Annotated in this window: 93 protein-coding genes and 1 riboswitch (1 of these 94 running past the window's edge); of the genes, 55 read left to right on the top strand and 38 right to left on the bottom strand. The window is 66.8% G+C overall.

Annotated elements, in window-relative coordinates; all coding sequences use genetic code 11:
* Positions 1-186, top strand: the 3' portion of a protein-coding gene (locus tag AC13GA_RS18325; RefSeq protein WP_482998715.1) for a hypothetical protein. It extends 1,380 nt beyond the left edge of the window; 186 of the gene's 1,566 nt are visible here — the last part of the coding sequence; its start codon lies beyond the left edge, outside the window; it ends in the stop codon at positions 184-186.
* Here AC13GA_RS18325 and AC13GA_RS18320 read toward each other — a convergent pair.
* The gene (locus tag AC13GA_RS18320) at positions 183-2,282 is read right to left on the bottom strand and encodes a glycosyltransferase (protein ID WP_482998714.1); all 2,100 of its coding nucleotides are present in this window, start codon (positions 2,280-2,282) and stop codon (positions 183-185) included. The genes AC13GA_RS18325 and AC13GA_RS18320 overlap by 4 nt on opposite strands.
* A gap of 96 nt (positions 2,283-2,378) precedes the next feature.
* Between AC13GA_RS18320 and mrcB the strand changes: the two genes are divergently transcribed.
* From mrcB to tsaB, 4 genes are all read left to right on the top strand, one after another.
* Entirely contained in the window at positions 2,379-4,820 is a 2,442-nt protein-coding gene (gene mrcB, locus AC13GA_RS18315; protein ID WP_482998713.1) for a penicillin-binding protein 1B, read from the top strand.
* The gene (locus AC13GA_RS18310) at positions 4,817-5,353 is read left to right on the top strand and encodes a hypothetical protein (RefSeq protein ID WP_046987840.1); all 537 of its coding nucleotides are present in this window, start codon (positions 4,817-4,819) and stop codon (positions 5,351-5,353) included. Before mrcB ends, AC13GA_RS18310 begins: the two co-directional genes overlap by 4 nt.
* Positions 5,354-5,907: 554 nt before the next feature.
* The gene (gene yoaA / locus AC13GA_RS18305; RefSeq protein ID WP_482998712.1) at positions 5,908-7,956 is read left to right on the top strand and encodes a DNA repair helicase YoaA; all 2,049 of its coding nucleotides are present in this window, start codon (positions 5,908-5,910) and stop codon (positions 7,954-7,956) included.
* Between the two features lie 9 nt (positions 7,957-7,965).
* On the top strand, positions 7,966-8,679 hold the full coding sequence (gene tsaB, locus AC13GA_RS18300) for a tRNA (adenosine(37)-N6)-threonylcarbamoyltransferase complex dimerization subunit type 1 TsaB (protein WP_046986996.1): 714 nt from the start codon (positions 7,966-7,968) through the stop codon (positions 8,677-8,679).
* Between the two features lie 382 nt (positions 8,680-9,061).
* Here the strand turns inward: tsaB and AC13GA_RS18295 are convergent, their stop codons facing one another.
* Both AC13GA_RS18295 and gshB read right to left on the bottom strand, forming a co-directional pair.
* Complete coding sequence (locus AC13GA_RS18295; protein WP_482998711.1) at positions 9,062-9,946, bottom strand: energy transducer TonB family protein; 885 nt, start codon at positions 9,944-9,946, stop codon at positions 9,062-9,064.
* Entirely contained in the window at positions 9,946-10,893 is a 948-nt protein-coding gene (gshB, locus tag AC13GA_RS18290) for a glutathione synthase (protein WP_295381653.1), read from the bottom strand. The genes AC13GA_RS18295 and gshB overlap by 1 nt, the downstream gene beginning before the upstream one ends.
* 237 nt (positions 10,894-11,130) lie before the next feature.
* Between gshB and pilG the strand changes: the two genes are divergently transcribed.
* The 7 genes from pilG to AC13GA_RS18255 all read left to right on the top strand — a co-directional run bounded on the left by pilG (position 11,131) and on the right by AC13GA_RS18255 (position 23,087).
* A complete protein-coding gene (gene pilG / locus AC13GA_RS18285; protein WP_482998710.1) occupies positions 11,131-11,532 on the top strand; it encodes a twitching motility response regulator PilG in 402 nt (133 codons plus the stop codon).
* Between the two features lie 18 nt (positions 11,533-11,550).
* Positions 11,551-11,913, top strand: a complete 363-nt coding sequence (locus AC13GA_RS18280; protein WP_006385332.1) for a response regulator transcription factor — start codon at positions 11,551-11,553, stop codon at positions 11,911-11,913.
* Positions 11,913-12,443 (top strand): chemotaxis protein CheW, encoded by a 531-nt coding sequence (locus AC13GA_RS18275; protein WP_006385330.1) that lies wholly within the window; start codon positions 11,913-11,915, stop codon positions 12,441-12,443. The genes AC13GA_RS18280 and AC13GA_RS18275 overlap by 1 nt, the downstream gene beginning before the upstream one ends.
* Before the next feature lie 41 nt (positions 12,444-12,484).
* Entirely contained in the window at positions 12,485-14,521 is a 2,037-nt protein-coding gene (locus AC13GA_RS18270; RefSeq protein WP_253079656.1) for a methyl-accepting chemotaxis protein, read from the top strand.
* A gap of 100 nt (positions 14,522-14,621) precedes the next feature.
* Entirely contained in the window at positions 14,622-21,308 is a 6,687-nt protein-coding gene (locus tag AC13GA_RS18265) for an Hpt domain-containing protein (RefSeq protein WP_482998709.1), read from the top strand.
* Entirely contained in the window at positions 21,295-22,626 is a 1,332-nt protein-coding gene (locus AC13GA_RS18260; protein WP_482998708.1) for a chemotaxis protein CheB, read from the top strand. Before AC13GA_RS18265 ends, AC13GA_RS18260 begins: the two co-directional genes overlap by 14 nt.
* Positions 22,623-23,087, top strand: a complete 465-nt coding sequence (locus tag AC13GA_RS18255; RefSeq protein ID WP_046983706.1) for a chemotaxis protein CheW — start codon at positions 22,623-22,625, stop codon at positions 23,085-23,087. The genes AC13GA_RS18260 and AC13GA_RS18255 overlap by 4 nt, the downstream gene beginning before the upstream one ends.
* A gap of 107 nt (positions 23,088-23,194) precedes the next feature.
* Here AC13GA_RS18255 and AC13GA_RS18250 read toward each other — a convergent pair whose 3' ends face one another.
* A complete protein-coding gene (locus AC13GA_RS18250; RefSeq protein ID WP_253079654.1) occupies positions 23,195-23,932 on the bottom strand; it encodes a 16S rRNA (uracil(1498)-N(3))-methyltransferase in 738 nt (245 codons plus the stop codon).
* Positions 23,923-25,314 (bottom strand): adenosylmethionine--8-amino-7-oxononanoate transaminase, encoded by a 1,392-nt coding sequence (bioA, locus tag AC13GA_RS18245; RefSeq protein WP_046983704.1) that lies wholly within the window; start codon positions 25,312-25,314, stop codon positions 23,923-23,925. Before bioA ends, AC13GA_RS18250 begins: the two co-directional genes overlap by 10 nt.
* Before the next feature lie 77 nt (positions 25,315-25,391).
* Between bioA and nudE the strand changes: the two genes are divergently transcribed.
* From nudE to gcvH, 9 genes are all read left to right on the top strand, one after another.
* Positions 25,392-25,955: an ADP compounds hydrolase NudE gene (gene nudE / locus AC13GA_RS18240; RefSeq protein WP_012511871.1), complete on the top strand. Its 564-nt coding sequence runs from the start codon at positions 25,392-25,394 to the stop codon at positions 25,953-25,955.
* Positions 25,952-26,755 (top strand): 3'(2'),5'-bisphosphate nucleotidase CysQ, encoded by an 804-nt coding sequence (cysQ, locus tag AC13GA_RS18235; protein ID WP_046983703.1) that lies wholly within the window; start codon positions 25,952-25,954, stop codon positions 26,753-26,755. Before nudE ends, cysQ begins: the two co-directional genes overlap by 4 nt.
* A gap of 13 nt (positions 26,756-26,768) precedes the next feature.
* A complete protein-coding gene (mazG, locus tag AC13GA_RS18230) occupies positions 26,769-27,608 on the top strand; it encodes a nucleoside triphosphate pyrophosphohydrolase (RefSeq protein WP_046983702.1) in 840 nt (279 codons plus the stop codon).
* Positions 27,605-27,934, top strand: a complete 330-nt coding sequence (locus AC13GA_RS18225) for a YnfA family protein (protein ID WP_006385121.1) — start codon at positions 27,605-27,607, stop codon at positions 27,932-27,934. Before mazG ends, AC13GA_RS18225 begins: the two co-directional genes overlap by 4 nt.
* 147 nt (positions 27,935-28,081) lie before the next feature.
* Positions 28,082-28,384 (top strand): Mpo1-like protein, encoded by a 303-nt coding sequence (locus AC13GA_RS18220; RefSeq protein ID WP_046983712.1) that lies wholly within the window; start codon positions 28,082-28,084, stop codon positions 28,382-28,384.
* Between the two features lie 67 nt (positions 28,385-28,451).
* On the top strand, positions 28,452-29,411 hold the full coding sequence (locus AC13GA_RS18215; protein ID WP_012511869.1) for an SPFH domain-containing protein: 960 nt from the start codon (positions 28,452-28,454) through the stop codon (positions 29,409-29,411).
* 1 nt (position 29,412) lies between these two features.
* Positions 29,413-29,856, top strand: a complete 444-nt coding sequence (locus tag AC13GA_RS18210; protein WP_136639832.1) for an NfeD family protein — start codon at positions 29,413-29,415, stop codon at positions 29,854-29,856.
* 144 nt (positions 29,857-30,000) lie between these two features.
* Positions 30,001-31,113, top strand: a complete 1,113-nt coding sequence (gene gcvT / locus AC13GA_RS18205) for a glycine cleavage system aminomethyltransferase GcvT (protein WP_428709714.1) — start codon at positions 30,001-30,003, stop codon at positions 31,111-31,113.
* A 93-nt stretch (positions 31,114-31,206) separates the two neighbouring features.
* Positions 31,207-31,602 (top strand): glycine cleavage system protein GcvH, encoded by a 396-nt coding sequence (gcvH, locus tag AC13GA_RS18200; protein ID WP_046987801.1) that lies wholly within the window; start codon positions 31,207-31,209, stop codon positions 31,600-31,602.
* A 4-nt stretch (positions 31,603-31,606) separates the two neighbouring features.
* Here gcvH and AC13GA_RS18195 read toward each other — a convergent pair whose 3' ends face one another.
* A complete protein-coding gene (locus AC13GA_RS18195) occupies positions 31,607-32,194 on the bottom strand; it encodes a hypothetical protein (RefSeq protein ID WP_482998707.1) in 588 nt (195 codons plus the stop codon).
* Between the two features lie 183 nt (positions 32,195-32,377).
* Between AC13GA_RS18195 and AC13GA_RS18190 the strand changes: the two genes are divergently transcribed.
* A complete protein-coding gene (locus tag AC13GA_RS18190; protein WP_049458041.1) occupies positions 32,378-32,905 on the top strand; it encodes a hypothetical protein in 528 nt (175 codons plus the stop codon).
* A gap of 62 nt (positions 32,906-32,967) precedes the next feature.
* Here the strand turns inward: AC13GA_RS18190 and AC13GA_RS18185 are convergent, their stop codons facing one another.
* The gene (locus AC13GA_RS18185) at positions 32,968-33,882 is read right to left on the bottom strand and encodes a LysR family transcriptional regulator (RefSeq protein WP_482998706.1); all 915 of its coding nucleotides are present in this window, start codon (positions 33,880-33,882) and stop codon (positions 32,968-32,970) included.
* 114 nt (positions 33,883-33,996) lie between these two features.
* On the opposite strand from AC13GA_RS18185, the gene AC13GA_RS18180 reads away from it, so the two are divergent.
* Positions 33,997-34,755 carry an SDR family NAD(P)-dependent oxidoreductase gene (locus tag AC13GA_RS18180; RefSeq protein WP_046987798.1) on the top strand — a complete coding sequence of 253 codons (759 nt, stop codon included), beginning with the start codon at positions 33,997-33,999 and terminating at the stop codon, positions 34,753-34,755.
* Between the two features lie 137 nt (positions 34,756-34,892).
* Here the strand turns inward: AC13GA_RS18180 and AC13GA_RS18175 are convergent, their stop codons facing one another.
* Positions 34,893-36,290, bottom strand: coding sequence for a serine hydrolase domain-containing protein (locus AC13GA_RS18175; RefSeq protein WP_046987797.1), 1,398 nt, complete (start codon positions 36,288-36,290; stop codon positions 34,893-34,895).
* A 286-nt stretch (positions 36,291-36,576) separates the two neighbouring features.
* Here AC13GA_RS18175 and AC13GA_RS18170 point away from each other — a divergent pair, with 286 nt between their 5' ends.
* Complete coding sequence (locus AC13GA_RS18170; RefSeq protein WP_482998705.1) at positions 36,577-37,905, top strand: NTP/NDP exchange transporter; 1,329 nt, start codon at positions 36,577-36,579, stop codon at positions 37,903-37,905.
* A gap of 78 nt (positions 37,906-37,983) precedes the next feature.
* Complete coding sequence (locus AC13GA_RS18165) at positions 37,984-38,334, top strand: DUF1304 domain-containing protein (protein WP_447782306.1); 351 nt, start codon at positions 37,984-37,986, stop codon at positions 38,332-38,334.
* Between the two features lie 577 nt (positions 38,335-38,911).
* On the opposite strand, the gene AC13GA_RS18160 is transcribed toward AC13GA_RS18165, so the two are convergent.
* From AC13GA_RS18160 to AC13GA_RS18150, 3 genes are all read right to left on the bottom strand, one after another.
* Entirely contained in the window at positions 38,912-39,379 is a 468-nt protein-coding gene (locus AC13GA_RS18160) for a hotdog fold domain-containing protein (RefSeq protein WP_253078149.1), read from the bottom strand.
* Between the two features lie 76 nt (positions 39,380-39,455).
* Complete coding sequence (locus AC13GA_RS18155; RefSeq protein WP_136639092.1) at positions 39,456-41,933, bottom strand: acyl-CoA dehydrogenase; 2,478 nt, start codon at positions 41,931-41,933, stop codon at positions 39,456-39,458.
* Positions 41,930-42,847, bottom strand: coding sequence for an alpha/beta fold hydrolase (locus tag AC13GA_RS18150; protein WP_046987073.1), 918 nt, complete (start codon positions 42,845-42,847; stop codon positions 41,930-41,932). The genes AC13GA_RS18155 and AC13GA_RS18150 overlap by 4 nt, the downstream gene beginning before the upstream one ends.
* 141 nt (positions 42,848-42,988) lie before the next feature.
* On the opposite strand from AC13GA_RS18150, the gene AC13GA_RS18145 reads away from it, so the two are divergent.
* On the top strand, positions 42,989-43,591 hold the full coding sequence (locus AC13GA_RS18145; protein WP_046987072.1) for a TetR/AcrR family transcriptional regulator: 603 nt from the start codon (positions 42,989-42,991) through the stop codon (positions 43,589-43,591).
* Between the two features lie 141 nt (positions 43,592-43,732).
* Here AC13GA_RS18145 and AC13GA_RS18140 read toward each other — a convergent pair whose 3' ends face one another.
* The 3 genes from AC13GA_RS18140 to hslO form a co-directional block, all read right to left on the bottom strand.
* A complete protein-coding gene (locus AC13GA_RS18140) occupies positions 43,733-46,609 on the bottom strand; it encodes a TonB-dependent receptor domain-containing protein (RefSeq protein ID WP_046987071.1) in 2,877 nt (958 codons plus the stop codon).
* Between the two features lie 381 nt (positions 46,610-46,990).
* On the bottom strand, positions 46,991-47,839 hold the full coding sequence (locus AC13GA_RS18135) for an XOO1806 family protein (protein ID WP_046987070.1): 849 nt from the start codon (positions 47,837-47,839) through the stop codon (positions 46,991-46,993).
* A gap of 116 nt (positions 47,840-47,955) precedes the next feature.
* Positions 47,956-48,849, bottom strand: a complete 894-nt coding sequence (gene hslO / locus AC13GA_RS18130; RefSeq protein ID WP_046987069.1) for an Hsp33 family molecular chaperone HslO — start codon at positions 48,847-48,849, stop codon at positions 47,956-47,958.
* A 77-nt stretch (positions 48,850-48,926) separates the two neighbouring features.
* Here hslO and mtgA point away from each other — a divergent pair, with 77 nt between their 5' ends.
* From mtgA to AC13GA_RS18115, 3 genes are read left to right on the top strand one after another with little or no spacing between them, the layout of a single operon-like run.
* Positions 48,927-49,676: a monofunctional biosynthetic peptidoglycan transglycosylase gene (mtgA, locus tag AC13GA_RS18125; RefSeq protein WP_136639089.1), complete on the top strand. Its 750-nt coding sequence runs from the start codon at positions 48,927-48,929 to the stop codon at positions 49,674-49,676.
* 56 nt (positions 49,677-49,732) lie between these two features.
* Positions 49,733-50,752: a glycosyltransferase family 2 protein gene (locus tag AC13GA_RS18120; protein ID WP_046985057.1), complete on the top strand. Its 1,020-nt coding sequence runs from the start codon at positions 49,733-49,735 to the stop codon at positions 50,750-50,752.
* Positions 50,712-51,143 carry a CBS domain-containing protein gene (locus tag AC13GA_RS18115; RefSeq protein WP_046985058.1) on the top strand — a complete coding sequence of 144 codons (432 nt, stop codon included), beginning with the start codon at positions 50,712-50,714 and terminating at the stop codon, positions 51,141-51,143. The genes AC13GA_RS18120 and AC13GA_RS18115 overlap by 41 nt, the downstream gene beginning before the upstream one ends.
* A gap of 254 nt (positions 51,144-51,397) precedes the next feature.
* Here the strand turns inward: AC13GA_RS18115 and AC13GA_RS18110 are convergent, their stop codons facing one another.
* From AC13GA_RS18110 to AC13GA_RS18095, 4 genes are all read right to left on the bottom strand, one after another.
* Positions 51,398-53,371: an AsmA family protein gene (locus AC13GA_RS18110; RefSeq protein WP_482998704.1), complete on the bottom strand. Its 1,974-nt coding sequence runs from the start codon at positions 53,369-53,371 to the stop codon at positions 51,398-51,400.
* An 81-nt stretch (positions 53,372-53,452) separates the two neighbouring features.
* On the bottom strand, positions 53,453-54,091 hold the full coding sequence (gene trhA, locus AC13GA_RS18105) for a PAQR family membrane homeostasis protein TrhA (protein ID WP_032972214.1): 639 nt from the start codon (positions 54,089-54,091) through the stop codon (positions 53,453-53,455).
* A gap of 191 nt (positions 54,092-54,282) precedes the next feature.
* Complete coding sequence (locus AC13GA_RS18100; protein ID WP_482998703.1) at positions 54,283-55,887, bottom strand: peptide chain release factor 3; 1,605 nt, start codon at positions 55,885-55,887, stop codon at positions 54,283-54,285.
* A gap of 66 nt (positions 55,888-55,953) precedes the next feature.
* On the bottom strand, positions 55,954-56,847 hold the full coding sequence (locus AC13GA_RS18095; protein ID WP_482998702.1) for a M23 family metallopeptidase: 894 nt from the start codon (positions 56,845-56,847) through the stop codon (positions 55,954-55,956).
* A 149-nt stretch (positions 56,848-56,996) separates the two neighbouring features.
* Positions 56,997-57,115, top strand: a riboswitch (SAM riboswitch).
* Positions 57,116-57,192: 77 nt separating this feature from the next.
* Here AC13GA_RS18095 and metX point away from each other — a divergent pair.
* Genes metX through AC13GA_RS18080 form a run of 3 tightly spaced genes read left to right on the top strand, consistent with a single transcriptional unit; the run spans position 57,193 to position 60,520 of the window.
* Positions 57,193-58,224 (top strand): homoserine O-succinyltransferase MetX, encoded by a 1,032-nt coding sequence (metX, locus tag AC13GA_RS18090; RefSeq protein ID WP_482998701.1) that lies wholly within the window; start codon positions 57,193-57,195, stop codon positions 58,222-58,224.
* Positions 58,221-59,456 (top strand): O-succinylhomoserine (thiol)-lyase, encoded by a 1,236-nt coding sequence (locus tag AC13GA_RS18085; protein ID WP_136639086.1) that lies wholly within the window; start codon positions 58,221-58,223, stop codon positions 59,454-59,456. Before metX ends, AC13GA_RS18085 begins: the two co-directional genes overlap by 4 nt.
* On the top strand, positions 59,453-60,520 hold the full coding sequence (locus AC13GA_RS18080) for a homoserine dehydrogenase family protein (protein WP_046985063.1): 1,068 nt from the start codon (positions 59,453-59,455) through the stop codon (positions 60,518-60,520). Before AC13GA_RS18085 ends, AC13GA_RS18080 begins: the two co-directional genes overlap by 4 nt.
* Before the next feature lie 90 nt (positions 60,521-60,610).
* Here the strand turns inward: AC13GA_RS18080 and AC13GA_RS18075 are convergent, their stop codons facing one another.
* Together AC13GA_RS18075 and AC13GA_RS18070 are read right to left on the bottom strand one after the other, a co-directional pair.
* Positions 60,611-61,606 (bottom strand): alpha/beta fold hydrolase, encoded by a 996-nt coding sequence (locus AC13GA_RS18075; RefSeq protein ID WP_482998700.1) that lies wholly within the window; start codon positions 61,604-61,606, stop codon positions 60,611-60,613.
* Between the two features lie 186 nt (positions 61,607-61,792).
* Positions 61,793-63,175 carry an L-serine ammonia-lyase gene (locus tag AC13GA_RS18070; RefSeq protein WP_046985065.1) on the bottom strand — a complete coding sequence of 461 codons (1,383 nt, stop codon included), beginning with the start codon at positions 63,173-63,175 and terminating at the stop codon, positions 61,793-61,795.
* A 100-nt stretch (positions 63,176-63,275) separates the two neighbouring features.
* Between AC13GA_RS18070 and AC13GA_RS18065 the strand changes: the two genes are divergently transcribed.
* Complete coding sequence (locus AC13GA_RS18065) at positions 63,276-63,506, top strand: glutaredoxin family protein (protein WP_136639085.1); 231 nt, start codon at positions 63,276-63,278, stop codon at positions 63,504-63,506.
* A gap of 59 nt (positions 63,507-63,565) precedes the next feature.
* Here AC13GA_RS18065 and AC13GA_RS18060 read toward each other — a convergent pair whose 3' ends face one another.
* From AC13GA_RS18060 to AC13GA_RS18050, 3 genes are read right to left on the bottom strand one after another with little or no spacing between them, the layout of a single operon-like run.
* Positions 63,566-64,138 carry a YceI family protein gene (locus tag AC13GA_RS18060; protein WP_046985067.1) on the bottom strand — a complete coding sequence of 191 codons (573 nt, stop codon included), beginning with the start codon at positions 64,136-64,138 and terminating at the stop codon, positions 63,566-63,568.
* Positions 64,139-64,141: 3 nt separating this feature from the next.
* Entirely contained in the window at positions 64,142-64,714 is a 573-nt protein-coding gene (locus AC13GA_RS18055) for a cytochrome b (protein WP_295556176.1), read from the bottom strand.
* Positions 64,715-64,724: 10 nt separating this feature from the next.
* Positions 64,725-65,357, bottom strand: a complete 633-nt coding sequence (locus AC13GA_RS18050) for a YceI family protein (RefSeq protein ID WP_046985068.1) — start codon at positions 65,355-65,357, stop codon at positions 64,725-64,727.
* A 166-nt stretch (positions 65,358-65,523) separates the two neighbouring features.
* On the opposite strand from AC13GA_RS18050, the gene AC13GA_RS18045 reads away from it, so the two are divergent.
* Together AC13GA_RS18045 and AC13GA_RS18040 are read left to right on the top strand one after the other, a co-directional pair.
* Positions 65,524-69,069 carry a hybrid sensor histidine kinase/response regulator gene (locus AC13GA_RS18045; RefSeq protein ID WP_482998699.1) on the top strand — a complete coding sequence of 1,182 codons (3,546 nt, stop codon included), beginning with the start codon at positions 65,524-65,526 and terminating at the stop codon, positions 69,067-69,069.
* Positions 69,070-69,166: 97 nt separating this feature from the next.
* Entirely contained in the window at positions 69,167-72,694 is a 3,528-nt protein-coding gene (locus tag AC13GA_RS18040) for a hybrid sensor histidine kinase/response regulator (RefSeq protein ID WP_482998698.1), read from the top strand.
* Positions 72,695-73,103: 409 nt separating this feature from the next.
* Here AC13GA_RS18040 and mdtD read toward each other — a convergent pair whose 3' ends face one another.
* The 5 genes from mdtD to AC13GA_RS18015 form a co-directional block, all read right to left on the bottom strand.
* The gene (mdtD, locus tag AC13GA_RS18035) at positions 73,104-74,513 is read right to left on the bottom strand and encodes a multidrug transporter subunit MdtD (protein ID WP_482998697.1); all 1,410 of its coding nucleotides are present in this window, start codon (positions 74,511-74,513) and stop codon (positions 73,104-73,106) included.
* Between the two features lie 92 nt (positions 74,514-74,605).
* Positions 74,606-75,688 (bottom strand): uroporphyrinogen decarboxylase, encoded by a 1,083-nt coding sequence (hemE, locus tag AC13GA_RS18030; protein WP_478473869.1) that lies wholly within the window; start codon positions 75,686-75,688, stop codon positions 74,606-74,608.
* A 26-nt stretch (positions 75,689-75,714) separates the two neighbouring features.
* Complete coding sequence (locus AC13GA_RS18025) at positions 75,715-75,954, bottom strand: WGR domain-containing protein (protein ID WP_046985073.1); 240 nt, start codon at positions 75,952-75,954, stop codon at positions 75,715-75,717.
* Positions 75,955-76,075: 121 nt separating this feature from the next.
* The gene (gene aroB / locus AC13GA_RS18020; RefSeq protein WP_426355426.1) at positions 76,076-77,188 is read right to left on the bottom strand and encodes a 3-dehydroquinate synthase; all 1,113 of its coding nucleotides are present in this window, start codon (positions 77,186-77,188) and stop codon (positions 76,076-76,078) included.
* Positions 77,185-77,727, bottom strand: a complete 543-nt coding sequence (locus AC13GA_RS18015; protein ID WP_046985075.1) for a shikimate kinase — start codon at positions 77,725-77,727, stop codon at positions 77,185-77,187. The genes aroB and AC13GA_RS18015 overlap by 4 nt, the downstream gene beginning before the upstream one ends.
* A 99-nt stretch (positions 77,728-77,826) precedes the next feature.
* Here AC13GA_RS18015 and AC13GA_RS18010 point away from each other — a divergent pair, with 99 nt between their 5' ends.
* Positions 77,827-78,030, top strand: coding sequence for a dodecin family protein (locus AC13GA_RS18010; protein WP_012511846.1), 204 nt, complete (start codon positions 77,827-77,829; stop codon positions 78,028-78,030).
* 6 nt (positions 78,031-78,036) lie between these two features.
* Here AC13GA_RS18010 and AC13GA_RS18005 read toward each other — a convergent pair whose 3' ends face one another.
* Positions 78,037-78,864, bottom strand: a complete 828-nt coding sequence (locus AC13GA_RS18005; RefSeq protein ID WP_482998696.1) for a kinase — start codon at positions 78,862-78,864, stop codon at positions 78,037-78,039.
* Positions 78,865-78,904: 40 nt separating this feature from the next.
* Between AC13GA_RS18005 and pdxH the strand changes: the two genes are divergently transcribed.
* The 3 genes from pdxH (at position 78,905) to AC13GA_RS17990 (ending at position 80,495) form a co-directional block, all read left to right on the top strand.
* Positions 78,905-79,504 carry a pyridoxamine 5'-phosphate oxidase gene (pdxH, locus tag AC13GA_RS18000; protein WP_482998695.1) on the top strand — a complete coding sequence of 200 codons (600 nt, stop codon included), beginning with the start codon at positions 78,905-78,907 and terminating at the stop codon, positions 79,502-79,504.
* A gap of 44 nt (positions 79,505-79,548) precedes the next feature.
* Entirely contained in the window at positions 79,549-79,872 is a 324-nt protein-coding gene (locus AC13GA_RS17995) for a YqfO family protein (protein WP_482998694.1), read from the top strand.
* A gap of 161 nt (positions 79,873-80,033) precedes the next feature.
* Entirely contained in the window at positions 80,034-80,495 is a 462-nt protein-coding gene (locus tag AC13GA_RS17990) for a DoxX family protein (protein WP_482998693.1), read from the top strand.
* A gap of 74 nt (positions 80,496-80,569) precedes the next feature.
* Here AC13GA_RS17990 and prpR read toward each other — a convergent pair whose 3' ends face one another.
* Positions 80,570-82,153 (bottom strand): propionate catabolism operon regulatory protein PrpR, encoded by a 1,584-nt coding sequence (prpR, locus tag AC13GA_RS17985; RefSeq protein ID WP_482998692.1) that lies wholly within the window; start codon positions 82,151-82,153, stop codon positions 80,570-80,572.
* Positions 82,154-82,306: 153 nt separating this feature from the next.
* Between prpR and prpB the strand changes: the two genes are divergently transcribed.
* The 7 genes from prpB to pbpC all read left to right on the top strand — a co-directional run bounded on the left by prpB (position 82,307) and on the right by pbpC (position 97,470).
* Positions 82,307-83,200 carry a methylisocitrate lyase gene (prpB, locus tag AC13GA_RS17980; protein WP_012511842.1) on the top strand — a complete coding sequence of 298 codons (894 nt, stop codon included), beginning with the start codon at positions 82,307-82,309 and terminating at the stop codon, positions 83,198-83,200.
* Between the two features lie 36 nt (positions 83,201-83,236).
* Positions 83,237-84,394, top strand: a complete 1,158-nt coding sequence (gene prpC, locus AC13GA_RS17975) for a bifunctional 2-methylcitrate synthase/citrate synthase (protein WP_046985081.1) — start codon at positions 83,237-83,239, stop codon at positions 84,392-84,394.
* A 97-nt stretch (positions 84,395-84,491) separates the two neighbouring features.
* Complete coding sequence (gene acnD, locus AC13GA_RS17970) at positions 84,492-87,110, top strand: Fe/S-dependent 2-methylisocitrate dehydratase AcnD (protein WP_482998691.1); 2,619 nt, start codon at positions 84,492-84,494, stop codon at positions 87,108-87,110.
* Positions 87,111-87,161: 51 nt separating this feature from the next.
* Entirely contained in the window at positions 87,162-88,340 is a 1,179-nt protein-coding gene (gene prpF, locus AC13GA_RS17965) for a 2-methylaconitate cis-trans isomerase PrpF (RefSeq protein ID WP_482998690.1), read from the top strand.
* Positions 88,341-88,492: 152 nt separating this feature from the next.
* Positions 88,493-89,953: a bifunctional 2-methylcitrate dehydratase/aconitate hydratase gene (locus AC13GA_RS17960; RefSeq protein ID WP_482998689.1), complete on the top strand. Its 1,461-nt coding sequence runs from the start codon at positions 88,493-88,495 to the stop codon at positions 89,951-89,953.
* Positions 89,954-90,131: 178 nt separating this feature from the next.
* The gene (locus AC13GA_RS17955; RefSeq protein ID WP_482998688.1) at positions 90,132-95,039 is read left to right on the top strand and encodes an alpha-2-macroglobulin family protein; all 4,908 of its coding nucleotides are present in this window, start codon (positions 90,132-90,134) and stop codon (positions 95,037-95,039) included.
* A 49-nt stretch (positions 95,040-95,088) separates the two neighbouring features.
* Positions 95,089-97,470, top strand: coding sequence for a penicillin-binding protein 1C (gene pbpC, locus AC13GA_RS17950; protein ID WP_482998687.1), 2,382 nt, complete (start codon positions 95,089-95,091; stop codon positions 97,468-97,470).
* A 113-nt stretch (positions 97,471-97,583) separates the two neighbouring features.
* Here pbpC and AC13GA_RS17945 read toward each other — a convergent pair whose 3' ends face one another.
* Together AC13GA_RS17945 and AC13GA_RS17940 are read right to left on the bottom strand one after the other, a co-directional pair.
* The gene (locus tag AC13GA_RS17945; RefSeq protein WP_046985087.1) at positions 97,584-98,159 is read right to left on the bottom strand and encodes a ferritin-like domain-containing protein; all 576 of its coding nucleotides are present in this window, start codon (positions 98,157-98,159) and stop codon (positions 97,584-97,586) included.
* A 29-nt stretch (positions 98,160-98,188) separates the two neighbouring features.
* Entirely contained in the window at positions 98,189-98,671 is a 483-nt protein-coding gene (locus AC13GA_RS17940; protein ID WP_046985088.1) for a peroxiredoxin, read from the bottom strand.
* Positions 98,672-98,932: 261 nt separating this feature from the next.
* Here AC13GA_RS17940 and AC13GA_RS17935 point away from each other — a divergent pair, with 261 nt between their 5' ends.
* Positions 98,933-99,820, top strand: coding sequence for a DnaJ C-terminal domain-containing protein (locus AC13GA_RS17935; protein WP_046985089.1), 888 nt, complete (start codon positions 98,933-98,935; stop codon positions 99,818-99,820).
* A 187-nt stretch (positions 99,821-100,007) separates the two neighbouring features.
* Here the strand turns inward: AC13GA_RS17935 and pilH are convergent, their stop codons facing one another.
* Together pilH and AC13GA_RS17925 are read right to left on the bottom strand one after the other, a co-directional pair.
* Positions 100,008-100,379 carry a twitching motility response regulator PilH gene (pilH, locus tag AC13GA_RS17930; RefSeq protein WP_005410644.1) on the bottom strand — a complete coding sequence of 124 codons (372 nt, stop codon included), beginning with the start codon at positions 100,377-100,379 and terminating at the stop codon, positions 100,008-100,010.
* 88 nt (positions 100,380-100,467) lie between these two features.
* Complete coding sequence (locus AC13GA_RS17925) at positions 100,468-101,463, bottom strand: YhdH/YhfP family quinone oxidoreductase (protein ID WP_482998686.1); 996 nt, start codon at positions 101,461-101,463, stop codon at positions 100,468-100,470.
* 153 nt (positions 101,464-101,616) lie between these two features.
* Between AC13GA_RS17925 and hflK the strand changes: the two genes are divergently transcribed.
* From hflK to AC13GA_RS17900, 5 genes are all read left to right on the top strand, one after another.
* Positions 101,617-102,750: an FtsH protease activity modulator HflK gene (gene hflK / locus AC13GA_RS17920; RefSeq protein WP_049444711.1), complete on the top strand. Its 1,134-nt coding sequence runs from the start codon at positions 101,617-101,619 to the stop codon at positions 102,748-102,750.
* Positions 102,747-103,610: a protease modulator HflC gene (gene hflC / locus AC13GA_RS17915; protein WP_010482785.1), complete on the top strand. Its 864-nt coding sequence runs from the start codon at positions 102,747-102,749 to the stop codon at positions 103,608-103,610. The genes hflK and hflC overlap by 4 nt, the downstream gene beginning before the upstream one ends.
* 67 nt (positions 103,611-103,677) lie before the next feature.
* Positions 103,678-103,863, top strand: coding sequence for a DUF2065 domain-containing protein (locus AC13GA_RS17910; RefSeq protein ID WP_005414170.1), 186 nt, complete (start codon positions 103,678-103,680; stop codon positions 103,861-103,863).
* 324 nt (positions 103,864-104,187) lie between these two features.
* Positions 104,188-105,480, top strand: a complete 1,293-nt coding sequence (locus AC13GA_RS17905; RefSeq protein WP_049444708.1) for an adenylosuccinate synthase — start codon at positions 104,188-104,190, stop codon at positions 105,478-105,480.
* Between the two features lie 123 nt (positions 105,481-105,603).
* Positions 105,604-106,272: a hypothetical protein gene (locus AC13GA_RS17900; protein ID WP_088479613.1), complete on the top strand. Its 669-nt coding sequence runs from the start codon at positions 105,604-105,606 to the stop codon at positions 106,270-106,272.
* Here the strand turns inward: AC13GA_RS17900 and AC13GA_RS17895 are convergent.
* Both AC13GA_RS17895 and AC13GA_RS17890 read right to left on the bottom strand, forming a co-directional pair.
* Positions 106,208-106,864, bottom strand: coding sequence for a M23 family metallopeptidase (locus AC13GA_RS17895; protein ID WP_482998685.1), 657 nt, complete (start codon positions 106,862-106,864; stop codon positions 106,208-106,210). The two genes, AC13GA_RS17900 and AC13GA_RS17895, sit on opposite strands and share 65 nt — an antisense overlap.
* 4 nt (positions 106,865-106,868) lie before the next feature.
* Positions 106,869-107,831 (bottom strand): L,D-transpeptidase family protein, encoded by a 963-nt coding sequence (locus AC13GA_RS17890; protein ID WP_482998684.1) that lies wholly within the window; start codon positions 107,829-107,831, stop codon positions 106,869-106,871.
* Between the two features lie 235 nt (positions 107,832-108,066).
* Here AC13GA_RS17890 and AC13GA_RS17885 point away from each other — a divergent pair, with 235 nt between their 5' ends.
* Positions 108,067-110,190, top strand: coding sequence for a methyl-accepting chemotaxis protein (locus AC13GA_RS17885; protein WP_088479610.1), 2,124 nt, complete (start codon positions 108,067-108,069; stop codon positions 110,188-110,190).
* Between the two features lie 151 nt (positions 110,191-110,341).
* Here AC13GA_RS17885 and AC13GA_RS17880 read toward each other — a convergent pair whose 3' ends face one another.
* Positions 110,342-110,878 carry a hypothetical protein gene (locus AC13GA_RS17880; RefSeq protein ID WP_482998683.1) on the bottom strand — a complete coding sequence of 179 codons (537 nt, stop codon included), beginning with the start codon at positions 110,876-110,878 and terminating at the stop codon, positions 110,342-110,344.
* Between the two features lie 22 nt (positions 110,879-110,900).
* Positions 110,901-112,991 (bottom strand): catalase, encoded by a 2,091-nt coding sequence (locus tag AC13GA_RS17875; protein ID WP_088479609.1) that lies wholly within the window; start codon positions 112,989-112,991, stop codon positions 110,901-110,903.
* 115 nt (positions 112,992-113,106) lie between these two features.
* Here AC13GA_RS17875 and AC13GA_RS17870 point away from each other — a divergent pair, with 115 nt between their 5' ends.
* Entirely contained in the window at positions 113,107-113,829 is a 723-nt protein-coding gene (locus AC13GA_RS17870) for an AraC family transcriptional regulator (RefSeq protein WP_032127825.1), read from the top strand.
* Positions 113,830-113,911: 82 nt separating this feature from the next.
* On the top strand, positions 113,912-115,279 hold the full coding sequence (locus AC13GA_RS17865) for an amino acid permease (protein WP_049444694.1): 1,368 nt from the start codon (positions 113,912-113,914) through the stop codon (positions 115,277-115,279).
* The last annotated feature ends 64 nt before the right edge of the window (positions 115,280-115,343 follow it).

The following is a 115,343-nucleotide window of genomic DNA, read 5'->3' as shown; positions in this document are numbered from 1 at the left end:
AGCCTGCCTGCAGCACGACTGCGACTGGCCCAGCGCTGGCTGGCGATCGGCAGCGAGCGGCTGGGCAGTGGTGATGTGTCGTTTGCCGCGCATGCGGCAGAGCAGGCGCGGCTGCTGCAACCGGATCTGGCCGAACTGCCAGCCTTCGAAGACCGCCTGCGCCGTGCCGGTGGGCACGTGGACTAGGCGAAGAACACCCGCTGCACGGTTGCGCGGGCGGCGTCGAGCGAGAAGTGCTCGGCGATGTTGGCCAGGCCGGCATTGGACAGCTGTTGCCACAACTGCGGGTCCTGGTAGAGGCGGACCACTGCATCGGCAAAGCTGGCCGCATCGTCAGCGACCAGCACATCCTGGCCGGCGCGCAGGTGCATGCCCTCCACCGCGCACGTGGTGCCAACCACCGGCTGGCCATGGGCCATGCTCAGGTTGATCTTGCCCTTCACGCCGGCACCGAAGCGCAGTGGCGCGACGGAGATGCGTGCACCGTCCATGTAGGGCGTGATGTCCTCGACGAAGCCATGCATCTGCACGCCAGGCTGGCGGGCGGCCAGTGCCAGCAGTGACTCTGGTGTTGCGGCACCGATGCAGTGCAGCCGTACCTCGGGCAGGCGGGCGCGGATGCTGGCGAATACTTCGCCGATGAACCACTCCATTGCATCCAGGTTCGGCGGATGGCGGAAGCCGCCGACGAACACCAGGTCATGGCGCTGTTCGAACGGTTTGCCGGCACCGGCGACATCGTGCAGGTTGGAAATCAATTCCACCCGTACCGCTGGCGCATCGGCCTGCAGCTGCTCGCGTTCGGCGGCACTGACCAGCACGGTGATATCGCACTGCTGCATCACGGCCAGCTCGCTCGCACGGGTGCGTTCGGCGGCACGCAGTAGGCCGGCATCTCCGGCCACTTCGGCGCCGCGGCGCTCGCGCAGGTAATGCAGATCCACCGTATCGAACACGGTGCGCGCCTGGGGTGCATAGCGCTTCAGCAGCGGCAGGCATTCATGGGCGACATGGTGGCGGACCAGTAGTGCCACGTCGAAACGTGCACCATGCATGCGCAACCAGCCGGCCACGCCTTCCAGGAAGGGGGCGTACCAGACCTCCACGCCCATCCGCTGCAGCGCTTCGGTGGCCGAGCCGCCGTGCTCGCGCCGGGTCGGCACGAACACCACGTGGGCGCCGCCCTGCTGTAGCAGGCGGATCAGGTTGACCTGGCGCAGTGACGCGGAATCGCGATCCGGCTGCGGTACTTCCTCGTCCAGGATCAGTACCTGGCGGCGACCGCGCAGCAGCAGCGCCGGCGATGGCACCGTGCCCACGGCGGGGTGGCCTGCCAGCTTGGCCGCCCATTTCGCCGCGAAGACCGCCTGGTTGCGCACCTGGTAGGCCTTGACCCCGCTGCCGGTGTCGGTGCCATTGCTGGTGCCCTCGTCGTGGATCACCCGGCTGGCAGGCTGCACCAGCACGCGCAGGCCCTGCCCACGTACGCGGAAGGCCAGGTCGGTATCTTCGTAGTACGCCGGCTTGTAGCGCGTGTCGAAGCCGCCGAGCTGCTGCCACACGGTGCGCGCCAGCATCAGCGCGGCGCCTGAACAGTAGTCCACGTCGCGCAGGCTGGCGAAACGCGGGTCGTCGGCTGCCTCGAAGCGGCCATAGCTCCAGCCACTGCCGTCGGCGAAGATCACCCCGCCGGACTCCTGCAGGCGACCGTCCGGGTACAGCAGCTGGCTGCCGACCAGACCGGCGTCGGGCACACTGCTGAAGGTGTCCCGCAGTGCATCCAGCCAGCCCGGCTGCGGCACGGTATCGTTGTTGAGCAGTACGACGTAACGGCCGCGCGCGCGCGAAACGCCGTCGTTGCAGGCCTCGATGAAGCCGCCATTGCACTCCCGGACCTCGTAGCGCAGGCCGGCCACCTGTGGCATCCATTGCGCGGTCGCATCGCTGCTGCCGTCGTCCACCACCAGGATCTCGCAGGCGGCGGCCGGTGGATGCGCGGCGAGGGCGCGAAGGCAGGCCAGGGTGTGCTCGACGTGGTTGTAGACCGGGATGATGATGCTCACCTCCGGCGCCGGGCTGTACGGCACCGCGAACGGGGCAAATGCCTCTGCGGGTGGCAGGTACAAGGGAGTACGCGGGGCGGGGACGGCACGCTGGGCATGGACCCGGATCCGCTGCCAGGTGGCCCTCCAGCCGCGGGTGCGCAGGCTGGCCAGGCTGCGCCGGGCCAAGCCCGACAGGCGGTTGATCAGGTATCGGATCTCGGCCAGGGACATCGCCATCCGGTTGCAACTCCAGCTTAAGCAGGGGAACCCGGGAGAATCCGCCAGCCACGGTGGCTGGGGTAGACTCGCCAGACCTTACATTCTCGCATTCCCGTGCCCCGACGCTACGATTCCGACGACATCGACGATTTCGACGACGACGACCAGCAGGACAACGGTCCCCTGTGGCGGCGCCGCCTGATCACCTGGAGCATGGCAGCGGTCGCGTTGGGATTGGGTTTCCTGATTCCCTATACGCTGTACCTGAACCAGCAGGTGACCCAGCGCTTCGGCGAACTGCGCTGGCAGATCCCGACACGGGTCTACGCCCGCCCGCTGGTGCTCACGCCGGGCAAGGCGATGGACGCGTCCACCCTGAAGACCGAGCTGGCCGCCTCCGCCTACCGCGATGACGGGCAGGGCAAGGAGCCGGCGACCTATGCGGTGCAGGGCGGGCGTTTCACCATCTCCAGCCGCGGTTACAACGATGTCGATGGCCACGTCGCTGCCAAGCGGGTGGAACTGTCGCTGTCCGGTGGCAGCATCGCGTCGCTGCGTGATCCCGATTCGCGCAAGGCACTGAAGGCCGCTCGCCTGGATCCGGCGCGCATCGCCACGTTGTACGGGCAGAAGCAGGAAGAGCGCCGCCTGATCCGCATGAACGAAGCGCCGGACCTGCTGGTGACCGGACTGCAGGCGGTTGAGGACAAGGACTTCAACCGCCACCACGGCATCGACCTGTCCGGCATCGCGCGCGCGGTGTGGGTAACCATCCGCTCCGGTGGCCAGAGCCGACAGGGCGCGTCCACGCTGACCCAGCAGCTGGCCCGCAGCGGCCTGCTCGGCATCGGCAAGGAACAGACGGTCACCCGCAAGTTCAACGAAGTGCTGTACGCGCTGATCATGGAAGCGCGCTACGACAAGCGCACCATCTTCGAGGCCTATCTCAACCAGGTGTACCTGGGCCAACGCGGCAGCCAGGCCATCCACGGCATGTCCTCCGGCGCCGAATTCTGGTTCGGCCGCGACCTGTCGTCGCTGGAAACCGAGCAGATCGCGTTGCTGATCGGCCTGGTCAAGGGCCCCTCCTTCTACGATCCGCGTCGCAACCCGGAACGCGCGCTGGATCGCCGCAACTTCGTGCTGGGCAAGCTGCACGAGGCAACTCTGATCGACGATGCCGAGTACCAGCGCGCCCTCAAGGCGCCGCTCGGCGTACCCAAGACTCCGGGCCTAGTCGCTGCCAACCGCTTCCCGGCCTACGTCGATCTGGTCCGTCGCCAGCTTGGCCATGACTATCCGGAATCGGCACTGCAGGGCGCCGGCCTGAGCGTGATGAGCGGCATGTCGCCGTCCGCCCAGGCCTATGCCGAAGGCGCGGTGACCCGCACCATCAAGTCGCTGGAGAGCAAGCGCCGGCCCGAGCTGCAGGCCGGCATGGTGCTGACCGATGTGCACAACGGCGACGTGCTGGCGGTGATCGGCAGCCGCGAGGTCTCCGAAGTCGGCTTCAACCGCGCCATCGAGGCACAGCGCCCGGTCGGCTCGCTGCTCAAGCCGTTCGTGTACCTGCTGGCGCTGGCACAGCCGGACCGCTACTCGCTGGCCAGCTGGGTCGACGATTCGCCGGTGACCGTGCAGCTCGGCCGCGGCCGCAACTGGAACCCCGGCAACGCGGACAACCGCAGCCATGGCACTGTGCGCCTGATCGATGCGCTGGCCCATTCGTACAACCAGGCCACGGTGCGCGTTGGCATGCAGGTCGGCCCCGAGCGCGTGACCCAGCTGATTCACGTGCTGGCCGGCATCAAGGCCGAGGCGAACCCGGCGGTGATCCTCGGTTCGACCGACCAGAGCCCCTACGCGATGGCGCAGCTGTACCAGTTCCTGGCTTCGGGTGGCGAGATCCAGCCGTTGCATGCGGTGCGTGGTGTGCTCGATCCGCAGGGCAAGCTGCTCAAGCGCTATGACAAGACCCCAGCGCCAGCGCAGGAAGGTGATTCCATTGCCGCCAACCTGATCAGCATTGGTCTGCAGCAGGTGGTTGCCAGCGGTACCGCGCAGCGACTGAACGCCGATGGCCTGGGCCGCCTGCAGCCGGCGGGCAAGACGGGTACCACCAATGATGGCCGCGACAGCTGGTATGCCGGTTACACCGGCGACCACCTGGCGGTGATCTGGATGGGCAACGACCAGAACGAACAGGCCGGCCTGTACGGTGCCACCGGCGCGATGCGGGTTTGGTCGGGCATCTTCCAGCGCCTGCCAAGCGCACCGCTGAAGGTCAGCAACAAGGGCCTGGATTGGCAGTCGGTGGCCGCCACCGGCATGAACACCACCGACGATGGATGCCCGGGCGCGCGTCGCTTCCCGTTCGTGGTGGGTTATGCACCGGTCTATGCGCCGTGTGCGCCGGCGGTGTCGCCGGATGGGCAGGGTGGGGCCGAAGGTGAGGGCGGCGGCTGGCGCAGCTGGTTCGGCCTGGACCGAAAGCCCGAGCCGCCTGCTGAACCTGCCGCGGCACCCGCCGCAGCCACACCTCCTCCGAGCCGATGATGCCGATGAACATCCGATCCCTGCTGCAGCCCCTGGCCCTGACCGGCCTCAGCCTGGCCCTGGCCGCCTGCGTGAGCAGCCCGCCACCGGCGGCCAAGCCGGTGGATACCACGACGCCGGCGCAGCGCCTGGCCGCAGTCGACGCCGCAGCAGGCCCGGACGACAAGGAACTGTCGGTGCAGCCGCTGCGTGATTCGCAGGTGGAAGACCTGCGGGTGACCGCGCAGGCGCAACGCCAGGCCAACGACCTGGCCGGTGCCGCCAGCAGCTTGGATCATGCGCTGGAAATCGTGGCCGCCGATCCGGCGGTGCTGCAGGAACGAGCCGAACTGGCGCTGCTGCAGGGCCAGTGGGCACAGGCGGAGACGTTCGCGCGCAAGGCTGTTGATCTGGGCTCGAAGACGGGGCCGCTGTGCCGCCGCCACTGGGCGACGATCGAGCAGTCGCGTCTGGCGCGCGGTGAGAAGGAAAACGCGGTGTCCGCCCATGCGCAGATTGAAGGCTGCACCGTGCCGGGGATCAAGCGGTACTGAGGTATTCCATTCCATCGGGCGCTGCCCCCTCTGCGGCGCGCGCGCACTGATGGATGCGGGTGATGGGCCGGGAGGGTGGGGCGTGCAGGACACGCCGTAAACCCATCCATGGGGGCTCGATGGCGCCATCCATGGCGCCAACGGTCCTGCACGCCCCACCCTCCCGGCCCGCCATACATCGCGCGGGCCGCAGGCAAGAACAAAATCAAAATCAAAAGCGGGTCGCGCGCTGCGCGCGCTCGCTGCCATTTCTTTTCTTCTTTCCCGGTTACTCCCACTGCTTCTGAACTGCCAGTCGAGCAAGCTCGACCCTACGCAGCGCGTCCCTCCGTCAGCAGGAAACTGTCGAAGGCGGGGGACTGTGGGTTTGCGGGGTGTCCGCGGCATGGATGCCGCGGCCAAGCCCCCAAGGACGGGTTTACGGCGTCCCCGCAAACCCACAGTCCCCCGCCAGTCCCCAGTACAACCCAGAGCCATGAGCGCCGTTGCCGTTGCTTGTGCCCCGGCTTGAAACGGGTGCCGGGCAGCGCCCGGCCGGGTATCCTTTCCCTCTGATGTCCGACCTTGTCCATGCCAGCCGCGAAGCCCTCAGCGACGGCGGCGCACTCGCCTCGCATCTGGATGCCTTTGTCCCGCGTCCCGCACAGCTGCGCCTGACCGAAGCCATCGCCGACGCGTTGCAGCAGCGTGATCTTTTGCTGGCCGAGGCCGGTACCGGCACCGGCAAGACCTTCGCCTATCTGGTGCCGGTGCTGCTGTCCGGGCTGCGTACCATCATCTCCACCGGCACCCGCGCGCTGCAGGACCAGCTCTACCACCGCGATCTGCCGCGCGTGCGCCAGGCGCTGGGCGTCGGCCTGCGCAGTGCGCTGCTGAAGGGGCGTGCGAATTACCTGTGCCGCTACCGCCTGCAGCAGGCGCGCGGCGAGCCGCGTTTTTCCAGCCCCGAACAGGCGGCGCAGTTCCAGCGCATCCTGGCCTGGTCCGGTCGCTCGGAGTTCGGCGACATCGCCGAGCTCGACGGGTTGGCCGACGACTCCCCATTGCTGCCGATGGTCACATCTACCGTCGACAACTGCCTGGGCACCGATTGCCCGTTCTGGGATGACTGCTTCGTGGTGCGCGCGCGGCAACGCGCGCAGGCCGCCGACGTGGTGGTGGTCAACCATCACCTGCTGCTGGCCGACCTGGCACTGAAGCAGGAGGGATTCGGTGAACTGCTGCCGGGGGCGCAGGCCTTTGTCATCGACGAGGCGCACCAGTTGCCGGAGTTGGCTGCGCAGTTCTTCGGTGAAGGTTTCGGCATGCGCCCATGGCAGGAACTGGGCCGCGATTGCCTGGCGGAGGCTCGTGGTGTGGGTGGCGCGCAGTCGGCGCTGCAGGAGCCGGTCGATCAGCTGCAGCAGGCGCTGCTGGCGTTGCGTTCGGCGATGGAAGGGCTGCCATCACGTGGTACGCAGTGGCGCGCATTGGCAATGCCGCAGGTGCGTGACGGCTTCGATACGGTGATGTCCGGCCTGATGATGCTGGAGCAGTCGCTGCAGCCATTGCGCGAAGCGGCGGCCGGCCTGGATGCCTGCCATGCACGGGCGCGCGAAGCGGTCTCGCGGCTCAGCCGCTGGTTGGGCGATGACGAACCCACTCTCGATTTCGACACCGATCCGTCTGAAGCGAGCAGTGCGGCCGATGTGCTCTGGTACGAGCTTACGCCGCGTGGTTTCCGCTGCCAGCGCACGCCGATGGATGTGTCCGGCCCGTTACGTGAGCATCGCGAGCGCAGCCGAGCTGCGTGGATCTTCACTTCGGCGACGCTGACCGTTGGCGGTGGTTTCGATCACATCGCCTCCCGCCTGGGTCTGGACGATCCGCACACGCTGGTGCAGCCGAGTCCGTTCAACTGGCCCGAGCAGGCACTGTGTTATCTGCCCGAGGGCCTGCCCGATCCGGCCGCGCGCGGTTTTGGTACCGCGCTGATCCAGACCCTGCGGCCGGTGTTGCAGGCGTCGCAGGGCCGGGCCTTCCTGCTATTCGCTTCGCATCGCGCCCTGCGTGAGGCGGCCGAGGCGTTGCGCGACGGGCCATGGCCCTTGTTCGTGCAGGGCGAGGCACCACGCGCGACGCTGCTGCAGCGCTTCCGCGAATCCGGCAACGGCGTGCTGCTCGGCTCGGCCAGCTTCCGCGAGGGCGTGGACGTGGTCGGCGAAGCGCTGAGCGTGGTGATGATCGACAAGTTGCCGTTCGCTGCGCCCGACGACCCAGTGTACGAGGCGCGGCTGGAGGCGATCCGCAGCCAGGGTGGCAACCCGTTCCGCGACGAGCAGTTGCCACAGGCCGTGATCGCACTGAAGCAGGGCGTCGGCCGCCTGATCCGCAGCGAGAGCGACCGTGGCGTGCTGGTGCTGTGCGACCCGCGCCTGCTCAACCGGGGCTATGGCCGGGTTTTCCTCGATTCGCTGCCGCCGTTCCGGCGTACCCGCAGCCTGGCCGATGTGCAGGCCTTCTTTACGCCACAATGGGCACCCGTGGCCGATGATGATGCTGCTCCGTCCGCTGTTGCGGCAGGCCCGCACCCGGCACCCGGCGCCACGTTCCCCCTGTTCTGACCTGATCCGATGAAACTGCTCGCCTTTGAAACCGCCACCGAAGCCTGTTCCGTAGCCCTGCATGTGGATGGGCAGGTGCTGGAACGTTTCGAGATCGCCCCGCGCCGGCATGCCGAACTGAGCCTTCCATGGGCCGAGGCGCTGCTGGCCGAAGCCGGCATCAGCCGCCGCCAGCTTGATGGCATCGCGCTCAGCCGTGGCCCCGGTGCGTTCACCGGCGTGCGTCTGGCGATTGCCATTGCGCAGGGCATCGCGCTGGCGCTGGACCGGCCGCTGCTGCCGGTCTCGACGCTGCAGGTGCTGGCGCTGCGTGCGCCGGCCGAAGAGATCCAGATCCTGTCGGCAATTGATGCGCGCATGGGCGAGCTGTATGTCGGGCGCTTCGAGCGCGTGGACGGCCTGCCGGTGGCACGCGATGCCGAACGCGTGTGCGCACCCGATGCGGTGGCATTGCCGGAAGGGCTGGCTGCCTACGGTGTCGGCACCGGTTTCGGTGCGGCCGAGGGCGCACTGGTGGCGCAGCTCGGTGCTGGCCTGCGCGGATTCGATGCCACTGCACTGCCGCGCGCGTCGGATCTGCTGACGCTGGCGGTGCCGGCCTTCGCACGTGGCGAAGCCATTGCGCCGGAGAAGGTGGAGCCGGCATACCTTCGCGACAACGTGGCATTGACCCTGGTCGAGCAGCAGGCCGCGCGCGAGGCGAAGGCGAAGGCCAACGGCTGAGCCCCTCGTGGCGGGGTTGGCCGCGTAAATCAAAAGCCGTGGTTTGGCCGGGCGGGTGGGCTGCGCAGGGGGCGCTGCAAGTACGTCCATGTAAGCTCGGTCGCCGCATCCATGCGGCTCACGCCCCTGCGCAGCCCACCCGCCCGGCCACGGATAGTTCCCGTGTGCGGCCGCCACGGAAAATCAAAAAAGAAAATCAAAGTCAAAAGCGGGTCGCCTCGCTCGCATCCACGCATGGCGTGGATCTACCGTGTCGACCAAGGTCGACACCTACCAACAGCGATGATGCCCCGCCAAGCCCAGCATCCTGACCGCTGCTGTTGCCGTTGATGTTGACGTTGCTTCCAGCGGGTCCCGGGCCGCAGGCCCGGGCAACAAACCCCTACCGGTCGTCGCGCAGGGCGCCGCCCGGCAGGAACACCCACGTACGCGTGACCTGCAGGATATCGATCTCGTCCTCGGTCTTCGGCAGCGGCGGGAACGGCTGTGCCAGCTGCACCACTCGCAGCGCTGCCTCATCCAGCAATGGCGTCCCGCTCGAACGCAGGATGCGGCTGCTTTCCACGCTGCCATCGCGGCGCACGCCCACGCTGATCACCACCTGGCCGCCGAGACGGCGCTGCCGCGCCTCGTCCGGATAGTTCAGGTTGCCCACCTGCTCGGCGCGGTCGACCCACGCGCGAAGGTAATTGGCATATGCATATTCGTGCGTACTGGCGGAGACGAATTTGCGGTTCGGGCGCTTGGCGTACTGCGCAGAACGCAGGTGCACTTCCGCTGCCAGGCGCGCCATTTCCGCATCACGCTGTTCGCGCGCGGTCATCGGTGCATCCGGCGTCGGCTCCAGCGGGGTGGGGCGGGATTGCGCCTGTACCACCGTGTCCTCGCCATTGCGGCTGCTGACTACCCGCGCCTGCGGCGGTGGCACGGGCGCGGCCGATTGCTGCTGTTGCGGCACAGGGCTCAACCCGGATTGGGCCTGCGGCACGATGCCGGCCTGGTTGTCGCGCGGGCGCTGTGCGCGGTCGTGTTCGCCGCCGCCCTCCTGGCTGGCCGCGGCAAGGAAATCGGCCTGCTTGGGCGTGAGTGCGGTGCGGGTCTGGCTGAAGATCACATCCAGCGTCGGCACCAGCGGCGCATCGCCCTTCACGGCAAAGCCCACGCCCAGGATCAGCAGGGCGTGGACCAGCACCGACAGCGCGATGGTCGCCCCCAGCCGTTGCGCTTCGCGCGGGGGCGGGGGCAGAACGGCAGGTGCGGGGGGCATCAGCGCAGGCCGGCCTCAATCGCGTCGAACAGGGTGCCGGCGATGTTCAGGCCGTACTGCGCGTCGAGTTCGCGCACGCAGGTCGGGCTGGTCACGTTGACCTCGGTCAGGTAATCGCCGATCACGTCCAGGCCGACGAAACGCATGCCACGACGCTTCATCTCCGGGCCGACCTGCGCGGCGATCCAACGGTCGCGCTCGCTCAGCGGGCGGCCTTCGCCGCGGCCGCCGGCGGCCAGGTTGCCGCGGAACTCATCCCCCTGCGGAATGCGTGCCAGGCAGTAGTCCACCGGCTCGCCATCGACCAGCAGGATGCGCTTGTCGCCGGCGGTGATGTCAGGGATGAACTTCTGCGCCAGCGCCATCCTGTGGCCACCGTCGGTCAGCGTTTCCAGGATCACGTTCAGGTTCGGATCGCCCTGGCCGCTGCGGAAGATCGAGCGGCCGCCCATGCCGTCCAGCGGCTTCAGCACGGCCTGGCCGTGTTCCAGGGCAAACGCCTTCAGCGCCTTGGCGTCGCGGCTGACCAGGGTCGGCGGGCAGCACTGCGGGAACAGCAGGGCGGCCAGCTTCTCGTTGTAGTCGCGCAGGCCCTGCGGGTTGTTGACGACGCAGGCGCCAGCAGCCGCAGCCACGTCCAGCACCTGGGTGTCGTAGATGTACTCGGCGTCGACCGGCGGGTCCTTGCGCATCAGTACGATCTGGCCCGGGCCGAATTCGGTACGGCTGAACGCGCCCAGCTCGTACCAGCCGGCCGGGTCGTCGCGCACCTGCAGCGGCGCGGTCTGGGCAACCGCCACGCCGCCTTCCAGCGCCAGGCCGCCCGGGCGCACGTAGTGCAGGGCATGGCCGCGTCGCTGGGCTTCCAGCAGCATGGCGAAGGTGGTGTCCTTGGCGATCTTGATGTGGGCGATGGGGTCCATCACCACGATGACGTTCAACGGCATGGTCGCACCTGTCAGGCAAGACGTTGATGGTAGCGGCAACGCCGGCCGCGCGCCTCCCCGCCGTACTGCAACGCAGCGTCCGTCCGGCGGCGCAGTCATTGCGAAACCGGTCACGTTCAGCAGGGCGTCGCGCCCCGCGTGGTGGGCTGGCCTTGAAGCGGGCGCGGGAAGTGCGATATAGATACGCTTTCGTAGCGGCCCCCGCCAGAGATCGGGCCGTGCGCTTGGGGATAGGCAATGACTGAAAACACGACTGCGGGCGGGGAACTCGCAGGACTCCGGGTGATGGTCATCGATGATTCGAAGACCATCCGCAGGACTGCGGAAACGCTGCTCAAGCGCGAAGGCTGCGAGGTGGTCACGGCCACCGACGGTTTCGAAGCGCTTGCCAAGATCGCAGACCAGCAACCGCAGATCATCTTCGTCGACATCATGATGCCGCGCCTGGATGGCTACCAGACCTGTGCGCTGATCAAGGGAAACCAGCTGTTCAAGGCGACCCCGGTCATCATGCTGTCGTCCAAGGATGGGCTGTTCGACAAGGCGCGGGGGCGCATTGTCGGCTCGGAGCGATACCTGACCAAGCCCTTTACACGTGAAGAACTGCTGGGTGCCATCCGCACATACGTCAACGCCTGACCAGGGGGGAAAGGCACAATGGCTCGTATCGTCCTGATCGAGGATTCACCGACCGACCGCGCGGTGTTCACCCAGTGGCTGCGCCGTGCCGGCCACGAAGTGCTGGAAGCGGACAACGCCGAGGATGGACTGCAGCTGGTCCGCGACCAATCGCCGCAACTGGTGCTGATGGACGTGGTGCTGCCCGGCATGAGCGGTTTCCAGGCGACCCGGGCGATGGCCCGCGACGCCGCGATCAAGCACATCCCGGTGATCATCGTCAGCACCAAGGCGATGGAAACCGACAAGGCCTGGGGCCTGCGCCAGGGCGCGGCCGATTACATCGTCAAGCCGCCGCGCGAGGATGAACTGATCGCGCGGATCAATGAACTGGTGGCCTGATGCGCTCGCCCTTCGACATTCTTGAAGCCTACGAACGGCGCAGCCTGGCCCACGCGGTGCAGCTGCCCGAACGGCAGTTCGCCCAGGACCTGTGGCGCGGCGTGGGCTATCGCGTCGGCCAGCGCCGGCTGGTGTCCGATTTCCGCGAAGTGGTGGAAATCGTGCCGATGCCGCCGGTGACCCCGGTGCCGTGCGCGCAACCGTGGTTGCTGGGCGTAGGCAATCTGCGCGGCAACCTGTTCCCGGTGGTCGACCTGAAGTATTTCCTGGAAGGCACGCGCACCGTGCAGCAGGAAGGCCAACGCGTGCTGATCATGCGCCAGGCCGGCGGCGACGTCGCGCTGACCATCGATGAATTGTTCGGCCAGCGCAGCTTTGAACTGGCCCAGCAGATCGAGGCCGGTGCACTGGCTGATGGGCGTTATGGCCATTTTGTTGACCGCGCCTTCCATGCCGACGGCCAGGACTGGGGCGTGTTCTCGCTCTCGCTGCTGTCGCGCACCCCTGAATTCCGGCAAGCCGCGGCCTGAGGCCGGGCGTTGCCCCCTGCATTGAAGAACGAGGTTGAACGATGAGTACTGCTTCGGACGCCACCAAGACCGGCAAGCTGCGGCTGGGCGGCAGCAACCTCTGGCTGTTCCTGTTGCTGGCATCGATGATCCTGTTCGGTGTCAACACCGGCGTCGCCACCTGGCAGGGCAGCCGCCTGGCCGATGCAGGCTCCAAGGCCGCCGACCTGCAGGTACTGTCGCAGCAGCTGGCCAACCAGGGCCGTGATGCGGTGGGCGGCAACGCGCAGGCGTTCACCGCCTTCAAGGCTACCCGCAACGCGATCGAACAGAACGTATCGACCCTGCAGGGGCGCTACGGCAAGGAGCCGGGCGTGTCCGGCGCGATCTCCACGCTGGGTGAAACCTGGGCGCCGCTGGGCAAGCAGGCCGGGCAGCTGGTCGCCAGTGAGCCGGCGGTGCTGGCCCTGGCCGGCAACGCCAACAACTTCAGCGGCGCGGTGCCGGGCCTGCAGGCCCAGCTGAATGAACTGGTGCGTGCGATGTCCGCCTCCGGCGCGCCGTCGGCGCAGGTGTACAGCGCGCTGCAGCAGGTGGTGGTGGCCGGTTCGATGGCCCGCCGCGTGACCGAAATGCGGGCCGGTGGCAGTGGTGCGGCCACTGCGGGCGATGCGCTGGCACGTGACATCACCGTGTTCTCGCAGGTGCTCGATGGCCTGCGCAATGGCAACGAGGAACTGGGCATCACCGCCGTGCGTGGCGCTGCCGCCGTCGCTGCGCTGGAGCAGTCGCAGCAGAAGTGGGAAGCGATGAAGCAGGACGCCGATGCGATCCTGGCCAGCTCGCGCCAGCTGTTCGCCGCACAGTCCGCCGCCACTGCGCTGGGCCAGGGCTCGGCACACATGCTGGACGACAGCCGCAAGCTGTTCGAAGCGTTCTCCTCATTCGGCTCGGTGTCCGATACCCGCCTGTTCCCCAATTTCTGGATCGGCGTGGTGTCCGGTGCGCTGTCGCTGATCGCGATCATCGGCTTCGTCTCCACCAACGTGCGCAGCCGCTCGCGCGAGCAGGAACTGCGCTACCAGACCCAGGTGGAGTTCAACAGCCGCAACCAGCAGGCGATCATGCGGCTGCTGGACGAAATCTCCTCGCTCGGTGAGGGCGACCTGACGGTGAAGGCCTCGGTGACCGAGGACATGACCGGCGCCATCGCCGACGCAATCAATTACGCGGTCGACGAGCTGCGCCACCTGGTGACCACCATCAACGACACCTCGGCCAAGGTCGCGCTGTCCACCCAGGAAACCCAGGCTACCGCCATGCAGCTGGCAGAAGCGGCCGGCCATCAGGCCAACCAGATCACCTCGGCGTCGGACCGCATCGGCGAAATCGCGGCGAGCATCGAGCAGGTGTCGCGCAACTCGGCCGAATCGGCCGACGTGGCACAGCGCTCGGTGGTGATCGCTGCCGAGGGTGCCGGCGTGGTCCGCGAGACCATCCAGGGCATGGACCAGATCCGTGACCAGATCCAGGAAACCTCCAAGCGCATCAAGCGCCTGGGTGAATCCTCGCAGGAGATCGGTTCGATCGTGGAACTGATCAACGACATCTCCGAGCAGACCAACATCCTGGCGCTGAATGCCGCCGTGCAGGCGGCCTCTGCAGGTGAAGCCGGCCGCGGTTTTGCCGTGGTGGCCGACGAAGTGCAGCGCCTGGCAGAACGCACTTCGGGTGCGACCCGACGCATCGAAAACCTGGTGCAGGCGATTCAGGCCGATACCAACGAAGCGGTCACCTCGATGGAACAGACCACCGCCGAAGTGGTGTCCGGTGCACGCCTGGCCGAAGACGCCGGCACCGCATTGACCGAGATCGAGCGCGTGTCCAACGCCTTGAACAACCTCATCAAGAACATCTCCATCGCTGCCCAGCAGCAGTCGGCTGCGGCCTCGGACATCACCCGCACCATGGGCGTGATCCGGCAGATCACCGGCCAGACCTCGCAGGGTGCCGGACAGACCGCCGAATCGATCGGCCACCTCGCGCAGCTGGCGGCCGACCTGCGTCGTTCGGTCGCCGACTTCAAGCTGCCGGCGTGACGCGGGCAGGGCGGCGAGCAAGGAACCAGTCGATGAAGCATTTCCATTCCCCACGCCAGAACTCGCGCGGCCAACGCGCGGCGGCGAACGGAGCGCGTCCATGAGCAGTCTGCGCGATGCGATGAGCCACGCAGCGCTGGGCTGGGTCAAGCCGGAGCTGGACGAGACCCTGCGCCAGGTGCGCAACGAGGTCGAGTACTACGCGGAAGATCCCAGCGATGCCAGCCGCATGCGGATCTGCGCGGGCTACCTGCACCAGGTGCAGGGCACCCTGCGCATGGTCGAGCTGTATGCCCCGGCGATGGTGGCCGAGGAGCTGGAACAGCTGGCCAATGCCATCGGTATGGGCCGTGTGGCCGATCGTGATGAGTCCTGTGCAACCCTGATGCGCGGCAGCGTGCTGCTGCCCGATTACCTGGAGCGCCTGCAGAACGGTCATCGCGATATTCCGATCGTGCTGATGCCGCTGCTCAACGAAATCCGTTCCGCGCGTGGCGAAGAAGGCGTGCATGACAGCGTGCTGCTGGCATTCGCGCCGGACAGCGTCAGCGCCACAGAGGCCGAGCTGGATCATGCCCGTGGCAGCGTGAGCGGGCGCAATCGCGAGCTGCTGGATACGGTGGGCAGTGCGGTGAAGGAAGAACTGCTGCGCATCAAGGATGCGCTCGACCTGCACCTGCGTACCGGTGGTGCGCCGGAACAGCTGCAGACCCAGGCCAACGAGCTCGGCGCGGTGGCCGATACGCTGGGCATGATGGGCCTGGGCGTGGCCCGTGGCGTGGTCGTGCAGCAGCGCGATGCGCTGCGTGGGGTGGTCGAGGGTCACCAGCAGATCGACGAGAACCTGCTGTTGGATATCGCTGGCGCACTGCTGTACGTGGACGCGTCGCTGGACGACCAGGTCGCCCATCTGGGCGCCGGCGGCAGTGGCGAAGATGACCCGAGCGCGGTCGAGAACCGGCGCACGGTGGAGGTGCTGGCGCATGAGGCCATCGCCAACTTCGCGGCGGCCCGTGAGCATTTCGTCGCCTTCATCGAAACCAGCTGGAACCACGCCGAGCTGCAGGACGTTCCGCGCCTGCTGGGTGATGTCTCCGGTGCGCTGCGCATGCTCGACCTGGGCACCGCCGCCGACTACCTGCGCGGCGTACAGCAGTACATCGAAGCCGAGCTGATCGGTCGCCAGCGCGTGCCCAGTGGTCGCCAGCTGGATACCCTGGCCGATGCCATGGCCAGCCTCGAGTATTACCTGGAGGCGCTGCGCGACCGTCGCCCCGGCCGCGAGGACATTCTCGAGATCACCCGCAGCAGCCTGGAAGCGCTGCGCTACTGGCCGCTGCCGGACCGCAATGCAGCGGCGCCTGCCGCAGGCGAGCCGGTGGTGTTCGCATCGCTGCTGGTCGAGCGCGAGCAAGTCGCGGTGGAGCCCGGCTCGCTGCAGCCGGAACCGATCGAGATCCCGGTGCAGCCGGCCGCGCCCGCCGCTGGCAACGTGCCGGTGCCGCTGCCGGACTTCACCTTCGATCCGACGCCGATGGCGCCGCAAGAAGTTGCCGACAACAGCCTGATGTTTGGCGAGCTGGGCTCTGCAGCAGTCACGGCTGCGGTCAACGTCGGCAGCGCCGGCGCGACGCCCTTGTCGCTTCATGACGGGGAGGATGCACCGCTGGTGTTCGCGGCCTCCAGTGCACCGGCACCCGAGGTTCCGCAGTGGGACCTGGCGCCGTTCCATCCGGATGCCGATCCGCTGGCGGCCGCCGATGACGAACGCAGCCCGACCTTCGCCAGCTTCGATCCGGTCGGCTTCGAACAGGCTGATGCCGGGCAGTTCGCTGCGCCGCAGTGGGCGTGGTCCGGGGCGCCGTCGCATGACCTGGCTGATGCCACGACGCTGACCGCTGATGACGGTGGCGATGTCGCGGTATCGATCGACACCGGTTTCGATGCTGCGCCGGTGTTCGACCCGGTCGCAGCCGAGCACGAGCCCGGGGCCTTGCCGGCCGATGATGTGGTGTTCCGCTTCGATGCCGATGCGCTGGACAATGCCGACGACGTGCTTTCGCTGCACGCGATGGAGACATTGTCGCTGGACGACGATGCCGACCCGCTGCCGTCGCTGGAGATTGTCGATGCCGGCCTGCCGATCCCGGCTGCCGACAGCCTGGATGCCGCCGATGGTGATGCCGTTGCCGTTGCCGATGACGTGCCGGCCTTGCGTGCCGATGACACGGTCGCTGCGGCGGAGTCACCGGCTCCTGCGGTGTCGGTGATCGACATCGATACCATCGCGCCAATCGATTTCAGCGAGGCCGATGCGCAGTTCTTCGCTGAACTGAGCGCAGCCGCCGCCGATTTCAATCCGCAGGCGGCAGCCACTCCCGCCGCTGCGGAAACGCCGGTCGTGGTCGCTGCCGACGCCGGCTTCGAGGCCGGCTTCGATGACGACGCGGAGAACATCGACGAGGACATCCGCGAGGTGTTCCTGGAAGAGTTCGACGACGAACTGGCCAACCTCGGTACGTTGCTGCCGGCATGGCGTATGCAGCTGGACAACATGGACCGGTTGCGGCCGATTCGGCGCATCTTCCACACCCTGAAGGGCAGTGGTCGCCTGGTCGGTGCGCGCACGCTGGGTGAATTCGCGTGGAAGATCGAGGGCATGCTCAATCGCGTGCTGGACGGTAGCCGCGCGGCCTCGCCGGCGGTGCTGGCGATGGTCGACAACGCCCACGCCGCGCTGCCACAGCTGAACGCGGCGCTGCGCAACGGCCAGCGGATCAGTGTCGACCTGCAGGCGATGCAGGCCATCGCCGACCGCGTTGGCGCCGGCGAGGAAACCTTCTACGTACCTCTGCCGATCGCCGCTGCACCGGCAGTGCCGCAGCCTGCGGCCGAAGGCGAAGACGAGATCAGCCGCATCCTTGAGGCTGAAGCGGTCGCATCGACGCAGGCCGACGCTGGCACGGTGGTTGAAGCGGACGGCACGCCGGCCAACATCGACAGCGTGCTGCGCGAGATCCTCGAGGCCGAGGTGGAAGTCCACCAGGCGACCCTGCAGGACTGGCTGCGCTCGGCGCAGCAGGCACCGCAGCCGGTCAGCGATGCACTGCTGCGCGCGGTGCACACCATGAACGGTGCCTTCGCGATGACCGAGGTGCCGGAGATCACCGCCGTCACCGGCGGCGCTGAGTCCTACATCAAGCGTGCACTGGCCGCGGACGTGGTGCCAGGTGAAGAAGGCCTGGCCGCACTGGATGCGACCGCGCAGGCGATCACTGCGACCATGGACGCGCTGCAGGCCGAACAGCCGCGCATCGCATCGCAGGACGCGCTGGTGCAGCGTTTGCAGGCGCTCGCCGGCGAGCTGCCGGAAGCACGCTGGCCGATGGCCGGGCTGGAGGACGACGACGATGACCTCGCGCTGGACACCGAATTGGAGCCCCGGGCCGAGGCACCGCAGCTGGCGCTGGCCGCAGAAGATGACGCCGAAGTGCCGGCAGCTCTCGAAGCGCCACCCGCGCAGGTGCTGGAACCGGTTCCGGACGATGTAGAAACGGCGGCGGCCCTCGACACCGCCGACAGCGGGCTGGACGTTGCGGAGCTGACCGCCAGCGACGATCTTTCGCGCTACTTCGATGCGGGATGGCCGTCGGTGCCGGGCGAAGGTGAGCCCGCCGTGGTCGCACAGGAAGGACTTGAATCGGTCCAGGTGGACGCGACCGCGCCACTCCCTGCCGCGGAGGAAGCGGACGCGGAACCGGCATCGTCCCTGGCCGACGGCGCTGATCTGACCGTGGCAGATGATCTGTCGCCGTACCTCGATGCCAGCGCGCTGCCGGTCGATGACCGCGACGCGGATGAACTGCCTGCGGCTGCAGAAGATGACGTAATCGACCTGAATACGCTGCAGTCCTCCGATCTGGACGCCGCCGACGGCAACGGCTTCGATGATGCTGCTGCACTGCCACTCGACAGCGAGCTGTCGAGCCTGCAGGATGAAATGGCTGCGCCGGGTTTTGCAGAACCGGTCACGCTGGCAGCCGCGCTCGAGGCCGGCCTGCACGTGATCGACGAAGAGCAGACCTTGGACGACGACGGGCAATGGCCCGTGCTCGGCCTCCAGGCCAGCGAACTCGCGCCGGGCGAGGCGGAAGCCTTTGCCGAGGATGCGGACGTCGGCGGGGAGGCGGCGGTCGGTGAAGGAGAGAGCGCCGATCAGCCGTCCCCGGCGACGGTGAATGAGGAGACCACTGCAGAAGCACCGCAGGCCACCGATGAGCCGGTGCGCTTCTTCGAACTCGAAGATGCACCGGGTCAAGGGACGTTGCATGCCGAAGCCGCCGAAGTCGCCGAAGTCGCCGAAGCCAGCTCCCCGGCCATCGACGCAATGCCGGCCGCTGCAGCCGAAGAAGAAGCCGAAGACAGTGCAGACACACTCGACTTCAGCGTGTACGACCGCGAGCTGGTCGACATCTTCGTCGAGGAAGGCAAGGACCTGCTCGATCACTGCGATGGCCTGATCAGCGAACTGCGCGATGCACCACAGGACCGCGAGGCGCTGTCCGGCCTGCAGCGCGACCTGCACACCCTCAAGGGTGGCGCACGTATGGCCGGCATCAATGCCATCGGCGACCTTGGTCACAGCATCGAATCGCTGCTGGAAGCTGTCGCCGCAGGCCGCACCGAGATCGAGCGCCGCGATGTGCAGCTGCTGGAGCGTGGCTTCGACCGCCTGCACCAGCTGCTGACCCGCACCGGTGATCATCGCGTGGTGGAACCGGCGCAGGATCTGGTAGATGCGTTCGAAGTGCGTACCACCACCGATATTGCAGCGGCAGCGGCAACCAACGTGGCGAGCGTCGCAGAAACCGCTTCGGCACCGGTCGCCAGTCCGGCTCCGGCACTGCTCGATGCGCCGTTGTCGGCACCGTTGCCGGCCGAAGGCGTGGTCGACGAAGATCCGCTGGCGCGTCCGCAGCAGGAACAGGTGCGCGTGCGCGCCGACCTGCTCGACCGCCTGGTCAACCACGCCGGTGAAGTGGCGATCTACCGCTCGCGGCTGGAGCAGCAGCTGGGTGCTTTCCGAGGCGCGATGGGCGAACTGGAGCGCACCAATGCGCGTCTTCGCGATCAGCTGCGCCGCCTCGATCTGGAAACCGAGGCGCAGATCGTCGCCCGCTACCAGCGCGAGCAGGACCAGGCCGACCAGAAGTTCGACCCGCTGGAGCTGGACCGCTTCTCCACTCTGCAGCAGCTCAGCCGCGCGCTGAACGAATCGGCGGCCGACCTTGGCGGCCTGCAGGGCGTGCTCGACGATCTGTCACGCCAGTACGATTCGCTGCTGCAGCAGCAGTCGCGCGTTAGTTCGGAACTTCAGGACGGTCTGATGCGCGCGCGCATGGTGCCGTTCGATGGCCTGGTGCCGCGCCTGCGCCGTGTGGTCCGCCAGGCCGGCATGGATACCGGCAAGCAGGTCCATCTGACCTTGGAAGGTACCCACGGCGAACTCGATCGCAACGTGCTCGACCGCATGGTCGCGCCGCTGGAACACATGCTGCGCAATTCCGTGGCCCATGGCCTGGAGGCGCCGGAGCAGCGCCGCGCCGCCGGCAAGCCGGAGGAGGGCGAGATCGCCATCCGCCTGCACCGCGAAGGCTCGGAAATCGTGCTGGACGTGGCCGATGACGGCGCTGGCCTGGACCGCGAAGCGATCCGCCGCCGTGCCCTCGATCGTGGCCTGCTGGCTGCCGATGCGCAGCCGAGCGAGCAGGAGCTGGACAACCTGATCTTCGCTTCCGGTTTCACCACTGCCGACCAGGTCAGCCAGTTGGCTGGCCGCGGCGTGGGCATGGACGTGGTGCGCAACGAAGTGCGCCAGCTGGGCGGCTCGGTCGACATCCAGTCGGTGCGTGGCCAGGGCGTACGCTTCACCCTTCGCCTGCCGCAGACACTGGCGGTCACCCAGGCAGTGTTCGTGCAGATCGGCGAAACCACTTTCGCGGTACCGGTGGCCTCGGTCAGTGGTATCGGCCGCCTGTCGCGTGAGCGTTTCGAAGCCGCCGACAGCAGCTACCGCTACAGCGGCGAAGACTACCCGCTGTACGATCTCGGCAGCCTGGTCGGACAGGCCCCGGCGCGTGCCGATGGCCAGCACCAGGTGCCGTTGCTGCTGGTCCGCGCCGGCGACCTGCGCGCCGCCGTGGCGATCGACCAGGTACTGGGCAATCGCGAAATCGTGGTCAAGCCGGTCGGCCTGCAGATCGCCTCGGTGCCGGGTATCTACGGTGCCACCATCACCGGCGATGGCCGCGTGGTGGTGATCCTGGACGTGGCGCCGCTGGTGCGCCGCTTCCTCGCCAATCCGACGCTGCCGGTACTGGCCAATGCGCCACGGCAGGAGCGCCAGGTGCCGCTGGTGATGGTGGTCGACGACTCGCTGACCATGCGCAAGGTCACCGGCCGCATCCTCGAGCGCCACAACTTCGAGGTCAGCGTCGCCCGCGATGGCGTGGAAGCGCTGGAGCGCCTGGAAGAGCGCGTGCCGGACCTGATGCTGTTGGATATCGAGATGCCGCGCATGGATGGCTACGAGCTGGCCACCGCGATGCGTGCCGACCCGCGCTACAAGGACGTGCCGATCGTGATGATCACTTCGCGCAGTGGTGACAAGCACCGCCAGCGCGCCTTCGAGATCGGTGTCCAGCGTTACCTGGGCAAGCCGTACCAGGAACTGGACCTGATGCGTAACGTGTACGACCTGCTGGGGATCGCCCGTGTCCGTGAGTGAAACCCAAGCGGCTCCGGCCGTGGCCCTGCTGGCCCGCCCCGGCGCGGCGCGTGAGCGCCTGCGTGAGGCGTTGTCGCACGCCGATGTGCAGCTGGTGCTGGAAGACGACCCGAACAGCCTGGAGCCGCAGGTCCTGCAGCAGGCGCGGCCGCAGTTCGTGGTGATTGCTCTGGAGGCGGCCATCGAGGACGCGCTGGAACGGCTGGACGCCGTGCTGTCCGCACCGGGCCTGACCCTGGTGTTCGACGAGGCCGAACTGGCCGCGCGCCGCGATGGCTGGGAAGCCCAGCGCTGGGGCCGACATCTGGCTGCGAAGCTGCACGGCCACCAGCAGGTGTTGCCGCCGGGTGCCGAGGATGAACCCAGCCTGCAGCTGGAGCCGGGCCATCCGGCACCGCCGCCCGCGCCACGTGAAGAAGCACTGCAGCCGCACCTGGACCAGGCGTTGAGCTGGGCCGACGACGTCCCGGCCGACGGCCTGTATTCGCCCCCGGCTCACCTGCATGAACCGATCGCGCTGGAGCAGGCACTGGCCGCGCTGCAGCCGGTCGTGCCGGAGCCACTGGAGGCACCGCCGTTGCCGCCAGCGATGGCAGAGCCTGCCGCATCCGCACCGCCGGTGTCCTTCGACCACACCGCGTGGTCGCTGGTCGATGACGTGGTGGATGCACCGGCTGCCGTCGGCATCGCTGCGGTCGAGGCGGCACCGCCTTCGTTCGATACCGATCACCTGAGCCTGGTCGATCTGGACGCTGCAGCGCCGGTTGGCGCGCAAGCCGGATCCCTGCTGGTGCTGGCCGGCATTGGCGGCCCGGATGCGCTGCGACGCCTGCTCGGTGCGCTGCCGGCGTCGCTGGCCGTGCCGGTGCTGGTGCACATGCGCCTGGATGGTGGCCGTTACGGCAACCTGGTCAAGCAGATGGCACGGGTGTCGCCGTTGCCGGTGCAGCTGGCCGAAGCCGGCCAACGTGCGGCAGCGGGCGAAGTGCATGTGCTGGCCGATGACATCGGCGTGCAGGTGGCCGCTGATGGCCTGCATTTCATCAGCGACGCACAGGGCATTTCGATTGCCGCGCTACCGGCGGAACACACGGCACTGGTGCTGCTCAGCGGGGCCGACCTGGGCCACGTCGGACCGGCGCTGGACCTGGCTGCCGCCGGCGCCTGGGTGGCCGGGCAGGTGGGCGAGGGCTGCTATGACCCGGCCGCAGCCACCGCTGTGGTTGCCGCCGGCATGGTGGCGGGGGAGCCGCAGGAACTGGCGCAGGCGATTGCCGCTCGCTGGGGCGTGGATGACGACAACGGAGAGGCACCATGAGCTACGCCAGCAATGACGAGATCCGCGGCGTCCTGATCCAGGCAGGCAACGCGCGCGTATTGCTGCCCAATGCCACCGTGGCTGAAATGATGTCGCGCGTGCCGGTGCAGCCGGTCTCCGATGCGCCCCGCTGGCTGGTCGGCGAGATCGGCTGGCATGGCTGGCAGGTGCCGCTGGTGTCGTTCGCACGTCTTTCGGGACTGGGCGAAGAAGCCGTGGGCGGCCACAACAAAGTGGTGGTGCTGAAGGCCCTCAGCGGCAACGCGCAGCGTCCGTACTACGCGCTGCTGACGCAGAACTTCCCGCAGCTGATCTCGGTGCCGCGCGACGGCCTGCTGGCCGATGCCTCGGAGGAAACCCTGCCGGACATCGTGCACATGCGCGTGCTGCTGGGCGAGCAGAGCGCGCTGCTGCCGAATCTGGACGCGCTGGAAGCCGCGCTGGATTCGCTGGCCGTTTGATCGGGAATCCGCCGGGCATTTCGAATTCCTGGTAGTGCCGGCCGCTGGCCGGCAACCTCATGATCCGGTGGATGCCGGCCAGCGGCCGGCACTACCACGAATCAGCCTTACCCCAGATCGCCCAACCGCGCCTGCAGCGCCGCGATCGCGGCCAGCCCGGCGGTCTCGGTGCGCAGGATGCGCGGACCCAGCTGCAGGCCCTGGAAGCCAGCGGCCGCCAGTTGGTCCCGGTCGCGTGGCGACCACCCTCCTTCCGGACCGATTGCAATCACGATGCCCCCGGCAGGTGCGGCGTCCATCGTCGACAGCCGGTGCGCACCCTGCGGATCCAGGGTCAACCGAAGCGTATCCACCGGCAGTGCCGCTGCCGCCCGCGCAAGCGACAACGGTGAACCCACCTGTGGAATGCGCGCGCGCCCGGACTGGCCGCAGGCCGAGGTCACCACGTTGTTCCAGTGCGCCACGCGCTTCTCGGCGCGTGCGGCGTCGAGCTTCACCTCGGTACGTTCGGCATTGACCGGAATGATCGCCGCCACGCCCAGTTCAGTGGCCTTCTGCAGGATCAGGTCCATCTTCTCGCCACGGGCAATGCCCTGCAGCAGGGTGATCGCCAGCGGCGACTCATTGTTGATGGCCTGCACGGCGTCGATGCGGACCTGCACCTCGCGCTTGCCGGCCACGGTCAGCGTCGCGCTGTAGTCGTGGCCATCGCCGTTGAACAGCACGCAGGTATCACCTTCGCGCAGGCGCATCACCCGTACCAGGTGGTTGGCCGTCTCTTCCGGCAGGGTCACGGTCTGGCCGCTGTGCAGCGCCAGATCGATGGGGCAGCGGGTCACGCGCATGCAATTGCCTCGTCGATGGCTGCCAGCGTGGTATGTGCCAGCAGTTCCAGTTGTTCATCGTCCACGCAGTACGGTGGCATCCAATACAGCACATCGCCCAGCGGGCGCAGTACCACGCCGCGTTTGAGCGCGGCCTTGTAGGCGTGCAGGCCCAGCCGAAGTGATGGGTCGAACGGTGTGCGCCTGTTGCCGTCACGCGACAGCTCGAAGGCCACCACCATGCCGGCCTGGCGTACATCGGCCACGTGCGGATGGTCGGCGAACGGCGCGGCGAGGGTCCCCATCACCGAAGCGATGCCGCGGTTGCGTGCGACCACATCGTCGTCGCGGAAGATGTCCAGCGTCGCCAACGCCGCCGCGCAGGCCAGCGGATTGCCGGTGTAGCTGTGCGAATGCAGGAACGCGCGCTCGCGGGAGTCATCGAGGAACGCGTCGTACAGTGCCTGCGTGGCGAGCACGGCGGCCAGTGGCAGGAAGCCGCCGGTCAGTCCCTTGGACAGGCACATCAGGTCCGGCATCACCCCGGCCTGTTCGCAGGCGAACATCGTGCCGGTGCGGCCAAAGCCTGCGGCGATTTCGTCGGCGATCATGAACGCACCGTGCGCATCGCACAGTTCGCGTACGCGCTGCAGGTACACCGGGTCGTGCATCCGCATGCCTCCTGCGCACTGCAGGCGCGGTTCCAGGATCACCGCGCAGATCTCGCCCGGGTGCTGGTCGAACAGCGTGGCCAGTCCATCCGCCGCCTGCCGCGCGCGATCTGCCGCACTCTGGCCAGGCTCGGCCAGGTAGGCGTCGGGCGAGGGCGCGAACAGGCCTTCGGCCAGCAGCGGCGCATAGACACGGCGGTACAGCGGGATGTCGCCCAGCGCCAGCGCGCCCAGGGTCTCGCCGTGGTAGCCGTTCTCCAGCGCGATGAAGCGCGTGCGGCGCGGCTCTCCGCGGTTCTGGAAATACTGGAACGCCATCTTCAGCGCCACTTCCACGCCAGCTGAACCGTTGTCGGCATAGAACACCTTGGCCAGCGGTTCGCGGCCGGGCTGCCGTGGTGCCAGCGCCAGCAGGCGTTCAGCCAAGGTGATCGCCGGCTCGTGGCCGAAGCCGGCCAGCATCACCTGTTCCAGCTGCCCGGCCTGGGCGGCGATGGCGCCGCCGATGCGCGGCTCGGCATGGCCGAACAGGTTGGTCCACCAGCTGCTGACCGCGTCCAGGTAGCGGTTGCCGTCGTGGTCGAACAACCAGGCGCCCTGGCCGCGTGCGATCGGGACCAGTGGCAGGGTGTGCGGATGCTCGCGCATCTGCGTGCAGGGGTGCCACAGCACCTTCAGGTCGCGTTGCCGCCAGTGCTCGACCAGCGGGGAGGGGGTTGGGTCTGCTAGCATTTCGGGCTCATGAACATGTTGCTGCCTGCACATTCTATCGGCCCCGGCGCAGACGCCGGCCGCCGCGGAGATTCCGCATGAACGATGACCGTGGCGGCCGTCGCTTGCCGATCATCCATCGGATCACCGATGAAGAGAACGGTCCCTTCCAGCGCCAGCACCTGGACCTGGAGTTCTCCAACGGTGAACGCCGCCGCTTCGAGCGCCTGGTCAGCCGGGGCCACGGCGCGGTGGTGGTGGTGCCGATGCTTGATGACGAGACCGTGCTGCTGGTACGTGAATACGCTGCCGGCATGCACCGCTACGAACTGGGGCTGGTCAAGGGCCGGATCGATGCCGGCGAGACCCCCGAGCAGGCCGCGGACCGTGAACTGAAGGAAGAGGCCGGTTATGGTGCGCGCCGGGTAGACGTGCTGCGCGCGATGACCCTGGCCCCGACCTACATGAGCCATCAGTCGTGGCTGGTGGTGGCGCGCGACCTGTACCCGGAAAAGCTGGCCGGCGATGAGCCGGAAGAGCTGGAAGTGGTGCCGTGGAAGCTGGCCGAGCTGGACCAGCTGATGCTGCGCGAGGACTTCTCCGAGGGTCGCTCGCTGGCGGCGCTGTTCATCGCCCGGCAGTGGCTGCAGGGAACGCGATGATCAAACTGACCACGGACCTGCGCGAGACCGCCATCGCCATCGCCCAGGAAGCCGGACAGGCCATCATGCAGGTGTATGCCGATGGCTTCGACGTGCAGCTCAAGGACGACGACAGCCCTGTCACCAGTGCCGACCTGGCGGCCAACCAGGTCATCGAGCAGGGCCTGCAGCAGCTGACCCCGGATCTGCCGATCCTGTCCGAGGAGTCGGCGCAGGTGGGCTGGGAGCAACGCCGCCACTGGGGTGCCTACTGGCTGGTCGACCCGCTCGACGGCACCCGCGAGTTCGTCAAGCGCAATGGCGAGTTCAGCGTCAACATCGCATTGATCTACCAGGGCGCGCCGGCCTTCGGCGTGGTGCTGGCGCCGGTCACCGGCATCGTCTGGCATGCCATGCGTGGTGAGCTGGCGTACCGTCGCCAGGGCCTGCATGACACTGTGCTGCGTACCCGCACGCCGGCCACCGCACCGCTGCGGGTGGCCGCCAGCCGCTCCCACCGCTCGCCGGAAACCGAAGCGCTGCTGGCGCGGATGGGTCGCATCGAAACCATCGCTCAGGGCTCATCGCTGAAGTTCTGCCGGATCGCCGAAGGAGGCCTGGATGTCTACCCTCGGCTGGGCCCGACCTCCGAATGGGACACCGCCGCCGGCCAGTGCGTGCTGCACGCTGCCGGTGGCGCGGTGCTGTCGGCGGCGACCGGCAAGCCGTTCCGCTACAACCGCCGCGAGACCCTGTTGAACGGCGATTTCATTGCCCTTGGTGACACCAGCCTGCCCTGGCGCGACTGGTTGTCCGATTGACCCTGGAGACCGCATGAGCGCGCACGACACCCCCACCACCGACAGTGCCGCCAGCAACGAATTGGAACGCCTGCTGTCGATCATGGCGCGCCTGCGCGATCCGCAGGATGGCTGCCCCTGGGACCTGGAGCAGAACTTCGCGACCATCGCCCCGTACACCATCGAGGAAGCCTACGAGGTGGCCGATGCCATCGATCGGGGCGACCTCGATGATCTCTGCGATGAGCTGGGCGACCTTCTGCTGCAGGTGGTGTTCCATGCGCGCATGGCCGAGGAGCAGGGTGCCTTCGCCTTCGCTGAGGTCGCACGCGCGATCAGCGACAAGATGCAGCGCCGCCACCCGCACGTGTTCGCCGATGTCAGCGTCGATGACGCCGACGGGGTGACGCGCAACTGGGATGCGATCAAGCGTGCCGAGCGAGTCGCCAAGGGCGAGCAGGACACCTCCGCATTGGCCGGCATCTCACGTGGCCTGCCCGAATGGCAGCGGGCGGTGAAGCTGCAGTCGCGTGCGGCCAAGGTCGGTTTCGATTGGCCGGGCCCGCTGCCGGTGCTGGACAAGGCAGCCGAGGAACTGCAGGAACTGCGCGAGGAGTTCGAGCGCGGCGATATCGCCGGCAACAAGGCGCGCCTGCAGGAAGAGCTGGGCGACCTGCTGTTCGTCTGCGCCAACCTGGCACGCCATGCCGATATCGATCTGGGCGCGGCACTGCGCGGGGCCAACCACAAGTTCGAACGTCGCTTCCGTGCGATGGAGGCACAGGCCGAAGTGCAGGGGGAAGTGCTGTCCGCGCTGGACCTGGATGCGCAGGAAGCACTGTGGCAGCACGCCAAGGCGGCGGAGAAGGCGTGAAGACGCTCGCGCTGTTCCTGCTGACCGCGCTGGCCGAAATCGTTGGCTGCTACCTGCCGTGGTTGTGGCTGCGCAAGGGCGGCAGCATCTGGTTGCTGCTGCCGGCGGCAGCCAGTCTGGCCCTGTTCGCGTGGCTGTTGACCCTGCATCCAACCGCCAGTGGCCGCGTCTATGCCGCTTACGGTGGCGTCTATATCGGCACTGCGCTGTTCTGGCTGTGGCTGGTCGATGGCATCCGTCCCAGCCGCTGGGACCTGCTCGGTGCAGCCCTGTGCCTGGCCGGCATGGCGGTGATCATGTTCGGACCGCGCGCGCCTTCGGTGTAGAGTCGAGGCATGCTCGACTGCTTCTGCCAGGATCCGTCGAGCCGAGGCAGCCGAGCATGGCTCGGCTCTACAAGGGCAAGGATGCTCGCGCAGCGCTGCCTCCCCGGAAGGTGCATGATGCAGCCAGTAACAGCCCGGAGCATGCGCATGTCCCGCTTCGCCAGCTTCCGTGAGTTCTATCCGTTCTACCTCAGCGAGCACCGCCACCCGGTGTCGCGCCGGCTGCATTTCATCGGCAGTTGCGGAGTCCTGCTGCTGGTCGCAGCCGCGATCCTGCGCGGCCAGCCGCTGCTCCTGCTCGGCGCCCTGTTCTGCGGTTATGGATTCGCCTGGGTCGGCCATTTCTTCTTCGAGAAGAACCGCCCTGCCACCTTCCAGCATCCGCTGTACTCGTTCATGGGCGACTGGGTGATGTTCGCCGACATCCTGCGCGGGCGCGTGCGCTGGTAGCCCCGGCTGTGAATGTCGCCTTCACGCGCTATGCTGGGGCCTGGACGTCATAGATAAGGAAAGCAAGATGTTCCCGACCATGTTCTTTACCGTGGTACTGGCCTTCGTGGCCGTGGTGATCCTGTTCAAGGCGGTACGGATGGTGCCCCAGGGCTACGAGTGGACCGTCGAGCGCTTCGGGCGCTACACGCACACCATGACCCCAGGCCTGCATTTCCTGATTCCGATCGTGTACGGGGTGGGGCGCAAGGTGAACATGATGGAGCAGGTGCTGGATGTGCCCAGCCAGGAAGTGATCACCAAGGACAACGCCGCCGTGCGCGTGGACGGCGTGGTGTTCTTCCAGGTACTCGATGCGGCCAAGGCCGCCTATGAAGTGGCCAATCTGGAAGTGGCGATGATCGCCCTGGTGCAGACCAATATTCGTACCGTGATCGGTTCGATGGACCTGGATGAATCACTGAGCCAGCGCGAAGTGATCAATGCGCAGCTGCTGAGCGTGGTCGACCATGCCACCAACCCGTGGGGCGTGAAGGTCAACCGCATCGAGATCCGCGACATCCAGCCGCCGCGCGACCTGCTGGATGCGATGGCGCGGCAGATGAAGGCCGAGCGCGAGAAGCGCGCGCAGATCCTTGAGGCAGAGGGTTCAAGGCAGTCGGAGATCCTGCGCGCCGAAGGCGAGAAGCAAGCCACGGTGCTGGAGGCCGAAGGCCGCCGTGAGGCGGCGTTCCGCGATGCCGAGGCCCGCGAGCGCCTGGCCGAGGCCGAGGCCATGGCGACCAGGGTGGTGTCGGTGGCGATTGCCGAGGGTGACGTGCAGGCGATCAACTACTTCGTCGCCCAGAAGTACGTGGAAGCCTTCAAGGAACTGGCCAGTTCGCCGAACCAGAAGCTGGTGCTGATGCCGATGGAGGCCAGCGGGGTGATTGGTTCGATTGCCGGCGTGGCTGAGCTGGCCAAGCAGGCGCTGGCCGACCAGGACAGCAAGGCCGCCAGCAAGCGGCCACCACCGATCGGAGGCTGACATGCGCTGGGAAGTCGTAGGCTGGGGCGCGTTGGCACTGCTGCTGTTCGCGGCCGAAGCGCTGGCACCGGGGGCGTTCATGCTGTGGATCGGCATCGGCGCGGCGGCGGTGTTCGTGCTGGTGGCGGTGTTCGGCGATATCCCGCTGCTGTGGCAGGTGGTTGCCTTCGTGCTGTTGAGCGTTGTCTCGATCCAATGCTACCGGCGCTGGGGGCGGCCCCGCGCCCGGCCCAGCGATGCGCCGCTGCTCAACCGCCGCGCCGAGCAGCTGGTCGGTCGGGAGGTGGTACTGCAGCAGGGCATCGTCGGTGGCCAGGGACGGGTCAGCATTGACGATGCGTCCTGGCAGGTGAGCGGTCCGGAGCTGCCTGCAGGCGCATGGGTGAAGGTGCTCAGCGTGCAGGGCACGGTGCTGGTGGTCGAGGACGCAGGCCGCCCCCTGTAGCGCCGAGCTCACGCTCGGCTTCCACACGAAGAGCAGCCGAGCATGGGCTCGGCTCTACAGCTCCGGCGCTGCGCTGCGGCACACCTGCGGGCGACCGATCTGGGATAATGGGGATTCTTGTTTCCTCTGCTGCCGGACCCGGTCATGACCCAGAAGACGCTGCTCAACGATACCCACCGCGCCCTTGGCGCCAAGATGGTCGATTTCGGGGGTTGGGACATGCCCATCCACTACGGCTCGCAGCTGGACGAACACCACCTGGTGCGTCGCGAGTCCGGTGTGTTCGACGTCAGCCACATGACCGTGGTCGACCTGCGCGGTGACCAGGTCAAGCCGTTCCTGCGCCGCCTGCTGGCCAATTCCGTGGACAAGTTGAAGGTGACCGGCAAGGCACTGTACTCGTGCATGCTGAATCCGCGCGGCGGCGTCATCGATGATCTGATCGTCTACTACCTGGGCGATGACTTCTTCCGCATGGTCGTCAACGCATCCACCCGTGAGAAGGACCTGGCCTGGCTGCGCGAGCAGGCCGCGCCGTTCGGCGTCAGCGTCGAGCAGCGTCCGGACCTGGCCATCCTTGCCGTGCAGGGCCCGCAGGCGCGCGACATCGTCATCGGCCTGGCCCGCGAAGCCGACCGTGCAGCGCTGACCAAGCTTGGCCGCTTTGCTGCGCTGCAGGCGCAGTCCGACGATGGCGTCGAGCTGTTCGTCGCCCGCACCGGCTACACCGGTGAAGATGGTTTCGAGATCCTGCTGCCGCAGGATGCCGTGGTCGCGTTCTGGAACCGCCTGCTGGCGGCGGGCGTGAAGCCGGCCGGACTCGGTGCGCGCGACACCCTGCGCCTGGAAGCCGGCATGAACCTGTATGGCCAGGACATGGACGAAGCGATCAGCCCGTACGAAGCGGCGCTGGCCTGGACCGTGTCGCTGGACGAAGGTCGCGACTTCATCGGCCGCGACGTGCTGGAAGCGCAGAAGGCCGCTGGCACCGCACGCCAGATGATCGGCCTGGTGATGGACGAGAAGGGTGTGCTGCGTCATGGTCAGGCGGTGACCACCGCCGGTGGCCAGGGCGAGATCCTGTCCGGCACCTTCTCGCCGACCCTGGCCAAGGGCATCGCCTTCGCGCGCGTGCCGGCCGGTGAACTGGGCGAGGTCACCGTCGACATCCGCGGCCGGCAGGTGCCGGTGCGCGTGGTCAAGTTCCCGTTCGTGCGCGAAGGCCAGGCCCAGCCCGGCGTGCTTGGCGACGCCTGATCCAAACATGCCGGTCGTCACTGACAGCAGTGGCGGCCGGTTGGTTACACTAGCCCCGTTTTTTCCACCCCTGCATATCTCTGGAGCAGTCCCATGAGCGAGATCCCCGGCGACCTCAAGTTCCTCAAGTCCCATGAGTGGGCCCGTGTCGAAGGCAATGGCCGCGTGACCGTCGGTATTTCCGACCACGCCCAGGGCCTGCTGGGTGACCTGGTCTACGTCGAGCTGCCCGAAGTCGGCGCGACCGCCAAGGCCAACGAGCAGATCGCGGTCGTCGAGTCGGTGAAGGCCGCCTCCGACGTCTACAGCCCGGTCAGCGGCACCATCGTCGAGGTCAACTCGGCGCTGTCGGACAAGCCGGAAACCATCAACGAAGATGCCTACGGCGACGGCTGGATGTACGTGGTCGAACTGTCCAACGCCGATGAGCTCAACGAGCTGCTGGATCCGGACGCGTACGCCGAAGCCCTGGAAGACGAAGACCACTGAGTCGTCACTTCCGGGTTCGGACACGGCCATCTTCGGGTGGCCGTTTTTGTTTTGGCGATGGTGCCCGACTCATGACGACGGGTTCGCTGCCGACCCTCGGCATGGCATCAGCGGGCAGGCGAACGGCACGGAAGGGCATGCGCAGTTTTGCGCAAATCCGCGTTTCCACCCCGCGTTGGCGTGTCCGGATGTGAAAACTTTTGATGCCCCGTTGCGGCGCCGTTGTGCTGGCGTTGGCGGCAGCGGTGATGGTTGTTTGCAATGCATGCATGCTGTGGCGACGGACATGCACGCTTCTGCGTAGAGTGCTTATTTCAAGTGCTTTTTGTTCAACGATTGCGTCTGCGTTGTTGCAGGCAACGTGCGTGCGCGGCGCTTCGGCGGTCGCTGCAGGCGCGACGTGGCGACCGTGCAGACGCCGCCGCGGACGGCGCGGATGTGAAAATTTTTCGCGGGGGTTGTTGACAGTAAAAAAAACCGTGATTAGGTTTCGCCTCAGCAGACCTTGCCTGCCCAACCGAGTGCGCAGAATCAATCGTCCGATGCGAAGCAGCCCCTTCAAGACCACCGCGACCCTGATGACGGTGGACATGGCCCCGCTTCCCCCGGAGAAATGCAAGGTACCCCCCGTTCCGATGCCCGCTCCGCCGATCGAGGCGGGCATTGCCGCATCCGTAACGGCGCGCCTGACGCGCCGGCGGTCCCCGCACGCAGCATCCGCGGGTTTGATCCACCTGGGCGTTTCAACTCCCTATCACTGACGAGGAGCCATCCCATGGCAACCAAGAAAGCTGCGAAGAAAAAGCCCGCCGCCAAGAAAGCGGTGAAGAAGGTCGCTAAGAAGGCCGCTGCCAAGAAGGCAGTGAAGAAGGTCGCGAAGAAGGCGACCGCCAAGAAGGCAGTGAAGAAGGCTGCGAAGAAGGTCGCCAAGAAGACCACTGCGAAGAAGGCAGTGAAGAAGGCGGCAAAGAAGGTAGCCAAGAAGTCCACTGCCAAGAAGGCCGTCAAGAAGACCGCGAAGAAGGCCGTCAAGAAGGTAGCCAAGAAGGCCACCAAGAAGACTGCCAAGAAGGCTACTGCCCGCAAGCCGGCCAAGAAGGTCGCCAAGAAGGCAGTAAAGAAGACTGCAAAGAAGGCGGTAAAGAAGACCGCCAAGAAGGCAGTGAAGAAGACCGCGAAGAAGGCCACCAAGAAGGCTGCCCCGAAGAAGGCAGCGAAGAAGGTTGCCAAGCGCAAGCCGGCCGCCCGCAAGAAGAAGGCTGCTCCGGTCGCTCTGCCGGCAACCCCGGCGCCGCTGATCTAAGTACTTCCCGATAGCCGCATCCTGAAACCCCTTCCCTGTTGCCCAGCAGGGAGGGGGTTTTTTTATGCTCGGATGTCGGTTGCGAACGTGGTCGGCAAGGGCGGGAAACGCTCGACCAGGAAGTCGAGGAAGCTGCGCAGGCGGGTTGAGCGGTAGCGGTCGTGGGCGTAGACCACGTGCATCGGCCGACCGGCCTGACCGTGCTCGGGGAACAGCTGCACCAGGCGCCCGGCGTCGACATCCGCGGCCAGCAGCAGGGTCGATTGCAGCACGATGCCCAGCCCATGCAGTGCGGCCGAACGCAGTGCTTCGCCGTTGTTGATCTGCAGCCGGCCATCGGGCGCGCGGTCGAGCTCGCCAGCGCCGGCCTGCAGCCACTGCGCGAGCGCGCTGGGTTCGAAGGACAGGCATTGATGCGAGGCGAGCGCTGGCAACGTGTCAGGGGTGCCGTGGCGCGCGAGGTAGGCCGGCGAGGCGCACATCATCAAGCGATACGGGGCGAGCGGCCGTGCTATCAGTTCGCTGCTGCCGGCCAGGGTGCCGATGCGCAGCGCTGCTTCGAAGCCTTCCTCGGCCAGGTCGACCACGCGGTCGGTCAGCGTCGCCTCGACACGGACGTCCGGGTAGCGGGCCATGTACTCGGCCAGCGCCGGCACCAGTGCATGGGTGCCGAAGATTACCGGAGCGCTGATGCGCAGCGTTCCTGCGGGTGCCAGCTGCTGGTGCTGGGCCTGCGCATCGGTCTCGTCCACCAGGCGCAGGATCTCCTTGCATCGCGCGTAGTAATCCTCGCCGAAGGGGGTCAGGTGCTGGCGCCGGGTGGTGCGGCTGAGCAGCTGCATGCCGAGCCGGGCCTCGAGCGAGCGCAGGTGCTTGCCGGCCATCGTCGCGGAAATATCCATCGCCGCCGCCGCAGCGCTGAGGCTGCCCTTGTCCACGATCAGCACGTAGACCCGCATGCTCTCCAGCAGGTTCATCTGACACCCCGGGTGTTGAATGCTGAAACCTGCGCGGAGTTTATCAATCAGTGGTGATCAAAGAGCATGCGCTGCACGGGCCGGATGTGCCGGCCATGCTCACAGGAGAACACCATGGATTTGAACCTCGAGGGACGCACCGCGCTGGTCACCGGTGCGGGCAGCGGCATCGGTGCCGGTGTTGCCAGGTTGCTGGCGGCGCAGGGTGTGCGTGTTGTGATCAGTGCACGGCGCGCGGAGCCGCTGCAGGCCCTGGCGGCGGAAATCGAAAGCGGTGGCGCGCCCGCGCCGGTCATCGTGCTCGGTGATGTCACCGATGCCGATGATGTGCGCCGCATCGCCGATGCCTCGCTGGCAGCGCTGCAGCGGGTGGACATCCTGGTCAACGCGGCTGGAGGAGGGCGGCCGGCCACGGTGGATGCGGGCGACGATGTATGGGAGGAGGCGATCGCACTGAATTTCTCTGCGGCGCGACGGCTGACCCAGGCATTGCTGCCGGCGATGCAGGCGCAGGGATGGGGACGAGTGATCAACTTCAGTGGTTCGATGGAGCCGCGTGCCGTGAACGCCGCCACGGCAGCGAAGGCAGCGCTGCATCTGTGGAGCAAGGGGCTGTCGTCGGCGCTGGCCACACAGGGCATCACGGTCAATGCGATCGCGCCGGGACGGATCAATAGCGCGCAGATCCGGGACCGCCTGCATCCCACCGAGGAAAGCCGGCGCGAATTCATCGCCCGCAACATCCCGATCGGGCGCTTCGGCGAACCGGAGGAAGTGGCGCCGCTGGTGGCGTTCCTGGCCTCGCCGCTGGCCGGCTACATCACCGGTGCCGTGATTCCGGTGGACGGCGGAATGCACTACTTCGCGCATTAGCCCTCCGGAACTGTAGAGCCGAGCCCTGCTCGGCTGCTTCACGCATTTGTAGAGTCGAGCCGTGCTCGACTCCACAACAGCCAACAAAAAGGGCGACCCGCGGGCCGCCCTTCGTACTCACCGTCGAGCCCGCCAGATCAGCGCGGCGAGGCGACGGCACGATTGCTGGAAGCACCCTTGCCCTTGCGCTTGTCCTGCTGCGCAGGGCTCGCGCCTTCGGCCATCAGGTTGTCGCTGCCGAAGTCGGTGTCCACGTCCAGCCAGCGCTGCGTCGGCAGGCCGAGGGCGGCGTCGAGCACGGTCGGCAGCAGGCCGCTGGGCAGGCCGCTTTCGCCGTTCCACATGATGGCGATGCCAAGGTCGCGTTCCGGCACCAGCGCGACCAGGCCGCGGTAGCCCTGCACGGCGCCGGCATGGAACACCACGTCGTGACCGGCATAGTCGAAGGTGCGCCAGCCCAGTGCGTAGCCGGCCGAGTGCAGGCGCTCGCGGCGCCAGCCCGAACGCATTTCGCCCGGGGTGTTGATCAGGCTGGAATGCAGGGTGGCCAGCAGCGGTGCCGGCAGCACGTCCGGACGGTGGCCGGTGTGGGCCAGCAGCCATTGCGCCATGTCGCTGGCGCTGGCGTTGACGCCTGCGGCCGGGGCGACGCGGTAATAGGTCGGCTTCGGCGTCAGCGACACCCAGCCATTACGGCTGCGCACGTGCGGGCGCGCCCAGCGCGAGCTGGCCTGGATGCCGGCCAGGCCGAGGCTGGCATCGTTCATGCCCAGCGGCTTGAAGATGCGGCGTTCGACCGACTGCTCGTAGAAGCTGCCCGAGGCGGCATAGACCACGTCACCGATCAGGCTGAAGGCCACGTTCTGGTAGGCGTAGCAGTCGCCCGGAAGGCACTTCAGGCTGGTGTTGGCCAGTTTCTGGGTCAGCGAGTAGTACTCGGCATTGCCTTCGATGTCGCGGTCGTAGGCGTTGTACGGCAGGCCGACGCGGTGGCTGAGTACGTCGGCCACGGTCAGGCGATCAGTCGCTTCCGGCGAGTTGAGGCGGAAACCCGGCACGTAGTCGGTGACCTTGCTGTCCCAGCGCAGGGTGCCGTCGTTGACCAGCAGGCCGGCCATGGTGCCGGCGAACGCCTTGGACAGCGACGCCAGGCGGAACACGGTATGCGCATCGACCGGCAGCGGGTTGTTGACGTCGGTGACGCCATAGCCGCGCGCGCTGAGCACACGGCCACCCTGCACGATGGCCACGGCCATGCCCGGCACGCGCTCACCATAGGTCAGCTGCTGCGCCATCGATTCGATGTTTGCGACGTTGAAGCCGGCCGCCGGCAGCTGCACCTGCGGCACCAGGCCGGTGCGGTATGCGGCGGGCTGGGTGTGGGCGACGGCGGTGGCGGCGGATTCGATGTTGGCCGGCATCGGCGGCAACGGCGGCGGGGTCTGCGCGGTGGTGGACAAGGCAACGGGCATCAACATGCCCAGCAAACCGGTGGCCGCCGAACGGATCGGACGACGCAGGCTGTTCTTTTTCATCGTGGAGACCCGTGCGCGACTGCTGATGGCGATTCTAGCGCCGCTTTTCCCTTGTGCACAAACAAAGCGAAGATGAATGCGCATCTCGTTGAAAAAGTTGGAATTTTGACGCCCCGAAAGCGTGTGTCGGAACGTATCGTCCGGGTGGGATCGTGACACTGCGTTTCAGCCTTCTGCGGGGCTGCTGCTGGCGATGTTGCAGTGCATTGGCTAACGTACGCGCTTCACTGCCCCCGGAGCCTGCCATGCCGCTGTCCAACCGCCGTCTTCTGGCGAGGGACGCCGCGTGAGTGCGGTGCAGGTCAGGGGGCCGCTGAGGGGCCTGAGCGCGGCACTGCGTGAGTCGCCGGCGCTGTGGTGGTCGTTCCTGTACTTCTTCTGCCTGCTGAGCGGCTACTACGTGCTGCGCCCGGTGCGTGAGGCGATGGCCGCTTCGGCCGACCTGGAGACCGTGTTCCCGCCGATGCTGATCGCCTGGTTCAACAGCCACGGCATCGCGCTGAAGGACTTCGTCCTGCAGTTCCTGTTCTCCTGCGTGTTCGTGATCATGCTGGTGCTGCAGCCGGTCTACGGCTGGCTGGTCAGCCGCTTCCCGCGACGGGTGTTCCTGCCGGCGGTGTATGGGTTCTTCATCGTCACTCTGCTGGGGTTCTACGCGCTGTTCGACAGCGACGTGCCCGGGCGAGGCATGGCCTTCTTCTTCTGGATCAGCGTCTTCAACCTGTTCGCGGTGGCGGTGTTCTGGAGCTTCATGGCCGATGTGTTTTCCAACGCGCAGGCACGTGCCTACTACGGCTACATCGGCGCGGCCGGCACCATCGGTGCCTTCCTCGGCCCGTTCATCACCAGCGTGCTGGTGCAGCGCGTGGGCATCGCCAACCTGATGCTGGTCTCGGCCGGATTTCTCGCCATCTGCCTGTTGAGCATCTGGCGGCTGCGGCACTGGGCGGTGCTGCGCGAGCGCGAACAGCAACTGGTCGACGGTGAAAAGCCGATGGGCGGCAGTGTGCTGGATGGCCTGAAGCTGATCGTGCGCGAGCCCCTGCTGCGCTGGCTGGCGATCATGGTGTTGTTTGGTGTGGGCGTGGGCACCCTGCTGTACAACCAGCAGGCCACCATCGTGCGTGCCTCGTTCAACGATGCAGGCGCTGCCACTGCCTTCTTCTCGCGCATCGACCTGGCGGTGAACGCGCTGGCCCTGTTGATGCAGCTCGGCCTGACCCGCTGGCTGCTGTCTCGCCACGGCATCGCCCCGGCGCTGCTGATCCCGGGCTTCGCGATCCTGATCGGTTTCTCGGTGCTGGCTGCCTCGCCGATGCCGCTGATGGTGGCGGTGGTGCAGGTGATGACCCGTGCCAGCGAGTTTGCACTGGCCAAGCCGGCACGCGAGACCATCTATACCCGCGTAGACCGCCAGTGGCGCTACAAGGCCGGTGCGGCCATCGACACGGTGGTCTACCGCGGCGCGGACCTGAGCTTTGCGTGGGTGCACAAGGGCTTGTCCTTGTTTGGTTCACATGTGGTGTTCATCGGTGGCGTGGTGGTTGCCGCATGCATGACCGCTGCCGCGTTCGGCGTGCTGCGCGAAGAAAAGAAGCTGCCGCGCGACCGCTGAGCCGCGCGGGGTCGGATCCCTCTCCCACGGAGAGGGCTCTGACCCCATCACCCCATCCATCTATCCAAGGAAACGCCCATGTACTGGATCGCACTTGCCTTGACCCTGCTGGTCGCACTGCTGCACGTCTATTTCCTGGTGCTGGAGATGTTCCTGTGGACGCGCCCACTGGGCCTGAAGACGTTCCGCAACACGCCGGAGAAGGCAGAGACCACGCGCGTGCTGGCGGCCAACCAGGGCCTCTACAACGGCTTCCTGGCTGCAGGCATCGTGGTGGGGCTGTTGATCGACCAGCCGGTGCTGGTGACGTTCTCGCTGGCCTGTGTGGTGGTAGCGGGGTGCTATGGCGCCTACAGCGTCAGTCGTCGCATTTTCATGATCCAGGCGCTGCCGGCGATCCTGGCGTTGGTGTTTCGCGCACTGGCGTGATTTCCGGCCAACGGCACAGCCCCTCGTGGGTTGGTCGCGTAGAGCTGTCATGGGGTTGGTCGGGCGGGTTGGGTTCGCGGGGGACGCCGCAAGTCCCCCTCCGGGGCCCGGCCCAGCCGCTGGCGGCTGTGCGTTCAGGCGCTTGCGAAGCAGTGCTTCGCAAGCAAAGCGCCTTCACCCCTGTAAGCTCGATGGCGCCATCCATGGCGCCAACGCCCCTGCACGGCCCACCCGCCCGGCCTCAGACAGGTTCCGTGCGCGGCCAGCCCACGGAGAAGAAAAAAGAAGATCAAGAGCAACAGCGGGTCGCTGCGCTCGTGGGTTCTGCGTGCATGAAAAAAAGCGGCCGATGGGTCGCTTTTGCTTTTGCTCTTCTTTTTCTCTTCCGTGGGGGACGCCGCAGAGATCCGTCCGAGGCCGGAGGGGTGGGGCCGGGCGGGGTATCCGCGCCATGGATGGCGCGGCTAAGCCTACAGGGACGTACTTGCGGCGTCCCCGCATGGACCCACCCCTCCGGCCCAACCGATAAACCGCTTTCGCCGTCCACCCACGAGGGGCTGCGCCGTTCGCGGGAACACTACTTCGCCGGCGACAGCCACATGTCGATCACCGCGCTGAACACCTCCGTCCCCGCGCGGTCACGCACGCTCACCGTCACCGGCAGCGCATAGCCCTCGGCAGCGGCCACGATCGGCTGCGCCGGCAGCGCAACTGCCTGCAACATGCCGCGCGCCTTGGCCAGGTACTGCACCTGCATGCCCTTGGGGATCCAGCGCATGCCCTTCGGCAGCGAGGCATCGACCATCAACCCGGCGGTCAGCTCGGCCAGGTTGCACATCGCGATCGCGTGCACCGTGCCGATGTGGTTGCGCACCTTGCGCCGGTCGGCCAGCGTGCCTTCACAGCGGCCGTGCTCAAGGCGGGTGATGCGCGGCGCGATGCTGGCGAAGTAGGGCGCCTTGAAGCACACCGCGCGCGCGAACAGCCAGTTGCCGGCAGGCCATCGCTGCAGACGCTGGTAGAGGGACAGCAGGGGCGTGGACATGGTTGGAATTCCGGTCGGCAGATGAAACAACGGCGGGCCGAAGCCCGCCGTCGAAGGCAACACATGTCGCGGGCGATCAGGCCGCCTGCGAGTGCGGGTCCTTGTGCTGGCGGTCGTAGTAGCTAGCCGCGCGCAGTTCGTGGGTGTCGAAGTCGTCCACGGTGATGGTGTCCAGGGTCAGCGTACGCAGCTCTTCCAGCAGGCTGCGCTCGTCCTGGGTGATCACGCCTTCGGCCACGGCTTCGTCCAGCTGGCTGTTGAAGTCCAGCGCTTCGATGCCCTTGCTCTTCAGTGCCTTCAGGAACTTGCGCTCCACCGGCTCGGCCATGATCGCCTTGCTCAGGTAGCTGTTGATGCGGCCACCCGGGTTGTTCTCGCACGGGGTCAGGAACACGCCGCTGGCCAGACGATCACGCGCTTCGTTCGGGGCCATCAGCAGGGCGGCAACACGGCGGCTCAGGCGGTCGCCCGGAGCCTCGGCGCGACGGCCCAGCGGGAAGATCAGCGCCCACATCAGCCAGCCGATCGGACGGATCGGGAAGTTGCGCAGGGCGGCCGACAGTGACTCCTCGATCTTGTGCACGCTGTCATGGAAGGCCCAGGCCAGCAGCGGCTGGTCCGCCTGCGGCGCGCCTTCGTCGTGGTAGCGCTTGAGCATGGCGCTGGTCATGTAGACATGGCTCAGCACGTCGCCCAGGCGGCCGGACAGCGATTCCTTGAACTTCAGCTTGCCGCCGAGCGTCATCATCGAGATGTCGGCCATCAGCGCCAGGTTGGCCGAGTAACGGTCCAGCTTGCGGAAGTAACGGCGGGTGTAGGCGTCACCCGGGGCAGCACCGAAGCGGGCACCGGTCAGGCCGAACCAGAACGAACGAACAGCATTGGAGATACCGTAGCGGATGTGGCCGAACAGGCTGCGGTCGAAGTCCTGCAGGCCGGCACGGGTGTCCGGATCCTGCGCCGCCTTCATTTCCTTCAGCACCCACGGGTGGCAGAGGATCGCACCCTGGCCGAAGATCAGCAGGCTGCGGGTCATGATGTTGGCGCCTTCCACGGTGATCGCGATCGGCGCAGCCTGCCAGCTGCGACCAGCGAAGTTGCGCGGCCCCAGGATGATGCCCTTGCCGCCGATCACGTCCATCATGTCCGAGATCACTTCGCGGCTCATGTTGGTGCAGTGGTACTTGGCGATCGCCGACGGCACCGACGGCACGTCGCCGCGGTCCACCGCTGCCGCCGTGGCCTGCGACAGCGCGCTGATCTTGTAGGCTTTGCCGCCGATGCGGGCCAGCGCTTCTTCCACGCCCTCGAAGCGGCCGACCGACAGGCCGAACTGCTTGCGGATGCGAGCGTAGGCACCGGTCACCGCGGCACCGGCCTTGGCACCGCCGCTGGCGGTGGAGGGCAGGGTGATCGAGCGGCCCACGGCCAGGCACTCGTTGAGCATGTTCCAACCCTTGCCGGCCATGGCAGCGCCACCGATCAGCTGGGTCAGCGGAATGAACACGTCCTTGCCGCGGATGGGGCCGTTCTGGAAGGTCGAGTTCAGCGGGAAGTGGCGACGGCCGATTTCAACGCCGGCGGTCTCGCGCGGCAGCAGGCCCAGGGTGATGCCGATGTCGCGGGTTTCACCAATCAGGCCGTCCGGATCGTACATGCGGAAGGCCAAGCCGATCAGCGAGGCAACCGGGGCCAGCGTGATGTAGCGCTTGTCGAAGGTCAGCTTGACGCCGAGCACCTGCTCGCCGTTCCACTCGCCCTTGCAGACGATGCCGTAGTCGGGAATCGAGGTGGCGTCGGAGCCGGCGAACGGACCGGTCAGGCCGAAGCAGGGCACTTCGCGGCCATCGGCCAGGCGCGGCAGGTACTGGTCCTTCTGTTCCTGGGTGCCGTAATGCACCAGCAGTTCACCCGGGCCCAGCGAGTTGGGCACACCGACCGTGGAGCTGACCACCGAAGACACCGAGGCGAGCTTCTGGATCACCTTGTGGTGAGCCAGAGCGGAGAAGCCCAAGCCGCCATACTCCTTCGGGATGATCATGCCGAAGAACTTGTTCTTCTTGATGAAGGCCCACAGTTCCGGCGGCAGGTCCGCGTGGACGTGGGTGATTTCCCAGTCGTTGACCATCTTGCACAGCTCTTCCACCGGACCATCGAGGAAGGCCTGTTCTTCGGCGGTCAGCTGCGGCTTCGGGTAGTTGAGCAGGATGTTCCAGTCCGGGTCGCCGGTGAACAGCTCGCCTTCGAAACCGACCGAGCCGGTTTCCAGTGCGATGCGCTCGGTCTGCGACAGCGGCGGCAGCACCTTGCGGAACACCTTCATCATCGGGCCGGTCAGCAGCGGCTTGCGGATGAACGGCAGCAGCAGCGGCACGGCGATGACGGCCAACACAGCGGCCGCGACGATCGTGGCGGTCTGGTTGACGTAGGGAATGAACCAGCAGGCGGCCAGCAGGGCCACGCTGATCAGCGTCCAGGTAACCAGCCGCATGCGGTGGTAGGCGACGAACGCGCCTGCCAGCAGCAGGGCGAGGAAGGGAAGAACGATGCTCATGAGCGTGCTCCGGTGACGTGCTCGTTTGTGGCGGACGAAGCCGCAGCATCCGCTGCGGGCAACACGTCCAGATAGTCCAACACAGTAGCGGTAAAGGCGTTGTTGTCGTCGCCGGCAACCATATGCGTGGCCTGCGGCAGCTGTACATGGCGCGCGTGCGGCGCCAACGCGAGGAATTCGGCCACGGTCTGTGGCGTGACCAGGTCGCTGCGGCCGCCGCTGACCAGCAGCAGCGGGCACTTCACCTGGCGCGCGGCTTCAGCCAGCGCGTCCTGGTGCTGTTCGCTGTCGCGGGCCAGTTCGGCCACCAGCCGCGGGTCCCAGTGCCAGCGCCAGCGGCCGTGGTCGTCCTCGCGCAGCAGCGCGCGCAGCGACTGTTCGGATTTGCGTGGGCGGTGCGGCATGTAGGCCGAGATCACGTCGGCGGCCTGGGCCAGCGAGGCGAAGCCATCAGGATGGGCGGTCATGAAGGCCAGGATGCGTTCAACCCCAGCGGTATCCCAGCGCGGGGTGATGTCGACCAGCACCATCGCCGAGAACAGGCCCGGCCAGCGCGATTCGGCCAACAGGCCGAACAGGCCGCCCATCGATGCCGCGACCAGCACCGGCGGGCGCGGTTGCTCGCCGGCCAGCACGATCAGGTCATCGGCGAACTGTTCGCCGTGATAGGGCAGGTCGGCGGCATTCCAGTCCGAATCGCCATGGCCGCGGGCATCGTAGGCCAGGGTCTGCAGGCCCGCTGCGGACAGGGCGCTGGCAGTCGCATTCCAGGCGTGCCGGGTCTGGCCGAAGCCATGCGCGAACAGCACGCGGCCACGACGGCCGTGGTCACTGGCGGTGGCGGCCAGACGGGTGCCATGGGCCGCTTCCAGGCGCAGGTCATGGAACGCAGCGGGAGTCGGGGACATAACCATACTTGCTAGTATGGATTGCTTCGGAAGGAAGTCAATACTGCATCGTATGGTGCGGTGCGGGAGGCGATCTGGACGCCGCTGTGACGGTTCCGGCTGCAATCGCGTACTGCAACGAACCCCGGCGTATGGTTAAATCAGCCCATGAATCAACCTGACGCTTCTGCCGGCGAACCGCGCGCCGGCCGCAACAGCCGCCTGAGTGCCGAAGACTGGGCCCAGGCGGCCCTCGATCTGATTGCTGAACAAGGCGTGGGTGCCGTCGCGGTGGAACCGTTGGCGCGGCGCCTGGGCGTGACCAAGGGCAGTTTCTACTGGCATTTCCCATCGCGCGATGCGTTGCTGCAGGCGGCGTTGGAGCGCTGGGAACTGTTCGAACAGGAACAGGTATTCGGCAGCCTCGAAGACGTGCCGGATCCGCGCGTGCGCCTGCGCCAGCTCTTCCAGATGGTCGCCCATGAAGTGCAGCCGCACATCATCTACAGCGAACTGCTGAAGGCGCTGGACCACCCGATGGTGCGCCCGGTGATCGACCGCGTCTCGCAGCGTCGCCTGGATTACCTGATCGCTTCCTTCCGTCAGGCAGGGCTCAGTTCGACCGATGCACGCCATCGTGCGCGCCTGGCCTATGCCGCCTACGTCGGCTTCCTGCAGCTGTCGCTGCAGCTGCAGCAGCCCAAGCAGGCCCGTGAGGATTTCGAGGCGTATGTCGAACACCTGATCGACACGTTGATTCCGAACGGATAAGCGCCCTGCGATGAGGTTGCTGGAAGGTCGCAGCCCTGCTGCGGCCTTTTTTGTTGGGCGCCGGTCAGCCACCTGCCCGGTGGCACAAAGAACAACGGCCCCTTGCGGGGCCGTTGCTGCATCAGCTGATCAGTGGATCGATCAGAACTTCTGCTTGTACTGCATGTACATGAAGCGACCGATGTCGTAGCCGCCGTAGTACGAGTACTGCGAGTTCGGCGCCGAGTACATCTGCGGGCCGTAATGGTCGAACACGTTGCGTGCGCCGACCGCGATGGTCGCATTCCACGGGGCGTTCCAGGACACCTGGACATCGTGGAACATGGTCGAGCCACGCTCGTTCATTGCGCGGTCGCGCACCGGATCCGGCGAGCCGAAGTCCGGCAGGGTGCACTCAGTGCTGTAGTAGCAGCGCTCCTTGACACCCGAGAAGTAGCGGGTGCCCCAGGTGACGCCCCAGTCACCACGCTCCCAGCCCAGCACCAGGTTCGAACGCAGGCGGAAGTTGCTGCCGAAGCCGTTGAGGATCGACACCGGCACTTCCTGCGCATTGGTGGTCTTCAGCACGTTCTTGCTGACGTAGCTGTTCTGCAGGTTGGCGTTGAAGGTACCCCAGCTGCTGGTCTCGAAGCGGTAGGCCACATCGAAGTCGAAGCCTTCGGTTTCCTGGTAACCAGCGTTGCGCGGTGCATAGGTCAGGTTGACCACGTTGTGGCGGTTCGGATCGCGGGAGAACGAGTTGCAGCGTTCAGCAATGCCGAGCACGTAGCAGTCGTTCAGCTGGTCATCCGGGCTGTCGGTGACGATGGTGTTGGTGATCTTGATGTTCCACCAGTCCAGGCTCAGGTTCAGGCCCTGGGCGAAGGTCGGGCTCCACACCAGGCCGACGGTCTTGGACTTGGACTTCTCCGGGGTCAGGTCCGGATTGGAGACTGCATTGAACGGGTCCGGCGTCTGCTCATCCGGTCCGCTGGCAGGCACATAACCCTGGCGCAGCTGACGGAAGGTGCTGGCGGTCGGGCCGATGGCGGCGGCGCAGCGAGCGGCGACGGCCGGATCGCCGGTCGAGCCGAACGACGTGTCGCACGGATCGGTGAAGTACGCGAAGGTCTGCGAACTGCCACCGTACAGATTGTCGATGGTCGGCGCGCGGAAGCCTTCAGCGTAGGTTGCACGCACCAGCAGCTGGTCGATCGGCTTCCACTTCAGACCGAACTTGTTGTTGGTGGTGTTGCCGAAGGTGTTGTACTTGGAATAACGCGTGGCCGCGTTGAAGCTCAGTTCCTTGGCACCCGGCAGGTCAGCCAGGATCGGAACATTCAGCTCCAGATACACTTCGTTGACGTTGTAGCCGCCACCGGTCGGACCTGCGGCCAGATCGGTGGAGTAACCGGTCTGCGACAGGGCGTCAGGATTGTAGGAGCCCTTGTCTTCACGGTACTCGTAGCCCAGCGCGAAGCCCAGGTCGCCAGCGGGCAGGGTGAACAGGCTGCCGGCGATGTTCGCGTAGTAAGTCTTGGTGGTGACTTCACCAGTGTTCTTGGTGGTCGGGAACAGGAACTGCTGCAGGTCCGGGTTGCCGCTCAGGCCACCGTCGCCGGTACGGCCCGCCGGAATGGCCGGATTCCACGGGATACAGCCGCCGGCACCGGAACCGTAGATCGGGTTCGAACCATCCACCAGCCCAGCTGCACTGCCGCACTCGACGCGACCGGTGGCCGGGTTGAAGAACGACGGACCGGTAGCTGCGTTGACCGCCAGCACGTTGTAGTTACCGGTCTGGGTCTGCAGGTTCTCCGAGTTCTGGTAGATGTAGCCAGCTTCCCAGTCGAAGTACTTGTCATTGAACTGGAAGCTGCCCTGCAGTGCTCCGGTGAAGCGGAAGGTGGTCAGCTTGTTGGTCGACAGGCGCGGCACTTCCCAGCCACGGCGCATGAAGCCCATGTCCTTGCCGAACGGGTTGTAGTAGCTGTCAGCGTCCCACTTTGCGCCCTGCCGCGAATAGGCAGAAGACTGCAGCGGATAGCCGGCGACCTGGGCCTGCGCTTCACGACGCGTGTACAGCAGGTCGGAGACGAAACGGACGTTGTCGGTGAGGTCGTACTGGACATTGGCAAATACCGAACGCCGCTTGGTCGGCGTCAGCAGGTGCATCTGCTCGTTCGAGTTGCTGGTATCACCGGTGATGCCGGCGAAGTCCTGGTCGTGATACTGGTTGACGTCGCGGTAGTCGCCACCGCGGTTCAGGGTGAGCCAGTCATCGGTGTCCGGATCGATGATCGTGCCCCACTGGCTGACCGGGCTCCAGTTCTGTTCCGGGTGGAAGGTGGTGCGCGAGTAACGGCTGAACCAGCGATCCCTGGCCCAGACTTCCTTTTCTTCGGCGTACTCGGCACCGATGGTGACCGAGCCACGGTCACCGGTGAAGCCGGCCACGAAGTCGTAGCTGGTCTTCTGGCCGTCACCTTCGCCGTACTGGCCGACGTAGGCATTGGCCTCCAGGCCTTCGAAGTTCTTGCGGGTGATGATGTTGATCACGCCGGCGATCGCGTCGGAGCCGTAGATCGACGAAGCGCCATCCTTCAGCACGTCGATACGCTCGACGATGGCCGACGGGATCTGCGAGACGTCCTGCAGGCCGCTGACGCTGGCGCCGAGGCGCTTGCCGTCGACCAGCACCAGGGTGCGCTCGGCACCGAGATTGCGCAGGTCGATGTAGAAGCCACCGACGGCTTCACCGGAGGACAGCGGCTCGGAACGGCTGATGGCCGGGCTACCGGCGGCTGCGATGTTCTGCAGGACGTCGGCAACCGTCTTGAAGCCGCTCTTCTCGATCGAAGCACGGCTGATGCTCAGAACGGGCTGGGCGGTTTCGGTATCGACCTGACGGATGCGCGAACCGGTGACCTCGATACGGTCGAGGTTGGTGGCTTCCTGGGCATGTGCCGTCGCGGTGGCAGCACCGGCGACAAGCGCGATCACAACTGCGTCACGCAGCTGGCTGGACTTGAGTTTCATTGGCTCTCTCTCTCCAAGAAATCTTGGCTGGGTTAATGCCCGGCGGGGGAGCGAAAAGCGCTCCCAAATCGCGAGGCTGAGCCGATAGTAGCGGGCGTTCGCCAAGAATTAAAGCTGTGTTAATCAAACCTGTGATTTTGGTAAAAATTCACTGTTTCCAGAAAAATCAAACGTTTACGTTGTATGGGATGACGAGGTGCCTCGTTTGTTAACGCAGAATGACGAAAAAAGTCTCTTTTGATATGTGTCGATACGTATCAATATGTTTTCCGCAGTATCTCTGCCGCGGCGGAATTTCCTTCAGAAGATTCCAGGCGCGCACATACAACGGGCGCCTTTCGGCGCCCGGGAGAAAGTCACTGCGGTATCCGCGTAGCGGGATCAGAGATCCTGTTCGTAACGCACGTACGGCACGGTGCCGTCGTCGTTGCTCTCGTTGCGGGGCGAGAACGGATTCTTGCCGCGGCTGATCACATTCTCGGCGCCGACGGTGAGCTGGCCAGACCACGGGGTGCGCCAGGTCAGGCCGATACCAAGGCCTTCCCACTTGCCGGGCTTGCCCGGTACGTCGATGACGCGGCCGATGATGCTGCCGGTAAAGTTGCCATAGCCGGCGCCGATGCTCAGGCTTTTGCTGTCCCAGCGGTCGACGAGGGCCGGTGAGGCATCGGCCAATGGCACCAGCCGCGCCTTGGCGTAGGTACCGGCGATGGAGACGAACCCCTCGCGGCCGATGTTCTTCTGCGCGAATACGGTCAGGTCGTTCTGCTCGGCGCGCAGCGAAGGCGTCTTGTTCGGTCCTGACAGCCAGGCGGGCAGGGTTTCACGGCCGGTGCCGGCGGTGATGCCCAGTCGGCTGTTGCCACGGTTCAGCGCTGCGGTGCCGGTGAAGCGACGGCTGTTGAGGTCATCGTCATCGCCGAGGCTGGCCAGCATGCAGTGGCTGGCGAGACCGCTCATGCTGGTTCCGCTGCTGTTGCTGCAGAGCAGGCCCAGCGAGTCGCCGGACGACAGCCCGAAGGCGGCATCCAGCGAGTTGCGGCCGAAGTGCCAGCGCGCGCCGGCGGCCTGTTCGCCGGTCGGTTCAAGGTACAGCAGGGCCTCGACCTTGCCGCTGCCCTTGTTCCACACCGGTAGAACGGTGCGGGTGTCCTTGCTCTGCGCATGCACGCCCGTGATCGCGCCAAGGGCGATCAGCAGGGCTAGCGGTAGACGCAGGAAGGTACGCATCGGACCAGTTCAGACAGGGACGGACAACGGAAGTTCCCGCGAATACGGGAACTTGATCCTAGGGTGTTTATGAATTCTTAACAAGCCTTGATCCCCCCAGATGCAAGACAAGCCGTTTACTGAAGCCGTTCAGGCGCCGGTACAGTCCCCTCGGCACCGTGGAACAGTATGCCGAACTCCGTCAACGGAAAGTGATACTCCCGCCCGCAGAATTCGCAACGGACCTCGACCGCGCCACTGGCTTCGGCGGCAGCACGGGCCTCGTCCTCGCCCAGCGACTGCAGCATCGAGGCCACCCGGTCACGGGAGCAGGAACAGGCGAAGGACAGCGGCTTTTCGCCCAGCAGCGCCGGCTGCTCCTCGTGGAACAGCCGGTGCAGCAGCTGCTCGGCCGGGGTGGCCAGCAGTTCGGCCTTGCCCAGGGTCTCGAACAGGGCGCTGGCGCGTGCCCAGCCATCCTCGTCGCCCTCGTCACCGGGCAGCTTCTGCAGCAGCAGGCCGGCGGCGCCGTCGCGGTCGGCGACCAGCAGCAGGCGGGTCGGCAGCTGTTCGGACTGGCGGAAGTAGTCCTCGAAGGCCTCGTCCAGTTCCGGCGCGGTCAGCCCGACCAGGCTCTGGTAGCGCTGCGGCTCGCGCGGGTCCAGTCCCGGGTTTTCAATGGTGATGGCGAGCAGGGCGTCATCGCCGAGGCTGGACAGGTCGCGCGGCGCGTCGGCGCCCTCGCTGAGCTGGGCGATGCCACGCAGTGTGCCGGCCGCCGTGCATTCGGCGAACAGGGTGCGCAGCGCAGTGCTGCTACGCAGCTGGATCGACAGGCGGCCATCGATCTTGGTGTGGCCGGTGAACAGTGCCGAGGCCACGCAGGCCTCGCCGAGCAGCTCGGCGGCGGTATCCGGGTACTGGGCGTGGGACAGGATCTCCTGCCAGGTCGCCTGCAGGCGCACATGGACGCCGCGGACGCCGGCGTCGGGCAGCAGGAAGCGGATCAGGGAATCGGGGTTGGCGGTCATCGGCTCACATCGCGCGTAAACAGGGGCGGTTGCCGGATAATGTGCCGACAACCAGACAGAAGAAGGATGCACCAGTAATGGGGGCAGCGGGAGAGCAGCACAAGGTAGAAGCGGTTGCGGTTCCGCCACGCCGTCGTCGCTGGCACTGGAAGCGCCTGCTGTGGCTGCCGGTGCTGCTGGCTGCCTTCAGTTGCCTGCAGGTGCTGGTGCTGCGCTTCATCGACCCGCCACTGTCCACGGTCATGCTGTGGCGCTATGGCGAGGCGCTGGGCGAGGGTGACTGGTCCTATCGCCTGCACTACCAATGGCGGGATATGGAGCAGATGGCGCCGAGCCTGCCGATTTCGCTGGTGGCGGCCGAGGACCAGCGCTTTCCCGAGCACAGTGGCTTCGATCTGCAGGCCATCGAGAAGGCCCGTGACCACAATGCCAAGGGCGGGCGCCTGCGCGGTGCCAGTACGATCAGCCAGCAGGTGGCCAAGAACCTGTTCCTGTGGCAGGGCCGCAGCTGGATCCGCAAGGGCCTGGAGGTCTGGTACACGGTGCTGATCGAGGCGCTCTGGCCGAAGGAGCGGATCCTGGAGATGTACGCCAACATCGCCGAGTTCGGTGATGGCGTGTACGGCGCGCAGGCGGCAGCGCAGAAATTCTGGGGCAAGGATGCAGCGCGGCTGAGCCCCGCCGAGAGTGCGCGGTTGGCGGCGGTACTGCCGGCGCCGCGACGCTACAACGCAGCGGCGCCGGGGCCGTATGTGCAGCGGCGCGCGGCGTGGATCCAGCGCCAGGCGCGTCAGTTGGGTGGAGCGTCATACCTTTCGGAGGATTGAGGCGCCCGCGGGCGGATTGGCAGGCCGGGCGCCTGCTGCCAACGTACAATCCAGGCATGACACGTGAACGCCTTACTTTCGTCATCGCCGCCTACAACGAAGCCCAGGCCCTGCCTTGCCTGCATCCGCGCTTGTGTGCGGTGCTGGACGCAATGCCCGACATCGACGGCCACATCCTGTACGTGGACGATGGCAGCCACGATGGCACCTGGGAGGTGATCGCGGGCTTGGCACAGGCCGATGGGCGCGTGTCGGCGTTGAAGCTGTCGCGCAACTTCGGCAAGGAAGCGGCACTGACTGCGGGCCTGGACCTGGTGCGCGAAGGTGCGGCGATGATTCTCGATGCTGATGGACAGGATCCGCCGGAACTGGTGCCGCAGTTTGTTGAGCGCTGGCGCGAAGGCTACGACAACATCTATGGCACACGCTTGGTGCGTGATGGCGAGAACTGGATCAAACGCGCCACAGCTGCGATGTTCTACCGGGTGATCGGCCGCCTCTCGCGCACACCGATCCCCGCCGATACCGGTGATTTCCGCCTGCTCTCGGCGCGCGCGCTGAGTGCACTACGCGAAATGCGTGAGCGCCATCGCTTCATGAAAGGCCTTTTCAGCTGGGTCGGATTCAAGCGGATCGCCGTGCCCTATCACCGCCATGCGCGCGTGGCCGGATCCAGCAAGTTCAGCCTGTGGCGGCTGTGGAATTTCGCGCTGGAGGGCATCACCGGGTTCTCGACCGTTCCGCTGCGGGCGGCAACCTATATGGGCCTGGTGACGGCGGCGGTGGCCTTCGTGTTCGGCGTCTGGGTGATTGCCAAGGCGGCCCTGTACGGCGACCGGGTTGCCGGTTGGCCGACGATGATGGCGGTGATCCTGTTCCTGGGCGGCGTGCAGCTGATCGCACTCGGGCTGATCGGGGAGTACCTGGGGCGGCTGTACGAGGAGTCCAAGCAGCGGCCGTTGTACCTGGTTGACGCCTGGCTAGCATCCGCCGTGGCAGACTCGGCCCTGCAACCCACCCTCGGAGGGCAGGCGGATGACGACGGTACGGCAACTGTTGGACGGCAAGTCTCCTGAAGTACATGCGGTCACGCCCGATGCGGCGGTGATCGATGCGATCCGGTTGATGGCGGAGAAGGGCATCGGTGCGGTGCTGGTGATGGACGGGCCGCGGCTGGTCGGCATCCTGTCCGAGCGCGATTACGCGCGCAAGATCGTGCTGCGCGATCGTTCGTCGCGCGATACAGCGGTGGCCGAGATCATGACGGCCAAGGTGGTGACGGTGTCACCGGGCGAGCAGGTGGAGCACTGCCTGCAGCTGGTGACCGATTACCGCATCCGCCACCTGCCGGTGGTGGAGGGTGCGCAGGTACTGGGGGTGATCTCCATCGGCGACCTGGTGAAGTCGGTGATCGATGCGCAGCGCAGGGAGCTGGATCAGCTGCAGCAGTACATCGTGGCGGGGTGAGTTGTTCGCTGGCGGGCCTGCGGCCCGCCGGCCCGCTTTTTGAAGCCAAAGCCAGAGCTGAGAGCAGCGCCTTCCTGATACATCTGAAGGCGGAGGGTGCGGCTGGGCAGGACACGCCGTAAACCCATTCATGGGGGCTCGATCGGCGCATGGATGCGCCGACCGAGCCTACAGGGACGTATTTACGGCGTGTCCTGCCTGTCGCCTTGCTCCGGCTCTACGCGCGGAAAAACGAGGCGCCGCGAACAACGCTTCTACTTCGCATACTGCCCCCCGCAGTCGGCGTCCTTCCCCGGCCCCAGTTCGATGGTCGCCAGCAACGCCGCTGGTGGCGCGATGCTGCCCAGCGCCAGGGCCACCGCGCCACGAATCCCCAACGCCTTGAAGTCCGGGCGGAATGACGGGTCCTTGAACGTGCCACTGATGTGCAGCGGCGAGCGCAGCACCAGGATGCTCTTGTCCTTCGGGCGCGGCTTCAACAGCAGATCCAGGCTCTCGTCGCGCAGGCTGACTGTGCCTTCGCCGATGAGAATGGTGTCGGTGGTGTCCACCGCCAGCGCCTGGCTGGTCATCAGTCCGTTGCGTACGCCGAAGTCGGCGAAGGCGCAGCGCAGCGGGATCTGCTTGTCGCCGGTCACCAGGAACTTCAGCGACTCGGTGATGTCCAGGCCGGCCAGTTCCATCACCAGGTTGCCGACATGGCCGCGCCCCATCGCCAGCCCGACCTTGCCGCTGCTGCTACCCAGCATTGCAGCGATCGAATTGCCGTGGCCGCTCAGGTCCACGTTACCGCCGATGCCGCCCTTGGCCTGCTCGGCCAGCTTGGCATCAGGGAACAGCTGGCCCAGCTGTACGCCGCGCACGCTGGCCTTGAGCGCGGTGGCGATCTGCGGCTGGCGTGCGTCCATGCGGATGGTGCTGCGGATATCGCCGCCGGCCACGCCTAAGTTCAGCGGGTCCAGCCGCAGCACGCCATCATCCAGCAACAGGTGCGCATCCATGTCATCCAGCGGCAGTGACGGTGCATTGATGCGGTGGGCCTTCCAGCGGACGTCGGCATCCATCGCGCGCAGCTTGCCCAGGTTGTACGGAGTATCCGGCAGCACCCGCGCGCTGGCCGCAACGCGTGCGGCCTCGGCCTTCTGCTGCGCGTTCGCGGTTTCACCGCCGCCGGTCTTCGGTGGCGCACCGACGAAACCGGCCAGGTCGTCGAAGTCCAGGCGCTTGGATTCCAGTGTGGCGGTCAATCGCGGTCGTGCGCCGCCCACCTCGAACTGCAGGTTGCCGCCGAGGTCGCTGTCGCCGACCTTGCCGGTGAACTGCTCATAGCGCCAGACGTTGTGATCGCGTTTGAGACGACCGTCCAGGGCATAGGGTGGCGATGGTGGAATGGCGATACCCAGCAGTGGATAGAGATCAGCCAGGTCCTCGCCGCTGAGCGCAAACTGCAGGTCGAATACGCGCAGCTGGAAGGGATTGGTCAGCGTACCGGTGGCCACCGCATGGGTGGCGCCGGCGCGGCCATCGAGGTGGATGCGGAACGGATGATCGCTGTCGGTCAGCTGCAGTGGAGACTCGGTGCCGCCACGCAGGGTGAATGGATTGCCCCGCCAGCGACCCTTGCCCTGCACCAGCAGCGGTGGTGCGGCGTCGGCCTGCTTCGGCTGGCCGCTGCGCACATCCACACGGATGTCGGTGCGGCCCAGAGCGTCGAGGAACTGCAGGCGCCCGTCATCGATGCGCAGGCGCTTGAGCTGCGGGCTGGTCCCGCCGGAGCGGTCCCCGAGGAAATCCCAGTTGCCTGGTTCATCCTTGCGCGGGGCGGTTTCCAGCAGTACATCCGGCCGGGTCAGGCGCACCTCGGGCAGTTGCACGCTGCCGCGCAGCAGGGGCCACACCCGCACATCGATCTCGATGCGGTCGGCCGTGGCCATCTCCGGCTGCTTCGACCAGCTTGCATTGGCGAAGGTGATCGCATCGGCGCGGATCGTGCTTGTGCGGCCGAGGTCGACATCCAGGTGGCCGATGTGCAGCACACGGCCGGTGCGCGCCTGCACGGCGCGCTCGACCGGGCCCTTGAACCAGTTCCAGTCCCACAGCGCGATCAGCAGCAGGATCGCGGCCAGCACGAAGACCAGCACGGCCAACCAGCGCTGGCCGCGGGGGCCTGGGCGGCGGAAACGCCAGCGGGATGCGCGTGGCGCGGCAGGGGAGGGGGCAGCATTCACGCTGCCATGGTTGCCCCCTGATCGTGGAGGGGGCGCGAAGCGTCCATGTGCGTGGTGTGCACAAGCCGCGCGCGTGTGCGCTTACAGCACCTGCATGGTGACTGCGACGAAGTGGCAGACGCTGCCGCCGATCACGAACAGGTGCCAGATCGCGTGCGAATAGGGGATCGACTCGCGGTGGTAGAAATAAGTGCCCAGCGTGTACGACAGGCCGCCACCGAACAGCCAGGCCAGGGTGCCGCCATCGATGGAGGCCCACATCGGCTTGATCGCCACCACCACCAACCAGCCCATGGCGATATAGATCACGGTTGAGAGCACCTTGAAACGGCCGGTGTAGAACAGTTTGAAAACCACGCCGCCCAGCGCCAGCGCCCAGATCGCGGTGAACAGGCCCCAGCCCCAGGGGCCGCGCAGGCCGATCAGGGTGAATGGCGTATAGGTGCCGGCGATCAGCACGTAGATCGCGCAATGGTCGAAGACCTTCAGGCGGCCCTTGGCAACCGGATGCTGGATGGCGTGGTACAGCGTGGAGGCGGTATACAGCAGCAACAGGGCGATACCGAACACGATCGCACTGGCCAGCTGCCAGCCGTCACCGTAGATCGCGGCCAGGGTGATCAACACCGCACTGGCGGCCAGGGCGAATACCGCGCCCAACCCGTGGGTCAAGGCGCTGGCGATTTCTTCACGGATCGAAGCAATGGACGTCGTGGACATGGGCATGGGCATCGGTCGCGGGGAGGGGGACCCGCGTCCCCCTATCATCGCCGCGATGGCCGGCGCGTGCACGCCCGTCACCGTATGGTCAGTGAATCCCTGTGTTGGAATCCCTGTGTTGCGTGGATGAACCGCCCGCGACTGCCGGGGTCAGAGCCCTTTCCTGGCGGAAAGGGATCCGACCCCACGGCTCAGCCTACCGAAACGGTATGCGCCGCTTCACGGGTGGCCGAGAAGCGCACGTCGGGCGAGCGTTCCTGGGCCAGCTGCAGGTTGACCCGGGTTGGTGCCAGGTAGACCAGATGGCCGGCTGCATCCAGTGCCAGGTTCAACGCGTTCTTCTCGCGGAACTCTTCCAGCTTCTTTTCGTTGCTGCAGTGGACCCAGCGTGCGGTGCTGACGCTGACCTGCTCGAAGGTGGCTTCCACGCCATATTCGTCCTTCAGGCGGTAGGCGGCCACGTCGAACTGCAGCACACCCACCGCACCCAGGATCAGGTCGTTGCTGGTCAACGGGCGGAAGAACTGGGTGGCGCCTTCCTCGGACAGCTGGGCCAGGCCCTTCTGCAGCTGCTTGAGCTTGAGCGGATCGCGCAGGCGGGCGCGACGGAACAGTTCAGGGGCGAAGTTGGGGATGCCGGTGAAGGTGACCGCTTCGCCTTCGGTGAAGGTGTCGCCGATCGAGATGGTGCCGTGGTTGTGGATGCCGATCACATCGCCCGGCCACGCCTCGGCGGCGATCTCGCGGTCGCTGGCCATGAAGGTCAGCGCGTTGGCCAGCTTCATGTCCTTGCCGGTGCGCACGTGGAAGGTCTTCATGCCGGCGCTGAAACGGCCCGAGCAGATGCGCATGAACGCCACGCGGTCACGGTGCTGCGGGTCCATGTTGGCCTGGATCTTGAACACGAAGCCGGTCAGCTTGTTCTCTTCCGGGGCGATCACCCGGCCGGTGGTGGTGCGCGCCTGCGGCGGTGGTGCATGCTCGACGAAGAAGTCCAGCAGCGGCTGCACGCCGAAGTTGTTCACGCCCGAGCCGAAAAACACCGGGGTCTGCTTGCCGGCACGGTAAGCGTCGAGGTCGAACGGATGGCTGGCGCCCTGCACCAGGTCAAGCTCGTCGCGCAGCTCGGCCAGCATCTGTGTACCGATCTTCTCGGCCAGGCCGGGCGCATCGATGGACGGGAAGATGGTCGAGTCCTGGCGGGTGAAGTTGCGGCCCGGTTCGTACAGATGCACCTCGCCGGTCAGCAGGTGCACCACGCCCTTCAGGCGCTGGCCCATGCCGATCGGCCAGGTCACCGGTGCGCACTGGATGCCGAGTACGGTCTCTACTTCATCCAGCAGCTCGATCGGGTCCTTGCCCTCGCGGTCGAGCTTGTTGATGAAGGTCATGATCGGGGTGTCGCGCAGGCGGCACACTTCCATCAGCTTGATGGTGCGCTCTTCCACGCCCTTGGCCACGTCGATCACCATCAGCGCCGAGTCCACCGCGGTCAGCACGCGGTAGGTGTCCTCGCCGAAGTCGGCGTGGCCGGGGGTGTCGAGCAGGTTGACGATCTTGCCTTCATACGGGAACTGCATCACCGAGGAGGTGACGGAGATGCCGCGCTCTTTCTCCAGTGCCATCCAGTCGGAGGTGGCATGGCGGGCGGCCTTGCGGCCCTTGACCGAACCGGCCATCTGGATCGCGCCTCCGAACAGCAGCAGCTTTTCGGTCAGCGTGGTCTTGCCGGCGTCAGGATGGGAAATGATGGCGAAGGTGCGGCGACGCGACGCTTCGTTGGCGACTTCGGACATGGCAGTGGCGCCCGCCCGGGGCGCTTTTCAAAGAGATAAGCGCCCGATTATACCGGCCGGGGCCGGTCAGCGCCCGGTGCCGCCGTCGGCCTCGCCCTCGCGGGCGAACTGCAGCTGGCCCTGCTCGGCGAAGATCCGCGCCGGCACCGAGCGCAGGCCCATGCCGCGGTTGACCTGCACCACGAAGTGCAGGTGCGGGGCGCTGCTGTAGCCGCTGTTGCCCGACAGGCCGATCGGTTGCCCGGCCTGCACTGCCTGGCCGCGACGCACACGCATGCCACCGGCCTGCAGGTGGCCGTACAGCGCCATGCTGCCGTCGCTGTGCAGCACGCGGATGAAGTTGGCACGTGCACCATCGCGTTCGCGGTCCTGGCCGTTGCCCTGGAAGCCGTCCTGGATCTGCATCACCGTGCCCTCGCGCGCGGCCAGCACCAATGTTGCCTCGGGCAGTGCGAAGTCGACCGCGTCGCGGTTTTCCTCGTCATCGTGGCTGAAACGGCCCTGTGGTGCCTGGTCCACGCGCGGGCGGGCGTCATCGAAGGGCAGGCGATAGGCCACGTCCTCGGCCTGTGCGGCCGGGTTGCCCGGCACCGACTGCAGGCGCAGGTCCAGTATGCGGCCGTTGACCGGCGCGGGCAGTTGGCCGACCACCAGGCTGCTGTCGCCCTGGATAAGCGACTGTACCGGCAGGCCCTCGACAGGGTGTCCGGGCGCGGCGCGCAGCTCGACCTGTAGTGGCCCGGCCAGGGCGTTGTCGATCCGGGCTTGCCACTGCTGGCCGATCGGCTGCAGGCGCAGCTGGGCCATCGGCGCGCCGCTCTGGGCGGTCTCGCCACGGGGGGGCGGAGCGGCCGGGGCGGGCTTGGGCACCAGTCCCCAACCCTGGCGCCAGTCGCCGGCGCTTGCCGTCGCGCTCGCCAGCAGGGACAACAACAGGCAGGTCAGGGGCAGGCGCGGCATCAACGGTTCCAGCGGGTAGGGGCCGCCGGAACTGTAGCCGATCCTGAACGGGACGACCGCGACCGCCTTCGCACAGCTGGGCTGAAAACATTTATCGCTTTATCCGCATGAAGGGATTGACAGTCCCGAAAGAGGCTGGCATCGTAGCTCCACCATCGAGACCGGCAGAGGGACAGGCCCTTTGAAGCCGGGGCAGCCCGCAGGCGCGCAAGCGACTGCGTAGGTGCCAAATCCTGCGGGGACCGTGGCGTCCACCGAAAGATGGTTCGAACCATGCACCGCAGGTGCATCTCGAACGCGGGCCCTGCGAAGGCTCGATGGCCGATTCCCCAACCGGATCCCGCCATGAGCTTCGCCGCCAGTACCGCCATTCGCCCCGAACCCTTTGTCCCCGTCAGCGTGCCGGTTGAAGACCGCGTGCATGCCGAGCGCGGTGAGTTCGCCGCGGTGCTGTCGATGCGTCACGCCGGCCCCAGCCCGGTGCGCCTGCGCTACGAGTGGGTCGGCCCGGCCAACGCGCCGGTGGTGGTGCTGGCAGGCGGCATTTCCGCCCATCGCCACGTGGCGTCCAATGCACAGTTCAGCGAGAAGGGCTGGGCCGAAGATCTGGTCGGCAGCGGGCGCGCGCTGGATCCGCAGCAGCTGCGTGTACTGGCCTTCGATTTCATCGGTGCCGACGGCGCGCTGGACGTGCCGATCGATACCGCCGACCAGGCTGATGCACTGGCGCTGCTGCTGGACCATCTCGGCATCCGTGCGCTGAAGGCGTTCGTCGGCTATTCCTATGGCGCGCTGGTCGGCCAGCAGTTCGCGATCCGTCATCGTGCCCGTGTGCGCCAACTGGTGCTGGCCAGCGGCGCACATCGCCCGCATCCCTATGCCGCCGCCTGGCGCGCACTGCAGCGTCGTGCGGTTGCCCTTGGCCAGCTGCAGTGCGGTGAAGACCACGGCCTGGCCTTGGCGCGGCAGTTCGCCATGCTCAGCTACCGCACGCCGGAAGAATTCGGCGAGCGCTTCGACGCAGCACCGGAAGTGATCAATGGCCGCGTGCGTGTTGCCGCCGAGGACTATCTCGATGCCGCTGGTGCGCAGTACGTCGCGCGCACGCCGGTGACCGCCTACCTGCGCCTGTCCGAATCGATCGACCTGCATCGCGTCGACCCCACCGCGATTCTGCTGCCGACCGTGGTGGTGGCCGTGGAGGGCGACCGCCTGGTGCCGCTTGCCGACCTGGTCGGCCTGGTCGAAGGACTGGGCCCACGCGGCAGCCTGCGCGTATTGCGCTCGCCCTATGGCCACGACGCCTTCCTCAAAGAAACCGATCGCATCGACGCGATCCTCGCCACCGCCTTCCGCACTTCTGGAGAGTCCGCATGAGCCTGCACGCAAACGAGCCGTCCTGTAGTCGCACCACTGCCGCCGTCCGTGCGGGCATCGATCGGGATACTGCGCATGGCGCGGTCACGCCGCCGATCGTGCTGTCATCGAATTTCAGCTTTGAAGGTTTCGGCAACAAGCGCCAGTACGACTACACGCGCAGTGGCAACCCGACCCGCGACCTGCTGGGTGAAGCGCTTGCGGAACTGGAGGGCGGCGCAGGTGGCGTCATCACTGCCACCGGCATGGGCGCGATCAACCTGGTGTTGAACGCGCTGCTGCAGCCGGGCGATACCCTGGTGGTGCCGCACGATGCGTACGGTGGCAGCTGGCGCCTGTTCAATGCGCTGGCGAAGAAGGGCCACTTCGAACTGGTCACCGCTGACCTGACCGATCCGCGCGCGCTGGCGCAGGCGTTGGCCACCCAGCCGAAGCTGGTGCTGGTGGAAACGCCGTCCAACCCGCTGCTGCGCATCACCGACCTGCGCTTCGTCATCGAGGCGGCACACAAGGCTGGTGCGCTGGTAGTGGTCGACAACACCTTCCTGTCGCCGGCGCTGCAACAACCGCTGTCGTTCGGCGCGGACCTGGTGCTGCATTCGACCACCAAGTACATCAACGGCCACAGTGACGTGGTCGGCGGTGCGGTGATCGCGCGTGATCCGGCACTGCATGAGCAGCTGGTGTGGTGGGGCAATGCGCTGGGCCTGACCGGTTCGCCGTTCGACGCCTTCCTGACCCTGCGCGGCCTGCGCACGCTGGATGCGCGCCTGCGCGTGCACCAGGAGAACACCGCCTCGATCGTGGCCCTGCTGGATCAGCATCCGGCGGTCGGCGCGGTCTACTACCCGGGCCTGGCAGATCATCCGGGCCATGCCATCGCCGCGCGCCAGCAGAGTGGTTTCGGCGCGATGCTGTCGTTCGAACTGGCAGACTGTGCCGGTGACGATCCGCATGCCGCTGTGCGCGCGTTCGTCGATGGCCTGCGTTGCTTCACCCTGGCCGAATCGCTGGGTGGCGTCGAAAGCCTGATCGCGCATCCGGCGACGATGACCCATGCAGCGATGACCGCCGAAGCGCGCGCGGCCGCCGGCATCAGCGAAGGCCTGCTGCGCCTGTCGGTCGGCATCGAGGCCGAGCGTGACCTGCTGGCGGATCTCGGCGCAGCACTGCGGCGCGCCGAAGCGGTGATTGATGCGGCTGCACGCCGCAAACAGGTGGTGGATGCATGAGCGCACTCGCCGCTGACATTCCTGCGCTGGGCGCGGGGCGCCTGGCGCTGCTCGGCACTGGCACGGTTGGTTCGGCCTTCGTGCAGCGCTACCAGGCATTGCAGGCGCGCGGGCTTGAGCTGCCCAGTGTGCAGTGGCTGGCCAATTCGCGCACCGCGCTGGCGATCGACCGTGATCTGGCGCTGCCGCTGGAACTGGCGCGGCGTGCGCCGCGTGATGGCCAGAGCTCGCCGCCATGGGCCAGTGCCGAAGGGCTGGAGCGTGGCGACGTGGTGGTCGATGCCACCGCCAGTGAAGACGTCGCCGCGCGCCACGTGCAGTGGTTGGCGCGCGGTGTGCACGTGGTGACTGCCAACAAGCTGGGCCGTGGCGCGCAGCTGGCACGCGCACAGGCCATTGCCGATAGCTGTGCCGACAGCGGTGCGCGCTACGGCGACAGCGCCACGGTGGGCGCGGGCCTGCCGTTGCTCAGCAGCCTGCGCGCGCTGGTGGCCGGTGGTGACCACATCCATGCCATCGAGGGCGTGCTGTCCGGTTCGCTGGCTTGGCTGTTCCATCGCTATGACGGCCAAGCGCCGTTCTCGGCGGCGGTGCGCGAAGCGCTGGCGGCGGGCTACACCGAACCCGACCCCCGCCTGGATCTGTCCGGCGAGGATGTGCGCCGCAAGCTGCTGATCCTGGCCCGCAGCAGCGGGCTGGCGCTGGATGCTTCGCAGGTGCAGGTGGATTCGCTGGTACCCGAAACACTGGCAGCGCTGCCGCTGGAGGATGCGGTGGCTGCGCTGGAACAGCTGGATGCGCCGCTGCAGGCGCGCTGGCAGCAGGCACGCGACAACGGACGCGTGCTGCGGTTTGTCGGCCGGGTTGACGGCAATGGTGCCCAGGTGGGCCTGCGCGAGCTGCCGGCCGATCATCCGCTGGCACAGGGCGCGGGCACCGACAACCGGGTAGCGATCCACAGCGATCGCTATCAGCGCCAGCCGTTGTTGATCCAGGGACCGGGCGCGGGCGCGGAAGTCACCGCGGCCGCGCTGCTGGATGACGTGCTGCGGATCGTGGGTTGACGTCCCTGCTGCTGCGCTCGCCGGGCATGGCCCGGCGCTACCAACCCCGCTCGCAGGTAGCGCCGGGCCATGCCCGGCGGACCCGCAATCTCAACGCGACTTCAACGCATTCAACAACGCCGCATTGAACTGCTTCGGGTCCTGGACCTGCGGTGAATGCCCAAGCTCGGAGAACTCGACCAGCGTCGCGCCCGGAATCGCCTCGGCCGCCGCCTTGCCCAGCACCGGATAGTTGCCCAGCGTCGCCTTCAGTTCCGGCGGCGCCAGGTCACGGCCGATCGCCGTGCGGTCCTTCTGGCCGATGAACAGCGTGGTCGGCACCTGCAGGTTCTTCAGCTCGTAGACCACCGGCTGGTTGAACACCATGTCCGAGGCCAGGGCCTGGCTCCACGCGACGGCCTGCCTGCCCGGGCCTTCGTACATGCCCGACTGCATCCTCGCCCAGGTTTCATAGGCCGGCTTCCATTGGCCGTCGTAGTACACGTCCAGCTGGTAGCGGCGGATACTGTCGTAACTGGTTTTCAGTTCGCCGGCGTACCACGTATCCACGCTGCGCCATGGCACGCCCAGCGCCTTCCAGTCTTCCAGTCCGATCGGGTTGACCAGTGACAGACTGCGCAGGTCCTGCGGGTACATCAGCGCATAGCGCACCGCCAGCATGCCGCCCATCGAATGGCCGACCAGATGCACCGGCATGTCCTCCAGTTGCAACTGCTGCAGCAGCGCATGGGTGTTGGCCGCCAGCTGCGCGAACGAGTACTGGTAGCGCTCGGGCTTGCTGGACTTGCAGAAGCCCACCTGGTCGGGAGCGATGACCCGGTAACCGGCGTTCAGCAGCGGCGCGATGGTCTGCTGCCAGGTGGCTGCGCAGAAATTCTTGCCGTGCAGCAGTACCACCACGCCGATGGCGCGGCGCTTGGGCAGGACATCCAGATAGGCCATCTCCACGGGCTGCCGCTGTGATTCCAGTGCGAACGTCTTGACTGGATAGCCGTAGTCGAAGCCCTCCAGCCGCGGACCATAGGTCGGTGCGGCAGCGACGGATAGCGGCAGGCAGGCAAGCAGTGCGGCGGCGGTTACGCGCATGGGGCAATCCGGGGCGAGGGAGCCCCGAGCCTAACCGGAACGCGGTGACGGTGTCGTCCGGCGGGGCAGATTCGACCGGGTAGAGTCGACTGTTAGTCAACTGTTAGTCGACTGCCTTCCCGACAACCAGCGAAAAGCCCGCGCTGCGCGCGATAGTCGACCAACGGTCGACTCTACCCCGGGCGTTCAGCACTCGATGACGTTCACCGCCAGGCCACCGCGGCTGGTTTCCTTGTACTTGTCCTGCATGTCGCGGCCGGTATCGCGCATGGTCTTGATCACCTTGTCCAGCGACACCTTGTGCTTGCCGTCGCCACGCATCGCCATGCGCGAGGCATTGATCGCCTTCACCGCACCCATCGCGTTGCGCTCGATGCAGGGGATCTGCACCAGTCCACCGATCGGGTCGCAGGTCAGGCCCAGGTTGTGTTCCATGCCGATTTCCGCGGCGTTCTCGATCTGGCTGGGGTTGCCACCCAGTGCGGCAACCAGACCGCCCGCTGCCATCGAACAGGCCACGCCCACTTCGCCCTGGCAGCCCACTTCGGCGCCGGAGATCGAGGCGTTTTCCTTGTACAGGATGCCGATCGCCGCCGAGGTAAGCAGGAAGTCGAACACGCGCTGCTCGTTCGCACCCGGGCAGAAACGGTCGAAGTAATGCAGCACGGCGGGCAGCACGCCGGCCGCACCGTTGGTCGGCGCGGTCACCACGCGGCCACCGGCGGCGTTCTCTTCGTTCACCGCCAGCGCGTACAGATTGACCCAGTCCAGCGTGGTCAGCGGATCGCGCATTGCCGCTTCCGGCTTCGACGACAGCTCGCGGTACAGCGCTGGTGCACGACGGCCCACCTTCAGGCCGCCCGGCAGCACGCCTTCTTCACGGATCCCGCGGCTCACGCACGACTGCATCGCGCTCCAGATCTCGCGCAGGTTGGCGCGGATCTCGTCTTCGCTGCGCCAGCACTTCTCGTTCTCGAACATCAGCTGGGCGATGCTCAGGCCACTGCGCGCGGTCTGCGCCAGCAGCTCGTCGCCGCTCTTGAACGGGTAGGGCAGCGGGGTTTCGTCGGGCACGATGCGGTCATCGGCCGCGTCGTCCTGGTTGACCACGAAGCCACCACCGACGGAGTAGTAATCGCGGGTGGCGATCACTTCGTCCTCGGCGTTGTACGCGGTGAAGCGCATGCCGTTGGTGTGGTACGGCAGCTTCTGGCGCTTGTTCATGCCGAGGTCGCGCTTCTCGTCGAAGGCGATCTCGTGCTGGCCCATCAGCTGGATGCGCTTGCTGCTGCGGATGCGCTCCAGGGTGGCCGGAATGATGTCCGGGTCGATCAGGTTTGGCCGCTGCCCTTCCAGGCCCAGCAGGATCGCCTTGTCGGTGCCATGGCCGCGGCCGGTCAGCGCCAGCGAGCCGTAGACATCGGCACGGATGCGCGCGACCTCGTGCAGGCGGCCCGGATCGAGCAGCCAACGGTGGATGAATCGCTCGGCGGCCTTCATCGGCCCGACGGTGTGCGAGGAGCTCGGGCCAATGCCGATCTTGAAAACGTCGAACGTGCTGACAGCCATGGTTGCCGTACTGCGGGTACCGGAAGAGACCGCTATTCTAGCGGTTCACGCCGCACTTCCATGGCTGCGGCGCAGCATTTCCGCCAAGGAGACCCATCCGGTGTTGACTCTGTTCCAGCGTGACGACTGCCACCTGTGCGACATGGCACTGGCCGAGCTGGCCAAGGCCAGGGCGCCGGAGTTCGAATCGGTGTTCCTGGATGACCAGCCGGCGCTGGAAGCGCGCTACGGCGCGCGGGTGCCTGTGCTGCGCGACGAGCGCGGCGGGCGCGAGCTGGACTGGCCATTCGATGCGGCCACGGTTCAGGCTTGGCTGGCTGTCGATCGGTAGTGCCGGCCAGCGGCCGGCACTACCGGAGATGATGGCCGGGGCGGTGCCCCGGCCGTTACTCATTTCGCGTCGAACTTCACGATCGTGCTGATCGCGGTTTCGTCCGGAATGGTCTTGGTGTCGGCCCAGTCGCCGCCGCCAACGCCGAAGTCGAGGCGCTTGACCGTGGCCTTGCCGGTCAGCACCGGCTGGGTGCCCGGCTTCCAGGTGAAGGTGAGGGTGACCGGCTTGCTGACGCCGCGCAGTTCCAGCGTGCCGTCGGCAGCGAACTGGTCGTTGCCCACCGCACGGAAACCCTTGGCGGTGTAGCGCGCAGTGGCGAACTTGCCGACGTTGAAGAAGTCCGCGGTCTGCAGGGTCGAGTCGCGATCACTGTTGCCACTCTTGGCGCCGGCCAGCGGGATCACCACGTCCAGCGAACCAGCGGCCGGATTGGCCGGGTCGAAGCTGAGCTTGGTGGCGAAGCCCGGGAAACTGCCGGTGAACACTTCACCGTCGTACTTGGTGGCGAACACCAGGATCGAGCCGGTGCCAGGCGCCTGCGCGTAGTCGGCGGCGAGCGCCGGGGCGGTGGCCAGCATGCCGGCCAGGGCGGCGGCCACGGCGGCCGGAGTGGTCAGTTTCAGGTTCATCGATCAGTCCTTGTGAGGGGAGGCGAGCCAGCCGCGCGGCAACATGCGGGACAACGTTGCATCGCGCTGGAACAGGTGGTGGTAGAAGGCAGCACCGGCATGGGCCAGCACCACCGCGATCAACAGCCAGAAGCCGTATTCGTGGATGGCATGGGACACCGCCACGACCTGCGGGTCCGGGCCGCTGAGTTTCGGCACATCAACCAGGCCGAACCAGCGGAAGGGGCGCAGGCCACTGGCCGAGTCGTACAGCCAGCCCGACAGCGGGATGGCGAACATCAGCACGTAGAGCAGCACGTGGGTGGCGCTGGCGATGCGTTCCTGCCAGCTGGGCACGCCCGGCACCGGCTTGGGCGCACCGGCATACACGCGCCAGCCGAGGCGGAAGAGCACCAGCGCCAGCACGGTGATGCCGATCGACTTGTGCGCGGTGTAGACCCAGAAATACTTGGGGGTCTTGGGCAGTTCGCCCATGGTCAGGCCGACCACGCCCAGGGCGAGGATCAGCAATGCGATCAACCAATGCAGGATCTGGCTGACACTCCCCCAGGCGGCGGGGGTGTTCTTGGCGGTCATGAAGGGTCCTCTAGCGGGCCGTCTTGGGATCGGAGTGCGGAACGGGAGCGGGAGTTCCCGGGGCGTCGCTGCGGTCGAGGGTGGCTTCAGCCTCGATCCTCAGCTGTACTGCATCACCGATGACGCCCGGCCAGGCGGTGATGCCGAACGCACGCCGGCTCAGTGTGGTGCTGGCGGAAAAACCGGCGGTGCGTCGGAACGGGGGTAGCGGGTAGCGCTTGATGGCGTTGAGGGTCACGTCCAGCGTGACCTCCTGGCTGACCCCGCGCAGGGTCAGGGTGCCGATCACGTGGGCACGCCTGGCATCGATCGGTTCAACCCGGGTGGAGACGAAGCGCGCGCTCGGGAAGCGCTCGCCATCGAGCAGGCTGCGGGCCAGCGTGGCCTGGTTCCACTTGGCATCGCCAAGGTCCAATCGCGACACGGGGACTTCGACGTCGAGCGTAGCCTCGCGCCAGTTGTCGGGATCGAACTGCAGGCGGCCCTCACTGCCGGAGACCGTCCCCATCGCCTGCGAGTAGCCGGCATGGTCGATGGCGAACAGTACCCGCGTATGTACTGGGTCGAGGCGATAGGTGTCTGCGTCCGCCCAAGCGGGCGCTGTGGCGAGCATCATCGGCAGCAGGGCCAGGCAGGGACGCATCGATGGCGGGTTCCGGAAGGGGGTACGCTGCGATCATACGCATAGCCCCCTGCCAACGTTGCGTGCACGGCTGCAACAGTTCGTGGTGGTATTGCCTCTGGAAACAGGCTGTTGCAGCGATGGACCTGCCCCTGTGTGACAATCGGGACAGGACAGGGGGTTCAGGATGACGAGCGGCTGGCGCCTGTGGTGCCAAGGCATCGCGGGTATGGGGCTGCTGCTGATGGCGTTTGCCGTGACAGCAGCCACCTTGGACATGGCGGAAACACCGCGCCTGCGCCGCTTTGGTGCCGCCGAAGGCTTGCCGTCGCGCATGGTGCTGGCCCTGGCCGAGGATCGCCAGGGGCATATCTGGGCGGCTACCGACGGCGGCCTGGTGCGCTACGACGGGGGCGGCCTGAGGGTCTGGGAGCACGATCCGGATCAGCCGGGCTCGCTGCCCGGCAACGAGATCGAGACCCTGCTGGTCGATCCGCTGGATCGCGTATGGGTGGGTATCAACGGCAAGGGTGTAGCACGCCTGGATGCCGATCGCGAGCGCTTCAAGACCTTCGACACGGTCAATGGTCCGTGCATGAGCCAGTTCTGGACCCTGGCCTATGCCGAGGACGCCCTCTGGATCGGCACCAGCGGCCATGGTGTCTGCCGTTTCGGCGAGGACGGCAGCCTGCGCTTCTTCCAGCATGATCCGGCGCATCCCGGTGGACTGCCCAGCAACACCATCTTCAGCAGCCTGGTCGATGCAAAGGGCCGTCTGTGGATCGGCACCGAAGCGGGGCTGGCGCGCTGGAACGGTAGCAGCTTCGAGGCGGTGGCCCCACGCGAGCTGGGTACGCTGAGCGTGCTGCGGCTGAGCCAGGATCCTGACGGCTCGATCTGGGTCGGCAGCCAGAACGAGGGCCTGTACCGCATCGATGCGCAGGACCGGGTCAGTCGTCCGCGCTGGGCCGACAGCGCCAGCCTGCGTTCGGCACTGGTGCTGGCCGATCGCCAGGGCGGTTACTGGGCCGGTACGTCCGATGGCCTGCTGCGTGGCGATGCCAGTACGCTGCGCCGGCTCGAGGGGGACCGTGGCAGCGGCTTCCTGACTGCGCAAAGCGGTGTGCTTGATCTGCTGCAGGACCATGAAGGGGGACTGTGGGTGGCGCTGTTGACCCAGGGCCTGGCCTACCTGCCGCCGGACTGGCGTCGCTTCTCGATCTGGAACCAGCTCGATGGCAAACCGCTGGACAGCCAGTATCTGCTGAGCGCCGCCAGCGACGGCAGGAACTACTACGTCGGCTCGGCGCATGGTGTGTACCAATTGGATGCGCAGGGCACGCTGCGCCTGCTGGCCAGCGATCGCGAGATCGGCAGCGGGGCGGTGTGGTCGGTGCTGCCGCGGCCGGACGGGCGCCTGTGGCTGGGCCGTGCAGGCCGCATCAGCGTGTACGATCCGGCCAGCCGTGCGCTGCACGACTGGCGCATCGACGGCGGCGCCGACCTGCGCCAGCGCATCGATCTGATGCGGCAGGCACCGGATGGCACGGTCTGGCTGTCGGTGATGAACCTGGGCCTGCAGCAGCGCAGCGCCGATGGCCGGCTGCTGCGCAGTTTCCCGCTGGATGACATCCGCGGCACCGCCGATTCACCGATCGAGCAGATCCGTTTCGATGCCCGTGGCCAGGCCTGGGTGATGGGCGACATGGGCATCTGGCGTGAGCACGCGGGACGATTCGAAGCAGTGCCGGGTGTCTCGCGTGGGCTCATCTACGACCTGGTGTGGATTGATCCGCAACAGCTGTGGCTGGCCCGGCAGGGCGCGCTCGAGCGCTACCAGTGGGATGGCATGAGCCTGCGCCTGATCCAGCGCGTTGATGGTGGTGCCGGTGTGCCCGCGGTCAGCATGGGCGGGCTGGCGCTGGCCGATGACGGTCGCCTGTGGGCGACCACGCCGCGTGGGCTGCTGCGCTGGGATCCCAAGGCGCGGCGACTGCAGCAGTTCAACGAACGCGATGGCCTGTCCGATGCCGAGTTCACCAGCCGGCCACCGGCGGTGAATGCCGATGGTCGTGTGCTGGCGGTGAGCCAGACCGGCCTGGTCGCATTCGATGTGAACTCGGTTGACGCGGTTTTGCCGCCTTCGTCGTTGGTGATTGCCGAGGTACGCGTGCGCCGTGATGACGCCCGCGGCTGGCAGCCGCTGCCGAACACCGGCACCCTGCTGCTGGGGCCGGATGACCGTGATCTGCAGATCGACGCGCGGCTGCTGTCCTACGCCAACCCGCAGGGCAATCGCTATCGCTTCCGGGTGCGAGGGTACGACCAGAACTGGGTCGAGCAGGGCGGCGATGGCCAGCGCACGCTCTCGCGGTTGCCCACCGGCAGCTATGTCATCGAAGTGCAGGCGGCGACCGCCAGCGGCGCATGGACACCATCACAGCGACTGCAGGTGAAGGTGCTGCCGCCGTGGTGGCGCAGCGGCATGGCGATCTTCGGCTATATCCTCCTTGGTTCGTTGCTGTTGGTGACCCTGGTGTGGTCGATCCGGGCGCGCCTGCGTCGCCGCCAGCAGTGGCAGCTGACCGTGCACAAGCAGCAGCTGGCCGAGCAGGCGTCGCAGGCCAAGAGCCGTTTCCTGGCCACGCTGGGCCACGAAGTGCGCACGCCGATGACAGGCGTGCTGGGCATGAGCGAGCTGCTGCTGGCCACGCAGCTGGATCCGGTACAGCGCAGTTACGCCGGCTCGATCCAGCAGGCAGGCAGCCACCTGTTGCGGCTGGTCAACGATGCACTGGACCTGGCCCGCATCGAGGCTGGGCGGCTGGAGCTGGACCTGCGTCCGTTCGACCTGGGCGGCCTGCTCGACCAGGTGCAGGCGCTGATGCAGCCGATGGCGCGGCAGCGTCAGCTGGCCTTCCAGCGGGGCGACGATCCGCCCGGGCCGATCAGCGTCAGCGGTGATGAGATGCGCGTGCGCCAGATCCTGCTCAACCTGCTGGGCAATGCGATCAAGTTCACCGAACGTGGCCATGTTGGACTGGCCGTGCGGCTGGATGACAACGGTGCTGGCCTCTGCTTCGAGGTGCACGACAGTGGTCCGGGTATCAATGCCGAGCAGCAGGAGCGCTTGTTCCATCGCTTCGAGCAGGCAGAGGGGCCGCGCACGGCGTCACGCTATGGTGGCAGCGGCCTGGGCCTGGCGATCTGCCAGGAACTGGCGGTGGCGATGGGCGGGCGCATCGAAGTGGACAGCCAGCCAGGCAAGGGCGCGCGCTTCCAGGTGCGCCTGCCGTTGCCGTGGACCCGGCAGGCGGCCAACGCGCAGGGCGACTCCCCGGCGCTGCCGGTACTGCCGCCCTTGCGCATCCTGCTGGTCGAAGACGATGCCACCGTGGCCGAGGTCATCGCTGGCCTGCTGCGTGGCCGTGGCCACGAGGTGGTGCATGTGCTGCACGGGCTGGGAGCCTTGTCCGAGATCGCTACCGATGGCTTCGATGTCGGCCTGCTCGACCTCGACCTGCCTGCCCTGGATGGAACCGCGATCGCCCGCCAGCTGCGCACCATGGGCTATGAACTACCGCTGGTGGCGGTAACCGCACGCTCCGACGCCTACGCCGAAAGCCAGGTGCTGGCGGCCGGTTTCGATGGTTTCCTGCGCAAGCCGGTCACCGGCGACCTGCTGGTGACCGCGATTGCCCAGGCTCGCGCAAAACGACAAGTTGCCCATTGAAAGCGTCGGTGCCAGACGTTAACAACGTGACTTTCGGTTTACCATGCCGACGCCCGCAGCGCGGGAATCCATCAGAAGCAGCGTGAGGAGGCAATCGGTGGTGTATCTGCGGGCGGCGATGCTGCTGCTGGTCCTCCTGTGCTGCCTGTCGCCAGCTGCGGCGCAGCCGGTACCGCCGAGCCCGCGCCAGGTGACGGTGTTCGATGGCCTGCCGTCCAATACGGTCAACCGCATGGCCGAGGACCGCTACGGCTACCTGTGGATCGCCACCAATGACGGCCTGGCCCGCTACGACGGCCGCAACTACCGGATCTGGCGCTCGGAAGACGGGCTGCGCGACAACCGCATCTGGACGGTGCTGGTGGACGCACGCAACCAACTCTGGATCGGTACCGAGAACGCCGGCCTGGTGCGGATGTCGGCCGACCGCCGGCAACTGCATTTCTACGACCGCAGCAGCCAGCCGCTAATGGGCACCAACACCATCTGGAGCCTGGCAACCACGCCGGACGGTTCGATCTGGTTCGGTACCCACGAAGGCGGCCTGTACCGCCTGGACAGCCAGGACCGCCTGCAGCGCTTCCTGCCGGAGGCGAACAATCCGCGCAGCCTGCCTGCTGCGTCGGTGCCGTACCTGGTCACGCTGGCCGATGGCAGCCTGTGGATCGGCACCAAGCATGGCGTGGCGCGCTGGACCGGCACCGATTTCGAGCGCATCGGCGCCGACGTGATTCCCAGCCTGCTGATCAATGGCCTGACCAGCGAACCTGACGGCAGCCTGTGGATCAGCACGATGGCCGGCGCCACCGTGCGTCGTCCCGATGGTCGTTTCGAAACGTTGCCGTGGAAGCTGCCGCAGGGCGAGCAGGTGCTCGGCATGATGTTGCGCGACGAGCAGGGCGGGCATTGGCTGGATACCCGCAGTGGCCTGGGCCGGGCCGTGGATGGCCAGTACCAGACCGTTCCGCTGTACAGCGCGGTTGCGCGCGGCCCGGTACGACCGAACTGGACCGGCGCCTACGAGGACCGCGAAGGCGGCATCTGGCTGGCCAGCACCAATGCAGGCCTGTGGCACCTGCTGCCGCGCTGGTGGCAGTTCTCGGTGCTGTCGCGGCTCGAGGACGATGCCAGTTCGCTGCGCAATGCTTTCGTGCTCGGGACCAGTCCCTCCAGCAATGGCGGTATCTGGACGGTGGGCAGCCACGGCGCGCTGGACCGTTTCGACCCGAAGACCGGCAGGATCGAGCAGCACCGGACCTGGGTCAATGGCATGTACTGGCTGACCTCGGTGCGCGAGGACCGGCGTGGCCAGGTCTGGATCGGCTCGACCGACGCGCTGATGCGCTACGACCCCAAGCGTCGCGACCTGCGCCGGTGGGGGCGTGATGCTGGCGCCGACGCGACCATGGAAGGGGTCATCGAATCGATGATGACCTGCGATGGCGACAGCCTCTGGCTGATGCTTCCGGCCGGCCTGCAGCAGCGTGATCTGGATGGGCGCCTGCGCCGGCAGCTGGACAATGGCCAGCGTGGATTGCAGCAGGGCCAGCTCAACCTTGACGTGGAATGTGGCCCGCAGGACCACATCTGGCTGGCCAGCAGCCGTGGCCTGCTGCAGTGGTTGCCGGAGAGCGAACGATTCCAGCCGGTGCCCGGTGCACCTGCTACGGCGATCCACGCACTGCACGTGGGCCGCGATGGCCAGGTCTGGCTGTCCGAAGACGGGCGCCTGTCGCGTTACCGCTGGAGCCAGGGGCGCCTGGAACGGCAGGCCGTGATCGGTGCCGAGCAGGGCTATCCGGCAATCTCTGCCTCTGGCCTGGTGGTCGACGCGCAGGGCGTGGCCTGGGCGACCAGCGCACGCGGGCTGGTGCGGGTGGGTGCCGACGGCCAGAGCGTGCGTCTGTATGGCGTGCATGACGGCCTGCCCAGCCAGGAGTTCCGCGAGCACACACTGACGACCTCGGGCGACGGGCACCTGGTGGCGGGCACGCCGGCCGGCGTGGTGGTGTTCGACCCGGAACAGGTGCGGCCGTCGGTGCGGCGTGCACCGCTGGTGATCGAGCGTGTCGAGGTGCGCCGCAACGAGCAGGTGCTGGACCTGACCCATGACACGCCGTTGCAGATTGCCGATGGCGACCGTGACCTGCGCATCGTCGCGCGCCTGCTGTCGTTTGCGGATTCGGCCTCCAACACCTATCGCTACCGGCTGGCCGGCTACGACCCGGACTGGGTTGAAGTGGGGCCGGCCGGTGAGCGCCTGTTCTCGCGGCTGCCGCCGGGCAGCTATCGCCTGGAAGTGCAGGCGCGCTCGGCCGACCATGTCTGGTCGCGCGTGCAGAGCCTCGAATTCCGCGTGCAGCCGCCATGGTGGCGCAGCCTGTCCGGGTTGCTGGTGCTGGCGTCGATCGCACTGCTGCTGACCAGCTGGTTCGCCTGGCTGTATCGCCGCCGCCTGCAGCGTCGCCATGCCTACCAGCTGGCGCTGCACAAGCAGGAGCTGGCCGAACAGGCCTCCGCCGCCAAGACCCGTTTCCTGGCCAACCTCGGCCATGAGATCCGCACGCCGATGACCGGTGTGCTGGGCATGAGCGAACTGCTGCTGGCCTCGCCGCTGGATCCGCAGCAGCGCGGCTATACGCAGTCGATCCGCCATGCCGGCGAACACCTGCTGCATCTGGTCAATGACGCCTTGGACCTGGCGCGGATCGAATCGGGCAGGCTGGAACTGCAGTCCAAGCCGTTCGCGTTGAGTCGCCTGCTGCAGGACCTGGCCGCGTTGATGGGACCGCTGGCCGCGCAGAAGGGCCTGCGTTTCACCCTGGACAACCAGTTGCCGCCGGGGCTGCAGGCGACCGGTGATGCGATGCGGGTACGCCAGATCCTGCTCAACCTGCTGTCGAACGCGGTGAAGTTCACCAGCCGCGGGACCATCACCCTGCACGCGCGCAGTGATGGCGAACTGCGCGCGCTGCACTTCGAGGTGCGCGATACCGGTCCGGGCATCAGCCAGGAACAACAGCAACGCCTGTTCCGCCGCTTCGAGCAGGCAGACGGTGCGCGCACCGCCGCGCAGTACGGCGGCAGCGGCCTGGGCCTGGCGATCTGCCGCGAGCTGGCGCAGGCCATGCAGGGCCGGATCCAGGTTGAGAGTCAGCTGGGGCGGGGCACCTGTTTCGGCGTGACCTTGCCGTTGCCGCTGGTGGTCGACGCCGACGCCGAAGCCGCTGGCGAAGCGCACCGTGAGGAGGCGGCGAACATGCCACCGTTGCGGGTGCTGCTGGTGGAGGACGACGCCACCGTGGCTGACGTGGTACGCGGACTGTTGAGCGCGCGTGGGCATGACGTGGTACATGCCGGCCACGCGCTGGCGGCGTTGCGCGAGATCAGCGCCGGTGACTTCGACGTCGGCCTGCTGGACCTTGACCTGCCGGGCCTGAGTGGCTTCGAGCTGGCCCAGCACCTGCGCAACCAGGGCTACATGCTGCCGCTGCTGGCGGTGACCGCGCGTACCGACCCGGATCTGCAGCAGCAGGTGGAAGCGGCCGGCATCGGTGGCTTCCTGCGCAAGCCGGTGACCGGCGAACTGCTGGTGGAAGCGATCGCCCGGGTCATGGGCAGGTAGGGTTTATTGCAGGGCTTGCAGCCCTGCACCTGCAGAATCAACGTCAACGTCAAAAGCCTGCATTCCGTGGGATGGCGGGGTGGATCCGGTTGCTGCGCAACAGGCCCTGACCCCAATCTGGAATTCGATATCTGACAGATGTGTCGACCAAGGTCGACACCTACCAACAACCGCGTGTTCCAACAGTCGCCGTTACCCACAGCCGCGTGAACCTGTCAGAGGTGGGGCGGTGTGGGCTTGCAGGACCGTTGGCGCCATGGATGGCGCCATCGAGCCCCCATGGATGGGTTTACGGCGTGTCCTGCAAGCCCGCATCACCCCGCCAACCCACGGAATGCTCGCTGTTGCTGTTGCTGTTGCTGTTGCTTCGGCCTCTGCGGGTGCAGGGCCGCAGGCCCTGCCGAACCCCTCACTCCGCGACGTGCTCGACCTGCCGCGGTTCGGGCTTGGTGTCGGGCAGCTGCCAGAAGATCATCGTCGAGGTCAGGGTGATCGCACCCACGCACAGGAAGGTGGCGTGCAGCGCCGACGTCGCACTGTCGCTGTCCAGGTGATTGCCGAACGCGGCCAGCAGGCTGCCCGCGGCGGCGGCACCGAAACCGGCTGCGAGCATCATCACCATCGACAGCAGGCTGTTGCCGGAACTGGCGAACTCGCGGTCCAGATCACGCAGGGTCACGGTGTTCATCACGGTGAACTGCAGCGAATTGACCGCACCGAAGAACGCCAGCTGCAGCAGGCGCCAGGCCAGGTGCTGGCCGGGCGTCATCAGGATGAAGCTGGCCATCGCCAGGCCCACCAGCACGGTGTTGACCATCAGCACGCGGCGGTAGCCGTAGCGCTCGACCAGCTTCACCGCCAGCTTCTTCGACACCATGCCGGCGGCCGCCACCGGAACCATCATCAGGCCGGCGTTCATTGGGCCCAAGCCCAGGCCGACCTGCAGCAGCAACGGGATCAGCATCGGCATGGCGCTGCTGCCGATGCGCGAGAACAGGTTGCCAAGGATGCCGATGCGGTAGCTGGGTACGCGGAACAGTGCCAGCGAGAACAACGGTGCGGTGGAGTTGGCGGCGTGCAGCCAGTAACCCACCAGCGCCGCCAGGCCGGCCACGGTCATCAGCATCACCAGCGCGTGTGGCGTACCGAGCCCGGAGATGCCATCCAGCGCCAGCGACAGCACCACCATCGCAAAGGCCAGCATGATGTAGCCGCGCAGGTCGAAACGGGTGCGATGGCTGGCGTAGTGGTCGGGCATGATCTTCATCGCGGCGATGAAACCGATCACGCCAATCGGCAGGTTGATCAGGAACACCCAGTGCCACGATGCGATCTCGACCAGCCAGCCACCCAACGTGGGGCCGATCAACGGGCCGACCAGGGCCGGGATGGCGATGAAGCTCATCGCGCGCAGGAAATCCTCGCGTGGTACCGAACGCATCACTGCCAGGCGGCCGACCGGCAGCAGCATCGCACCGCCGATACCCTGCAGCACGCGCGCACCGACCAGTTGGTGCAGGTGCTGGGCCAGCGCGCAGGCCAGCGAGCCGAGGGTGAACAGGATGATCGCCACCAGGAAGGTGCGTCGGGTGCCGTAGCGGTCGGCGATCCATCCGGAAGCGGGAATGAAGGTGGCTACCGCCAGCGCGTAGCTGAACACCACCGACTGCATCTGCAGCGGGCTTTCGCCCAGGCTGGCCGCCATCGCCGGCAAGGCCGTGTTGACGATGGTCGAGTCCAGCATCTGCATGAAGATCGCCAGCGAAACCAGCCAGAGCAGGGGGCGCTGGCGGTTGTAGGTCGATGGCGATGTGGACATGGGGTGTGGCCGGTGCGACGTGGGGGACGCCATGATCGCGCACTGCGGGTCACGGCGCGATCAAGGTCGCGCCGTGACGGCATGCCGGATGCTCAGCGCTGGCTGTGCGCGTGCACCGCGTCGACCAGCACCTGCACGTGCGCCGGGTCCATGTCCGGCGACATGCCGTGGCCGAGGTTGAATACATGTCCCTCGCGCGAGCCGCCATTGCCGGCGGCATAGGTGTCGAGCACGCGCGCGGCGGCGGCGGCGATTGCATCCGGCGAGGCATACAGCGTGGTCGGGTCGAGGTTGCCCTGCAGGGCAACGCGGCCACCGGTGCGGCGCATCGCCTCGTCCAGGTCCAGCGTCCAGTCCAGGCCCAGCGCATCGGCACCGGTCTGCGACAGCGCCTCCAGGTGCAGGCCGGTGCCCTTGCCGAACAGGATCAGCGGCGTGCGCTCGCTGCCTTCGCCACGCTCCAGGCCCTCGGCGATGCGCTGCAGGTAGCGCAGCGAGAACTCGCGGTACATCGACGGCGACAGCACGCCACCCCAGGTGTCGAACACCTGCAGCGCCTGCGCACCGGCTGCGCGCTGCGCGCCGAGGTAGGCGATGACCGCCTCGGTGGTGACTTCCAGCAGACGGTGCAGCGCCTGCGGATGGTTCAGTGCCATCGCCTTGATGCGCGCGAAGTCCTTGCTGCCGCCGCCTTCCACCATGTAGCAGGCCAGCGTCCAGGGGCTGCCGGAGAAACCGATCAGCGGCACCTGGCCATCCAGCTCGCGGCGGATCAGGCGCACCGCGTCCATCACGTAACCCAGGTCATGTTCCATGTCCGGCACGGCCAGCTTGGCGATGGCCGCTTCATCACGCACCGGGTGGCGGAACTTCGGGCCTTCGCCTTCGACGAAGTACAGCTCCAGCCCCATCGCATCGGGAATGGTGAGGATGTCCGAGAACAGGATCGCAGCGTCCAGCGGGAAGCGGCGCAGCGGCTGCAGGGTCACTTCGCAGGCGATCTCCGGGTTCTTGGCCATGGCCAGGAAGCTGCCGGCCTTGGCCCGGGTCGCGCGGTACTCCGGCAGGTAGCGGCCGGCCTGGCGCATCAGCCAGACGGGGGTGCAGTCCACCGGTTCGCGGCGCAGGGCGCGCAGCAGGCGATCGTTGCGGAGAGGGCTGGTCACGATGAGCATTCCTTGGGCGAAAGTTGGCAGCGGCGTCAGTCGCCGTGCGGAAGAATCTGGAAGCCGCGATGCAGTTCGGCATCGCGGGCCTTCTCGAAGGCATGGCGGGCTTCGTCGGCCTGCAGGAACAGCTCACGCCGCAGCTGCGAGCGACCACCGACGCGACCGCTCTCGCGCAGCAGCTCCCAGCCGCCGAACAGGTCCGTCTGCAGGCTCAGGCGCAGGAAGCGCGGTGCCTGGGCACCGGCGTCGGGATGTTGCAGGTAAACGTGCATGGCACCGATTGTAGCGGGGCCCGGGTGACCCCGGCCGCAACGCGGTAGGGCCGGCCGCTGGCCGGCAACTTCATGAGCGCAGCAGCCGGCCAGCGGCCAGCACTACCGGACCAGGGGATGGTCAGGCCGCGCCCAGCACCTTCAGCACCGCGGCCTCATCCACGTCCGGCACCACTTCGGCACGGCCCATGCCACGCCACAGCACCAGGCGCAGGCGGCCGGCCACGTTCTTCTTGTCCAGCCGCATGCGGCCGAGCAGGGCCTGCGGATCCAGTCCGGCCGGGATCGCCACCGGCAGGCCGAGGCGTTCCAGCAGCGCCTGCAGGCGCGCACGGTCGGCATCGTCGGCCAGACCCAGGTCGGTGGACAGCTTTGCCGCCAGCACCATGCCCACCGCCACCGCTTCGCCGTGGTTCAACGCATCGCGGCCCGGGGCCGAATAGCCCTGTTCGGTCTCGATGGCATGGCCGAAGGTATGGCCCAGGTTGAGCAGGGCACGCTCGCCCTTCTCGAACGGATCGCGTTCGACGATGGCGGCCTTGTGCCGGCAGCTGCGCGCGATGGCTTCGGCCAGCACTGCATCCTCGCCGGCCAGCAGCACATCGGCATGCTGCTGCAGCCATTCGAAGAACACCGCGTCGCCCAGTGCACCGTACTTCACCACTTCGGCCAGGCCAGCGCGCAGTTCGCGCGGCGGCAGGGTGGCCAACACGCGGGTATCGGCGATCACGGCGCGCGGCGGATGGAACGCGCCGACCAGGTTCTTGCCGGCTGGAATGTCGACCGCGGTCTTGCCGCCCACCGACGAATCGACCATCGCCAGCAGGGTGGTCGGCAATTGCACGCAGTCCACGCCGCGCATCCAGCAGGCGGCGGCGAAACCGGCGAGGTCACCGACCACGCCGCCGCCGAGGGCGAACACGCAGGCATCGCGGGTGGCGCCGAGTGCGGCCAGCGCTTCGATCGCGCGGCCGAATTCGGCCAGGGTCTTGGAGGCTTCGCCGGCGGCCAGTACGTGCTCGCCGACGATGAGGTCGGGGCGTGCGGCCAGCAGCGCCTGCTTCACGGCGGCCAGGTAGCGCGGGGCCACTTCGCTGTCGCTGAGCAGCAGCACGTGGCGGCCGCGAACGTGCGAGGCCAGCGCAGCGCCGTCGGCCTGGGCACCGGCGCCGATGGTGATGGAGTAGGGGCGGTCGCCGCCAACGGCGACCTGCAGCAGGGCGGGGGAAGTCATGCGGTCAGGTCCTGGCGCTGCCATTGCGTAGCCAGCTTGACCACCAGGTGGGCGGTCGCGTCGGCAGCGGTATACGGGTCGGTATCGAGGGTGAGGTCGGCCAGCTCACGGTACAGCGGGTCGCGGTGTGCGGCCAGATCGTGCAGCACCTGCTCGCGGTCAGGGCGCTGCAGCAGCGGCCGGCCCTTGTCGCGGGCCAGGCGCTCCAGCTGTTCGGCCACGCTGACCCGCAGATAGACCACGAATCCGCGCTGGGCGATCAGCGCACGGTTGCCCGGATCCAGTACGGCGCCGCCACCGGTGGAGACCAGCTGGCCACGGCCTTCCAGTACGCGCGCAAGCGCCTCGCGCTCATGGCTGCGGAAGCCGGTTTCGCCCGAGTGCTCGAAAATGGTCGGGATGCTGGCGCCGGCGGCATCGACGATGGCCTGGTCGACATCGACGAAGTCCAGCGTGAAGCGCTCGGCCAGACGGCGGCCGATGCAGGTTTTACCGGCGCCCATCGGGCCGATCAGGATCAGGTTCGGAGCAGGGTTCATGCCCCTCTGATCCTAACACCTCCGTGCCTTGGCCTTTACGTTCTTCACGTCACGGTGGGGGTCCCTGCGGGGTTTCCCGCGCCTGACGGAGTAGCAGCCATGACGGTCGCCAAGGTCATCGAAATCAATGCGTCCTCGCCCAAGAGCGTGGAGGATGCCGTGCGCAGTGGCTTGAAGAAGGTGTCCGGGACGGTCAAGGGCATCCAGGGCGCCTGGATCAACGAAACCAAGGTGGTGACCGATGGCAACGGCGAAATCACCGAATGGCGGGTCAATCTGCGGGTGACGTTCCTGGTGGAATAGGCGCCCTCAGCGCACCGCCTGCACCTGGCGCTGGCCGTCCAGCACCACCACGTGGTCGGCGAGGGCGGGCAGGGCGCGCAGTGCCTGCCGGCTGACCCGCTCGTAGTACTGCACGAATCGTTCCAGCTGCGGCCGGCTCATGCCGTGCCGGCCCGGCTGCGCCGCCTGCAGGTTCTGCTCCTGCTGCCAGCGCCAGCGCGGCACCACCGAAAAATCCGGCGGCTGCAGGAACCACAGGCGGTTGCAGCGCTGCCACAACGCCGGGTAGTCGCGGGCCAGTGCCTGATTGCACCAGCGGCGCCAACGGCCATCGGCGTCGGCCTCGCGTTCCAGCGCGTTCAACGGGCTGTCCAGTGCGTCGTCATCCTGCGCCGGTGTGCCGAGGAACCAGCCTTCGAACACCAGCAGGTCCAATGGCTGCTGCAACTGCGGCCACTGAGCCTCAGGCAGGCGCTCGTCGGCCAGCTTGTCGAATCGTGGCATCGCAAAGGGCTGGCGTGCGGCCACCGCGTCCAGCACGGCGTGGGCCAGCGGCAGGTCGTGGGTGCCGGGCGGCCCGCGGGTGATCAGCAGCGGATGCACCTGGCGGGCCAGCCGCTGGCGCTGCGCGCGGGTCAGGTAGACATCATCGATCGACAGCGTGGCCGCGTTCAGGCCACGTGCTTGCGCGCGCGCCACCACCTGCGCCGCCAGCGTCGATTTGCCGCTCCCCTGCAGGCCGCTGATCGCCAATACTGGAACTGCTGCACCGCTGGCCAGCGCATCGTCCAGCGCCTGTTCGGCCAATGTTTCGGGGAATCCTTTCACCTGGGGCATATACGCAGCAGCGACCATGCAGCCACAATAGCCCAATCCGTGTGAGAAGAACGCAATCATGAGCGACCTGTACGCCGAAGCCCTGTCCACGTTTGCCGGCCTGTTCGAAGAGGCCAAACAGAGTCGCGAGGTCGAGCCGAATGCGATGACCGTGGCCACTGCTGATACGCAGGGCCGTCCCTCGGCGCGCACCGTGCTGCTGAAGGCCTTCGACGAGCGTGGCTTTGTCTTCTACACCCATCTGGACAGCCACAAGGGCCAGGAACTTCAGGCCAATCCGCAGGCCGCACTGCTGTTCCTGTGGCGCAGCCTGCGCGAGGCTGGCATCCAGGTGCGCATCGAAGGTCGTGTCGAACAGGTGGCAGACGCCGAGGCCGATGCCTATTTCGCCAGCCGTCCGCGCATGAGCCAGATCGGCGCGTGGGCCTCGCAGCAGTCGAAGACGCTGGCAACGCGCGAAGACTTCGACGCGCGCGTGTCCGAGATCGAAGCCCGCTTCGAAGGCAAGGACGTGCCGCGCCCGGAGGGTTGGAGCGGCCTGCGTGTGGTCCCCGACCGCATGGAGTTCTGGTACGGCGCGCAGTTCCGCCTGCATGAACGCTGGTGCTATGAAGCCGGTGCCGAAGGGCGCTGGAGCAAGCGCCTGCTGTACCCGTAAGGCAACCTGATGCAACGCCTGCCGCTGTACGTGTGGTGGTGTTCGTGCCGTCGGCAGCACTGGACGCGGTGAAGCAGGGCATCCTGGCGGTGGACGCGCTGGCTGCCGGCGACTACGAACACGGTATGTGGTGGTCGGCGCCGGGGTTTGAACAGTTCCGTCCACTCGTGGGTGCGACGCCCGTACGGGGTGAGGCGGGTCGCACCGAAGTGGTCGACAGCGTGCGTCTGGAATTCTGCCTGCCGCGTGATCCGCAGCGGCTTCAGCGCATCTTCGAACATGGCATTGCGCCGCATCACCCGTGGCAGGTGCCGGTGGCGCAGGTGGAGGAAATCGAGCTGCTGCTTGCTGATGCAAGCTCCTTGTAGAGCCCAGCCATGCTCGGCTGCTGTTGCTCTGGCGCGTAAGGCAGTCGAGCATGGCTCGACTCCACAAGAGCTCGTTGTCGCGAACGGACTGGTCAGCTTCATCTTCGAGCAGGTCAGCAACCGGCACACTCCGAAGAATTCCCTCGATTTCCGGAGTCGCCATGCCTTCCTGGCGCTGCCTGTTCGCCGTACCTCCCACCCGCCGCGGCGTGGAAGCGTACCTGCTGCTGCTCGCCCGTATCGTCGCCGGTGTGATGTTCTGCGTGTCCGGCTGGAACAAGGTGTTCACCGACGCGGGGCGCGAGCGCATGGTGCATACGTTGGTTGATGCGGGCATTCCGTTCCCGGTGTTCAGTGCGCCGGTGCTCGGGGCTATCGAATGGATCGCCGGCGGCCTGCTGGTGCTGGGTCTGCTGAGTCGCCCCTCGGCCCTGCTGCTGGCGGCGATCTGCGCGGTTGCTGCGCTGACCGATGGCATCGCGCGCATTCCTGCCGGGCTTAGTGTGCCGGATTGGCTGAGCTGGTTCTTCTATCTGAGCGAGGTGCCGCTTGGGGTGCTGCTGTTATGGGTTGCGGCAGTGGGCAGCGGCCGGTTTGCGATAGAGGCGCGCTGGGCACGCTGACGGCACGCACCCTGTAGAGCCGCGCCCATGCTCGGCTGTTTCTGCGGGAAGATCAGCCGAGCATGGGCTTGGCTCTACAGGCCTTCAGCGCGCAGCCAGCGCCACAGCGTGGTGCGCGATACACCCAGCGCCTGCGCCATGCCCTCGCGATCATTGCGATGTTCCTGCAGCAGCGCTTCCAGCTGCGCACGCGGTGGGCGCTTGCCGTTGCTTTCCACCGGCAATGCTGCAACGCCCTCATTCACAAGTTCGGGCGCCAGCTGCAGCAGTCGCGCGGCATCAATCAGCCCTTCACCGGGCTGCCAGTGGATGCGCAGGCGATCCACCAGATTGCGAAGTTCACGCACGTTGCCGGGCCATTCGGCAGCGGTCAACACCGCCAGTGCATCCTCATCCAGCGGCGCGTCGATGCCGCGCAGCTGGCGGAAGAAGTGCTGCGCCAACAGCAGGATGTCACCGCGCCGCGCACGCAGCGAGGGCAGGGCAATGCGCAGCGCTGCCAAGCGGTAATACAGGTCGCGGCGGAAGCCTCCGGTGGCCGCGCGCTGCTCCAGCGACTGCAGGGTGGCGGCCACCACGCGCAGGTCCACCGGGGTCGGTTCGGTGGCGCCGACACGCAGCACTTCACGTTCTTCCAGCACCCGCAGCAGACGGGTCTGCAGTGGCAGCGGCAGTTCGCCGATCTCATCCAGGAACAGCGTCCCGCCGTCTGCGGCTTCAACCAGGCCGACGCGGCCGCCACGACGTGCGCCGGTGAAGGCGCCATCGCTGTAGCCGAACAGTTCCGCCTCCAGCAGCGATTCACTGATCGCCCCGCAGTTCAGTGCCACGAAGCGTCCACGACGACCGCTGGCAGCGTGCAGCTGGCGCGCGACCAGTTCCTTGCCGGTGCCAGTCTCGCCGCTGACCAGCACGGTGCTGTCATGTGGGGCGTAGAGCGCGATCTGCGCGCGCACCTGCGCCATCGCGTCGCTGTCGCCGAGCAGTTCATGCGCATCGGCACGCGCTGCCGGGCGCCGGCGCGGGGCAGGGCGGTTGCTGCCGGAACGTGCCAGGGTCTGGGTCAGTTCCAGTGCATGTTCGAACGCCTGCCGCACCGAGTCGGCCGAATACAGCAGCACCCCGGGCAGGCCGGCCTGCTCGGCATGGTCGATGGCCATGCCGGTGCCGACGATCACCTCGATGCCGTTGGCGCGCAGGTCGGCGATGCAGTCGCGCGCGTCCTCGCGGGTGACGAAGCGGCGATGCTCGATATCCAGGCCGAAACTCTGCTGGAAGTTGCTGAACACCGGTACATCGCTGGCGTGGGTGACCAGGCCGATGCGCGGAGCGATGCGTCGCGCGCGCGCCAGTGCTTCCATCAGGTCGAAGCCGTTGGCCTGGATCGGCACCAGTGGCAGCTCCAGCCGACCACGCAGCCACGCCGCATTGGAGCCGCCGGCGATCACTACGTCACAGTGCTCGCGGCGCAGGCGCTGGCCGATCACCTCTACCGCCTCCTCGAAGCCGAGGTTGATCTGCTCGATGCGTGCGCGGCGGTCGAATTCGGGAATGACGTCGCCGAGCAGGCCGGTCAGCCGCGAGACGCTGACGGTCCAGATCACCGGGCGGCCGGGGTCGATATCGGCGTGGCGCAGGGGTGATCGGGGCAGATACATGGCGGCGGATTCGGGCGGGGTGTTTCATGATACATCTGTTTCAATGTTTCATTTGTTTCGCCGTTGCGTGCCGGTCATCCCCGTGAAATCAACCGCTTGCAGCTTGGCATGGTGCTTGCGCCTACTTTTCCGTTCTTCAACCTGGATTGCCGCATGACCGCTTCCGCCCCATTCTCCGCCGGTGCCCGCTTCCGTGAGGCGCTGGCTGCCGAATCGCCGCTGCAGGTGATCGGCGCGATCAACGCCAACCACGCCCTGCTGGCCAAGCGCGCCGGCTTCCGCGCCATCTATCTGTCCGGTGGTGGCGTCGCCGCTGGTTCGCTGGGTCTGCCGGACCTGGGTATCAACACCCTGGAAGACGTGCTGATCGACGTGCGTCGTATCACCGATGTCTGCGACCTGCCGCTGATGGTCGACATCGACACAGGCTTCGGCCCGAGTGCGTTCAACATCGCGCGCACCGTGAAGTCGCTGATCAAGGCCGGCGCGGCCGCCTGCCACATCGAAGATCAGGTTGGCGCCAAGCGCTGCGGTCACCGTCCGGGCAAGGAGATCGTCTCGCAGGGTGAAATGGTCGACCGTGTGAAGGCCGCCGCTGATGCCAAGACCGATCCGGACTTCTTCCTGATTGCACGCACCGATGCCATCCAGGTGGACGGCGTGGACAAGGCCATCGAGCGCGCCATCGCCTGTGTCGAAGCCGGTGCCGATGGCATCTTCGCCGAGGCCGCCTATGACCTGGATACCTACCGCCGCTTCGTCGATGCGGTGAAGGTGCCGGTGCTGGCCAACATCACCGAATTCGGTGCCACGCCGCTGTTCAGCCGCGATGAACTGGCCTCGGCCGGCGTTGCCATCCAGCTGTTCCCGCTGTCGGCGTTCCGTGCGGCCAACAAGGCCGCCGAAAATGTCTACCAGGCGGTGCGCCGCGATGGCCATCAGCGCAATGTGGTGGAGAGCATGCAGACGCGCGAAGAGCTGTATGACCGCATCGGCTACCACGCCTTCGAGCAGCAGCTCGATGCACTGTTCGCCGCCAAGAAATAAGCAGTACCCTGCACCATCAGTTTTCGGAGGGAAAACATGAACGATACGACCGCAACCCCGACCTTCAAGCCGAAGAAGTCCGTCGCCCTGTCCGGCACTGCTGCCGGCAACACCGCGCTGTGCAGCGTGGGCCGCAGCGGCAACGATCTGCACTACCGTGGCTACGACATCCTGGACCTGGCCAACACCAGCGAGTTCGAGGAAATCGCCTACCTGCTGGTGCACGGCAAGCTGCCGACCCGCGCGGAGCTGGTTTCGTACAAGGCCAAGCTGAAGTCGCTGCGTGGCATTCCGGCGGCGGTGAAGGCCGCTCTGGAAGAACTGCCGCCGTCCGCACACCCGATGGACGTGATGCGCACTGGCGTGTCCGTGCTCGGCTGCGTGTCGCCGGAAAAGGACGACCACAACCATCCGGGCGCGCGCGACATCGCCGACAAGCTGATGGCCTGCCTCGGTTCGATGCTGCTGTACTGGTACCACTGGAGCCACAACGGCCGCGCCATCGACGTGGAGACCGACGACGACTCCATCGGTGGTCACTTCCTGCATCTGCTGCATGGCGAGAAGCCGCAGGATTCGTGGGTGAAGGCGATGCACACTTCGCTGATCCTGTACGCCGAGCATGAATTCAATGCCTCCACCTTCGCCTGCCGTGTCATCGCCGGCACCGGCAGCGACATGTACAGCGCGATCTGCGGTGGCATCGGTGCGCTGCGCGGTCCCAAGCATGGCGGTGCCAATGAAGTGGCGTTCGAAGTGCAGAAGCGCTATGACAATCCGGACGAAGCCGAGGAAGACATCAAGGCCCGCGTGGAGCGCAAGGAAGTGGTGATCGGTTTCGGCCACCCGGTCTACACCGTGTCCGATCCGCGCAACAAGGTGATCAAGGACGTCGCCCGCGAACTGTCCGAAGAGCAGTCGAGCATGAAGATGTACGACATCGCTGAGCGCCTGGAAACGGTGATGTGGGACATCAAGAAGATGTTCCCGAACCTGGACTGGTTCAGCGCCGTCAGCTACCACATGATGGGCGTGCCGACCGCGATGTTCACCCCCCTGTTCGTGATCGCCCGCACCGCCGGCTGGAGCGCGCACATCGTCGAGCAGCGTATCGACGGCAAGATCATCCGCCCGAGCGCCAATTACATCGGCCCGGAAGACCGCGACTTCGTCGCCATCGACAAGCGCGTCTGATCCACCTGCTGTATCCATCCGGCCGGCCCTGTGCCGGCCGGATGCTTTCGCCGCCGCACTGCCGGCACCCGGCCCGCCCAAAGCATCCCGCCAGCCCATGAATACCGATTACCGCAAGAACCTCCCCGGCAGCTCGCTGGACTATTTCGACGCGCGCGCCGCTGTCGATGCGATCCAGCCCGGCGCCTACGCCACGCTGCCGTACGTATCGCGCGTGCTGGCCGAGAACCTGGTGCGCCGCTGCGATCCGGCGACGCTGACCGATTCGCTGAAGCAGCTGATCGAGCGCCGTCGCGACCTGGATTTCCCGTGGTTCCCTGCGCGCGTGGTGTGCCATGACATCCTCGGGCAGACCGCACTGGTCGATCTGGCCGGCCTGCGTGATGCGATTGCCGACAAGGGCGGCGACCCGGCCAAGGTCAACCCGGTGGTGCCGGTGCAGCTGATCGTCGATCACTCGCTGGCGGTGGAATGCGGTGGTTACGATCCGCAGGCGTTCGAGAAGAACCGCGCCATCGAGGATCGCCGCAACGAAGACCGTTTCCACTTCATCGACTGGACCAAGCTGGCCTTCGAGAACGTGGACGTGATTCCGCCAGGCAATGGCATCATGCACCAGATCAACCTGGAGAAGATGTCGCCGGTAGTCTACGTGCAGGACGGCGTGGCCTTCCCGGATACCTGCGTGGGCACCGACAGCCACACCCCGCATGTGGATGCACTGGGCGTGATCGCCATCGGTGTTGGCGGCCTGGAAGCAGAAAACGTGATGCTGGGCCGCGCCTCGTGGATGCGCCTGCCGGACATCATCGGTGTCGAGCTGACCGGCAAGCCGCAGCCCGGCATCACCGCCACCGACGTGGTGCTGGCATTGACCGAGTTCCTGCGCAAGGAACGCGTGGTGGGCGCCTGGCTTGAATTCTTCGGCGAGGGTGCCGCGGCACTGACCATCGGTGACCGCGCCACCATCTCCAATATGTGCCCGGAGTACGGCGCCACTGCGGCGATGTTCTACATCGATGCGCAGACCACCGAGTACCTGCGCCTGACCGGCCGCGAGGAATCGCAGGTGGCGCTGGTGGAAAACTATGCACGCACCACCGGCCTGTGGGCCGATGACCTGGCCACCGCACAGTACGAGCGCGTGCTGCGCTTCGATCTGTCGACCGTGGTGCGCAACATGGCCGGCCCGTCCAACCCGCACAAGCGCGTGGCCACCGCCGAGCTGGCCGAGCGCGGCATCGCCGACGAAGCCAAGCTGGAAGCAGGCAAGGCCGAGCAGGCGCAGGGGCTGATGCCCGATGGCGCGGTGATCATCGCTGCCATCACCAGCTGCACCAATACCTCCAACCCGCGCAACGTGATCGCCGCCGGCCTGCTGGCACGCAAGGCCAACGAGCGTGGCCTGCTGCGCAAGCCTTGGGTGAAGTCGTCGCTGGCACCCGGTTCCAAGGCAGTGCAGCTGTACCTGGAAGAAGCGGGCCTGCTGCCCGACCTGGAGAAGCTGGGCTTCGGCATCGTTGCCTTCGCCTGCACCACCTGCAATGGCATGAGCGGCGCGCTGGATCCGAAGATCCAGCAGGAAATCATCGACCGTGACCTGTACGCCACGGCGGTACTGTCGGGTAACCGCAACTTCGACGGCCGCATCCATCCGTATGCGAAGCAGGCGTTCCTGGCCTCGCCGCCGCTGGTGATCGCCTATGCCATCGCCGGCACCGTCCGCTTCGATATCGAGAAGGACGTGCTGGGCGTGGACGCTGACGGCAACGACGTGCGCCTGAAGGACATCTGGCCGAGCGATGCCGAGATCGACGCGGTGGTGAAGGCCTCGGTGAAGCCCGAGCAGTTCCGCAAGGTCTACAACCCGATGTTCAACGTGCGCGTGGAGCAAGGCGCCGCGGTCAGCCCGTTGTATGACTGGCGCCCGCAGAGCACCTACATCCGTCGTCCGCCGTACTGGGAGGGCGCATTGGCCGGTGAGCGCGCGCTGTCAGGCATGCGTGCGCTGGCGGTGCTGCCGGACAACATCACTACCGACCACCTCTCGCCGTCCAACGCGATCCTGGCGTCGAGTGCCGCCGGTGAGTACCTGGCGAAGATGGGCCTACCGGAAGAGGACTTCAATTCCTACGCCACCCATCGCGGCGACCACCTGACCGCGCAGCGTGCCACCTTCGCCAATCCGAAGCTGTTCAACGAGATGGTGCGCAACGACGATGGCAGCGTGAAGCAGGGCTCTCTGGCGCGCGTGGAGCCGGAAGGCAAGGTCATGCGCATGTGGGAAGCGATCGAGACCTACATGGACCGCAAGCAGCCGCTGATCATCATCGCCGGTGCCGACTACGGCCAGGGCAGCTCGCGTGACTGGGCCGCCAAGGGCGTGCGCCTGGCCGGCGTGGAAGCGATCGTGGCCGAGGGCTTTGAACGCATCCACCGCACCAACCTGATCGGCATGGGCGTGCTGCCGCTGGAGTTCAAGCCGGGCACCACCCGGCTGACCCTGGGCATTGACGGCACTGAGACCTTTGATGTGATCGGCGAGCGCACCCCGCGTGCCGAGCTGACCCTGGTCATCCACCGTCGCGACGGCCAGGACGTGATCGTGCCGGTCACCTGCCGCCTGGACAGCGACGAGGAAGTGGCGATCTACGAAGCCGGTGGCGTGCTGCAGCGTTTCGCCCAGGACTTCCTGGAAGGCGCCAAGGTGGCGTAAGGCATCCGACGGCCCGGCAACGGGCCGTCTTTCATTGCAAGGAACCGTTCCATGGCATTTCTCCCGCAACTCCGTATTCCCGCCACCTACATGCGCGGCGGCACCAGCAAGGGCGTGTTCTTCCGCCTGCAGGACCTGCCCGAGGCCGCGCAGGTGCCGGGCGCCGCGCGCGATGCGCTGCTGATGCGCGTGATCGGTTCGCCCGATCCGTATGGCAAGCAGACCGACGGCATGGGGGGCGCCACCTCCAGCACCAGCAAGTGCGTGATCATCTCCACCGCCTCTGTGCCGGATCACGATGTCGACTATCTGTACGGCCAGGTCTCGATCGACACCGCCTTCGTCGATTGGAGCGGCAACTGCGGCAATCTCAGCACTGCGGTGGGTCCGTTCGCCATCGCCAACGGCCTGATCGATCCTGCCCGCGTGCCACGCGATGGCCTGTGCACCGTGCGCATCTGGCAGGCCAACATCGGCAAGACCATCATTGCCCATGTGCCGATGCGCGATGGCGAAGTGCAGGAAACCGGTGATTTCGAGCTGGATGGCGTGACCTTCCCGGCCGCCGAGATCCAGCTTGAATTCATCGATCCGTCCGATGACGGCGATGCGGGTGCGATGTTCCCGACTGGCAATCTGGTCGACACTCTTGACGTGCCTGGCGTGGGCAGCTTCGAGGTGACGATGATCACCGCCGGCATTCCGACGATCTTCCTCAACGCCGCCGACCTGGGTTACACCGGTACCGAGCTGCAGCCGGTGATCAACGAGGATAAAGGAGCGCTGGAGCGCTTCGAGAAGATCCGCGCCTACGGTGCAGTGCGCATGGGCCTGATCTCGAAGCTGGAAGACGCGGCCACCCGTCAGCACACGCCGAAGGTGGCCTTCGTGGCGCCGGCACAGGACTATGTGTCGTCCAGTGGCAAAGCTATCCCGGCGTCGGCGATCGACCTGCACGCGCGCGCGTTGTCGATGGGAAAACTGCACCACGCGATGATGGGTACCGCCGCCGTGGCGATCGGCACTGCAGCGGCAATTCCCGGAACACTGGTCAACCGTGCTGCAGGCGGCGGCGAGCGCGAAGCGGTGACCTTCGGTCATCCCTCCGGCACATTGCGCGTGGGTGCGCAGGCGGCACTCGTTGACGGGCAGTGGACAGTAAGCAAGGCCATCATGAGCCGCAGTGCCCGCGTGCTGATGGAAGGCAAGGTGCGGGTGCCGGCCGAGTAACCAGCAGGTCGGCGCTGGCATCACACGCTTCGGTAGATGCCAACCTTGGTTGGCATGGCATTGGCACCGCCCGGGCAATCTCCAGCGCCAACCAAGGTTGGCGACTACCGGGATGCGCGGCCTGACCTGCTTTTCTGAAGAGGAGATCGACGATGTCCGGCAACCACACCCCATCCAACGAGCGTGCAGCGTGGGATGCGCTGCTGGTGGACATCGTCGACTACGTGCGCGACGCGCGCATCGACTCACCACTGGCGTTCCAGACCGCGCATCACTGCCTGCTTGACACGCTGGGCTGCGGCCTGGAAGCGCTGTCCTTCCCGGCCTGCAGCAAGCTGCTCGGTCCCGTGGTGCCGGGCATCAGCGTGGTCAATGGCGCGCGCGTGCCGGGTACGCACTACGTGCTGGATCCGGTGCAGGCCGCCTTCAACCTTGGCGCAATGGTGCGCTGGCTGGATTTCAACGACACCTGGCTGGCCGCCGAATGGGGCCACCCGTCGGACAACCTGGGCGGCATCCTCGCCGTCTGCGATTGGCTGGGACGCAACGCGCAGGCCCTGCGTCGCCCACCGCCGACCGTGCACGACGTGCTGCTGGCGATGATCAAGGCGCATGAGATCCAGGGCGTGCTGGCGCTGAAGAATTCCTTCAACCGGGTCGGGCTGGACCATGTGGTGCTGGTCAAGGTGGCGACCACCGCCGTGGTCGCGCAGTTGCTCGGGCTTGATCGCGAACGCATGCTCAATGCAGTGTCGCTGGCCTGGGTCGATGGCCAGGCGCTGCGCACCTACCGGCACGCGCCCAACACCGGTTCGCGCAAGAGCTGGGCCGCCGGCGACGCCACCAGTCGTGGCGTGCGCCTGGCGCTGATCGCGGCAACGGGCGAAATGGGCTATCCGAGCGTGCTCAGTGCACCGACCTGGGGCTTCGAGGCAGTGTCCATGCATGGCCAGGCACTGACGCTGGAGAGACCGTTGGGCAGCTATGTGATGGAAAACGTGCTGTTCAAGATCAGCTATCCGGCCGAGTTCCACGGCCAGACCGCGGTGGAGGCGGCGATCACGCTGCACCAGCAGCTGCGCGTGGCCGGCAGGCGCGTCGAGGAAATCGAGCACATCGCGATCCGTACCCAGCAAGCCTGCATCCGCATCATCGACAAACAGGGTCCACTGCATAACCCGGCCGACCGCGACCACTGCGTGCAGTACATGATCGCCATCGCGCTGCTGCATGGGCGGCTGGTGGCCGAGGACTATGAGGACGACGTCGCCGCCGATCCGCGCATCGATGCATTGCGCGCGAAGATGGCCTGCCACGAGGATCCGCAGCTCAGCGCCGACTACCTGGACCCGGGCAAGCGCAGCATCGCCAACGGCCTCAGCGTGCGCTTCAACGATGGCAGTGAACTGCCGGAGGTGCTGGTGGAGTACCCGCTGGGCCACGCCCGCCGCCGCGGGGAGGGCATTCCGCTGCTGATGGACAAGTTCCGCCGGCACCTGGCCCACCGCTTCCCGACCGCCCAGCAGCAGCGCATCCTGGCCGCCTCGCTGGACCCGGTGGCGCTGGCGGCGACGCCGGTGACCGATTACGTGGACCTGTACCTGCCGGGGTAGGGTGGCGTTGGTGGGTGCCAACCTTGGTTGGCACGGGCCCAACGGCAACCAAGGTTGGCGACTACCAACCCCGCCGGGCATGGCCCGGCGCTACCGTTCCGATGCATTCCTGCCGAATTCGCGTCAACACCTTGACGCGGCCTGCCTATAATGGCCGCCTCGATCAAGGAGTGACGACATGAGCGGTCCGGCACGGCGGAAGCGGTGGGGATGGGCGGCGGCGGTACTGGCAGGAGGCCTGGTGCTGGGCCTGGCCGGCTGCCGCAACGACAGCGGGCAGCTGCCCAAGACCAGCGGTGAAGCCATCACCACCAAGGCCGAGCAGGTGAAGGAATTCACACTGCTGCGCGCCTACCCGGACCAGAAGAATGACGGCCTGTCGCTGGCGCTGGAGTTCTCGCGTCCGCTGGTCGGCACCCAGGATTTCGACAAGCTGGTGCGCTTCGAGGAGAAGGTCGGCACCGACGACAGCAGCTGGACGCTGTCCGATGACGGCCTGACCCTGCGCTATCCGTTCGTCGAGGCCGGCAAGGAGTTCAGCCTGGTGGTCTCGCCCGACCTGCTGGCCGCCGATGGCAGCCGGCTGGGCAAGGAACTGAAGCAGAAGGTGTTCAGCGGCGAGCTGAAGCCGGTGGTTGGCTTCGCCTCGCAGGGCAGCGTGCTGCCGGCCAAGGACAGCCGCGGCCTGCCGGTGGTCTCGGTGAACGTGCCGGAGGTTGACGTCGAGTTCCTGCGCGTGCGCGAGAAGGACCTGCCGACCTTCTTCAGCCAGTACCAGCGCGGCGGCCGCCGTGGCAGCTGGGAGCTGAGCAGCGACTACGAGCGCAGCCCGATCAACAAGCTGGCCGAGCCGGTCTACGTCAACCGCTTCATCCTCGGCGGCAAGAAGAACGAGCGGGTACTGACCTACCTGCCGACCCAGGACATCAAGGAGCTGCAGGAGCCGGGCCTGTACTTCGCCCTGCTCAAGCGCACCGGCGACTACGAAGGCGAGTTCGATACCGCGTTCTTCTCGGTCAGCGACATCGGCCTGCATACCCGTGCCTACAAGGACAAGCTGTTCGTGCACACCGCCGGCCTCAAGGACGGTGCGCCGCTGAAGAGCATCGACCTGCGTGTGCTCGACGCCAAGGGCGAGGTGGTGCTGAAGGGCAGCACCGACGGCAACGGCAATGCGCTGCTGAACTACACCCTGGATGCCACCCACGTGCTGGTCGCCAGCACGGGCAAGGACACCAGCTTCCTGCCGTTCAACCAGCCTGCGCTGGACCTGAGCGAATTTGCCGTGGCCGGTCGTGACAATGCCTGGTTCGACGTTTACGCCTGGTCCGGCCGTGACCTGTATCGCCCGGGCGAGACCGTGCGTCTGTCCGCCCTGCTGCGTGACAACGACGGCAAGCCGGTCAAGGCACAGCCGGTGTTCCTGCGCCTGAAGCAGCCCGACGGCAAGACCTTCCGCGAAACCCGCCTGCAGCCGGGCGAGCAGGGATACATCAACTTCGAGCAGGTCATTCCCACCGAGGCGCCGACCGGGCGCTGGCAGGTGGAGTTCCGCACCGATCCGGCCAGCAAGGAGGCGATCCAGGGCATGACCCTGCGTATCGAGGAGTTCCTGCCCGAGCGCATGAAGCTGGACCTGGACAGCGCGCAGAAGACGCTGAAGCCGGGCGAGGACCTGCGCCTGCAGGCCAATGGTGCCTACCTGTACGGTGCGCCGGCGGACGGCAACCGTTTCACCGCGCGCATGGCGGTGGCCGCCGAGCAGCAGCCGGTCGAGGGCCTGCCGGGCTACTTCTTCGGTGACCCGACCCTGCAGCTGCCGCGCGAAGCCAAGGACGTGATCGACACCACGCTGCCGGGCAACGGCCAGCTGCGTGAGGATGTGGCGTTGCCGGAAGAGGCGGCCAAGGCCAAGGCGCCGATCGCCGTGGTGCTGTCCGGCAGCCTGTATGAAACCGGTGGCCGTACCGTCACCCGCACCCTGAAGCGGGTGATGTGGCCGGCCAACGCGCTGGTCGGCGTGCGCCCGCTGTTCAACCCCGAGGATGGTGCTGACTCCAACGGCAACGCACGCTTCGAGCTGATGCGCGTGGATGCTGCCGGCACACCGCAGCCGGCCAAGGGCCTGAAGATCACCCTGGTGCGCGAACTGCGCGACTACCACTGGACCTTCAACGACAACCGCTGGGACTACGATTTCACCCGCCGCTTCGAGAACAAGGAAACCCGCACCGTCGATGCCGGCAGCAGCGCGGTCGCCTTCGATTTCCCGGTGGAGTGGGGCGAATACCGGGTGGACGTGTTCGATCCGTCCACCGGCCTGACGAGTCGCTACCCGTTCCGTGCTGGCTGGAGCTGGGGCGATGACAACCGTGGCCTGGATGCACGCCCGGACAAGGTCAAGCTGGGCCTGGACAAGACCGGCTACAAGGCTGGTGACACCCTGGAAGTGACGGTGACCCCGCCGCATGCCGGCAAGGGCATCCTGATGGTCGAGACCGACCGCATGCTGTACGTGCAGGACATCGAGGCCAAGCCGGGTTCGACCTTCAAGATTCCGGTCACCGCCGATTGGGAGCGCCACGACGTCTACATCACCGCACTGGTGTTCCGCGGCGGCAGCGCGCCGAGCAAGATCACTCCGGCCCGTGCCGTGGGCGTGGTGCATGTGCCGATGGATCGCAAGGGGCGCACCGTAGCCGTCGGCCTGGCCGCGCCCAAGCAGATGCGGCCGGAGCAGGACCTGCCGGTGACGGTCAGCGCGCCGCAGCTGGCCGGCAAGATGGCGCACGTCACCGTCTCGGCGGTGGACGTGGGCATCCTCAACATCACCCGCTTCCCGGTGCCCGATGCCGGTGCGCACTTCTTCGCCCAGCGTCGCCTTGGCATTGATGCCTACGACATCTACAGCCGGGTGATCGAGAGCTTCGACGGCGGTGCCGGCAAGCTGAAGTTCGGTGGCGACATGGCGCTGCAGGCATTGCCGCAGGCCAAGCGCCCGACCGCGCGCGTGCAGACCGTGGACCTGTTCTCCGGCCCGGTGCAGCTTGATGCAAAGGGCATCGCCCGCATACGCCTGAAGGTGCCAGACTTCAACGGCACACTGCGGGTGTCTGCGCTGGTCTACAGCGATGACCAGTACGGCAAGCGTGACGTGGAAACCGTGGTGCGCGCGCCGATCCTGGCCGAAGCCAGCATGCCGCGCGTGCTGGCCCCGGGCGACCGCAGTACGGTGACCCTGGACGTGCAGAATTTCACCGGCAAGCCGGGCCAGTTCAACGTGAAGGTGGAAAGCGAAGGCCCGCTGAACCTGGGCGAGGGCAGCCGCAGCGTGCAGTTGAATGCAGATGCCAAGACCACGCTGAGCTTCCCGCTGTCTGCACGCGAAGGCCACAGCGTGGCCAAGGTGCGGGTGCGGGTGGATGGCAACGGCTTCAAGGCCGACCGCCGCTACGAGCTGCCGGTGCGTGCGGCGTGGCCGCAGGTGCTGCGTTCGCAGGTGCGCACGCTGGATCCGTTGGCGGCGGTCAGCCTCGACAACAGCCTGACCGATGGCTTGATGTCCGAGTCGGTCAATGCCCGCCTGCTGGTCAGCCCGCTGCCGCCGATCCCGTTCGCCAGTGCGCTGCAGGGCGCGTTGAACTACCCGTACGGCTGTGCCGAGCAGACCACCAGCAAGGGCTATGCGGCGCTGATCCTGGACCAGGCGACATCGTCGATGCTCGGTGCCGACGGCCTGGATGCCAAGACCCGCCGCGAGCGCATGGAAGGCGCGTTCGGCCGCCTGGCGTCGATGCAGGTGGCCAACGGCAACTTCTCGATGTGGGGTGACGACGGCTATGTGAACCCGTGGCTGACCCCGTACATCACCGAGTTCCTGCTCGACGCCAAGGACGCCGGCTTCGCGGTGCCCGACAACGTGCTGCAGAAGGCACTGAACCGGCTCAGCGAGGACCTGCTGTCCGGTGGCAACCAGTTCTACGGCCAGGAGGATCGCGAGAAGCTGAAGTTCGCCAACCAGGCGTACTCGGGTTACGTGCTGGCCCGGGTCAACCGTGCGCCGCTGGGTACGCTGCGCACGCTGTACGACAACGAGCGCAGCAAGGCGGTGGGTGGCCTGTCGCTGGTCCACCTGGGCGTGGCGCTGTCGCTGCAGGGCGATGCCAAGCGTGGCCAGGCGGCACTGGCCGCGGCCTTCGCCAAGTCCAGCAGCGAACGCCCGTCGTACTTCGGCGACTACGGCAGTGCGATCCGTGATGACGCGCTGATGATCGCGCTGACCCACGAAAACAAGCTGGCCAAGCCGGCCTGGGATGCACGTGCGGTTGATCTGGGCCGTGGCCTGGATGCGCGCCGTAATGCGGGCTGGATGTGGCTGAGTACGCAGGAGCAGGTGGCCATCGCCCGTCTTGGCAAGGCCCTGGCCGCCAACCAGAAGGCACTGGTGGCCGGTGAACTGGTGATCGGTGGCAACACCGAGACCATCGGCGAGCGCAAGCTGTTCGGCCGCAACTTCAGTGCCAGCGAACTGGCCAGTGGCGTGCGCTTCACCCCGCAGGGGCAGCCGCCGATGTTCGCCAGCATCGACGTGGCCGGCATTCCGCGCAGTGCGCCCGCACCGGACAACCGCGTGCTGGGTATCGAGCGCAGCTACTTCGGCACCGATGGCAAGCCGTGGTCGCCGCGTCCGCTGAAGGAGGGCGAAGCCCTGATCGTGCGCGTCACCGTTACCGCCGACACCACGATGCCCGATGCATTGCTGACCGACCTGTTGCCGGCCGGCCTGGAGATCGAGAACTTCAATCTGGGCGATGCCAAGCAGTGGGCCGATGTGGTGGTTGATGGCATCACCATCAGCGACCGCGGCGAAGCTGCCGACACCAAGCACGAAGAGTTCCGCGACGACCGCTATGTGGCCGCGCTGAAGCTCTCGCGTGGCAGCAAGGCCAACGTGTTCTATCTGGTGCGCGCGGTGACCCCGGGTACTTACTCGGTGCCGCCGCCGCTGGTGGAGGACATGTACCGGCCACAGCTGCGCGGCGTTGGCCGCAGCAACCCGACCACGATCACGGTGGTACAGCCGTGACCACGCGGACGGGCCGCGACGGCGCGGCCCGTCCCGCTGGCAACCTGCAATGAAAGACGCAATGAAGACCCGGCTGGCGGCCCTGCGCCGCCGGCTGCGGCCGCTGTGGCCATGGTTGCGCTGGGGCACGGCCGCCACGCTGGCGCTGCTGCTGGTGCTGGATTTCGCTTTTCCGCCACCGCTGCCGAAGCAGCGCGATACCAGCACCCTGGTGGTTGCCGCTGATGGCACGCCGCTGCGCGCGTTCGCCGATGCCGAGGGCGTGTGGCGCTATCCGGCATCGATCGACAGCGTCTCGCCGCTGTACCTGCAGGCGCTGCTGACCTACGAAGACCGCTGGTTCTGGCGCCATCCGGGCATCAATCCGCTGGCGATCCTGCGTGCCAGCGGCCAGCTGCTGCGCGGTGGCCGCATCGTGTCCGGTGGCTCGACCCTGACCATGCAGGTCGCACGCATCCTCGACCCGCATACGCGTACGCCCTGGGGCAAGCTCAAGCAGATGCTGCGCGCAGTGCAGCTTGAGGCGCACCTGAGCAAGCAGCAGATCCTGGCCCTGTATCTGGAACGGGCGCCGTATGGCGGCACCATCGAGGGGGTGGAAGCGGCCAGCTGGGCCTACCTGGGCAAGCCGGCGGCGCAGCTGTCGCATGCCGAGGCCGCGCTGCTGGCAGTGCTGCCACAGGCGCCGAGCCGGCTGCGTCCGGACCGTCATCCGGAAGCAGCGCAGAAAGCGCGGGACAAGGTGCTGTCACGCATGGCCGAACTGGGGGCGTGGACGCCGGAAGAGGTGGAAGACGCGCGTATCGAGAACGTGGTGGCGCGCTCGCTGCGGCCGCCGCTGCACGCCGCATTGCTTGCGCAGCGCCTGCATTCGGCGCATCCAGGACAGGCACGCATCCAGAGCAGCATCGACATCGGCCTGCAGCGCACGCTGGAAGAACGCGTGGCCAGCTATTTCTCGACGCTGCCCGAGCGCACCTCTGCCGCGTTGCTGGTGGTCGACAACCAGACCCTGCGGGCGCGTGCCTATGTCGGCACGTTGTCCTTCGGAGACCGTCAGCGCCTCGGCCACGTGGACATGGTGCAGGCCTGGCGCTCGCCGGGCTCCACGCTGAAGCCGTTCCTGTATGCGATGGCACTGGATGACGGCCTGATCCATTCGGAAAGCCTGCTGGTTGATGCGCCACAGAGTTTCGGCAGCTACCGACCCGGCAATTTCGACATGGCCTTCAATGGGCCGATCGGCGCGTCCAGCGCATTGCGCCTGTCGCTCAACGTGCCCTCGGTGGACCTGCTGCAGCGGGTCGGGGCTGCGCGCTTTGCTGCGCGGCTTTCACACTCCGGCATCCAGCTGCGCTTCCCGCCGGGCAGCACGCCCAACCTGTCTTTGATTCTGGGCGGTACCGGTGCGCGGCTGGAAGATCTGGTCGGCGCGTTCGCCGCGCTCAACCGCAACGGCATTGCTGGACGTGTGCGTTACACCGATGACGAACCGATGATCGAGCGGCGCCTGGCCTCGCCGGGCGCAAGCTGGATCGTGCGCGAAATGCTGGAATCGAACCCGCGCCCAGGCTACAGCGCTGGCACCTTCGATGTTGGCGCTCGCCCGCGCGTAGCCTGGAAGACCGGCACCAGCTATGGCTATCGCGATGCGTGGGCGATCGGTAGCACGCGCCACTACACCGTGGGCGTGTGGGTGGGACGGCCGGACGGCACACCGTTACCCGGCCAGTACGGCGCGGTCACCGCGTTGCCGTTGATGTTCGAAGTGGTCGACAGCCTGCCGCGCCAGCGTGGCGACTCGGCGGCCGCACCGATGCCGTCCAGCGTCAGTGAGGAAGAGATCTGCTGGCCGACCGGCGAACGCGCCGAAGGCCTGCCTCCAGCGTTGTGCCAGCGGCGGATGCCGGCCTACCTGCTGGATGGTGCCGCACCGCCAACCTTCCCCGAGCGCGAAGCACGACGTTGGCAGCCGGGCCGGCAGCGTTACCTCGCTGACGCGCGCACCGGCCTGCGTGTGTCGGCGGACTGCCGCGTGCCACATGAGGAAGTGCCACGGGAGATCGCGCGCTGGCCGGCGCTGCTGTCGCCGTGGTTGCCCAAGGCCACGCGCGAGGCCTCGCAGTTGCCAGCGCTGTCACCGGATTGCCGCGATGACGGGCGCGATGCCAGCGTGGCGCTGCACATCGACGGTCTCAACAACGGTGCCACCCTGGCTCGTGCACCCAATGCCGAACACGGCGTGCGCCTGCAACTGCGCGCGCTGGGCAGCGAGCAGACGGTGGACTGGCTGCTGGATGGCCGCTGGATCGCGCAGACCCACGGCGCACAGTTGATGCAGCGCGAGTTCGCCGAGCCGGGCACACATACGCTGACCGCGCTGGCGGCGGATGGCGCGTGGACGCAGGTGCGGTTCAACGTCCTGCGGTAGGTGCCGACCTCGGTTGGCGCTCGGTCCAGCGCCAATGACACCTTCGTGCTCTGGTAGGTGCCAACCTTGGTTGGCACGTGGCGAAGCGCCCACCAAGGTGGGCATCTACCGGATCATTCCCCGATCCACCCATCCAGCAGGTCGGCAAACTCGTCGGCGTGCTCCTCTTCCTGCGCCAGGATCTCTTCAAGGATGCGCTTGGTGGTGGTGTCGCGGTCGCCGATGAAGTTGATCATCTCGCGGTAGCTGTCGATGGCGATGCGCTCGGCCACCAGGTTTTCGCGGACCATGTCGCGCAGGTCACTGCCTTCCTTGTACTCGGCATGCGAGCGCGCGGTCAGCGTATCGGGGTTGAAGTCCGGCTCGCCGCCAAGCTGGACGATGCGCTCGGCCAACTTGCCGGCATGCGCCTGTTCCTGCTGTGCATGTTCCAGGAACTCGGCTTTGATCGCGTCGGCCAGCATGCCCTTGGCCATGAAGTAGTGCCGGTAGTAGCGCAGCACGCACACGTACTCGGTGGCCAGTGCATCGTTGAGCAGCTTGATCACCGCCTTGCGATCGGCGCTATAGCTGTCGGTGATCGCCCCATCTTCGATGTTGCGCCGGGCGCGCTCGCGCAGGGTCTTGCGATCGCTGATGCCGGGTACCTTGGCGGCAGGCTTGGGAGCTTTGGCTGGCTTGGTGGACATGGCTGGCCGTTTCCTCTTGCGGTGGAAGATCAGGTGGGCAGGTGCTCCAGCACGTAATCGGCTGATGACACCTCGAACTGGCCGGGCTGCTCGATCCACGCTGCGCGGACCACGCCGTCGACCACGTACAGGGCAAAGCGGCGCGAACGGATGCCCATGCCCGAGGCGCTGGCATCGAGTTCCAGGCCGAGCGCGCGGGTCAGTTCGGCGTTGCCGTCGGACAGCATCAGCAGGCCGTCTGGCACGCTCTGGTCGGCGGCCCAGGCCTTCATCACGAACGGATCGTTGACCGCCATGCAGTAGACGTCGATGCCGCGCTTGCGGAATGCATCGAATTTCTCGACGAAGCCGGGCAGATGGCGTGCCGAGCAGGTCGGGGTGAACGCGCCGGGCACGGCGAACAACACCACCTTGCGCGCATCGAACAGCGAATGCGTATCGAGTGTTTCGATGCCCTCGCGGATACGCTTGAGGGTCACTTCCGGAATGCGGTCGCCGACATGGATGGTCATGGGGAACTCCTTGCAGGGGCAGGCTAGTGGGCCGGATGGGACAGACGCGTCAAGACATTGGAAACCCGGTGTGCAGGCCCCATCTTCAGGCTTTGTGGCAGGGGCTTCCAGCCACAGCGTGGGGCATGGGGATGGCAGCCGCATTGCGCAGGATCAGTCGGCCTCACCGGGGCCGCACGAGGGGCGGCGTAGCATCGCCGGCGCGTAGAATGAACCCGGGGCGGCGCCACCGGCGCGGCCGAAGCAGATCGAGGTAGCTGGATGGAATTCAAGGATTACTACGCCACCCTGGGGGTGGAACCGAGCGCGGGCGAGGCGGAAATCAAGACCGCCTACCGCCGGCTGGCACGCAAGTACCACCCGGACGTCAGCAAGGAGGCCGGGGCCGAGGACAAGTTCAAGGCGGTCAACGAGGCCTACGAGGCGCTGCGTGACCCGGAGAAGCGCGCGGCCTACGACCAGCTGCGCGCACAGGGCTATCGCCCGGGCGAGGAATTCAACGTACCGCCGAACTACGGCGGTGCCGGTGGCTTCAACTTCGAGGAAGTGTTCGGCGGCGGTGGCCCCAATGGCGGCTTCAGCGACTTCTTCGAGAGCCTGTTCGCGCGCCAGCGTGGCGGTGCAGGTCCGGGCCCGGGCTTCAGCAGCCAGGGCCACGCGCCGAACCGCGACACCCGCGCCAAGCTGTCGGTGCCGCTGGAAGCGGCCTACAACGGCGACAGCCTGCGCATCACCGTCAACGGCAAGCAGCTGGATGTACGCGTGCCCAAGGGTATCCGCCCGGGCCAGGTGATCCGCCTGGCGGGGCAGGGCAACCACGGCGGTAACCTGCTGCTGGAAGTGGAATACGCTGCCCACCCGCAGTTCGAGGTCGATGGCCGCAACATCCTCTACACGCTGCCGGTCACGCCGTGGCAGGCCGCGCTGGGCACCAGCATCAGCGTGCCGACCCTGGGTGGAGCGGTGGAATTGAAGATTCCGGCCGATTCCGATGCCGGCCGCAAGCTGCGCCTGCGCGGCCGCGGGCTGCCAGGCAGCCCGGATGGCGACCAGATTGTTGAAATCGAGATCGTGGCCCCGGCCGCGACCGACGAGGCGCAGAAGAAGGCGTACCGGAACCTGGCAAAGGCCTTCGGCGAGACGATCTGAGTGATACGGCGGGGGCGGTTCCTGGCCCCCACGCCTTCCGGTAGTGCCGGCCGCTGGCCGGCAATTTCATTGGCCTGGATGGTGATGCGTGGTTGCCGGCCAGCGGCCGGCACTACAAAAGCGTGCCAACCAAGGTTGGCACCTGCCAGAGCGGTGGGCCAAGCACGGTTGGCACCGCCAGGAAGCCTCAGCCCTGCCCGGCGAACACCCGCTCCAGCACCTCGGACAGTTCGTCTTCCGAGAACGGCTTGGTGATGTAGGCCTTGGCACCCTGGCGCATGCCCCACATGCGGTCGGTGTCCTGGTCCTTGGTGGTCACCAGGATCACCGGGATGTGCCGGGTCGCCTCGTCGCGCGCAAGCGTGCGGGTGGCCTGGAAGCCATTGAGGTTGGGCATCACCACGTCCATCAGGACCAGGTCAGGCAGCTCGGCCTTGGCGGTTTCCACGCCGGCCGCGCCATCGGTGGCGGTCAGGATCTGGTGCCCGAGCTTCTCGACGATGCGCTGTATCCCCAACAGCTGCGACGGTGAGTCGTCGACGATCAGAATGCGTGCCATGTTGTTCCCCATGTAATGCCCGCAGTGTAGTGCGGGCTCATTACCGGTGGGAGGGGCCCATCTGCCGTCCGTCGCCTGCTTGCAACGTTCAGTCGATCCGCACCACGGTGCGGCCCAGCGAACCGCCGGCCAGCATCCGCTCGAACACCGCCGGCAGGCCGTCCAGGCCGACTTCGGCGGTACAGATGCGGTCCAGGTGCTGCGGCTTCCACTCGTTGCCCAGTCGCGCCCACACCGCTTCGCGCAGCCCGCGCGGTGCATTGGCCGAGGACACGCCCAGCAGTGACACGCCGCGCAGGATGAACGGCATCACCGTCATGTCCAGTTTCGGGCTCGCCGCGAGGCCGGCGCTGACCACGCTGCCATAGGGCACGGTCTGCGCCAGCAGGCTGGCCAGCATGTCGCCTCCGGCATTGTCGAGGCCCCCGCCGAAGCGGGCCGACTGCAGCGGGGCGCTATCGGAGAGCGCCTCGCGCGGCAGCACCTCGGCGGCGCCGATGGCGTGCAGGAAGTCGGTCTGGTCGGGCTTGCCGCTGACCGCGTGCACGGTGTAGCCGGCCCGGCTGAAGATCGACAGCGCGAGCGCGCCGACACCACCGCTGGCACCGGTGACCGCCAGCGGGCCGAGATCCGGGGTCTGCCGGTTGTCCTGCATGCGCAGCAGGGCAAGCGCCGCGGTGAAGCCGGCGGTGCCCAGCACCATCGCTTCGCGCGGGCTCAGCCCGGCCGGCTGGGCGATCACCGCCCGCGACTCCAGCCGCACGTACTGGCTGTAGCCGCCGTCGCGGGTCTCGCTGAGGCCGCAGCCGGTGGCCAGCACGGCGTCGCCTTCACGCCAGTCCGGGTCGGTGCTGGCCACGACGGTGCCGGCCACGTCGATGCCACCCACCAGCGGGAAGCGGCGCAGGATCTTCCCCTTGCCGGTGCCGGCCAGCGCGTCCTTGTAGTTGACGGAGGACCAGTGGGCGCGGATCAGCACCTGGCCGGGGTTGAGGTCGTCGACCCTGAGCTGGGCCAGGCCGCTGCGGTAGCCGGCGTCGTCATTGTTGATGCGGAAGGCGGTGAACGGGGTGGTGGGGGCCATCGGCGTTGCCTGACTTCGAGGAAAACGCCACCTTACCCCGTTGCCCCCCTTTCGATCCTGCCGATCCGCCCCATCTTGTATGATCGGTGATGGTTTCACGGCTGGCGGTGCGGGAAGGGCCCGCGCCGCAGCCCAAATCTTGATGGAGCGTGCATGGCCTGGAATACACCCGGCGGCAACAAGGGCGGACAAGGCCCCGAGGACAATCGACGCGGGCCCTTCGGGTCGCGCGGCGGTGGCAATGGTGGTGGCTGGGGCGGATTGCCCGGGCCGCTGAAGGACCTGTTCGACGGTGGCATCGTGCGTTGGGTGGTGGCAGCGGTGGTATTGCTGGTGCTGTTCTCCAGCTTCCAGCTGATCGGCGAACAGCAGCGTGGCGTGGTGCTGCGCTTCGGCCAGTTCTCGCGCATCCTGCAGCCCGGCCCGAACTTCAAGCTGCCGTGGCCGATCGAATCGGTCACCAAGGTCAACGCTACCGAGATCAAGACCTTCTCGATCCAGGTGCCGGTGCTGACCCGTGACGAGAACATCGTCAACGTCTCGCTGAACGTCCAGTACCGCATCGACGACCCGCAGCAGTACCTGTTCGGCACCGTTGATGCCAACCAGGTGCTGGAACAGTCGGCGCAGAGCGCGGTGCGCGAGGAAGTCGGCCGTGCCGACCTCAACGCCGTACTGAACAACCGTGGCCCGCTGGCCGTGGCTGCCGAGGAGCGCCTGCAGGCGCTGCTGAAGGCGTTCAAGACCGGTCTGACCGTGACCGGCCTGACCCTGCAGGACGCCCGTCCGCCGGAAGAAGTGAAGCCGGCCTTCGACGAGGTCAACGGTGCCCAGCAGGTCAAGGAACGCCTGATCAACGAAGCCCAGGCCTACGCCGCCAAGGTCGTGCCGGAAGCCCGAGGCCAGGCCTCGCGTGCCCGTACCACCGCCGAAGGCTACAAGCAGGCCGTGGTGTCCAAGGCCGAGGGTGACGCGCAGCGCTTCAGCCTGTTGCAGGCCCAGTACAAGGATGCCCCGGAAGTGACCCGCAAGCGCCTGTGGCTGGAGACCGTGCAGCAGGTGCTGAGCGAGAACCGCAAGGTGATTGGTGGCGATGGTCGCCAGCTGATCTACGTGCCGATGACCGGCGACACCCGTCCCAGCACGTCGGCCCCGGCCGCAGTGGCCAACCCGGACGTGGTGATGCCGTCGCTGCCGGGTGCAGCGGTGGAAGCTTCCCGTGATCCGGGCCGGCCGGTGGGCCGCCCGACCGGGCGACCGAGTGGCCGTGAGGAGGGCACCCGATGAAGAGTCCTATCTGGATCGCCGTGATCGTGGCGGTGGTGCTGGGCCTGCTCGGCTCGGTGTACGTGGTCCGTGAGGACCAGACCGCCATGGTCCTGAACCTGGGCAAGGTGGTGCGTTCGGACATCAAGCCGGGCCTGCACTTCAAGGTGCCGGTGGTGGAAACGGTGAAGGTCTTCGACCGCCGCTTCCAGGTGCTCGACACCGCGCCGGCGCGCTACTTCACTGCCGAGCAGAAGGACGTCAGCGTCGACTTCTTCGCCATCGGCTACATCTCCAACGTGGGTGACTACTTCCGTGCCACCGGCGGCGATCCGCGTATCGCCAACGCCCGCCTGGCACCGATCATCACCGACTCGCTGCGCAACCAGATCAACTCGCGCACCCTGCAGCAGCTGGTCTCCGGCGACCGCAGCGAGCTGATCGCCGAGCAGCTGAAGGGGATCAACGAGGCCGTGGCTGGGCTGGGCATGCAGATGATCGACCTGCGCATCAAGCAGGTGGACCTGCCGACCGACAGCCAGGTGATCAACGACGTGTACGAGCGCATGCGCGCGCAGCGCAAGCAGGAAGCTGCCAAGCTGCGTGCAGAGGGCGAGGAGCAGTCGCTGACCATCCGTGCCCAGGCCGACCGTGACAGCACCGTGCTGATCGCCGAAGCCGAGCGTGATGCCCAGCGCCTGCGCGGTGAAGGCGATGCCGATGCGGCCCGCATCTACGGCAAGGCCGGCTCGGCCGATCCGTCGTTCTATGCGTTCTACCGCAGCCTGGAGGCCTACCGTGGCTCCATGACCGACGGCAACGGCGTGATCGTGCTCGACAAGAACGACCCGTTCCTGCAGTACCTGAAGAACGACCGCTGAGGTCGCAGGGCAGTACCCCACGGGGCCCGGCCAAATGCCGGGCCCCGTGCTTTTTCCGGAGTCCCCCATGAAAGATCTGTTTGCCGCCGTCTGCCTGGTGGCGGTGCTGGAAGGCCTGTTCCTGTTCGTCGCGCCGTTCGCCTGGAAGCGCATGGCCGAGCGCCTGCTGGACTTGCCCAGCCCGGCCCTGCGCAGCTTCGGCGGGCTGGTGCTGCTGGCCGGCCTGAGCCTGCTGTGGTGGGTGCGGCACTGAAGGCCCGGCACGGCCGCCTGCGTTCACATGCGTGGCCCGGCTCTGGTGGATGCAACCTTGGTTGGCATTGCCGGCCAGCGGCCGGCACGACCGGGCGGGGCGGCTGACCGGCCGGTGAAGCCGTCCGTCGGAAAGGTGGCACCCGACCCTGGAAACCCGGATAATGCACAAAAGCCGGACGGGCCTCCCCGTTCGGCTTTTTCTGTGTCTGGGCCTTCCATCGCCGGCCGCTCCCCGTTTGGAGCTGCCCTCCAGGTGCTGGCCAGCCCCGCCACGGTTTACCCGTCCGCGGCCCCGATGGCCGCAACATATGAGGAGCCCGTCATGGGTCAGTCTGTCGTAGTGCTTGGTGCCCAGTGGGGCGATGAAGGCAAGGGCAAGATCGTCGATCTGCTCACTGAGGAAATCGGCGCCGTCGTGCGCTTCCAGGGCGGCCACAATGCCGGCCACACCCTGGTCATCAACGGTAAGAAGACCGTCCTGCACCTGATCCCGTCGGGCATCCTGCGTGACGATGCGCTGTGCCTGATCGGCAACGGCGTGGTGATCTCGCCGGCCGCGCTGCAGAAGGAAATCGCCGAGCTGGAAGCCTCCGGCGTGGAAGTGCGTTCGCGCCTGAAGATCTCCCCGGCCGCGCCGCTGATCATGCCGTACCACATCGCCCTGGACCAGGCGCGCGAGCGCGCTGCCGGTGGCAAGGCAATCGGCACCACCGGCCGTGGCATCGGCCCGGCCTACGAAGACAAGGTGGCGCGCCGCGGCATCCGCATCGCCGACCTGCATTATCCGAAGCAGCTGGAAGAGCTGCTGCGCACCGCGCTGGATTACCACAACTTCGTGCTGACCAAGTATCTGAACACCGATGCGGTCGATTTCCAGAAGACCTTCGACGAAGCACTGGCCTTCGGCGAATACGTGCAGCCGATGAAGTCCGACGTGGCCGGCATCCTGCACGACCTGCGCAAGCAGGGTAAGCGCGTGCTGTTCGAAGGTGCGCAGGGCGCACTGCTGGACATCGACCACGGCACCTACCCGTACGTCACCAGCTCCAACACCACCGTCGGTGGTGCGCTGGCGGGTGCCGGCGTCGGCGCCGATGCGATCGACTACGTGCTGGGCATCGCCAAGGCCTACGCGACCCGCGTCGGCGGCGGCCCGTTCCCGACCGAACTGGACGATGAAATCGGCCAGGGCATCCGTGACCGCGGCGCCGAGTACGGCGCTTCGACCGGTCGTCCGCGTCGCTGCGGCTGGATGGACATCGTCGCGCTCAAGCGTGCCGTGGCCATCAACGGCATCAGCGGCCTGTGCATCACCAAGCTGGACGTGCTGGACGGCATGGAAAAGCTGAAGGTCTGCATCGCGTACGAATACAACGGCAAGCGCACCGAGTACGCGCCGCTGGATGCGCAGGGCTGGGAAGAGTGCACCCCGGTGTACCTGGAGTTCCCGGGCTGGACCGAGAACACCCACGGCATCACCAACTGGGATGACCTGCCGCCGGCCGCACGTGCCTACCTGCGTTCGCTGGAAGAACTGGCCGGTTGCCCGATCAGCATCGTCTCCACCGGCCCGGACCGCGACCACACCATGGTCCTGCAGGATCCGTTCGCCTGAGGTAGCGCCGGGCGCTGCCCGGCGTAGGTGACAGGAAGAGCCCCGCGAAAGCGGGGCTTTTTCGTTTTCGATACTGTGGCGGCACAGCCGGCGGGGAAGCGCAGCGATGACGGAGACTTCGGCATGAAGGGCGAGACGGTCGTACGGGTGACCCTGTGGCTGCTGTGGAGCCTGTGGACGCTGGCCTGCATCGTGCTGGTGCTGGGCGCGCTCGCCAATTACCTGGCTTCGCGCACGCAGACCCTGCCGTTGGTGCTGCAGCCGGGCGCGACCGCCGAGATCACGGTGTACCGCTTCATCGACGACCCGCTGCGACTGCGCCTGCGCTATGCGGATGACAGCGCCGATCCGGCGGTCGATCCCGAGCTTCGCCTGCGCGCGGACACCCCGACCGATCGCACCGAGTTCCGCGCGGACAGCCGCTCGGCGACGACCGGTCCAGAGATCCACCGCGCACTGGAATCGGTCGAGCGAGACAGGTTCGCCGCGTCGTACTTCGGCTACGGCCGCGGTGATGCACTGCCGCGTGGCCGTTCCTCGCTGCGGCTGACCGTGCTGGAGGTCGACCCGGCGCTGGCCGGCCGTGCGGCCTCGGTGGACCTGCTGCCGCCGATGGACGTGCTGAAGCTGACCGACCTGGACTACCTGTGGCTGTGGCCGTTCTTCTTCTGGAAGGTGGCGGCGTTGTTCCTGCTGATCCCCGGGGCTGCCCTGGCGGCATTCACCTTCACTTTGCGACGCTGGCAGCGTCGGGCGTCGAAGCAGCCGATTCCAGCAATGGATACGGATTGATCGATTCCCCCTTCCACCACTGTTTTTCCGGGCCCAGCACGTGCACTTCAAAGTGCAGGTGCGGGGCCTCGGCGCTGGCGTTACCGGTGCTGCCTACGTAACCGATCACCTCGCCGCGCTTGATCACCTGCTTCTCCGCCAGGCCATCGGCGTAGCGCTGCAGATGCGCGTAGTAGTAGCACCAGCGGCCACTGGGCTCGAACTGGTAGATCGTCAGCCCGCCACGCTCGCTGTTGAACAGTTTTTCCACCGTGCCATCCGCTACAGCGAGTACCGGCGTACCTGCATCGGCCATGATGTCGATGGCATCGTGCACGCGGCCCTCGCTGCGTGCATCGGTGAAGGTGTCCCGCAGTTGGGACGCCGGGATGCCCTGTACCGGCAGCAGTAGACCGGCTGGCGCATCGGTGGTGTTGGACGGCGGCACGGCCGTGGGAGCCGGGCCGTCCACGCGCGGCGTTGCAGCCGCAGCCACCGCAGGTTGCACTGCGGGCTGGGCAATCACCACCGGCTCACCTGCATCGCGGTGCAGCCACCAGCCTGCACTCAGCCCCAGCAGAACGCCCAGTACGATCAGCTGCGAAAGACGCATCGGCTCACTCCTGCATCACCACGGGTACCGAGGTATCCACCGCATCGGCCACACGCAGCGCATCCCAGTTGGTCATGCGCACGCAGCCATGCGACTCGGTCTTGCCGACATGGCCGGGCTCGGGCGTGCCATGCAGGCCGTAGTGCGGCTTGGACAGGTCGATCCAGACCCGGCCGACCGGATTGTTCGGGCCCGGCGCCAGTGTCGCCTTCTTTTCACCTTTTCGGGCATCCCAGAACAGCTTCGGGTTGTAGTGGAACGGCGGGTCGCGGTAAACACCCAGGATCTTCCATTCGCCGATCGGCAACGGGTCGTGCTGGCTGCCGGACGACACCGGCACCTGCGCGATCACCTTGCCCTGCGCATCCAGCAGCTGCAGGGTGGAGTCGGATTTATCGACCACGATCTTCGTCGCCTTCGGCAATGCCGCCGGTGCGATGTTTGGCACCTGGATGTGGTTGCCGGCCTTGCTCAGATCCACGCCCGGATTGAGCAGCTTCAACAGCTCAGGGGATGCGTGGAAGCGTTCGCCCAGCGACTCTTCGACGTTGTTGAAGCCCAGCGATTTCAGTTTGGACTGTGCGGCGGGGCCCTTCGGCACCGCCTGGAACGGCCCGGCGACATCCTCGCTGGTCAGCGTGTAGCTGGCCAGGGGGGTGACCGTATCAGCCTGCAGGGCCTTCCAGGTCGCGTCATCCAGTTCACCTGTTACCGTCAGCCCACGCGCCGCCTGGAAACCCGACACTGCGCGCCGCTGGTTGCTGCCCACTTCGCCGTCGATCTGGCCGGGCGAGAAATTCGCGCGATCCAGCAGCACCTGGGCGTGCAGGGCAGATCGTGGTGCGGTGTCCGGTCCTGCCTTCTCGGCAATGGGGGCAGGCAGTCCAGGCGGCGGCGCCTGCGCGAACGCAGGCGATGCCAGGAGCGACAAAGCGAGCAGGGCGGATCGGGACACAAGTAAAGGCATTGGGATCTCCAGAAGATGGCGCCACAACCTTGCCTGCAGCCCGCGCAGAGCCACCGTGAAAGCGATCTGACGCCCGCATGAGCAGCCATGCCCGTAGCAGCCCGGTCCCGGGCGTAGATGCCGCCGGGCCGGAGTCTCACCAAGGTGAACGGTGCCCGACGCCATCGATGAGCGGCGATCAAGATTGCCTGCCGGGCCGCCGATAAGGGCGCATCCCCCCGTTTTGGATACCCCCATGAACTACTTGAGGAACGTCAGGGTTGCCTGGCGTCTTGGGCTGGGCTTTGGCCTGTTGCTGCTGCTGGTTGCCGCTGTGGTGGCCACCGGCGCCACCGCCAGTGTCGTGCAGAAGCGCGCGATGCAGCAGGTGGTCGACGTCAGCGTGGCCAAGGTGCGCCTGTTGTCGCAGATGCTCGATGCCAACAACCAGATGATGGTGGTGCGCCGCGAGATGCTGATCCGCCAAGGTGACGACCGCAGCAGCGACGAGAAGCGCATTGCCGATCTGGTCAAGCGCTACGAGGCCAGCTGGTCCGCCTACCAGGCGCTTCCGGGTGATGCCGAAGGCAAAGCCATTGCAGAAACCATCGCCACCAAGCGAGCCATCGCGCGCCCGCTCAACAAGCAGACCAGCGAGCTGATGGAGCAGGGCGACTATCCGGGCGCCGTGGCGCTGACCCTGGGCCCGGTGCAGGACGCGGCCAACGGCTGGAACAAGGCGTTGTCGGACGGCGTGGACTTCGAGGAAAAGGAAAGCCGCAAGGCTGCTGCCGAAGCGATCCGCCTGGGCGAGCGCAGCCTGTTGCAGCTGCTGGTGTTGGGCGGCGTCGCGCTGCTGGCGGGCATCGCCGCCTCGGTGATGATCGGCCGCAGCCTGACCGGCCCGCTGGCGCGCGCGGTGAATCTGGCCGAGCGGCTGTCCAAGGGCCAGCTGGACCAGGAGTTCCGCCTCGGTGGCCGCGACGAGCTGACCCAGCTGGGCGAGGCCATGGCCAGCGTCCGCCAGAGCGTGCAGGCGGCGATCGGCGCGCAGCTGCAGATGGCCGAACAGCACGAAGCCGGCGCAATCCGTTATCGCATGGATGCCAGTGCCTTCCCCGGCGATTTCGGCCGCATGGTGCAGGCCACCAACAGCCTGGTCGAATCGCACGTGCAGGTGGAACTGCTGATGGCTGAAGTGATGCAGCGTTACGCCATCGGTGACCTCAGCCGCGACCTGCCGGACTACCCGGGCGAAAAGGGCACGTTGACCCGCACCCTGGCGGCGGTGAAGCAGAGCCTGATGGCGATCAACGCGCAGATCGATGAGCTGGCCCGCGCTGCACGCGCCGGTGACTTCACCATGCGCGGCGACGCCGCCGCGTTCCAGTACCAGTTCAAGGCGATGGTCGAGCACCTCAACGGCATGATGGCCAGTTCGCAGGCCAGCATCGCCGATGTTTCCGACGTGCTGCGCGCGATCTCGCACGGCGACCTGACCGCACGCATGGATGGCGAGTACGACGGCGTGTTCGCGCGCATGCGCGACGACGCCAACACCACCACCGCCCAGCTGACCGGCATCGTGCGTGGCATCCAGGTAGCCGCCGACAGCATCAACAACGCGGCGCAGGAACTGGCGGCCGGCAACAACGACCTGTCGCGCCGTACCGAGCAGCAGGCGGCCAATCTGGAAGAAGCCGCCGCATCGATGGAGGAACTGACCTCCACCGTGCGTCAGAACGCCGAGCTGGCGCGCCAGGCTGACAGTGAAGCGCATGCCGCCGGTGCCGCCGTGCGCGAGACCGAACAGGCGATGGCACAGATGGCGTCGGTCATGGGTGAGATCGATCAGTCCTCGGCACGCATCTCGGAAATCTCCACGGTGATCGACGGCATCGCGTTCCAGACCAACATCCTGGCGCTGAATGCTGCGGTGGAAGCCGCACGTGCAGGCGAGCAGGGGCGCGGTTTCGCCGTGGTCGCCAGCGAGGTACGCACGCTCGCACAGCGTGCCGGTGTCGCCGCCAAGGAGATCAAGGAGCTGATCGAAGACGCTGCTGCCAAGGTGAAGAGTGGCCTGGCGGTGACCGTTGAATCGGAAGCGGCGATCGCGCGCGTGGCCCAGGCCAGTTCGCGCACCACTCAGCTGATGAGCGACATCGCAGCGGCCAGCAAGGAACAGGCCGCCGGCATCGAGCAGGTCAACCAGGTGGTGGTGCAGATGGACCAAGTGACCCAGCAGAACGCCGCCCTGGTGGAAGAAGCCACCGCGGCCAGCCGCGCGCTGGAAGAGCAGGCGCATGCGCTGACCACGTCGGTGTCGGTGTTCAAGGTGGAAGGTGCATCGGTTCCGGCTGTGCCGCGTCGCGCAGCCTGACCCAAGCCACGAACGTTGCTGCACGAATGCGGCCGCGCTCAGCGGCCGCATTTCGCTGGAAGGGCTGCGTCCACTGCTGCAAGTACGCGCTTGTGCACCAACTACCTAAGGTGCTGCGTGGACGAGGACGCCGTCCCCCGCATTGTTGGCCTCAACTGCGAGCACGCGTACGCGCAGCCTTCTTCGCCGCCGCCTTGCGCACGGTCTTCTTTGCCGCACGTGTCTTGGCCGCCTTCTTCGCGGCAGCACTGCGCGAGGCGGCTGTACCGGCTTTCTTGGCCGCTGTCTTCTTTGCGGCCTTCTTTGTGGCTGTCTTGCGAGCCGGTGCCCTCATTGCCGCCGCCTTCTCTGCCGTCGCCTTCTTCGCAGGTGCCTTCTTCGCAGGTGCCTTCTTCGCAGGTGCCTTCTTCGCAGGTGCCTTCTTTGCCGCCGTCGTCTTGGTCGTGGCCTTCTTTGTGGCCGACTTCCTGGCAGGCGCCTTCTTGGCAGCCTTCTTGCTGGTCGCCTTCTTGGTGCCCTTGCGTGCGCTGCCGGCGCGCTTGCCGCCGCCGTCCTGCTTGTTCACGGTGGCCCAGGCAATGCGTTCGGCCGTTCCTTCGCTGGCGCCGCGATCACGCTCGCTTTCCTCGATGTGCTCGGCCTGGCGCTTCTGTTTCTCGGTATATGCGGATTTGTCACCACGGGGCATGACAGTTCTCCTGTTGTTGTAGTCAGGCCAGCAGGCGCAGCTTGGGTTCACGCGCCCATTGGCGGGTGGCGGCGACTGCCAGGAAGGCCTTGGCGTCTTCCGCTTCGACGATGCCGGCATCGTTGCCGACCCGTGCCGTCTTCAGCAGCGCCTGGCCACCGGCATCGCTGGCGATGGCCTTCAGGTGCGCCCACGCCTGGCTGACGAATTCGACGGCTGCACTCTCTTTCGACAAGGCCTTCGCGGCTTCAAGGCTGAGCACCACGGCGACCGCATCGAATACGGCCGACGGGGTGCCCGCCAGCTGCCCATCCGCCGCCTGCAGCGCGCCATCGCTGAGCGTGGCCCCCCCCACTTTGGGGGCGACCAGCTTCACGTCTGCACCTGCTTTCCTGGCTGCCTTGCTCAGGTTGGCAATGATGCGGGCGTCGGAGCCTTCATCGAACAGGATGCCGATGCAGCGACCCTGCAGGGTGGGCTTGTTACGCCCGATCACGCGCACCTCGGGAGCGGGCGGCATGTCCCGCACCGGGGTAGCGGTTGGCGCGGGGTCGGGCAGTGCGGGCAGGGCCAGACCATCGGCCACGCGCTGCGCCAGTGAGTCATCGATGTTGCGCAGGTGGCTGACGGTGCGTACCCGCACCTTCAGCGTTTCCACCTTGGACAACTCGAACACCAGCGCCGAGGCAAGGTGCGCCTGCTCCGGCTTTTCAAGGCTGCGGAAGAACATGCGGGCCTGGCTGTAGTGGTCGGCAAAACTCTCCGCACGGGTGCGGCCCTTGCGGCCGTCGTCGGCACTGGCGTGACTGCGGAAGCCGCTGGGTGTCTCGCGCGGTGTGTCTTCCTGCAGCGAACTGGGGTCGTAGGCCACCCGGCCCTTGGGAACCTGCATCTGCATATGCCCGTCGCGCTGGTGATTGGCAAACGGGCACTTGGGTGCATTCACCGGGATCTGGTGGAAGTTGGGGCCGCCGAGGCGCAGCAGCTGTGTATCCAGGTAGGAGAACAGGCGCCCCTGCAGCAGCGGGTCGTTGCTGAAGTCGATACCCGGTGGCACGTTGGCCGGGCAGAAGGCCACCTGCTCCGTTTCGGCGAAGAAGTTATCCGGCCAGCGGTCCAGCACCATGCGCCCGATGACCTGCAACGGTACCAGCGATTCGGGAATGATCTTGGTCGGGTCCAGGTGATCGAACGGGAACGCGTCAGCCTCATCTTCGGTGAACAGCTGCACCGCCAGTTCCCATTCGGGGAAATCGCCGCGCTGGATCGCCTCGAACAGGTCACGGCGATGGAAGTCGTTGTCGGCCGACTGCAGCTTCAGCGCTTCGTCCCAGACCGTTGACTGGATACCCAGCTTCGGCCGCCAGTGGAACTTGACGAAGGTCGATTCGCCCGCCTCGTTCAGCAGGCGGAAACTGTGCACGCCGAAGCCTTCGATCATGCGCAGCGAGCGCGGGATGGCGCGGTCACTCATTGCCCACATGATCATGTGCATTGATTCGGGCATGAGCGAAATGAAGTCCCAGAACGTGTCGTGGGCCGACGCGGCCTGCGGAAAGGCGCGGTCCGGTTCCATCTTCACCGCGTGCACCAGGTCCGGGAACTTCATCGCGTCCTGGATGAAGAATACCGGGATGTTGTTGCCGACCAGGTCCCAGTTGCCCTCCTTGGTATAGAACTTGACCGCAAAGCCGCGCACGTCGCGCGGGGTGTCCACCGAGCCTGCGCCACCGGCTACCGTCGAGAAGCGGGTGAACACGGGTGTCTTCACGCCTACCTCGGTCAGGACGCGAGCGCGGGTGTGCGCCTTCAGCGATCGGGTCAGCTCGAAGTAGCCATGTGCTGCGCTGCCACGTGCGTGCACGATGCGCTCGGGAATGCGTTCGTGATCGAAGTGGGTGATCTTCTCGCGGAGGATGAAGTCCTCCAGCAGCGTCGGCCCCCGAGGTCCCTGCCGCAGGGAGTTCTGGTTGTCCGCCACCGGGATGCCCTGGTCGGTGGTCATCGCCGGATGGCTGCCCCCAGCCTGCTGGTGGAGTTCATCGCCATCGCCCCGGCGGTGGTTTTCGGCAGGGGTGGTTGCGCGCTTGCCGGTCGGCTTGCTGGCGGCCATTGACGTTGGCTCCGGATCATCAAAAAGGAACCACGACACTGGAACCAGCCCCGTTAAACCCAGGTCCGGCAAAGGTGAACGTACAGGCAAAAGCGGGCTCGGGTATGCTTGCGGCATGCGAGTCGAGCCTGCCGACATCGAAGCCCTGTTCGACGCCATCCCGGATGTGCTGTTCTTCATCAAGGACCTTCAGGGGCGTTACACCCACGTCAACCAGACCATGCTGCGGCGGCTGGGCCTGCGCGCCCGCAAGGACGTGATCGGGCGTACCGCGGCGGAGATCTACCCGACCGGGCTGAGCGCCGACTACGTCGATCAGGACGCCCGCGTGCTGTCCGGTGAGGTGATCGAGAACCTGATGGAGCTGCACCTGTTCGCCAACCGCGAACCGGGCTGGTGCCTGACCTGCAAGCGCCCACTGGTGGTCGATGGGGCCATCGAGGGGCTGATCGGCATTTCCCGCGACCTTGGCCAGAAGGACAGCCTGGGCACCCAGTACGAGCAGTTGCGGCTGGCCCTGGCCCACCTCAATGCGCACTACGCCGAGAACGTGCGCATGCAGACCCTGCTGGACATCACCGGCTTCTCGCTGTCCAAGCTGGAGCGCAGTTTCCGCAAGGTGTTCCAGATGACCCCGCAGCAGGTGCTGACCCGGCTGCGGATCCAGATGGCCATGCACCTGCTGCATGGCGACGACAGCATCGCCTGCATCGGCCAGGCCTGCGGTTTCAGCGACCAGAGCGCCTTCACCCGCAAGTTCAAGGCTGAAACCGGTTTCTCGCCGCGTGCCTATCGTGCCCGTATCGGTGGCAACGTCGGCGAGCCGGCGCTGGCCTGAGCCGCCTGCTGCGCTGTGCCTATCCCCGCGGGCATGGGACAGGGTAAGGTGTCGCCCCTGTAGCCCGCCGCCAGCCCTGCCGATGCCCAACTCGATTCCGACTGCTTCGCCGTCCCGCCTCGGACATTCGCTCAAGCCCCGCCAGCTGATCATGATGGGCCTGGGCAGCGCCATCGGCGCCGGCCTGTTCCTCGGCTCGGGCGTGGGTGTGCAGGCGGCCGGTCCGGCGGTGCTGGTGTCGTACCTGGTGGCCGGTGCGCTGGTGATCATCGTGATGAACGCACTGGGCGAGATGGCGGCGGCCAAACCGACCAGCGGCGCGTTCTCGGTGTATGCGGCCGACGCCATGGGCGCCACCGCCGGTGCCACCGTAGGCTGGCTGTGGTGGGTGCAGCTGGTGATCGTGATCGCCGCCGAGGCGGTAGGCGCGGCCGGGTTGTTGGCCACGGTCTGGCCTGCGGTGCCGGTGCCGATGGCAGCGTTGGCCTTCATGCTGTTCTTCACCGCGATCAACCTGCTTGGGGTGAAGAACTTCGGCGAGTTCGAATTCTGGTTCGCCATCCTTAAAGTGGCGGCGATCCTGGCGTTCATCGCCATCGGTGTGGCGCTGCTGATGGGTTGGCTCCCGCAGGTGACCTCGCCGGGGCTGAGCAACTTCACCGAGCATGGTGGCTTCGCCCCGAAGGGCCTGGCGGGTATTGGCGCTGCGCTGCTGGTTGTCGTTTTTGCCTTCGGTGGCACCGAGATCGTGGCCGTTGCGGCGGCGGAGACCGAAGACCCGGAACGCAGCATCGCCCGTGCCATCCGCACCGTGGCGTGGCGTATCCTGGTGTTCTACATCGGCTCGCTGAGCGTGATCATCGCCGTGGTGCCGTGGACCAGCGAAGCGCTGAAGTCGCCATTCGCCGCCGTGCTGGACATCGCGCGCATTCCGGGCGCCGGCACCGCCATCACCCTGATCGCGGTAATCGCGCTGCTGTCGGCGCTCAATGCCAACCTCTACGGCGCCTCACGCATGATGTATTCGCTGGCGCAGCGACGTGAAGCCCCGGCCGTGCTGGGCTGGACCGATCCGCGCCAGGTACCGGTGATCGCCGTGCTGGCCAGCGTCCTGTTCGGTTTCGCTGCCACCGTGATGGAACTGCTGTTCCCGGACCGGGTGCTGCCGGTGCTGCTGAACATCGTCGGTTCCACCTGCCTGCTGGTGTGGACGCTGTCGCTGGTCTCGCAGCTGGTACTGCGCCGCCGCGCGGATCGCCTGGGCACCCGCCTGCCGTTCCGCATGGCGGGCTTCCCGTGGCTGACCTGCTGCGCGCTGGGCATCCTGGCGCTGATCTTCGGCCTGCTGCTGAGCGAGTCGCACACCCGCCTGCAGTTCCTGTCGATGGTGGCGCTGACGGCCACTATCGCCGCCAGCAGCGCCATCGCAAGGCGCATGCGCGAGGCGTAATTCTGTAGCAACTGTCTTGTCAGGCGGAGGCCATCTGGGCCTCCGCATCCCTTTTGCGGGCGTT

The organism is Stenotrophomonas sp. 22DLJC03 (genome assembly GCF_056861405.1).
Note: the sequence above shows the minus strand (reverse complement) of the source record. Positions and strands in the feature narration are given on the sequence as shown.

Excerpts from the sequence above, each read along its gene's own strand:
- AC13GA_RS18320 (WP_482998714.1), bottom strand. The coding sequence starts at position 2,282 with ATGGCGATGTCCCTGGCCGAGATCCGATACCTGATCAACCGCCTGTCG.
- AC13GA_RS18310 (WP_046987840.1), top strand. The coding sequence starts at position 4,817 with ATGATGCCGATGAACATCCGATCCCTGCTGCAGCCCCTGGCCCTGACC.
- yoaA (WP_482998712.1), top strand. The coding sequence starts at position 5,908 with ATGTCCGACCTTGTCCATGCCAGCCGCGAAGCCCTCAGCGACGGCGGC.
- tsaB (WP_046986996.1), top strand. The coding sequence starts at position 7,966 with ATGAAACTGCTCGCCTTTGAAACCGCCACCGAAGCCTGTTCCGTAGCC.
- AC13GA_RS18295 (WP_482998711.1), bottom strand. The coding sequence starts at position 9,946 with ATGCCCCCCGCACCTGCCGTTCTGCCCCCGCCCCCGCGCGAAGCGCAA.
- gshB (WP_295381653.1), bottom strand. The coding sequence starts at position 10,893 with ATGCCGTTGAACGTCATCGTGGTGATGGACCCCATCGCCCACATCAAG.
- pilG (WP_482998710.1), top strand. The coding sequence starts at position 11,131 with ATGACTGAAAACACGACTGCGGGCGGGGAACTCGCAGGACTCCGGGTG.
- AC13GA_RS18280 (WP_006385332.1), top strand. The coding sequence starts at position 11,551 with ATGGCTCGTATCGTCCTGATCGAGGATTCACCGACCGACCGCGCGGTG.
- AC13GA_RS18275 (WP_006385330.1), top strand. The coding sequence starts at position 11,913 with ATGCGCTCGCCCTTCGACATTCTTGAAGCCTACGAACGGCGCAGCCTG.
- AC13GA_RS18270 (WP_253079656.1), top strand. The coding sequence starts at position 12,485 with ATGAGTACTGCTTCGGACGCCACCAAGACCGGCAAGCTGCGGCTGGGC.
- AC13GA_RS18265 (WP_482998709.1), top strand. The coding sequence starts at position 14,622 with ATGAGCAGTCTGCGCGATGCGATGAGCCACGCAGCGCTGGGCTGGGTC.
- AC13GA_RS18255 (WP_046983706.1), top strand. The coding sequence starts at position 22,623 with ATGAGCTACGCCAGCAATGACGAGATCCGCGGCGTCCTGATCCAGGCA.
- AC13GA_RS18250 (WP_253079654.1), bottom strand. The coding sequence starts at position 23,932 with ATGCGCGTGACCCGCTGCCCCATCGATCTGGCGCTGCACAGCGGCCAG.
- bioA (WP_046983704.1), bottom strand. The coding sequence starts at position 25,314 with ATGCTAGCAGACCCAACCCCCTCCCCGCTGGTCGAGCACTGGCGGCAA.
- nudE (WP_012511871.1), top strand. The coding sequence starts at position 25,392 with ATGAACGATGACCGTGGCGGCCGTCGCTTGCCGATCATCCATCGGATC.
- cysQ (WP_046983703.1), top strand. The coding sequence starts at position 25,952 with ATGATCAAACTGACCACGGACCTGCGCGAGACCGCCATCGCCATCGCC.
- mazG (WP_046983702.1), top strand. The coding sequence starts at position 26,769 with ATGAGCGCGCACGACACCCCCACCACCGACAGTGCCGCCAGCAACGAA.
- AC13GA_RS18220 (WP_046983712.1), top strand. The coding sequence starts at position 28,082 with ATGTCCCGCTTCGCCAGCTTCCGTGAGTTCTATCCGTTCTACCTCAGC.
- AC13GA_RS18215 (WP_012511869.1), top strand. The coding sequence starts at position 28,452 with ATGTTCCCGACCATGTTCTTTACCGTGGTACTGGCCTTCGTGGCCGTG.
- AC13GA_RS18210 (WP_136639832.1), top strand. The coding sequence starts at position 29,413 with ATGCGCTGGGAAGTCGTAGGCTGGGGCGCGTTGGCACTGCTGCTGTTC.
- gcvT (WP_428709714.1), top strand. The coding sequence starts at position 30,001 with ATGACCCAGAAGACGCTGCTCAACGATACCCACCGCGCCCTTGGCGCC.
- gcvH (WP_046987801.1), top strand. The coding sequence starts at position 31,207 with ATGAGCGAGATCCCCGGCGACCTCAAGTTCCTCAAGTCCCATGAGTGG.
- AC13GA_RS18195 (WP_482998707.1), bottom strand. The coding sequence starts at position 32,194 with ATGTCCACCGTCATCAGGGTCGCGGTGGTCTTGAAGGGGCTGCTTCGC.
- AC13GA_RS18190 (WP_049458041.1), top strand. The coding sequence starts at position 32,378 with ATGGCAACCAAGAAAGCTGCGAAGAAAAAGCCCGCCGCCAAGAAAGCG.
- AC13GA_RS18185 (WP_482998706.1), bottom strand. The coding sequence starts at position 33,882 with ATGAACCTGCTGGAGAGCATGCGGGTCTACGTGCTGATCGTGGACAAG.
- AC13GA_RS18180 (WP_046987798.1), top strand. The coding sequence starts at position 33,997 with ATGGATTTGAACCTCGAGGGACGCACCGCGCTGGTCACCGGTGCGGGC.
- AC13GA_RS18175 (WP_046987797.1), bottom strand. The coding sequence starts at position 36,290 with ATGAAAAAGAACAGCCTGCGTCGTCCGATCCGTTCGGCGGCCACCGGT.
- AC13GA_RS18165 (WP_447782306.1), top strand. The coding sequence starts at position 37,984 with ATGTACTGGATCGCACTTGCCTTGACCCTGCTGGTCGCACTGCTGCAC.
- AC13GA_RS18160 (WP_253078149.1), bottom strand. The coding sequence starts at position 39,379 with ATGTCCACGCCCCTGCTGTCCCTCTACCAGCGTCTGCAGCGATGGCCT.
- AC13GA_RS18155 (WP_136639092.1), bottom strand. The coding sequence starts at position 41,933 with ATGAGCATCGTTCTTCCCTTCCTCGCCCTGCTGCTGGCAGGCGCGTTC.
- AC13GA_RS18150 (WP_046987073.1), bottom strand. The coding sequence starts at position 42,847 with ATGGTTATGTCCCCGACTCCCGCTGCGTTCCATGACCTGCGCCTGGAA.
- AC13GA_RS18145 (WP_046987072.1), top strand. The coding sequence starts at position 42,989 with ATGAATCAACCTGACGCTTCTGCCGGCGAACCGCGCGCCGGCCGCAAC.
- AC13GA_RS18140 (WP_046987071.1), bottom strand. The coding sequence starts at position 46,609 with ATGAAACTCAAGTCCAGCCAGCTGCGTGACGCAGTTGTGATCGCGCTT.
- AC13GA_RS18135 (WP_046987070.1), bottom strand. The coding sequence starts at position 47,839 with ATGCGTACCTTCCTGCGTCTACCGCTAGCCCTGCTGATCGCCCTTGGC.
- hslO (WP_046987069.1), bottom strand. The coding sequence starts at position 48,849 with ATGACCGCCAACCCCGATTCCCTGATCCGCTTCCTGCTGCCCGACGCC.
- mtgA (WP_136639089.1), top strand. The coding sequence starts at position 48,927 with ATGGGGGCAGCGGGAGAGCAGCACAAGGTAGAAGCGGTTGCGGTTCCG.
- AC13GA_RS18120 (WP_046985057.1), top strand. The coding sequence starts at position 49,733 with ATGACACGTGAACGCCTTACTTTCGTCATCGCCGCCTACAACGAAGCC.
- AC13GA_RS18115 (WP_046985058.1), top strand. The coding sequence starts at position 50,712 with ATGACGACGGTACGGCAACTGTTGGACGGCAAGTCTCCTGAAGTACAT.
- trhA (WP_032972214.1), bottom strand. The coding sequence starts at position 54,091 with ATGTCCACGACGTCCATTGCTTCGATCCGTGAAGAAATCGCCAGCGCC.
- AC13GA_RS18100 (WP_482998703.1), bottom strand. The coding sequence starts at position 55,887 with ATGTCCGAAGTCGCCAACGAAGCGTCGCGTCGCCGCACCTTCGCCATC.
- AC13GA_RS18095 (WP_482998702.1), bottom strand. The coding sequence starts at position 56,847 with ATGCCGCGCCTGCCCCTGACCTGCCTGTTGTTGTCCCTGCTGGCGAGC.
- metX (WP_482998701.1), top strand. The coding sequence starts at position 57,193 with ATGAGCTTCGCCGCCAGTACCGCCATTCGCCCCGAACCCTTTGTCCCC.
- AC13GA_RS18085 (WP_136639086.1), top strand. The coding sequence starts at position 58,221 with ATGAGCCTGCACGCAAACGAGCCGTCCTGTAGTCGCACCACTGCCGCC.
- AC13GA_RS18080 (WP_046985063.1), top strand. The coding sequence starts at position 59,453 with ATGAGCGCACTCGCCGCTGACATTCCTGCGCTGGGCGCGGGGCGCCTG.
- AC13GA_RS18075 (WP_482998700.1), bottom strand. The coding sequence starts at position 61,606 with ATGCGCGTAACCGCCGCCGCACTGCTTGCCTGCCTGCCGCTATCCGTC.
- AC13GA_RS18070 (WP_046985065.1), bottom strand. The coding sequence starts at position 63,175 with ATGGCTGTCAGCACGTTCGACGTTTTCAAGATCGGCATTGGCCCGAGC.
- AC13GA_RS18060 (WP_046985067.1), bottom strand. The coding sequence starts at position 64,138 with ATGAACCTGAAACTGACCACTCCGGCCGCCGTGGCCGCCGCCCTGGCC.
- AC13GA_RS18055 (WP_295556176.1), bottom strand. The coding sequence starts at position 64,714 with ATGACCGCCAAGAACACCCCCGCCGCCTGGGGGAGTGTCAGCCAGATC.
- AC13GA_RS18050 (WP_046985068.1), bottom strand. The coding sequence starts at position 65,357 with ATGCGTCCCTGCCTGGCCCTGCTGCCGATGATGCTCGCCACAGCGCCC.
- AC13GA_RS18045 (WP_482998699.1), top strand. The coding sequence starts at position 65,524 with ATGACGAGCGGCTGGCGCCTGTGGTGCCAAGGCATCGCGGGTATGGGG.
- mdtD (WP_482998697.1), bottom strand. The coding sequence starts at position 74,513 with ATGTCCACATCGCCATCGACCTACAACCGCCAGCGCCCCCTGCTCTGG.
- hemE (WP_478473869.1), bottom strand. The coding sequence starts at position 75,688 with ATGCTCATCGTGACCAGCCCTCTCCGCAACGATCGCCTGCTGCGCGCC.
- AC13GA_RS18025 (WP_046985073.1), bottom strand. The coding sequence starts at position 75,954 with ATGCACGTTTACCTGCAACATCCCGACGCCGGTGCCCAGGCACCGCGC.
- aroB (WP_426355426.1), bottom strand. The coding sequence starts at position 77,188 with ATGACTTCCCCCGCCCTGCTGCAGGTCGCCGTTGGCGGCGACCGCCCC.
- AC13GA_RS18015 (WP_046985075.1), bottom strand. The coding sequence starts at position 77,727 with ATGAACCCTGCTCCGAACCTGATCCTGATCGGCCCGATGGGCGCCGGT.
- AC13GA_RS18010 (WP_012511846.1), top strand. The coding sequence starts at position 77,827 with ATGACGGTCGCCAAGGTCATCGAAATCAATGCGTCCTCGCCCAAGAGC.
- AC13GA_RS18005 (WP_482998696.1), bottom strand. The coding sequence starts at position 78,864 with ATGGTCGCTGCTGCGTATATGCCCCAGGTGAAAGGATTCCCCGAAACA.
- pdxH (WP_482998695.1), top strand. The coding sequence starts at position 78,905 with ATGAGCGACCTGTACGCCGAAGCCCTGTCCACGTTTGCCGGCCTGTTC.
- AC13GA_RS17990 (WP_482998693.1), top strand. The coding sequence starts at position 80,034 with ATGCCTTCCTGGCGCTGCCTGTTCGCCGTACCTCCCACCCGCCGCGGC.
- prpR (WP_482998692.1), bottom strand. The coding sequence starts at position 82,153 with ATGTATCTGCCCCGATCACCCCTGCGCCACGCCGATATCGACCCCGGC.
- prpB (WP_012511842.1), top strand. The coding sequence starts at position 82,307 with ATGACCGCTTCCGCCCCATTCTCCGCCGGTGCCCGCTTCCGTGAGGCG.
- prpC (WP_046985081.1), top strand. The coding sequence starts at position 83,237 with ATGAACGATACGACCGCAACCCCGACCTTCAAGCCGAAGAAGTCCGTC.
- acnD (WP_482998691.1), top strand. The coding sequence starts at position 84,492 with ATGAATACCGATTACCGCAAGAACCTCCCCGGCAGCTCGCTGGACTAT.
- prpF (WP_482998690.1), top strand. The coding sequence starts at position 87,162 with ATGGCATTTCTCCCGCAACTCCGTATTCCCGCCACCTACATGCGCGGC.
- AC13GA_RS17960 (WP_482998689.1), top strand. The coding sequence starts at position 88,493 with ATGTCCGGCAACCACACCCCATCCAACGAGCGTGCAGCGTGGGATGCG.
- AC13GA_RS17955 (WP_482998688.1), top strand. The coding sequence starts at position 90,132 with ATGAGCGGTCCGGCACGGCGGAAGCGGTGGGGATGGGCGGCGGCGGTA.
- pbpC (WP_482998687.1), top strand. The coding sequence starts at position 95,089 with ATGAAAGACGCAATGAAGACCCGGCTGGCGGCCCTGCGCCGCCGGCTG.
- AC13GA_RS17945 (WP_046985087.1), bottom strand. The coding sequence starts at position 98,159 with ATGTCCACCAAGCCAGCCAAAGCTCCCAAGCCTGCCGCCAAGGTACCC.
- AC13GA_RS17940 (WP_046985088.1), bottom strand. The coding sequence starts at position 98,671 with ATGACCATCCATGTCGGCGACCGCATTCCGGAAGTGACCCTCAAGCGT.
- AC13GA_RS17935 (WP_046985089.1), top strand. The coding sequence starts at position 98,933 with ATGGAATTCAAGGATTACTACGCCACCCTGGGGGTGGAACCGAGCGCG.
- pilH (WP_005410644.1), bottom strand. The coding sequence starts at position 100,379 with ATGGCACGCATTCTGATCGTCGACGACTCACCGTCGCAGCTGTTGGGG.
- AC13GA_RS17925 (WP_482998686.1), bottom strand. The coding sequence starts at position 101,463 with ATGGCCCCCACCACCCCGTTCACCGCCTTCCGCATCAACAATGACGAC.
- hflK (WP_049444711.1), top strand. The coding sequence starts at position 101,617 with ATGGCCTGGAATACACCCGGCGGCAACAAGGGCGGACAAGGCCCCGAG.
- hflC (WP_010482785.1), top strand. The coding sequence starts at position 102,747 with ATGAAGAGTCCTATCTGGATCGCCGTGATCGTGGCGGTGGTGCTGGGC.
- AC13GA_RS17910 (WP_005414170.1), top strand. The coding sequence starts at position 103,678 with ATGAAAGATCTGTTTGCCGCCGTCTGCCTGGTGGCGGTGCTGGAAGGC.
- AC13GA_RS17905 (WP_049444708.1), top strand. The coding sequence starts at position 104,188 with ATGGGTCAGTCTGTCGTAGTGCTTGGTGCCCAGTGGGGCGATGAAGGC.
- AC13GA_RS17900 (WP_088479613.1), top strand. The coding sequence starts at position 105,604 with ATGAAGGGCGAGACGGTCGTACGGGTGACCCTGTGGCTGCTGTGGAGC.
- AC13GA_RS17895 (WP_482998685.1), bottom strand. The coding sequence starts at position 106,864 with ATGCGTCTTTCGCAGCTGATCGTACTGGGCGTTCTGCTGGGGCTGAGT.
- AC13GA_RS17890 (WP_482998684.1), bottom strand. The coding sequence starts at position 107,831 with ATGCCTTTACTTGTGTCCCGATCCGCCCTGCTCGCTTTGTCGCTCCTG.
- AC13GA_RS17885 (WP_088479610.1), top strand. The coding sequence starts at position 108,067 with ATGAACTACTTGAGGAACGTCAGGGTTGCCTGGCGTCTTGGGCTGGGC.
- AC13GA_RS17880 (WP_482998683.1), bottom strand. The coding sequence starts at position 110,878 with ATGCCCCGTGGTGACAAATCCGCATATACCGAGAAACAGAAGCGCCAG.
- AC13GA_RS17875 (WP_088479609.1), bottom strand. The coding sequence starts at position 112,991 with ATGGCCGCCAGCAAGCCGACCGGCAAGCGCGCAACCACCCCTGCCGAA.
- AC13GA_RS17870 (WP_032127825.1), top strand. The coding sequence starts at position 113,107 with ATGCGAGTCGAGCCTGCCGACATCGAAGCCCTGTTCGACGCCATCCCG.
- AC13GA_RS17865 (WP_049444694.1), top strand. The coding sequence starts at position 113,912 with ATGCCCAACTCGATTCCGACTGCTTCGCCGTCCCGCCTCGGACATTCG.